111 protein-coding genes, 1 tRNA gene and 1 other RNA gene (1 of these 113 running past the window's edge) are annotated in these 115,343 nt (G+C 70.0%); 72 read left to right on the forward strand and 41 right to left on the reverse strand.

Annotation, left to right across the window (positions count from 1 at the left end; all coding sequences use genetic code 11):
• Window positions 1-745, forward strand: a 745-nt coding sequence (locus tag VM938_10810) for a F0F1 ATP synthase subunit beta (protein ID HVF75528.1), incomplete at its 5' end; no start/stop codon positions are given.
• Between the two features lie 13 nt (window positions 746-758).
• Here the strand turns inward: VM938_10810 and VM938_10815 are convergent.
• From VM938_10815 to VM938_10845, 7 genes are all read right to left on the reverse strand, one after another.
• Complete coding sequence (locus VM938_10815) at window positions 759-1,427, reverse strand: hypothetical protein (protein ID HVF75529.1); 669 nt, start codon at window positions 1,425-1,427, stop codon at window positions 759-761.
• A 153-nt stretch (window positions 1,428-1,580) separates the two neighbouring features.
• Window positions 1,581-2,435 carry a MaoC/PaaZ C-terminal domain-containing protein gene (locus VM938_10820; GenBank protein ID HVF75530.1) on the reverse strand — a complete coding sequence of 285 codons (855 nt, stop codon included), beginning with the start codon at window positions 2,433-2,435 and terminating at the stop codon, window positions 1,581-1,583.
• A 9-nt stretch (window positions 2,436-2,444) separates the two neighbouring features.
• Window positions 2,445-3,653, reverse strand: coding sequence for a thiolase family protein (locus VM938_10825; GenBank protein HVF75531.1), 1,209 nt, complete (start codon window positions 3,651-3,653; stop codon window positions 2,445-2,447).
• Entirely contained in the window at window positions 3,646-4,074 is a 429-nt protein-coding gene (locus tag VM938_10830; GenBank protein HVF75532.1) for an OB-fold domain-containing protein, read from the reverse strand. The genes VM938_10825 and VM938_10830 overlap by 8 nt, the downstream gene beginning before the upstream one ends.
• Window positions 4,071-4,976, reverse strand: coding sequence for an SDR family oxidoreductase (locus VM938_10835; GenBank protein ID HVF75533.1), 906 nt, complete (start codon window positions 4,974-4,976; stop codon window positions 4,071-4,073). Before VM938_10835 ends, VM938_10830 begins: the two co-directional genes overlap by 4 nt.
• Before the next feature lie 56 nt (window positions 4,977-5,032).
• Window positions 5,033-6,064, reverse strand: a complete 1,032-nt coding sequence (locus VM938_10840; GenBank protein ID HVF75534.1) for an LLM class F420-dependent oxidoreductase — start codon at window positions 6,062-6,064, stop codon at window positions 5,033-5,035.
• A gap of 22 nt (window positions 6,065-6,086) precedes the next feature.
• The gene (locus tag VM938_10845; GenBank protein ID HVF75535.1) at window positions 6,087-7,124 is read right to left on the reverse strand and encodes a phosphotransferase family protein; all 1,038 of its coding nucleotides are present in this window, start codon (window positions 7,122-7,124) and stop codon (window positions 6,087-6,089) included.
• 55 nt (window positions 7,125-7,179) lie between these two features.
• Between VM938_10845 and VM938_10850 the strand changes: the two genes are divergently transcribed.
• Together VM938_10850 and VM938_10855 are read left to right on the forward strand one after the other, a co-directional pair.
• Window positions 7,180-7,665 (forward strand): pyridoxamine 5'-phosphate oxidase family protein, encoded by a 486-nt coding sequence (locus VM938_10850; GenBank protein ID HVF75536.1) that lies wholly within the window; start codon window positions 7,180-7,182, stop codon window positions 7,663-7,665.
• Window positions 7,666-7,748: 83 nt separating this feature from the next.
• A complete protein-coding gene (locus VM938_10855; GenBank protein ID HVF75537.1) occupies window positions 7,749-9,182 on the forward strand; it encodes an aldehyde dehydrogenase family protein in 1,434 nt (477 codons plus the stop codon).
• Here the strand turns inward: VM938_10855 and VM938_10860 are convergent.
• The 3 genes from VM938_10860 to VM938_10870 are packed head-to-tail and all read right to left on the reverse strand — an operon-like array spanning window position 9,173 to window position 14,280.
• Window positions 9,173-10,738 carry an ABC transporter substrate-binding protein gene (locus tag VM938_10860; GenBank protein HVF75538.1) on the reverse strand — a complete coding sequence of 522 codons (1,566 nt, stop codon included), beginning with the start codon at window positions 10,736-10,738 and terminating at the stop codon, window positions 9,173-9,175. The two genes, VM938_10855 and VM938_10860, sit on opposite strands and share 10 nt — an antisense overlap.
• 15 nt (window positions 10,739-10,753) lie before the next feature.
• A complete protein-coding gene (locus tag VM938_10865) occupies window positions 10,754-13,546 on the reverse strand; it encodes a branched-chain amino acid ABC transporter permease/ATP-binding protein (protein HVF75539.1) in 2,793 nt (930 codons plus the stop codon).
• Window positions 13,543-14,280, reverse strand: coding sequence for an ABC transporter ATP-binding protein (locus VM938_10870; GenBank protein ID HVF75540.1), 738 nt, complete (start codon window positions 14,278-14,280; stop codon window positions 13,543-13,545). Before VM938_10870 ends, VM938_10865 begins: the two co-directional genes overlap by 4 nt.
• Before the next feature lie 193 nt (window positions 14,281-14,473).
• Between VM938_10870 and VM938_10875 the strand changes: the two genes are divergently transcribed.
• From VM938_10875 to VM938_10910, 8 genes are all read left to right on the forward strand, one after another.
• Window positions 14,474-14,920: a MaoC family dehydratase N-terminal domain-containing protein gene (locus tag VM938_10875; GenBank protein HVF75541.1), complete on the forward strand. Its 447-nt coding sequence runs from the start codon at window positions 14,474-14,476 to the stop codon at window positions 14,918-14,920.
• Entirely contained in the window at window positions 14,920-15,315 is a 396-nt protein-coding gene (locus VM938_10880; GenBank protein HVF75542.1) for a MaoC/PaaZ C-terminal domain-containing protein, read from the forward strand. The genes VM938_10875 and VM938_10880 overlap by 1 nt, the downstream gene beginning before the upstream one ends.
• Before the next feature lie 13 nt (window positions 15,316-15,328).
• Complete coding sequence (locus VM938_10885) at window positions 15,329-16,495, forward strand: acetyl-CoA C-acyltransferase (protein ID HVF75543.1); 1,167 nt, start codon at window positions 15,329-15,331, stop codon at window positions 16,493-16,495.
• A 58-nt stretch (window positions 16,496-16,553) separates the two neighbouring features.
• Entirely contained in the window at window positions 16,554-17,354 is an 801-nt protein-coding gene (locus VM938_10890) for an SDR family oxidoreductase (GenBank protein HVF75544.1), read from the forward strand.
• Window positions 17,347-18,360, forward strand: coding sequence for a hypothetical protein (locus VM938_10895; protein HVF75545.1), 1,014 nt, complete (start codon window positions 17,347-17,349; stop codon window positions 18,358-18,360). Before VM938_10890 ends, VM938_10895 begins: the two co-directional genes overlap by 8 nt.
• Before the next feature lie 123 nt (window positions 18,361-18,483).
• Complete coding sequence (locus VM938_10900; protein ID HVF75546.1) at window positions 18,484-20,838, forward strand: hypothetical protein; 2,355 nt, start codon at window positions 18,484-18,486, stop codon at window positions 20,836-20,838.
• A complete protein-coding gene (locus tag VM938_10905) occupies window positions 20,826-21,815 on the forward strand; it encodes a thiamine pyrophosphate-dependent dehydrogenase E1 component subunit alpha (GenBank protein HVF75547.1) in 990 nt (329 codons plus the stop codon). Before VM938_10900 ends, VM938_10905 begins: the two co-directional genes overlap by 13 nt.
• Window positions 21,812-22,792: an alpha-ketoacid dehydrogenase subunit beta gene (locus VM938_10910; GenBank protein HVF75548.1), complete on the forward strand. Its 981-nt coding sequence runs from the start codon at window positions 21,812-21,814 to the stop codon at window positions 22,790-22,792. The genes VM938_10905 and VM938_10910 overlap by 4 nt, the downstream gene beginning before the upstream one ends.
• Before the next feature lie 3 nt (window positions 22,793-22,795).
• Here VM938_10910 and VM938_10915 read toward each other — a convergent pair whose 3' ends face one another.
• The 4 genes from VM938_10915 to VM938_10930 all read right to left on the reverse strand — a co-directional run bounded on the left by VM938_10915 (window position 22,796) and on the right by VM938_10930 (window position 26,913).
• A complete protein-coding gene (locus VM938_10915) occupies window positions 22,796-23,533 on the reverse strand; it encodes an SDR family oxidoreductase (protein HVF75549.1) in 738 nt (245 codons plus the stop codon).
• The gene (locus tag VM938_10920) at window positions 23,530-24,690 is read right to left on the reverse strand and encodes an aldose 1-epimerase family protein (protein ID HVF75550.1); all 1,161 of its coding nucleotides are present in this window, start codon (window positions 24,688-24,690) and stop codon (window positions 23,530-23,532) included. Before VM938_10920 ends, VM938_10915 begins: the two co-directional genes overlap by 4 nt.
• Window positions 24,691-24,706: 16 nt before the next feature.
• Window positions 24,707-25,825 (reverse strand): mandelate racemase/muconate lactonizing enzyme family protein, encoded by a 1,119-nt coding sequence (locus VM938_10925; protein ID HVF75551.1) that lies wholly within the window; start codon window positions 25,823-25,825, stop codon window positions 24,707-24,709.
• Between the two features lie 62 nt (window positions 25,826-25,887).
• Window positions 25,888-26,913, reverse strand: coding sequence for a LacI family DNA-binding transcriptional regulator (locus VM938_10930; GenBank protein HVF75552.1), 1,026 nt, complete (start codon window positions 26,911-26,913; stop codon window positions 25,888-25,890).
• A 109-nt stretch (window positions 26,914-27,022) separates the two neighbouring features.
• On the opposite strand from VM938_10930, the gene VM938_10935 reads away from it, so the two are divergent.
• From VM938_10935 to VM938_10980, 10 genes are all read left to right on the forward strand, one after another.
• Entirely contained in the window at window positions 27,023-27,784 is a 762-nt protein-coding gene (locus tag VM938_10935) for an SDR family oxidoreductase (protein HVF75553.1), read from the forward strand.
• Window positions 27,785-28,019: 235 nt separating this feature from the next.
• On the forward strand, window positions 28,020-29,540 hold the full coding sequence (locus VM938_10940; protein HVF75554.1) for an ABC transporter substrate-binding protein: 1,521 nt from the start codon (window positions 28,020-28,022) through the stop codon (window positions 29,538-29,540).
• 61 nt (window positions 29,541-29,601) lie between these two features.
• On the forward strand, window positions 29,602-30,774 hold the full coding sequence (locus tag VM938_10945; protein HVF75555.1) for a mandelate racemase/muconate lactonizing enzyme family protein: 1,173 nt from the start codon (window positions 29,602-29,604) through the stop codon (window positions 30,772-30,774).
• Window positions 30,771-31,247, forward strand: coding sequence for a hypothetical protein (locus VM938_10950; protein HVF75556.1), 477 nt, complete (start codon window positions 30,771-30,773; stop codon window positions 31,245-31,247). Before VM938_10945 ends, VM938_10950 begins: the two co-directional genes overlap by 4 nt.
• On the forward strand, window positions 31,244-33,430 hold the full coding sequence (locus tag VM938_10955; GenBank protein ID HVF75557.1) for an MFS transporter: 2,187 nt from the start codon (window positions 31,244-31,246) through the stop codon (window positions 33,428-33,430). The genes VM938_10950 and VM938_10955 overlap by 4 nt, the downstream gene beginning before the upstream one ends.
• Window positions 33,427-36,405, forward strand: a complete 2,979-nt coding sequence (locus tag VM938_10960; protein HVF75558.1) for an ATP-binding cassette domain-containing protein — start codon at window positions 33,427-33,429, stop codon at window positions 36,403-36,405. The genes VM938_10955 and VM938_10960 overlap by 4 nt, the downstream gene beginning before the upstream one ends.
• A 207-nt stretch (window positions 36,406-36,612) precedes the next feature.
• Window positions 36,613-37,377, forward strand: coding sequence for an enoyl-CoA hydratase (locus VM938_10965; protein HVF75559.1), 765 nt, complete (start codon window positions 36,613-36,615; stop codon window positions 37,375-37,377).
• A 25-nt stretch (window positions 37,378-37,402) separates the two neighbouring features.
• Window positions 37,403-38,743, forward strand: coding sequence for a hypothetical protein (locus tag VM938_10970; GenBank protein HVF75560.1), 1,341 nt, complete (start codon window positions 37,403-37,405; stop codon window positions 38,741-38,743).
• Between the two features lie 36 nt (window positions 38,744-38,779).
• Window positions 38,780-39,580 carry an alpha/beta hydrolase gene (locus tag VM938_10975; GenBank protein HVF75561.1) on the forward strand — a complete coding sequence of 267 codons (801 nt, stop codon included), beginning with the start codon at window positions 38,780-38,782 and terminating at the stop codon, window positions 39,578-39,580.
• Between the two features lie 4 nt (window positions 39,581-39,584).
• A complete protein-coding gene (locus tag VM938_10980) occupies window positions 39,585-41,957 on the forward strand; it encodes a SpoIIE family protein phosphatase (protein ID HVF75562.1) in 2,373 nt (790 codons plus the stop codon).
• Window positions 41,958-41,961: 4 nt separating this feature from the next.
• On the opposite strand, the gene VM938_10985 is transcribed toward VM938_10980, so the two are convergent.
• The 6 genes from VM938_10985 to VM938_11010 form a co-directional block, all read right to left on the reverse strand.
• Window positions 41,962-42,717 carry a hypothetical protein gene (locus tag VM938_10985; GenBank protein HVF75563.1) on the reverse strand — a complete coding sequence of 252 codons (756 nt, stop codon included), beginning with the start codon at window positions 42,715-42,717 and terminating at the stop codon, window positions 41,962-41,964.
• Window positions 42,714-43,607: an ABC transporter ATP-binding protein gene (locus tag VM938_10990; protein HVF75564.1), complete on the reverse strand. Its 894-nt coding sequence runs from the start codon at window positions 43,605-43,607 to the stop codon at window positions 42,714-42,716. The genes VM938_10985 and VM938_10990 overlap by 4 nt, the downstream gene beginning before the upstream one ends.
• A 123-nt stretch (window positions 43,608-43,730) precedes the next feature.
• Entirely contained in the window at window positions 43,731-44,399 is a 669-nt protein-coding gene (locus VM938_10995) for a response regulator transcription factor (protein ID HVF75565.1), read from the reverse strand.
• Entirely contained in the window at window positions 44,396-45,523 is a 1,128-nt protein-coding gene (locus VM938_11000; protein HVF75566.1) for a sensor histidine kinase, read from the reverse strand. The genes VM938_10995 and VM938_11000 overlap by 4 nt, the downstream gene beginning before the upstream one ends.
• Window positions 45,524-45,592: 69 nt before the next feature.
• The gene (locus VM938_11005) at window positions 45,593-46,282 is read right to left on the reverse strand and encodes a GAF and ANTAR domain-containing protein (protein HVF75567.1); all 690 of its coding nucleotides are present in this window, start codon (window positions 46,280-46,282) and stop codon (window positions 45,593-45,595) included.
• Window positions 46,283-46,334: 52 nt separating this feature from the next.
• On the reverse strand, window positions 46,335-46,745 hold the full coding sequence (locus VM938_11010; protein HVF75568.1) for a PaaI family thioesterase: 411 nt from the start codon (window positions 46,743-46,745) through the stop codon (window positions 46,335-46,337).
• A gap of 33 nt (window positions 46,746-46,778) precedes the next feature.
• On the opposite strand from VM938_11010, the gene VM938_11015 reads away from it, so the two are divergent.
• The 4 genes from VM938_11015 to VM938_11030 are packed head-to-tail and all read left to right on the forward strand — an operon-like array spanning window position 46,779 to window position 49,654.
• The gene (locus VM938_11015) at window positions 46,779-47,567 is read left to right on the forward strand and encodes an RNA methyltransferase (GenBank protein HVF75569.1); all 789 of its coding nucleotides are present in this window, start codon (window positions 46,779-46,781) and stop codon (window positions 47,565-47,567) included.
• A gap of 28 nt (window positions 47,568-47,595) precedes the next feature.
• Window positions 47,596-48,288, forward strand: coding sequence for a hypothetical protein (locus VM938_11020; GenBank protein HVF75570.1), 693 nt, complete (start codon window positions 47,596-47,598; stop codon window positions 48,286-48,288).
• Window positions 48,275-48,643: an FKBP-type peptidyl-prolyl cis-trans isomerase gene (locus VM938_11025; GenBank protein ID HVF75571.1), complete on the forward strand. Its 369-nt coding sequence runs from the start codon at window positions 48,275-48,277 to the stop codon at window positions 48,641-48,643. Before VM938_11020 ends, VM938_11025 begins: the two co-directional genes overlap by 14 nt.
• A gap of 27 nt (window positions 48,644-48,670) precedes the next feature.
• Window positions 48,671-49,654, forward strand: a complete 984-nt coding sequence (locus VM938_11030; GenBank protein ID HVF75572.1) for a TIGR03557 family F420-dependent LLM class oxidoreductase — start codon at window positions 48,671-48,673, stop codon at window positions 49,652-49,654.
• On the opposite strand, the gene VM938_11035 is transcribed toward VM938_11030, so the two are convergent.
• Together VM938_11035 and valS are read right to left on the reverse strand one after the other, a co-directional pair.
• Entirely contained in the window at window positions 49,630-50,013 is a 384-nt protein-coding gene (locus VM938_11035; protein HVF75573.1) for a DUF983 domain-containing protein, read from the reverse strand. The two genes, VM938_11030 and VM938_11035, sit on opposite strands and share 25 nt — an antisense overlap.
• 69 nt (window positions 50,014-50,082) lie before the next feature.
• Window positions 50,083-52,581, reverse strand: a complete 2,499-nt coding sequence (valS, locus tag VM938_11040) for a valine--tRNA ligase (GenBank protein ID HVF75574.1) — start codon at window positions 52,579-52,581, stop codon at window positions 50,083-50,085.
• A 20-nt stretch (window positions 52,582-52,601) separates the two neighbouring features.
• Between valS and cysS the strand changes: the two genes are divergently transcribed.
• Both cysS and VM938_11050 read left to right on the forward strand, forming a co-directional pair.
• A complete protein-coding gene (gene cysS / locus VM938_11045) occupies window positions 52,602-53,924 on the forward strand; it encodes a cysteine--tRNA ligase (GenBank protein HVF75575.1) in 1,323 nt (440 codons plus the stop codon).
• Between the two features lie 92 nt (window positions 53,925-54,016).
• Complete coding sequence (locus tag VM938_11050; GenBank protein ID HVF75576.1) at window positions 54,017-54,217, forward strand: cold-shock protein; 201 nt, start codon at window positions 54,017-54,019, stop codon at window positions 54,215-54,217.
• A 96-nt stretch (window positions 54,218-54,313) separates the two neighbouring features.
• Here VM938_11050 and VM938_11055 read toward each other — a convergent pair whose 3' ends face one another.
• Entirely contained in the window at window positions 54,314-55,810 is a 1,497-nt protein-coding gene (locus VM938_11055; GenBank protein HVF75577.1) for a sigma-70 family RNA polymerase sigma factor, read from the reverse strand.
• 148 nt (window positions 55,811-55,958) lie between these two features.
• Here VM938_11055 and VM938_11060 point away from each other — a divergent pair, with 148 nt between their 5' ends.
• From VM938_11060 to pyk, 4 genes are all read left to right on the forward strand, one after another.
• Window positions 55,959-57,131 (forward strand): MFS transporter, encoded by a 1,173-nt coding sequence (locus VM938_11060; GenBank protein ID HVF75578.1) that lies wholly within the window; start codon window positions 55,959-55,961, stop codon window positions 57,129-57,131.
• A 91-nt stretch (window positions 57,132-57,222) separates the two neighbouring features.
• The gene (locus VM938_11065; protein HVF75579.1) at window positions 57,223-58,440 is read left to right on the forward strand and encodes an acyl-CoA dehydrogenase family protein; all 1,218 of its coding nucleotides are present in this window, start codon (window positions 57,223-57,225) and stop codon (window positions 58,438-58,440) included.
• Between the two features lie 51 nt (window positions 58,441-58,491).
• Complete coding sequence (locus tag VM938_11070) at window positions 58,492-59,076, forward strand: SHOCT domain-containing protein (GenBank protein ID HVF75580.1); 585 nt, start codon at window positions 58,492-58,494, stop codon at window positions 59,074-59,076.
• Between the two features lie 24 nt (window positions 59,077-59,100).
• Entirely contained in the window at window positions 59,101-60,540 is a 1,440-nt protein-coding gene (gene pyk, locus VM938_11075; GenBank protein HVF75581.1) for a pyruvate kinase, read from the forward strand.
• Between the two features lie 21 nt (window positions 60,541-60,561).
• Here pyk and VM938_11080 read toward each other — a convergent pair whose 3' ends face one another.
• Window positions 60,562-60,960: a Fic family protein gene (locus VM938_11080; GenBank protein ID HVF75582.1), complete on the reverse strand. Its 399-nt coding sequence runs from the start codon at window positions 60,958-60,960 to the stop codon at window positions 60,562-60,564.
• Complete coding sequence (locus VM938_11085) at window positions 60,957-61,166, reverse strand: YlcI/YnfO family protein (protein HVF75583.1); 210 nt, start codon at window positions 61,164-61,166, stop codon at window positions 60,957-60,959. The genes VM938_11080 and VM938_11085 overlap by 4 nt, the downstream gene beginning before the upstream one ends.
• 191 nt (window positions 61,167-61,357) lie before the next feature.
• Between VM938_11085 and VM938_11090 the strand changes: the two genes are divergently transcribed.
• The 4 genes from VM938_11090 to VM938_11105 are packed head-to-tail and all read left to right on the forward strand — an operon-like array spanning window position 61,358 to window position 64,169.
• Window positions 61,358-62,344: a TerC family protein gene (locus tag VM938_11090; protein ID HVF75584.1), complete on the forward strand. Its 987-nt coding sequence runs from the start codon at window positions 61,358-61,360 to the stop codon at window positions 62,342-62,344.
• Entirely contained in the window at window positions 62,341-62,766 is a 426-nt protein-coding gene (locus VM938_11095; GenBank protein ID HVF75585.1) for a nitroreductase family deazaflavin-dependent oxidoreductase, read from the forward strand. The genes VM938_11090 and VM938_11095 overlap by 4 nt, the downstream gene beginning before the upstream one ends.
• A 30-nt stretch (window positions 62,767-62,796) precedes the next feature.
• A complete protein-coding gene (locus VM938_11100; protein HVF75586.1) occupies window positions 62,797-63,885 on the forward strand; it encodes a hypothetical protein in 1,089 nt (362 codons plus the stop codon).
• Entirely contained in the window at window positions 63,858-64,169 is a 312-nt protein-coding gene (locus VM938_11105; protein HVF75587.1) for a ubiquitin-like small modifier protein 1, read from the forward strand. The genes VM938_11100 and VM938_11105 overlap by 28 nt, the downstream gene beginning before the upstream one ends.
• Here the strand turns inward: VM938_11105 and VM938_11110 are convergent.
• Window positions 64,166-64,891: a siderophore-interacting protein gene (locus tag VM938_11110; GenBank protein HVF75588.1), complete on the reverse strand. Its 726-nt coding sequence runs from the start codon at window positions 64,889-64,891 to the stop codon at window positions 64,166-64,168. The genes VM938_11105 and VM938_11110 overlap by 4 nt on opposite strands.
• A 20-nt stretch (window positions 64,892-64,911) precedes the next feature.
• Window positions 64,912-65,346 (reverse strand): redox-sensitive transcriptional activator SoxR, encoded by a 435-nt coding sequence (soxR, locus tag VM938_11115; GenBank protein HVF75589.1) that lies wholly within the window; start codon window positions 65,344-65,346, stop codon window positions 64,912-64,914.
• A 54-nt stretch (window positions 65,347-65,400) separates the two neighbouring features.
• Between soxR and VM938_11120 the strand changes: the two genes are divergently transcribed.
• The gene (locus VM938_11120) at window positions 65,401-65,976 is read left to right on the forward strand and encodes an NAD(P)H-dependent oxidoreductase (protein HVF75590.1); all 576 of its coding nucleotides are present in this window, start codon (window positions 65,401-65,403) and stop codon (window positions 65,974-65,976) included.
• A gap of 57 nt (window positions 65,977-66,033) precedes the next feature.
• Here the strand turns inward: VM938_11120 and VM938_11125 are convergent, their stop codons facing one another.
• Window positions 66,034-66,654, reverse strand: a complete 621-nt coding sequence (locus VM938_11125) for a Crp/Fnr family transcriptional regulator (GenBank protein ID HVF75591.1) — start codon at window positions 66,652-66,654, stop codon at window positions 66,034-66,036.
• Window positions 66,651-69,992: an AAA family ATPase gene (locus VM938_11130; GenBank protein ID HVF75592.1), complete on the reverse strand. Its 3,342-nt coding sequence runs from the start codon at window positions 69,990-69,992 to the stop codon at window positions 66,651-66,653. The genes VM938_11125 and VM938_11130 overlap by 4 nt, the downstream gene beginning before the upstream one ends.
• A 104-nt stretch (window positions 69,993-70,096) precedes the next feature.
• Here VM938_11130 and VM938_11135 point away from each other — a divergent pair, with 104 nt between their 5' ends.
• The gene (locus tag VM938_11135; GenBank protein ID HVF75593.1) at window positions 70,097-71,176 is read left to right on the forward strand and encodes a class I SAM-dependent methyltransferase; all 1,080 of its coding nucleotides are present in this window, start codon (window positions 70,097-70,099) and stop codon (window positions 71,174-71,176) included.
• On the opposite strand, the gene VM938_11140 is transcribed toward VM938_11135, so the two are convergent.
• Together VM938_11140 and VM938_11145 are read right to left on the reverse strand one after the other, a co-directional pair.
• Window positions 71,155-72,171 carry a winged helix DNA-binding domain-containing protein gene (locus VM938_11140; protein ID HVF75594.1) on the reverse strand — a complete coding sequence of 339 codons (1,017 nt, stop codon included), beginning with the start codon at window positions 72,169-72,171 and terminating at the stop codon, window positions 71,155-71,157. The genes VM938_11135 and VM938_11140 overlap by 22 nt on opposite strands.
• 49 nt (window positions 72,172-72,220) lie before the next feature.
• On the reverse strand, window positions 72,221-72,757 hold the full coding sequence (locus tag VM938_11145) for a hypothetical protein (protein HVF75595.1): 537 nt from the start codon (window positions 72,755-72,757) through the stop codon (window positions 72,221-72,223).
• A gap of 92 nt (window positions 72,758-72,849) precedes the next feature.
• Here VM938_11145 and VM938_11150 point away from each other — a divergent pair, with 92 nt between their 5' ends.
• Window positions 72,850-73,998: a hypothetical protein gene (locus tag VM938_11150; GenBank protein HVF75596.1), complete on the forward strand. Its 1,149-nt coding sequence runs from the start codon at window positions 72,850-72,852 to the stop codon at window positions 73,996-73,998.
• Window positions 73,999-74,118: 120 nt separating this feature from the next.
• Here the strand turns inward: VM938_11150 and ssrA are convergent.
• From ssrA to smpB, 3 genes are all read right to left on the reverse strand, one after another.
• Window positions 74,119-74,471, reverse strand: a transfer-messenger RNA (tmRNA) gene (gene ssrA / locus VM938_11155).
• Between the two features lie 46 nt (window positions 74,472-74,517).
• On the reverse strand, window positions 74,518-75,114 hold the full coding sequence (locus VM938_11160) for a phospholipid scramblase-related protein (GenBank protein HVF75597.1): 597 nt from the start codon (window positions 75,112-75,114) through the stop codon (window positions 74,518-74,520).
• Window positions 75,115-75,121: 7 nt separating this feature from the next.
• On the reverse strand, window positions 75,122-75,598 hold the full coding sequence (smpB, locus tag VM938_11165; GenBank protein ID HVF75598.1) for an SsrA-binding protein SmpB: 477 nt from the start codon (window positions 75,596-75,598) through the stop codon (window positions 75,122-75,124).
• 28 nt (window positions 75,599-75,626) lie between these two features.
• Between smpB and VM938_11170 the strand changes: the two genes are divergently transcribed.
• From VM938_11170 to rdgB, 7 genes are read left to right on the forward strand one after another with little or no spacing between them, the layout of a single operon-like run.
• Entirely contained in the window at window positions 75,627-76,034 is a 408-nt protein-coding gene (locus VM938_11170; protein ID HVF75599.1) for a M67 family metallopeptidase, read from the forward strand.
• Window positions 76,035-76,064: 30 nt separating this feature from the next.
• A complete protein-coding gene (locus VM938_11175; protein ID HVF75600.1) occupies window positions 76,065-76,346 on the forward strand; it encodes a ubiquitin-like small modifier protein 1 in 282 nt (93 codons plus the stop codon).
• A 4-nt stretch (window positions 76,347-76,350) separates the two neighbouring features.
• Window positions 76,351-77,286 carry a cysteine synthase family protein gene (locus VM938_11180; protein ID HVF75601.1) on the forward strand — a complete coding sequence of 312 codons (936 nt, stop codon included), beginning with the start codon at window positions 76,351-76,353 and terminating at the stop codon, window positions 77,284-77,286.
• Window positions 77,287-77,317: 31 nt separating this feature from the next.
• Window positions 77,318-78,121 (forward strand): glutamate racemase, encoded by an 804-nt coding sequence (murI, locus tag VM938_11185; protein HVF75602.1) that lies wholly within the window; start codon window positions 77,318-77,320, stop codon window positions 78,119-78,121.
• Entirely contained in the window at window positions 78,112-78,837 is a 726-nt protein-coding gene (locus VM938_11190; protein HVF75603.1) for an MBL fold metallo-hydrolase, read from the forward strand. Before murI ends, VM938_11190 begins: the two co-directional genes overlap by 10 nt.
• Entirely contained in the window at window positions 78,834-79,571 is a 738-nt protein-coding gene (gene rph / locus VM938_11195; protein ID HVF75604.1) for a ribonuclease PH, read from the forward strand. The genes VM938_11190 and rph overlap by 4 nt, the downstream gene beginning before the upstream one ends.
• Entirely contained in the window at window positions 79,568-80,143 is a 576-nt protein-coding gene (gene rdgB, locus VM938_11200) for an RdgB/HAM1 family non-canonical purine NTP pyrophosphatase (GenBank protein ID HVF75605.1), read from the forward strand. Before rph ends, rdgB begins: the two co-directional genes overlap by 4 nt.
• A gap of 39 nt (window positions 80,144-80,182) precedes the next feature.
• Here rdgB and VM938_11205 read toward each other — a convergent pair whose 3' ends face one another.
• The 4 genes from VM938_11205 to VM938_11220 form a co-directional block, all read right to left on the reverse strand.
• Window positions 80,183-80,956: a hypothetical protein gene (locus VM938_11205; GenBank protein ID HVF75606.1), complete on the reverse strand. Its 774-nt coding sequence runs from the start codon at window positions 80,954-80,956 to the stop codon at window positions 80,183-80,185.
• A gap of 152 nt (window positions 80,957-81,108) precedes the next feature.
• Entirely contained in the window at window positions 81,109-82,104 is a 996-nt protein-coding gene (locus tag VM938_11210; GenBank protein ID HVF75607.1) for an alanine racemase, read from the reverse strand.
• Entirely contained in the window at window positions 82,091-82,390 is a 300-nt protein-coding gene (locus tag VM938_11215; protein HVF75608.1) for a hypothetical protein, read from the reverse strand. Before VM938_11215 ends, VM938_11210 begins: the two co-directional genes overlap by 14 nt.
• Before the next feature lie 345 nt (window positions 82,391-82,735).
• A tRNA-Leu gene (locus VM938_11220) sits at window positions 82,736-82,817 on the reverse strand.
• Window positions 82,818-82,861: 44 nt separating this feature from the next.
• On the opposite strand from VM938_11220, the gene VM938_11225 reads away from it, so the two are divergent.
• The 11 genes from VM938_11225 (at window position 82,862) to VM938_11275 (ending at window position 96,929) form a co-directional block, all read left to right on the forward strand.
• Window positions 82,862-83,470 carry an ATP-dependent Clp protease proteolytic subunit gene (locus VM938_11225; protein HVF75609.1) on the forward strand — a complete coding sequence of 203 codons (609 nt, stop codon included), beginning with the start codon at window positions 82,862-82,864 and terminating at the stop codon, window positions 83,468-83,470.
• A gap of 94 nt (window positions 83,471-83,564) precedes the next feature.
• On the forward strand, window positions 83,565-84,422 hold the full coding sequence (locus VM938_11230; protein HVF75610.1) for a fumarylacetoacetate hydrolase family protein: 858 nt from the start codon (window positions 83,565-83,567) through the stop codon (window positions 84,420-84,422).
• 211 nt (window positions 84,423-84,633) lie between these two features.
• Complete coding sequence (locus tag VM938_11235) at window positions 84,634-85,530, forward strand: ABC transporter permease (GenBank protein ID HVF75611.1); 897 nt, start codon at window positions 84,634-84,636, stop codon at window positions 85,528-85,530.
• A gap of 7 nt (window positions 85,531-85,537) precedes the next feature.
• Entirely contained in the window at window positions 85,538-86,785 is a 1,248-nt protein-coding gene (locus VM938_11240; protein ID HVF75612.1) for an ABC transporter ATP-binding protein, read from the forward strand.
• Window positions 86,782-87,777, forward strand: coding sequence for a methyltransferase domain-containing protein (locus VM938_11245; GenBank protein HVF75613.1), 996 nt, complete (start codon window positions 86,782-86,784; stop codon window positions 87,775-87,777). Before VM938_11240 ends, VM938_11245 begins: the two co-directional genes overlap by 4 nt.
• Window positions 87,777-88,853 (forward strand): glycosyltransferase, encoded by a 1,077-nt coding sequence (locus VM938_11250; GenBank protein HVF75614.1) that lies wholly within the window; start codon window positions 87,777-87,779, stop codon window positions 88,851-88,853. The genes VM938_11245 and VM938_11250 overlap by 1 nt, the downstream gene beginning before the upstream one ends.
• Window positions 88,850-89,905: a glycosyltransferase gene (locus VM938_11255; GenBank protein HVF75615.1), complete on the forward strand. Its 1,056-nt coding sequence runs from the start codon at window positions 88,850-88,852 to the stop codon at window positions 89,903-89,905. Before VM938_11250 ends, VM938_11255 begins: the two co-directional genes overlap by 4 nt.
• Window positions 89,902-91,086, forward strand: coding sequence for a glycosyltransferase family 4 protein (locus tag VM938_11260; GenBank protein ID HVF75616.1), 1,185 nt, complete (start codon window positions 89,902-89,904; stop codon window positions 91,084-91,086). Before VM938_11255 ends, VM938_11260 begins: the two co-directional genes overlap by 4 nt.
• A gap of 4 nt (window positions 91,087-91,090) precedes the next feature.
• Window positions 91,091-93,019 (forward strand): S8 family serine peptidase, encoded by a 1,929-nt coding sequence (locus VM938_11265; protein HVF75617.1) that lies wholly within the window; start codon window positions 91,091-91,093, stop codon window positions 93,017-93,019.
• A 156-nt stretch (window positions 93,020-93,175) separates the two neighbouring features.
• Complete coding sequence (locus VM938_11270) at window positions 93,176-94,987, forward strand: N-acetylmuramoyl-L-alanine amidase (GenBank protein ID HVF75618.1); 1,812 nt, start codon at window positions 93,176-93,178, stop codon at window positions 94,985-94,987.
• Between the two features lie 10 nt (window positions 94,988-94,997).
• Window positions 94,998-96,929: a SpoIID/LytB domain-containing protein gene (locus VM938_11275; GenBank protein HVF75619.1), complete on the forward strand. Its 1,932-nt coding sequence runs from the start codon at window positions 94,998-95,000 to the stop codon at window positions 96,927-96,929.
• On the opposite strand, the gene VM938_11280 is transcribed toward VM938_11275, so the two are convergent.
• On the reverse strand, window positions 96,923-98,053 hold the full coding sequence (locus VM938_11280; GenBank protein ID HVF75620.1) for a DUF222 domain-containing protein: 1,131 nt from the start codon (window positions 98,051-98,053) through the stop codon (window positions 96,923-96,925). The genes VM938_11275 and VM938_11280 overlap by 7 nt on opposite strands.
• Window positions 98,054-98,164: 111 nt before the next feature.
• On the opposite strand from VM938_11280, the gene VM938_11285 reads away from it, so the two are divergent.
• Window positions 98,165-99,253: a glycosyltransferase family 39 protein gene (locus tag VM938_11285; GenBank protein ID HVF75621.1), complete on the forward strand. Its 1,089-nt coding sequence runs from the start codon at window positions 98,165-98,167 to the stop codon at window positions 99,251-99,253.
• A gap of 20 nt (window positions 99,254-99,273) precedes the next feature.
• Complete coding sequence (locus VM938_11290; protein ID HVF75622.1) at window positions 99,274-100,422, forward strand: glycosyltransferase family 39 protein; 1,149 nt, start codon at window positions 99,274-99,276, stop codon at window positions 100,420-100,422.
• A 4-nt stretch (window positions 100,423-100,426) separates the two neighbouring features.
• On the opposite strand, the gene VM938_11295 is transcribed toward VM938_11290, so the two are convergent.
• Entirely contained in the window at window positions 100,427-101,152 is a 726-nt protein-coding gene (locus VM938_11295; protein HVF75623.1) for a glycosyltransferase family 2 protein, read from the reverse strand.
• Window positions 101,153-101,203: 51 nt separating this feature from the next.
• Here VM938_11295 and VM938_11300 point away from each other — a divergent pair, with 51 nt between their 5' ends.
• The 8 genes from VM938_11300 to VM938_11335 all read left to right on the forward strand — a co-directional run bounded on the left by VM938_11300 (window position 101,204) and on the right by VM938_11335 (window position 109,255).
• Window positions 101,204-102,358 carry a methionine biosynthesis protein MetW gene (locus VM938_11300; GenBank protein HVF75624.1) on the forward strand — a complete coding sequence of 385 codons (1,155 nt, stop codon included), beginning with the start codon at window positions 101,204-101,206 and terminating at the stop codon, window positions 102,356-102,358.
• Window positions 102,358-103,434: a glycosyltransferase gene (locus VM938_11305; GenBank protein ID HVF75625.1), complete on the forward strand. Its 1,077-nt coding sequence runs from the start codon at window positions 102,358-102,360 to the stop codon at window positions 103,432-103,434. The genes VM938_11300 and VM938_11305 overlap by 1 nt, the downstream gene beginning before the upstream one ends.
• Window positions 103,434-104,687, forward strand: a complete 1,254-nt coding sequence (locus VM938_11310) for a glycosyltransferase family 4 protein (GenBank protein ID HVF75626.1) — start codon at window positions 103,434-103,436, stop codon at window positions 104,685-104,687. The genes VM938_11305 and VM938_11310 overlap by 1 nt, the downstream gene beginning before the upstream one ends.
• Window positions 104,675-105,943, forward strand: a complete 1,269-nt coding sequence (locus VM938_11315) for a hypothetical protein (GenBank protein HVF75627.1) — start codon at window positions 104,675-104,677, stop codon at window positions 105,941-105,943. Before VM938_11310 ends, VM938_11315 begins: the two co-directional genes overlap by 13 nt.
• A gap of 28 nt (window positions 105,944-105,971) precedes the next feature.
• Entirely contained in the window at window positions 105,972-106,736 is a 765-nt protein-coding gene (gene rfbF / locus VM938_11320; GenBank protein ID HVF75628.1) for a glucose-1-phosphate cytidylyltransferase, read from the forward strand.
• Window positions 106,737-106,783: 47 nt separating this feature from the next.
• Window positions 106,784-107,215: a GtrA family protein gene (locus VM938_11325; GenBank protein ID HVF75629.1), complete on the forward strand. Its 432-nt coding sequence runs from the start codon at window positions 106,784-106,786 to the stop codon at window positions 107,213-107,215.
• 313 nt (window positions 107,216-107,528) lie between these two features.
• The gene (locus tag VM938_11330) at window positions 107,529-108,272 is read left to right on the forward strand and encodes a hypothetical protein (GenBank protein ID HVF75630.1); all 744 of its coding nucleotides are present in this window, start codon (window positions 107,529-107,531) and stop codon (window positions 108,270-108,272) included.
• A complete protein-coding gene (locus VM938_11335; protein ID HVF75631.1) occupies window positions 108,269-109,255 on the forward strand; it encodes a matrixin family metalloprotease in 987 nt (328 codons plus the stop codon). The genes VM938_11330 and VM938_11335 overlap by 4 nt, the downstream gene beginning before the upstream one ends.
• A gap of 15 nt (window positions 109,256-109,270) precedes the next feature.
• On the opposite strand, the gene VM938_11340 is transcribed toward VM938_11335, so the two are convergent.
• Entirely contained in the window at window positions 109,271-110,032 is a 762-nt protein-coding gene (locus tag VM938_11340; GenBank protein ID HVF75632.1) for a methyltransferase domain-containing protein, read from the reverse strand.
• Between the two features lie 102 nt (window positions 110,033-110,134).
• Between VM938_11340 and rfbG the strand changes: the two genes are divergently transcribed.
• The 6 genes in view from rfbG to VM938_11370 are tightly spaced (at most 14 nt apart) and all read left to right on the forward strand, a layout consistent with a single transcriptional unit that may run on beyond the window.
• Entirely contained in the window at window positions 110,135-111,226 is a 1,092-nt protein-coding gene (gene rfbG, locus VM938_11345) for a CDP-glucose 4,6-dehydratase (protein HVF75633.1), read from the forward strand.
• Window positions 111,227-111,228: 2 nt separating this feature from the next.
• Window positions 111,229-112,461 (forward strand): class I SAM-dependent methyltransferase, encoded by a 1,233-nt coding sequence (locus VM938_11350; GenBank protein ID HVF75634.1) that lies wholly within the window; start codon window positions 111,229-111,231, stop codon window positions 112,459-112,461.
• Window positions 112,458-112,988 (forward strand): dTDP-4-dehydrorhamnose 3,5-epimerase, encoded by a 531-nt coding sequence (gene rfbC / locus VM938_11355; GenBank protein ID HVF75635.1) that lies wholly within the window; start codon window positions 112,458-112,460, stop codon window positions 112,986-112,988. The genes VM938_11350 and rfbC overlap by 4 nt, the downstream gene beginning before the upstream one ends.
• Window positions 112,981-113,889, forward strand: coding sequence for an NAD(P)-dependent oxidoreductase (locus tag VM938_11360; GenBank protein HVF75636.1), 909 nt, complete (start codon window positions 112,981-112,983; stop codon window positions 113,887-113,889). Before rfbC ends, VM938_11360 begins: the two co-directional genes overlap by 8 nt.
• Before the next feature lie 2 nt (window positions 113,890-113,891).
• The gene (locus VM938_11365) at window positions 113,892-114,848 is read left to right on the forward strand and encodes a glycosyltransferase family 2 protein (GenBank protein ID HVF75637.1); all 957 of its coding nucleotides are present in this window, start codon (window positions 113,892-113,894) and stop codon (window positions 114,846-114,848) included.
• 14 nt (window positions 114,849-114,862) lie between these two features.
• On the forward strand, window positions 114,863-115,343 hold the 5' portion of the coding sequence (locus tag VM938_11370) for a glycosyltransferase (GenBank protein HVF75638.1). 371 nt of this gene lie beyond the right edge of the window; 481 of the gene's 852 nt are visible here — the first part of the coding sequence; it begins with the start codon at window positions 114,863-114,865; its stop codon lies off the right edge, out of view.

The following is a 115,343-nucleotide window of genomic DNA, read 5'->3' on the forward strand; positions in this document are numbered from 1 at the left end:
CCTGCGGGTGGCGCTGTCGGCCCTGACCATGGCCGAGTACTTCCGCGACGTGCAGAACCAGGACGTGCTGTTGTTCATCGACAACATCTTCCGGTTCGTGCAGGCGGGTTCCGAGGTGTCGACCCTGTTGGGCCGCATGCCTTCGGCCGTGGGCTACCAGCCCACCCTGGCCGACGAGATGGGCGAACTGCAGGAGCGCATCACCTCCACCAAGGGCCGGTCGATCACCTCGGTGCAGGCCGTGTTCGTGCCCGCCGACGACTACACCGACCCGGCGCCCTTCACCACCTTCACCCACCTGGACGCCACCACCAACCTGAGCCGTGACGTCTTCGCCAAGGGCATCTTCCCGGCGGTCGACCCGCTGGCGTCGACCTCGCGCATTCTGCAGCCCGACGTGGTGGGCAAGCGCCACTACGACGTGGCCGGCGAGACGATCCGCATCCTCCAGCGTTACCGCGAGCTCCAGGACATCATCGCCATCCTCGGCATCGACGAACTGGCCGAAGAGGACAAGGTCCTGGTGGGCCGGGCCCGCAAGATCGAGAAGTTCCTGGGCCAGCCCATGTACGCCGCCGAAGCCTTCACCGGCATCCCCGGCACCAATGTGCCGGTCGGCGAGACGGTCGAGGCCTTCGAGAAGCTGGCGCAGGGCGAGTTCGACGACCTGCCCGAGCAGGCCTTCGTGGCCGTGGGCGGCGTCGACGACCTCATGGCCAAGGCCAAGAAGCTCCAGGAGCAGTAACCGGGACCGCAGGTCAGCTAAAGGGCGCCAGCGCTTCGGCGCCGAACCCGGCGACCCTGGCGGCAGGAAGGCCGGCGCGATCGCAGTACCAGTTGTGGTAGCGGGCCAGCCACTCGTACTTGACCCTGACACAGGGGTTGTCGCGGTGGTCGAGCAGGCCGCGCTGTATCAGGGCGCTGTGTTCGCCCAGCAGCGGCAGAAGCTCGTCCTTGTCGTCGCCGGAGCAGTAGTTACGGGCGGCATCGAGGTAGTTCACGAAGACGCGCCCCGCGTTGTCGATGACGAGGAAGTCGCTGTGAGGCGTCCACGTCGATCCCTTGCCGTAGGACGGGAGGAGCGACCGTGCCAGGGCGACGACGTCGGGTGAGAGCACCACGCGCGGGGTTGTCGCGTTCCGTTCGAGCTTGACCGCCTCGACGAGGGCAGGCCCGAAGGTCACGTTGCCGTCCATGAAGAACGCTCCGAGGGCGAACCCGCCCCGGGTGGCAAAGCCCGCTCGGGCCAGCTCGAACTGCACTCTCTCTGCCATTGTGACGACGTCGAGGAACTCGTTCTCGCCGTGCCAGGTCGTGATCGGGAAGCCAATCGTCAGACTGTCGGAGAACCAGGCGTGCTCGTAGCCAGGCCCGATCTGGGCATGTTCCCGGGCCGCGGTGAACGCCACGTCGAGCCGGGCGAGCACGTCCGCAGCGTTCGGGCTGTTGCCAGGGCGCTGACGCCGAGCAGGTCGAGGAACAGGACGAGCGAGTCGGCGAAGGCCGGCGCTCCGTCGACAGTCCGAGGGTACGGGCACGCAGCCACCCCGTCATGGTGCCGGCGCCCGGCGCCGCCCAGGTCAGGCCAGGGTGAAGCGGCCGCCGTCGAGGGCGACCTGGCCGGGCGCAGTCTCGGTGCGGAAGAAGGCGCCTCGCCCGTCGTCGTCGATCCAGATCGACGTGGTCAGCGTGTCGCCGGGGAACACCGGCTTGACGAAGCGGGCGTGCATGCTGCGGAAGCGGAAGGGGTTGCCCTCGCACACCGTGTGCAGGAGCGCCCGGCCTGCGAACCCGTAGGTGCACAGCCCGTGGAGGATGGGCCGGTCGAAGCCGGCCAGCTTGGCGAACTCGGGGTCGGAGTGCAGCGGGTTGGGCCCGTCGGCCAAGCGGTAGAGGAGGGCCTGGTCGACCCGAGTGGCTTGCGTGACGACGTGGTCGGCGGGCCGGTCGGGCGCTGTCGGCGCCGGTTGCGACGCGGCACGCGGCACGCCTTCGAGGTGCTCACCCCTGACAAAGGCCACCACCCGGTTCTCGAACAGCAGCTCGCCGGTTTCGGGGTCGCGTCCCTCGTTCTGCCGCACGAGCGTGACGCCGCTGCCCTTGGCGGACAGCTCGGTGATGCGGGCCACGCACACTGCTCGCCCTTCGGGGGCGAGGGGCCGGTGCACGACCAGCCCCTGCTCGGCGTGCAGCACCTTGGTCCAGTCGACTGTGCCGAGCTTGCGGATCATGCCCAGCGGGCCGAAGACGACCGGGAAGGTGGGCAGCACCTTCTGCGCCAGGCCCGTGGAGTTCTCGGTGGTGAACTCCAACTCGAAAAAGGGGTCGACCGCCCCCGCCCCCACGCCGAGGGCGTAGAGCATGCAGTCCTTGGCGGACCAGCGGACCTCGAAGGGGTCCGAGGTGAGCCCGACGGCGTGGGGGTTGAGGGGCACGGTCGAGCCTTAGGAGGCGCGGCGTTCGAGGATGTGCACTCCGCAGCTCGAACCGAGGCCGATGACGTGGGCCAGGCCGACTTTGGCGTCGGGGATCTGGCGGTCTCCGGCTTCGCCGCGCAAGTGGGTGGCCACCTCGAAGATGCCCGCCACACCGGTGGCGCCGATGGGGTGGCCCTTGGAGATGAGCCCGCCCGAGACGTTCACCGGGATGCGGCCGTCACGGGTGGGCGCGCCGGAGTCGATGAAGTCGCCGGCACCACCGGGCTCGCACAGCCGCAGGTTGTCGTAGTGCACGAGCTCGGCCGTGGCGAAGCAGTCGTGCAGCTCCACCAGGTCGAGGTCTTGCGGGTCGACTCCCGCCTTGGCGTATGCCTGGTCGGCGGCCATGCGGGTCAAGGTGTTGATGTCGGGCTGCACGTGGTCGGCCGGGGTGAAGGGGTCGCTGGTGAGCACCGACGCCGAGATCTTCACCGCCCGCCGCTGCTGATCAGGGTCGAGCGTGCGCAGCTTCTTCTCCGACACCAGCACCACGGCCGCGGCGCCGTCACCGGTGGGGCAGCACATGAGCACGGTGTTGGGGTAGCCGATCAGCTCGGCGTTCATCACCTGCTCCAGCGTGAACTCGTCGCGGTACTGGGCGAGCGGGTTCAGCGTGGAGTGCTTGTGGTTCTTGACCGCCACCTTGGCGAACTGCTCGAAGCCGACGCCGTCGTTGTTGGCCGCGTACTCCAGCCCGGCCTTGGCGAACACGCCGGGCATCAGGCCGCTGCCGAGCACTCCCTCGACGCCTTGGACGGCGCCGAACCGGCCCTTGGGCTCGAAGACCCGCTTCTGGTCGGTGCGGGCCTTCTTGCCCGCGTTGAGCAGGCCCTGCTTGCCCATCTTCTCGGCACCGACGGCGAGGCCCATGTCGGCTTCGCCCGCGGCGATCGAGAGGTAGACGGCTCGGACGGCCGTAGCCCCGGTGGCGCAGGCGTTGACGACGTTGAAGACGGGGACGCCGTACTGGCCCAGCTGGTGCTGGACGCGCTGGCCGACCCCCGTGCTCGCCTCCTCCAGGTTGCCTGCGGCGACCACCTGCATGTCGCGCATGCCGACGCCACCGTCGTCGAGGGCGCCGATGGTCGCCTCGCAGGCGAGGTCGACGAGGTCCTTGTCGGCATAGCGGCCGAACTTGGTCATCGAGGCCCCGAGGACCCAGACGGACTCACCCATTGCTCGCTCCTTCTCCAGGCTCGAAGGCGAAGCCGACGGCTTCGGTGCCCTCGTCGTCGGTGCCGGCGACGAATGTCGTCAGGCGCAGCGGCATCTTCAGGCGGATGCCTGCGGGATCGGTGCCCGCGTTGAGGAGGTTGGCCTTGACCGTGCCACCCCCGTCGAGGTCGACCACGGCCGAGACGTAGGGCGTCGGGATGCCCTTGGCCGAACGGTGGATGATCGAGAACGTGCGCAACGTCCCCGTGGTGGCGAGGGCGCGGGGCTGAAAGTCCCGGTTCTCGCAGCCCGCACAGGCGATGCGGGTGTCGAAGTAGACGGCGTTGCACTTGGTGCACTCGTTGGCGACCAGGTGCGGCTCGGGCTCCAGCTCGAGGTAGCGCACGAGCGGCATCCGCTGCGTGGTGGTCGAGGTGGTCACAGCGGCCTCCGCACGTCGATCTTGAGCGGGAGCTCCTTGGCTGCTGCAGCCAGTTCCTCGACGGTCCAGCGGCGTCCGTCGTTCTTCAGCATGTTGGCGATCGTCCAGCTCTGGTACTGGCCGATCTCGTCGCCGAAGACCGAGAAGACCTGCCCGGTGAAGGGGCACTCGGCGGTGGCCAGGTAGGCCACCAACGGCGAGATGTTGGCCGGGTCCCAGGGGTCGAAGGTGTTCGGGTCCTCCGGGGCCTTCATGATCTCCTCGAAGCCCGGGGTGGCCTCGGTGAGCCGGGTGCGGGCTGCGGGGGCGATGGCGTTCGACCGCACGCCAAGCTTCTTCAGCTCCTTGGCGCAGATCTGGGTGAAGGCGGCGATGCCCATCTTGGCCGAGCCGTAGTTGGCCTGGCCCACGTTGGCGTGGAGGCCGGCCGTCGACGACGTGTTGACGACGGCGGCGTTGACCTGCTTGCCGGCCTCGACCTGCGCACGCCAGTACTGGGCGGCGAAGTGGGTCGGGGCGAACGTGCCCTTGAGGTGGACGTTGATGACCGCGTCCCACTCTTCCTCCGACATGTTGGCCATCTTCCGGTCGCGAAGGATGCCTGCGTTGTTGACGAGGACGTGCAGGTCGCCGAAGGCCTCGACGGTGGCGTCGATGAGGCGCTTGGCGCCGTCCCAGTCGGCCACGCTGTCGGCGTTGGCGATGGCTTGGCCGCCGAGGGCCTCGATCTCCTCGACGACCTGTTCGGCCGCCGTCTTGTCGGATCCGGAACCGTCAGGACCGCCGCCCAGGTCGTTGACGACGACCCTGGCGCCCTCCTTGGCGAACAGCAGCGCGTGCTCCCGCCCGAGACCGCGTCCGGCGCCGGTGATGATGGCTACGCGCCCGTCCAATGCGCCCATGTGGGACCTCCGTGTCTGGTTGTCCCATCGAGTAAACCGGAGTTAACTTCGGGTCGTCAAGCCTCGTCTTTGCGCAGTTCGGAGACCAATTCGGAAACCAGGCCTTCGCCGGGCTGGTAGGTCATGTAGAAGTTCACCCGGTGGACAACGCCGGTGAACCGCTCCTTGATCGTGCGGGCCGCCTCGGCGGGCGTCCCGACGGCGGCGAAGGTGCGCAGGACCTCGTCGTCGAGCAAGGTGCCCATCTTCTTCCACTCGCCTTGCTTGGAGAGGGCGTTGAGCTCGGTCTGGAGGTCACCCCACCCGTGCAGTTCGAGCACGCCGCGGTAGGCAGGGGTGGAGGCATAGAAGGCGATCTGTTCCCGGGTGGCGGCCGCCGCTCGCTCCAGTTCCTCGTCGGTGTGGCCCGCCACGACGAACACCGGAAGCGACAGTTGGAAGCCCTCGCTGGTGCGTCCCGCCGCCTTGAAGCCCCGATCGAGGGCCGGAAGCGTCACCTCGCGGAGGTAGCGCTCGGTGGTGAAGGCGTGGACGAGCATGCCGTCGGCCACTTCACCGGCCGTCTCCGTCATCTTCTCGCCGACCGCCGCCAGCAGGACCTTGGGCGGCCCGTAGGGGTTGGGCCCCGGGTTGAAGAACGGCGTCATGAGCGTGTGCCGGTAGAACTCGCCCTCGAATCGCAGCGGCGCTCCCGTCTCCCAGCAGTCCCAAATGGCCCGCATGGCCAGGATGAGCTCGCGCATGCGCGCGGCGGGCTTGCTCCAGGGCATGGAGAACCGCTTCTCGATGTGGCTGCGGATCTGGCTGCCGAGTCCCAGGAGGAACCGCCCCCGCGAGTACGCCTGGAGGTCGTAGCCCAGGTTCGCCAGCGTCATGGGGTTACGGGCGAAGGCGACGGCGATGGCGGTGCCCAACTCGAGGCGCTCGGTGTGCTCGGCGGCCAACACCACCGGCAGGAACGGGTCGTGGCTGGTCTCGGCGGTCCAGCCACCGTCGTAGCCCGCGTCCTCCCGGCGTTTCGCCGCTCGGGGCACGTCGGCCAAGTCGGAAGGGATCCCCCCGTCGATGCGGATGCGTCCGGCGGTCATAGGGACCGATGTTAGTCATGGTTCACTTAATGCGCTCGGCCCACTGCGCGGCGGCGGAGGCGAACAGCCGTACCCGGGTGTCCATGACCGACAAGTCGACCTCAGCCTTGCGGCCCATCACGTCGGCCTTGTACCGGGAGTAGACGCCTTCCGAGATGCAGGCCAGCTTCCACAGCGCGAACGCCTGGTAGTAGGCGAGGTCGTCGACCGGGTGACCGCAACGTTCGACGTACCGGGCCACCAGCTCCTCGCGTTCGGGGAAGCCGTCGAGCACGCTGGCCGACTCCGGCCAAGGGGGCGCGTCGTCGTGCGGGCGCGTCCAGCTCACCAGCAGCATGGCCAGGTCAGCCAGGACGTCGCCCAGCGTGCACAGTTCCCAATCGAGCACGGCCCGGACCACGCCGTCGGGCCCGACGACGCAGTTGTCGAGCCGGTAGTCGCCGTGCACGATCCCGGTGACCGGCTGGTCCGGCAGGTGCTCGATCAGGACCTTGTAGACCCCGTCGATGTCGTCGAGGTCACGGGAGCGAGACTGCTCCCATTGCGTGCGAAAACGCTTGAGTTGGCGGGCCACGTAGTCGTCGCGGGCAGCCAGCGCCCCGAGCCCGACGGCATCGGCATCGAGGGTGTGCAGGTCGGCGAGCACGTCCACCACCGACTCGGCCGCCACCCGGCGGGCACCCGGCGCCAGCGTCTCCCGGCCCACCCGGCGGTTGCGCACGACGAGGCCGTCGACGAACTCCATGACGTAGAAAGGGGCGTCGTTGACCGACAGGTCCTCACAGCAGGCCACCGGCTCAGGCACGGGAACGGGCGTGGGGTGCAGGGCTTGGAGCAGGCGATGTTCCCGGGTGACGTCGTGTGCAGAGGCAACCACTCGCCCCAGTGGTGGGCGGCGCAGCGCCCATCGGCGCCCGCGTGCGTCGGTCACAACGTACGTGAGGTTCGAACGGCCCCCGGCGACGAGCTCGTACTCGAACGGCGGCTCGGCGCCGGGCAGCGACCCAGCGAGCCAGGCGGAAACCGCGGGCTCGGAGATCCCCTTCACCTGTTCTGCCACGTCGAACCTCCCGGTCGCTTTCGCATGTACGTTAGCGAGCGCTAACGTAGCGTCCATGCCCGACGCCAACTACGACGACCTCGCCGAGGAGTTCTTCCGCCGGGTGGCCGGCATCGCCTGGGCGGTTGTCGCCACCGTCGACACCGCAGGGCGGCCGCGCACCCGCGTGCTCCACCCGGTGTGGGAGCCGCCTGGCCCGACAGCCTTTATCGGCACTCGCCCCACGTCGCTCAAGGCCAAGCACCTCGAGCGGACGCCGTTCGTGTCGCTCACCTACTGGACGCCCGAGCAGGCGGTTGCCGCAGCCGAATGTCGCGTGGAATGGGTGGCGGACGACGCCGAGCGTGCCCGCGTGTGGGACCTCATCAAGGCGACGCCTGAGCCCCACGGCTACGACCCCGGCACCCTGTGGTCGGGGCCCGGCGACCCGCAGTTCGGGGTCCTGCGGCTCGACGCCTACCAACTCGAGCTGTCCGGAGGACCCGAGATCGCCACAGGGGTGATCCGTCGCACATGGCGGGACTCGGCGACCGAACGATGAACGTCGCCGGAGAAAGCCGAGGCAGCGTCGTGGTCGTGGCCGAACGACGGGCGCCTCGCTTCCGAGGACACTAGGAGGCACACGTGCAACGACGGCTCGACCTGGGAGAGGCGCGTCACTACATCGACGGCACGTGGTGTGGTGACGGTGAGCGCATCGAGGTCGTCGACCCGGCCACCGAGCAGGTGGTGGGCCAGGTGGTGGCGGGCACCCCGGCCGACGTGGACGCCGCAGTGGCGTCTGCCCGCCGGGCCTTCCCGGCGTGGTCAGGCCGCAGCGTGGCCGAACGAGTCGACGTCGCCGGCCGGTTGGCAAAGGCGGTGGGGGAGCGGGCCGGTGACCTCATGGAGGTCATCTCCACGCAGATGGGCTCACCGCTGTGGGTCTCGGAGCGCGTGCAGGTGGGCCTGCCGATGATGGTGCTCGACGCCTTCCCGCGGACCGCCGCCGACTTCGCCTACGAGGAAGTGCTCGGCAACTCGCTCGTCGTGCGCGAACCGGTGGGGGTGGTCGGCTGCATCACGGCGTGGAACTACCCGTTGTACCTGGCCGTGTGCAAGGTCGTGCCTGCCCTGTTGGCCGGCTGCACGGTGGTACTGAAGCCGAGCGAGATGACGCCGTTCGACGCCTGCATCCTGGCCGAGGCCATGGAGGCGGCGGGGGTGCCGCCGGGGGTCTTCAACGTCGTCCACGGCCGTGGCCCCGAGGTCGGCGAGGCCTTGGCGGCGCATCCCGACGTCGACATGGTGTCGTTCACCGGCTCGACGGCGGCGGGTCGTCGGGTGGCGGCCACGGCGGCAGGCACGGTCAAGCGCGTCGCCTTGGAGCTCGGCGGCAAGTCGGCCACGGTCGTGCTCGACGACGCCGACGTCGCCAAGGCGGTCGCCACGGGCACCGCCATGTGCTTCCTCAACAGCGGCCAGACGTGCACGGCGCTCAGCCGCCTGCTGGTGCCCCGGGCCCGCCTCGGCGAGGCCGAGCAAATCGCCGCCGCGGTCGCGGCCAAGCACACCGTCGGCGACCCGTTCGACGCCGGCACCCGGGTCGGCCCGGTGGCGTCGGCCCGCCAGCGAGCCACCGTGCGCGGCTACATCGACGGCGCGGTGGCCGAGGGGGCACGGCTGGTGACCGGGGGCGGCGGGCCGCCGGCCGACCTGGCGTCGGGCTACTACGTGGCGCCCACCGTGTTCTCGTCGGTCGACCGGACGATGACCGTCGCCCGCGAGGAGGTCTTCGGGCCGGTGCTGGCGATCCTGCCGTACGAGGACGACGACGACGCCGTGGCCATCGCCAACGACACGATCTACGGGTTGTCGTCCGCGGTGTGGTCAGCCGACGAGGAGCGGGCCATGGCCGTGGCCCGCCGCCTGCGCGCCGGGCAGGTCGAGGTCAACGGCGGCCCGTACAACCCCTACGCCCCCTTCGGCGGCTACCGGCAGTCGGGCACAGGCCGTGAGCTGGGCGCCCACGGCCTGGCCGAGTTCCTCGAGGTGAAGTCGATCCAGCGTCAGCCGTAGGCGGGCCGGAAGGGCCCGACGTGGCGCCAGCACCGGCAGTCGCGGCGCCACGTGGCCGGGCTCAGCGAGTCACCGCCGGTGAGCTTGCCGGGCCGGTCGAAGCGTGCGTAGTTCACCACGGAGGGGCGCATCTCGCCTGACGTGCCGATGGCCTCACCCAACGAGCGGCGGGTGGGGTTGGGGCCGGCTTTGCCAGCGGCCAGCAGGAACTGCTCCAAGTGGTCGCACAACGTCAAGGCCTCGAGGTCCCGTCCGTAGTCGGTGATCGGAGGCAGGTTGTGCGGCGCCTTGGTGATGACGTCGTTGCATCGCTTGCCTGCCGCCACCGCCTTCGGGTCGCCGTGGTGGATGGTGGTGTACGCCATCACGCCGTCGAACTGGTCGGGGTTGTAATCACGCGAGCCCGAGTCCAAGGTGACGCCGAGCAGGTCGGACAGGAAGTACTTCGGCTTGTAGCCCTGGGGCTGCGCGGAGTTGAGGAACGAGTTGATGGCGACCGTGGTCACCGCCGGGAGCACGTGGGTCACGCCGTCGCCCGCAAACTGGAGCTGGGCCACGGGCCCGGCGCGCTGCTGGCTCTGAAGGTCGCAGTCCATGGAGTACTCGCTCCACGACGTGACGCCCGCCTGCCGGAGGTAGGCCTTCAGCCCGTTCGGCGTGTTGATGATCGAGTCCCGGCAGTTCATCCACAGGATGCCGAGCTTCTTGAAGCCCTTGGCCGGGTCGAAGAACCCTGTCTCCTGGGCCGAACGCACGTAGTCGAGCATCTTGCGGTTGTCGTCCTTCATGGTGCCGGTCTGGTACGGCGCCGCCTCTCGGATCTCCTCGGCGGTGCCGACCTGGCCGGTGAACAGCAACGTCTGCTTCTGCTTGGTGAGGCATGCACGCGTCGTGGCGTTGGCGAAGGCGCCCACGTCGAGCACGGCGAAGACCTTCTCCTCGTCGGCGAACTGCGTGCACTTCCGGTTCTGGTCGTCGAGGCTGAGGATGTCGACCTCGCGCTTCACAGGGACGATGCGCCTCCCGTGTACGCCGCCGCGGGCGTTGGCGTCGGCCACCAGCGCGTCGATGACCTTGTCGGTGTCGTCGCGCAGGTTGGCCACGATGCCCGCCTCGGCCACGCCGGCCAGGTTGATGATCACGAACCCGATCTTGACTGTGTCGGCGGTGACGCCACGGTCGCTGGCCCGCAGTGTCACCGGTCCACCACCGCCTCCGCCCCCTCCTCCGGTGCCGCCGGTCGCGCTGCCCGATCGACTCGTGCCGCGGGTGCCACCGGTCGCGGTGGTCCCCGCAGCACCGTCGGCGCCGCCCGGCGCGCCGCCGGCGACGCCGTCGGGCCCTGCAGGGCCGCCACCTTCGCCTGCCGTCTCCTCGAAGGTGCCGCCCGCCTCCGACCCCACGTGCACGCCGTCGTTGCTGCGGCCCGACAGCGCGGGCACCACGGCGACGACGACCAACGCCATGGCCATGGCCAACGCGGAGACGGCGAGCCGTCGTTCGATCAGCGACGCCTCGCGCCACCACAGCCGTGTCTGCAACCCAAAGGGGATCATCGGACCTCCGTGCGATCAGGTGGTTCCACTGGCAACCGCAGCCCGCCGACGGCGCGAGGCGCGAGGTGTCGTGGGCCCGGAGCGGGCAATGGCTGCCTCGGTGGTCCCGAGGTAGCCGGCTATGACGATCGGGTTGTGACGGATCTCGTGCGGCGTGCCCTCGGCGGCCAGCCGTCCCGCCTCCAGGTAGTAGAGCCGGTCGGCAATCCGCAGCATCAACGGCATGTCGTGCTCGACGATGACCACGGCGCAACCGAGCTCGTCGGCGATGCGGCGGATCAGGGGCGCAAAGGCCTCGGCATCGCGCTGGGCCACCCCGGCGGTGGGCTCGTCGAGCAGCAGCACCCGGGGTTCGGCGGCCACCTGGGTGACGAGGTCGCAGATGCGTCGCGTGCCCGTCGAGAGGTCGCCCACGGCGGTGTCGGCCCAGGTGGCCAGGCCGAAGCCGGCGACCAGTTCGTCGGCTCGCCGCCGGGTCTGCCGTTCGGTGAAGCGCGACCACGGCGCCCCGAAAAAGCCTGCGAGCAGCCCGACGCGGCGGCGGCGGGCCAAGGCCACCTGGATGGTCTCCCGAACGGTGAGGCCGGGGAACAGGCGAGCGTCCTGGAAGCTGCGGCCGATGCCGAGGTGCGCACGAGCGTCAGGTGGCAGGTGCGCCACCTCGCTGCCGTCGAGCAGCACGCTCCCGCTCGACGGCGTCAGCCGGCCCGACACCACGTTGAGCAGGGTGGTCTTGCCTGCACCGTTGGCCCCGATGAGCCCGACGATCTCGCCCGGGCGCACCCGCAACGAGACCCCTTGCAGGGCGCGCACCCCACCGAAGGAGAGGTGCACGTCGTCCACTTCGAGGACGGCGTCGCTCGGCTCCGGGCGAGGTGCTGCGGCCCGGTCGGCGGCCACCCGGTCGAGCAGTCGTTGCCACGACTGCCGGGTCACGGCCGCCAGGCCGCCCGGGTTCGTGAGCTGCATGACGATCAACCCGGAGCCACCGAGGAGGAGCTGCATCTGCACGGTGCTCGGGAGCACGCCGTGCATGAAGTCGTGCGTGAGCTCGGGGATGCCGTAGAGCGCGACGGCACCGAGGAAGGCCCCCGCCACCGAGCTGATGCCGCCCACGACCGCCAGCGACAGCATGACGAAGGACTGTTGGGGGTCGAACACCGTCACCGAGACGTTGCGGACGGTGGCGAGCCACAGGGCGCCGGCGACCGCGGCGAGGGCGGCGGCGAGCATGAACACCGACAACCGGACGGCGCCCGGCGACGTTCCGAGGGCGGCCGCAGCCGGGGCGTTGTCGCGAACGGCCACCACCAGCCTGCCGGGCGACGAGCGGCGCAAGGCGGCCAGCCCGAAGGCGGCCAGCGCGACCACCACGAAGGTGGCGTAGTAGGTCGACCGCGCGGTGTCGAGGTCGCCGATGCCAGGCATGTGCAGGGCGCCTGCCGTCACCACTTCGCCGCCGGCCAGCCATGGCTGGCGAAACAGCCAGGCGGGGCCCACGACGGCCAACCCCAGGGTCGTCACCGCCAGCCCCAGCCCCGCCACGCGCATGGCGGGGATGCCGATGATCGCACCGGCGGCCGCCCCCGCCAGTGCCGTCAGGGCCAACACGGCTGGCAGCCCCACCTCGGCCTCCTGCAGCCGGGCGGCCACCAGCGCCCCGAGGCCGAGGAAGGCGAACTGGCCCAGGCTGACCTGGCCGCCCCAGCCCGCGAGCAGTGTCAACGACAAGGCGACGAGGGCGAAGCACAGCGTCAGCGTCAACACCTGTGTGGCGCTCGGCGTGCGCAGCCGGGGCAGGTACGGAGCGAGCACGCCCAGGAACAGCCCGATGCCCACAGCGAGGACCCGCACCCGAGTGACCAGTGCCCCGGCCAGGATCGGGGGTGGTGCGATGGGCTTGTCGTGGGGATCGAGCACGCCTTCGGTGGCGGTGCCCGACTCGCTCCCGTCGCGGTAGCGCACGAGCAAGCTGACCAGGATCACCAGGAACATGACGGCCGTGGCGGTGTGGTCGCTGTGGGTCACGAACACGACGAGGCTCTCGAGCACGCCGAGGGCGACGCCGGCGGCGAAGGCCACGGGCATGTTGGTGAACCGGGCCACTGCGGCTGCGCCCAGCACCCGCAACAGCAGCGACGGCCCCAGTGCCTGGGTGTCGAAGACCGCCTGGCCAGGAGCGGTGAGCACGGCGCTGACGGCGGCCAGCACCCCGGCCACCACCCAGGTGATCGACGACACCCGGGAGACCGACACGCCGGCCAGGGCGGCGGCGTCGCGGTTGCACGCGGCGGCTCGGATGGCTTTGCCGAGCAGCGTCCAGCGGAACAACGCGCTCAAGCCTGCCGCCACCGCGGGGACGAGCACGAGCACGACGACGTGCTGGCCTCGCAGGGTCAGCGCCCCTACCGGGATGCTCGTCTCGAAGGGCACCGGGTAGCCCTCGGCGTTCAGCCGCAGGCGGCTGGGGCCCAGCCACGTGAAGTAGGTGAAGGCCAGCAGCACCTGCGACAGCCCGATGGAGGCGATGAGCAACGTCGCCCGCGAGCGGTCGGCCAACGGCCGCACGACGAGGCGTTCGGAGACGTAGCCGATGAGGCCGCCGACGGCGAGGGCCACCACGAAGGCGGGCAACCACGGGAGCCCGAGGTCGAGCACCAACTTGGCCAGGAGCAGGGCGGGAACAACGCCTAACTGGGCATGGGCCAGGTTGAGGAAGCGCCCTGCCTTGTAGACCAGGACGAAGCCCAGCGCGAGCACGGCGATGACGAGCCCGTTGACGACGCCGAGGACGAAGAAGCCGATCACGGGGCGGTCTCCCCGCCGAAGAACACGGCGCGGGCGATGTCGGACCGTTCGAGCAGGTCGACGGTGCGGCCCTCGAACCGAACGGCGCCCTTCTCCATGAACACGGCTCGCTCGCACAACCCGGCCGCCACGTTGAGGCTCTGCTCCACGAGCACCACGGTGGTGCCGGTGGCGTTCACTGCGCGGACGCGGTCCAGCAGCGCTTCCACCACCACCGGGGCGAGCCCCAGCGACAGCTCGTCGATGAGCAGGGCGCGGGGGCTGAGCAGCATGGCCTTGGCCAAAGCGAGCTGCTGCTGTTCGCCGCCGGACAGCGAGCCCGCTCGTTGGCCGAGCCGAGCCTTCAGTGCGGGAAAGAGGTCGAGCACGGCCTCGCTTCGTTCCTGCACCAGCTGCCGGTTCCGCCGCAAGGTCCATGCCCCCACGTGGAGGTTCTCGGCCACCGTGAGGTCGGCGAAGACAGCCTTGCCGCCTTGCAACAGGACGACGCCGCGACCGACCAAATCGACGGGGTCGGCCCTGGTCACGTCGGCGCCGTCGAGCTCGACCCGGCCTGCACTGGGCCGCGAGAGCCCGGAGACGACACGCAGCAAGGTCGACTTGCCGGCGCCGTTGGTCCCGAGCAGGGCCACCATCTCACCGGGAGCGACATCGAGAGAGACGTCGTGGAGCACTTGGACGGAGCCATAGCTGAAGTCGATGCCGGTGACCCGAAGCCGTGCACCGAGGGGCACAGCGGGATCCGGCGTCTGCGGCTTCAGATGTGCTGCGGGAGCACTCTGCACGAATCGGACGTTAACATTGGTTATCCACTAGGGGAAGGCCTTCTCGCAAAGGATTGGCCTCTTGCCTCAGAGATGTTGCATTTGACGTTAGTAACCGTTTACATAGTGCGAAGCACGTCGAGCCCTTCCGGGAGGTCAGCAGATGGCGGACACGTCGTACATCGGGCACACGGGGAAGCCGTTCCCTGTCGTGGTCGAGCGAGGCAAGATCCACGAGTTCGCAAAGGCGACGAAGTCGAAGAACCCTGCGTACTTCACCGAGCAGCCGGTCGTGCCGGCCACCTATCTGACACTGGCGACGAACTTCTGGGAGGGCCTCGCCGGCGGCGGCGTCGACGTCGGCCTGAACTGGGCACGCGTGCTCCACGGCGAGCAGGAGTTCGTGTACCACGGCGCCCTGCCCAAGGCGGGCGACACGCTCACCGGCACCACCAAGGTGGAGAACATCTTCACAAAGTCGGGCAACCGCGGCGGCGACCTCACCTTCGTGGTGACCGCCACCGAGCTGCGCAACGACGCGGGCGAGCTCGTGGCCGAGGTGCGCACGACCTTGATCGAAACCGGCAAGGCCGCAGGAGGGAGCAACTGATGACCACCGTCGGGACCACGGCCGAGGCTCGCTCGTACGGGCCCATCACGCGCACCGACATCGTGCGTTACCAGGGGGCGTCCCTGGACTTGAACCCCATCCACCACGACGACGAGTTCGCCGCCAAGGGCGGCTACAAGTCGGTGTTCGGCGTGGGCATGCTCCAGGCGGGCCTGCTGGGCACGTACGTGACCGACTGGTTCGGCGCCGAGAACGTGCGTCGCTTCAAGGTCCGCTTCAAGGAGCAGGTGTGGCCCGGCGACCTGCTCGAGTGCACGGGCAAGGTAGTCGCTGTCGACGAGGTCGACGGAGAGAAGCGAGCCACGGTGGAGCTGGCTTGCACCCGTCAGGGCGGCGGCGTCGCCGTTGCCGCCGAAGCAATCGTCGTCCTCTAGCAAGGAGCGCACCGTGCCCGACGCAGTCATCGTCGCCGCTGCTCGTACGCCGATCGGCCGCGCCCTCAAGGGGTCGTTGGTCGACGTCCATGCGGGAGACCTCGGCGCCATCGCCATCCGTGGCGTGCTCGACCAGGTGCCGGCGGTCGACCCCGCGACCATTGACGACGTCGTCGTCGGTGCCGCCAACCTCGTTGCCGACCAGAACTGGCTGTTCGCCCGCATCGTGACCGCCCTCGCCGGGTTGCCCGACACCGTGCCCGGCATCAACGTGAGCCGGGGGTGCGCGTCGTCGCTGGAGGCGATCCGCATCGCCGCCGAAGCGGTCAAAGCGGGGTCGGGCGACACCTACCTCGCGGTCGGCGTGGAGCAGTGCAGCCACACCAACGGAAAAGGCATCGAGATGGCCGATCTCCATCCGCGCCTGTTCGACAAGACGCGGGACGACTTCCTGTGCGACATGTACCTCCCCATGGGCATCACTGCCGAGAAGGTGGCAAAGCGCTTCGGCGTGACCCGGGAGCGCATGGACGAGTTCGCCAAGCTGAGCCACGACCGCGCTGTCGCCGCCCAACAGGCCGGGTTCTTCGACCGCGAGATCGTGCCGGTTCCGTTGCCCGACGGGACGCTGTTCACCAAGGACGAGTGCCCCCGCCCGAACGCCAGCGTGGAGTCGCTCGCCGCCTTGTCGCCGTCGTTCAAGAAGGACGGCGTCGTCACCGCAGGCAACTCGTGCCCGCTCAACGACGGCGGCGCCGCGGTCATGGTGATGAGCGAGGAGCGGGCCCATGAGCTCGGCCTCCAGCCGCTCGTCCGCATCAGGTCGTGGGCCACAACGGGCCTGGCGCCCGAGATCATGGGCGTGGGACCGATCGAGGCCGTGCGCAAGGCACTCGAGCAGGCCAAGATGACGCTCGACGACGTCGACGTGGTCGAGCTGAACGAGGCGTTCGCCTCCCAGGTGCTGGCCGTGTGCGACGAGCTCGGTATCGACATCGACGAGCAGCTCAACCCGCACGGCGGTGCCATTGCCCTTGGCCACCCCTTCGGCATGACCGGTGCTCGGATCATGACCACCCTCATCAACGATCTCCAGACGCTCGACAAGGAGATCGGCGTGGAGACCATGTGCGTGGGCACGGGCATGGGTGTGGCCATGGTCGTCGAGCGGATGTCGTGAAGGACTAGCTCCGCGTGCCCGGTACCCACGACGCCAGACGACTGCTGCGATGAAGGTGATGCCGTTGCCGGAGCCGGTCGATTCGCGCAGCCTGTTCGACGTCTCGGGCAAGACCGTGCTGGTGACCGGCGGGTCACGTGGCATCGGCCGCATGATCGCCCACGGGTTCGTGGCGGCAGGCGCCCGGGTGTACATCTCGGCGCGGAGCGAAGAGGAGCTGGCGAGCGCCCAGGCGGAGCTGGCTGCCCACGGCGAGTGCCACGCCCTGCGGGCCGACCTGTCGAGCGAGGCGGGCGCGCGTGCGCTGGTCGAAGGGCTGGCCGAGCGGGAGCCGGCGTTGCACGTGCTGGTCAACAACGCAGGTGCCAACTGGGGGGCGCCGTTGGAGTCCCATGACGACGCGGCCCTCGAGCGGGTGCTCGCACTCAACGTAAAGGGCACGTTCCACGTGACGCGCTTCGCGGTGCCCCTGCTGAAGGCGGCGGCTACGCCGGAGGACCCCGCCCGCATCATCACAGTGGGGTCGGTGGCCGGGATGATCGTGCCCGACTCCGGGGTGTACGGCTACGCGGCGAGCAAGGCGGCGGTGCACAGCTTGAGCCGCCACCTGGCCCGAGAGCTGACGCCCGACCACATCACCGTGAACGTGCTCGCCCCCGGCAGCTTCCCGAGCAAGATGACGCAGTTCATCTTCGAGGCGCCCAAGGGGGAGGAGTTTCTGATCCGCCGCATTCCGGCCGGCCGCACGGGGCGTACGGCCGACATCGCCGGGCCCGCGCTGTTCCTCGCCTCGCGGGCGGCGGCGTACGTGAGCGGCGCGGTGCTCACCGTCGACGGAGGGTGGTCGCTCCTTGGCTGAGCATCTCGAACGCACCTGTGCACTTCTGCCCGGCCCGCTTCCGTTGGAGGCCTACGACCGGGCCCACTCGCCGCGGCCCGAGGTGGCGTACGCGGCGATGCTCACGATCGTGTACCTGCGCGACGACGAGGGTGAGCAGTACCGAGTGGAGCGCGTCTTCGACGAGGGCGAGCGCGACACGACCAGCGTGACCGCGGTCCGTTTCGGCCCCCCCGACCTGGCCGGCGCCCGGCCTGTGCTGTGGCCCGACGGACCCAGGGGCAAGGTGGCCGTCGCCTTCGAGCAGGACGCCGGCGCGGTGCGCTGGCGCAACGACGACGTGACCTTCACCATTGGGACCGGGCCGGTCACCTGGCGCGACGGCGGTGGTGCCATGGCGCTCACCCTCGACCGGCTGGCGGATCGCGGCTATTCGATCTGGCTGCCCGAGCAGCACGGGCTCCCGTGCCAGTACCACCGTGCCGAGATGTTCCGGGCCGAGGGCGTGCTCGACGGCCGGCCGGTGTCGGGTTGGGGCTACGTCGACTACGCCTACGGCGCCCCTGGCCGGTCGTTCGTGGAGCTGCCCATGGTCATGCACCTCAACAAGCTGTGGGCGACGTGGCTCGGGACGTTTCCCGACGGTTCCTCGACGGTGGGCGTACTTCGTTGGGGGCGGTCGCAATGGGACTGGTCGATGGCCTACGTCGTCCGCGACGGTGTGGCCGCCGTGCACGACCCGGTCTCGGTGTCGATTTCCTATGGCGACGACGGCGTCGTTCGCGGGGGGGAACTCCTGGCCGGGCCCGAGCGGGTGTCCTTCGAGCAGCGTTGGCGCCTCCGGTTGCCGTTCACAACCCTCGGCTCGGTGGCAGGCAGCACGTCGGGCACATGCGAGCTCGAGTGGATGCCCGACAACGCTCCGGCGTTGTTCGCCGCGGTCCAATCGGGGGCCCTGACTCGGGAGCACGTCGCCTCCCTGCGCATCGACGGCGAGCGAGTGGTCGTGCTCGGCCTGCTCGACTGACGACGGCTCGCCGCCCGGGACAAGCGAGGCGTGAAACCACAGCAGCGCACTAACACGCGCTTGCATTGCTGGAAACGTATCCAGAATACTGGCCCTAGCCCGACGGGGCGCGAGGGAGGGCCGATGAGCCGGTACGGGAAGTGGATCGAGGAAGCGGGCTTGCCCGCCTTCCAGTACGACGCCGATCACACGGTCGACGAGGCCGCCGAGTGGAATACCCGCGGCGACGGGCGCACGCGCAGGCACCAGCACGGCTTCGGCAACCGGCGCATCCAGGCGTTCGCCGACAACGACGGCACCGTCGTCCTCTGGGACGAGCTCGACGCCATGCGCTGGCTCACAGCGCCCACACCGAACGGGTCCGGCATCTCCCGCATCCGCTGCGACGAGCGGTCGTGGTCGACGCTGTTCGTCGAGCGCCCCCCGGCCGGGCCGCACGTCCGCACCTTCGGCCCCACCTGGTTCCGCGTGGCCACCGACGACGGCCGCGTCGCCGTCGAGCGCACCGTGCTCTGCCCCGAGGGCGAGCAGCCCTGGGTCCTCGTTCGGGTGCGCCTCACGGCCGTCGGCGAGCCGACGCGGCTGCAGCACGTCGAGGAATGGGCCCTGCGCCCCCGCCATCAGAACCTGTTCGCCCAGCGCGACGACCTGGGTCGCGCCGCGGCCGAGGCCATCGCCTACGAGGTGGAGGCCACTGGTGCGACGGCGACCGCACGCGAGCAGCGGGCCGAGACGGTCCCCACCGTCGTGTTGGCGGGCGACGACATGGAACCCACGACGGTGCCCCTCGTCATCGGCCGCCCCCTCGACGTCCGCCTGGAAGCTCTCGGCACGGCAGGCGTGGCCGCCGGCGACGGCGCCGCCCACCCGACGCTTACCGTCACCAGCGACGTCGAGCTTTCGGCAGGCTCGCCCGTCACCTTGTGGTTCCGCTTCGGCATCGACGATGGAACCTCGCTCGACGACCCGGAAGCCCTGTTCGACGCTTCCCTCAAGGCCCTGCGCGAGCGCCTGCCCGAAGCCGAGGCCGACACAGCACCGCAGGCCGCCCGAGAGATCCCGTGGCACATCGCCACGCTCACCGGCGGCGCCTGCGTGGACGGCGTCATCGGCGACCACGCCCTCGACCAGGCCTCCGCCTACTCCTACGTCTCGGGCTTCAACGGCGCCTCCCGCGACCCCTTCCAGCACGCGCTGCCGCTGGTCTACACCGAGCCCGACCTCGCCTTGTCGGTCCTGCGCAACACGTGCTCGTGGGCCTACCCCGACGGCTTCCTGCCCTGGGGCCTCGACGGCGAGAAGCGAGTGCGACGCGGCAAGGACCTCTGGCACCTGGGCCAGTTGGAGTACGCCTCGGACCTGCACCTGTGGGCCTTCTGGCTGGCCGCCGAGTACGCGGCGGCCACCGGCGACCTGGCTGCCTTTGCCGCCCCGTTGCCCTTCCACCCGGCCACCAAGGCCGAGCCCGTCCCGTTCATCGAGAACCTGCGCCGCCAGTTCCGCCACTTCGTCGACGAGATCGGCCTGGGCGAGCACGGCCACGTCCGCCTGCTCGGCTGCGACTGGGCCGACAGCCACGTGGGCGACATCGCCGCCCAAGGGGTCGACCGGGCCACACTGTTCGAGAAGGGCGAGTCCCTCCTCAACTCGGCCATGGCCGCCTGGGTGCTACCCGTTTTCGCGGGCCTCTGCGACCGCTTGGGCGAGGGCGCCATGGCCGCCGAAGCTCGTGAGCTCGGCGCCCACCTCCGTGGCGCGGTGGCTGTCGAGTGGAACGGCCGCTGGATCCCCCGCGCCCTGTGCGGCGATGCTCGCTTCGGCGAGGACTCGCTGTTCCTGGAAGTGCAGCCGTGGGCCATCTTGTCGGGCGCCGTCGAAGGCGACCGCGCCCGCGACCTGCTCCGCGAGATCGACGAGCGCTTGCGCCACGGGTCGCCACTGGGCGCCCGGCAGCAGTGGCCGGTCCCGACCGAGCCGTCACGCGCCGGCTTCCCCGGCGAGTGCCTCAGCGGCGGCATCTGGTTCTCGCTCAACGCCACCCTCACGTGGGCGGCCGCCCACGTCGACCGCCAGTTCGGCTGGGACGAGTGGCGGCGCATGACGCTGGCCAACCACGAGGAGCACTACCCCGAGATCTGGGAGGGCACGTTGTCGGGGCCCGATGCCTACAACAGCCCCGAAGCCCGCATCCCGGGCCGCACGTGGGCAGTCGTGGGCCTCGGCATCCAGTCGTTCCCGGTCAACAACCTGCACAGCCACGCCCAGCCCGTCATCAGTTACCTGCGCATGCTCGGCGTCGAGCCGGGGACGGCGGGCGAACTGCGAGTGGCAAGCGATCCCACAGCGTCGTTCCGCAGCCGTTCCTTCGAGGTTCGCCGCGACGGGTCCGGCCGCCTGGAGGCGTCCGGCCCGGTCGTCGTGCGCACGCCGTCGCAAACGGTCGAGGGCGGGCCGGGCACGCTGACGTGGTCGAAGTGAAGGCCACCAAGGCGACGCACGACACCACCACGGTGCTGTCGTGGTACCGCCGCATGTACGAGATCCGCGCCTTCGAGGAGCACATCCAGAAGCTGTTCTCCAAGGGTGAGGTGCGGGGCACCACCCACCTGGCCACCGGCCAGGAAGCCGTGGCCATCGGGACGGCCGAAGCCCTGCGCCCGGGCGACAAGGTGCTGTGCACCTACCGGGGCCACCACCACTGCCTGGCCCGGGGCATGAGCCCCGAGCGGGCCTTCGCCGAGATCCTCGGCCGGGCCACCGGCGTGTGCGGGGGCAAGGGCGGCTCCATGCACCTGACCGATGTGACCAAGGGGCTGTACGGCAGTTACGCCATTGTCGGTGCCCACCTGCCCATTGCCGTGGGCATGGCGTGGGCGTCGAAGATCCGTAACGAGCAGGACGTCACCGTGGTGTTCTTCGGCGACGGCACCACCACCATCGGTGCCTTCCACGAAGCGGTGAACATGGCAGCGGTGTGGTCGCTGCCCGTGTTGTTCATCTGCGAGAACAACCGGTACTCCGAGTACACGCCCATCGACAAGGTCTGCCCCGTTCCCCGGGCGGCGGCCGACCGCGCCCCGGCCTACGGCCTCGACGGCATCGTGGTCGACGGCAACGACATCGTGGCCGTGCGTGACGCCGTAGCGGCCGCCGCCGACCGGGCCCGCAGCGGAGGCGGCCCGGCGATCATCGAGGCCGAGACGTACCGCCACGGCGGCCACTCGCGGGCGGACCCGGCCAAGTACCGGCCCCAGGAGGAGGTCGACGCCTGGCTGGCCCGCGACCCCCTGGCTGCCGCCGAGCGCACGCTGCTGGCCGCAGGCGTCGACACCGCCGCGGCCCGGGCCGAGGTCGACGCCTCGCTGAACGCTGCCGTGCGGGCCGCCCTGGCCGCTCCCGAGCCCGACCTCGCCGCCATGTACACCGACGTGTTCGCACCGGAGGGTGCTCGATGACCACCATCAACTACCGCCAGGCCATTACCGAGGGCATCGCCCGGGCCATGCGACGCGACGAGCGCGTCGTCTTTCTCGGCGAGGACGTGGGAGAAGCGGGCGGCGCTTTCAAGTCGACGGTCGGGCTCATCGAGGAGTTCGGCCCCGGCCGCGTGTGGGACACGCCCATCTCCGAACAGGCCATCATCGGTGCCGCCATGGGAGCGGCGATGAACGGGCTGCGCCCCATCGCCGAGATCATGTTCTCCGACTTCCTGTCGGTGTGCTGGGACGGCATCGCCAACGAGATCGCCAAGGCTCGCTACATGACCGGCGGCCAGTTGGAGGTGCCGCTGGTCATCCGCACCCACAACGGCGCGGGCATGGGCTTCGGCGCCCAGCACTCCCAGTCGTTGGAGAACATGGCGATGATGGTCCCGGGGCTGAAGGTCGTGGCGCCGTCGAACCCGGCCGACCTCGTGGGCCTGCTGGCGTCGGCGGTCGACGACCCCGACCCGGTCCTGTTCTTCGAGCACAAGAACCTGTTCAACGACAAGGGCGAGGTGCCCGACGGCGACCACTGCGTGCCGCTGGGCCGCGCTGCCATCGTGCGGCCCGGCACCGATGTCACGATCGTGTCGTTGGCCGCCATGGTGCCGGTGGCGCTGGAAGCGGCCGAGGCACTGGGCGGCCAAGGCGTGTCGTGCGAGGTACTCGACCTGCGCTGCCTGGCGCCGCTCGACCTCGATGCCATCGTGGCCTCGGTGGAGAAGACGAGCCGCCTCGTGGTGGTGGAGGAGAACCCTCGGGCGTGCGGGTGGGGCGCCGAGATCGCATCGCTGGTGGTGGAGCACGCCTTCTGGTCGCTCGACGGCCCGATAATGCGCATCACCGGGGCTCCCGTCCCCGTGCCGTTCGCCGCCAACCTCGAAGCCGCCGCCATCCCCTCGGCCGCCGGCGTGGTCGAGCAGATGACGGCGGCCCTCGCTTCGGCCTAGTCGCTAGGGCATCACCCAGCCGCCGTCGACCACCAGGTTCTGCCCGGTGACGAACGACGAGTCGGGGCCGCAGAGGAACGACACGGCGGCAGCGAGTTCGTCCAAGCGGCCCCGGCGCTTGAGGGCCTGGCTGTCGATGATGCGGCGGTCGTAGGCCTCGCGGTCGGGGTGGACCTCTTCGGCCGCGGTGGGAAACGCCCCGGGCGACACGGTGTTCACCCGCACGCCCACGGCGCCCAGCTCCCGGGCCATGGCGCGGGTCATCGACAGGATGCCGCCCTTGGTGGTGACGTAGGCCGACAGGTCGGCCCAGCCGCCCGTCGTGGTGATCGAAGAGATGTTGACGATGGCGCCGGACCCGGCCGCTTCCATCTGCCGCGCCGCGGCCTGGGCCACCAGGAAGTAGCCCCGCAGGTTCACCGCGAGCACGTCGTCGAGGTCGGCTGTCGTCACCTCCAGGAACGGCCCGCTGGGGAAGACGCCTGCGTTGTTGACGAGGATGCCGACCGGGCCGAGCGCGCCGGCCACGTCGGCGAACAACCGGCTTATGGCATCGCCATCGCGCAGGTCGCAGGCGAAGGCACGGGCACGCCCGCCGTTCTCGGCAACGAGCTTGGCCGTTGTCTCCGCAGTGGCCTCGTCGCGGTCGACCACCGCCACCTCGTGGCCGTCTTCGGCCAGTCGGGCGGAGATGGCGCGCCCGAGGCCGCCGCCGCCACCGGTCACCAGCGCCACCGTCATGCCTTCACCTCCGCAGCCCGCTGGGCCATCGTCGTGTCGTCGGGTTGTCCGCCCACAGCCCGGATGCGCGCTTCGGACGCCGACAAGGCGTCGGCCCCGTCGAGGACGGCGAACGTGGTGTGGTACGAGCGCGACTCGCCCGCGCCGAGCCAGGTCATGGAGCCGTCGGCGCGCGCCGCCTCTTCGCCTTCGACGTGGTGCGTCGAAGGCTCCAAGCCGATGGCGTAGGCGCCCTCGCGCAGGTGCAGCCACTCGAAGAAGCAGGGGAACTCGTCGGCCCGCCACGTCATCTCGAAGCCCAGGCCGAGGCGGTCGTTCAGGAGGGCGACGCATCGGGTGCCGTCGGTGTCGGTGGCCAGCTCGTGCTCGTACACCTGCTCGGCGACGCCTCGGGCGGGGGCGGGCATGGTGCGGTACGAGATGCCCTGGTCGACCACGCTGGCCGTGCACCACCGTGTGCCGTCGACGGCGGCCACGAAACGGCTGCCTTCGTCGAGCACCGGCCATCCGACGTTCACGTGGTAGAGCTGCATGTGCGGCGTGTCGTCGGACCCGGCGTTGGTCACGGTGTCGACCAAGCGGATCTCGTTGCCGCCCAGGTCGGCTTCGATGCGCCGTCGCAGCACCAGGTGCTCGCCGAACACGCGGGCCTGGCGTACTTCGCCTTCGGCCCACAGCACGCAGCCCTCGTCGGTCCATTGCTCGCCGTAGCCGGTCAGGCGGGCAGGGATGTTGGAGATGCGGCCGTGCAGCGGCTGCCACACCGTGGGCAGGTAGTTGTAGTGCGAGCCGTCGACTTCGGCAGGGAACAGCGTGTGGTCGAGGCCGGCGGTGACGAGCAGGCCCGAGAACGACCGCACCCACGACAGGCCGTTGTCGTCGGCGTGCTCGTGCAGCCCCGGGTGCCGAAAGCCGGTGGCCGAACGCCAACCGACGGCGCGGCCTGCGTGTTCGACGGCGCCGATGTCCATGGCCCGGTCGACCAGGACCTCGAAGGCCAGGCCGGTGCCGGTGCGGAACTCGAGGCAGCGGATGCCGCGCTCGACGCCGTCGGCCAACTCCACCAACCGCACCCCGCCGACGACGCCGAGGTCGCCGCTGTAGCGAGCCAAGTCGGCCCGGTTGAAGCGTCGGTCGTTGCCCGTGATGTCGCCCATGATCCTCCGTTGTCGTTCAGGGGCCGACGACGTGATCGGCGATCAGGTCGTCGGCCGGCGTGATGCCGAGGCCGGGAGCGTTCGACGCCGTGGCCCGGCCGGGGGCGAAGGTCGGGCCGCCCTCCCAGAGCCGCCCGGCGGGGTCGAACGGGTTGTCGTCGGCGCCGAACGTCTCGATGCTGCAACCCGGGCTCCCGGCGGCGGCCACGTGGACGTGTAGCTCGGGGTAGACGTGGCACGACACCGGCACGCCCACGACGTCGGCGAACTGGCGCAGGCGCCACGCCGCCGAAATGCCGCCGATGGTTGTGGCGTCGATGCGCAAGACGGCGACGCCCGCCCGTTGCACCAAGGCGACGGCGGCGTGGCTGTCGGTCAGCTCGTCGCCCACGCCGATGGGCGCAACCCCGGCGGCCACCAGGCGGGCGTAGCCCTCGACGTCCTCCGGCACCATTGGGTCTTCGATCCAAGCCAAGGGAGCGGCGTCGGCCCACGTTCGGATCTCGTCGACGGCGTCGGCCGCTCGACGCCACCACCAGGCGGCGTCGACCACCATGCGGGCGTCGTTCGGCAGCTTGGTCGCTGCCGTCTCGAGCAGGGCGCGCATGTCGGCGGGGTCAGGCATGCGGGCCACTTTGAGCAAGCGGTGGCCGTCGGCGGCTGCGGCGGCGACCCGCTCGCCGAGCTCGGTGGCCGGTTCGCCGGTGGGATAGCCCGCCACGAGCATGCAGTCGACCTCGGGGTGCCCGCCGCCGAGCAACTGCCATACCGGCAGCCCGGCTCGCTTGCCCTTGATGTCCCACAGGGCGATGTCGAGCAACGACAGCGCTCGCTGGGCCAGGCCCACGCGTCCGGCGGCGACGGCGGCCCGGCCCACGGTGTCGACCACCGAAGCAATGCGGTCGGCGGGCAGGCCGACGGCGACGGGGGCGACCATGGTGCGCACAACCTCGGCCACCGGTGCGTCACGGGTCAGGCCGTAGGCGGTGCCGACCAGTCCCTCGTCGGTGCGGACCCGCACCACGCAGTAGCGGCGCTCGGTCACTGTCATGGGGCCGAGTTGCAGCGGTCGGGGGATCGGCAACGCCACGGTGACGGCGTCGACGGATTGGATGCGGTCCAGCGTGCTGCCCACGGGCGTGCCTCAGCTTCAGGAAACCTTTCCAGAAGACACTAGCGCGGCCGGTGCCGCCCGCGTCACCTTGCGCCGGGTGCAGCGCAGCTTTCGCCGGGCGAGAACTCGACGGGGAGCTCGATCCGGCGTGCCCGGTTTCCCTGCATGGCCCCGAGCATCAATGTGGCCGCCATGCGTCCCAGCTCCCGGGCATCGCGGGTGATGCGGGCCAGCGGGGGCTCGAGCAGTTCGGCCAGCGGCGTGGTGTCGCAGGTGACCAACGAGATGTCGCCGGGCACGTGCAGGCCGCGAGCGCGGATGGCCCGCAGGACGCCGACGAGGAGTTGGTTGCCGCCCGCGATGATGGCCGTCGGCGGGGTCGCGGAATCGAGCATGCGGGCGGTGGCAAGCTCGCCGTGCTCGGCCGTGAAGGCGCCGCAGTCGACGACTGCTCGCACCCCGCGACGCCCGGCACAGGCCTCGACCAAGGCATCGGCCCGAGCCCGCGTCGGGCGCACGGTCGGCGTGCCGCCTGCGAACCCGATGCGTCGATGGCCCAAGTCGATGAGGTGAGCGGCCGCTGCCCGCATCCCGGCCGCGTGGTCGGACAGCACGGCGCTGGTGGCGCCCGCCCCGGTGATCTCGCGGTCGACCAGGACGAACGGGCGGCCCATGTCGCGGAGCAGGCGGGCCGCCACCCGGTTGCGCTCGTCGGCCAACGACACGATCATCCCGTCGACGCGGCGCTGGCGCAGCACCCGGAGCTGGGCGGCATCCTGTTCAGGGGCGCCCTGCGAGTTGGCGATGATCATGGCGAAACCCGCCTCTTGCAGGGCCAGCTCGGCGCCGACGGCAATCTCCGAGAACAGCGGGTTGGAGATGTCGCCGACGAGGAAGCCCACGGTCGAGGTGACGCCCCGTCGCAAGCTCTGGGCCAAGAAGTCGGGCTCGTAGCCGACCGCTTCCACGGCTTCCAGGACGCGGGCCTTCATCTCGGCGCTCACGTCGGGGTGGCCGGACAGCACCCGGGAGACCGACGAGATCGCCACGCCTGCAGTGGTGGCGACGTCTTTGATGCCGACTCGTCCGTTCTCTGCCTGTCGCGGCACCCGCGTCCTCCACTTCTCGGCTTCCCCCGCTTGCCGCCGGAGTCGGCTGCACGGCCGCCCGATACTATCCGACGAGGTTCCCCGGAATCGTTTACTGGACGGAGGCAGGATGGAACAGGGCATGGTCGCGCTCGTCACCGGCGGGGCGCGGGGGATCGGCTTGGCAACGGCTCGAATGTTGGCCGCCGACGGGTGGACCGTCGTGGTCGGCGACTGCGACGAGGCGCAGACGGCCGCGGCAGCCGAGGATGCGCAGTGTCACTCGACCGTGCTCGACGTCACTGACGCCGCCTCCGTCGACGCTGCCGTCGACGGGGCCGTGGCCCGGTTCGGCCGCCTCGACCTGCTCGTCAACAACGCAGGCATCCAGCGCCACGCGCCACTGGAGGCCCTGGCTTGGTCGGACTGGACCGACGTGCTCGACGTGAACCTGCACGGCACCCTGCGCTGCATGCAGGCGGCCGCCCGCCACATGCTCCCGGCCGGGCGGGGGTGCATCGTGAACCTGGTGTCGATCACCGCCGCTCGCGGCGCGCCGGCTCGGTCCGCCTACGTGGCGTCGAAGTCGGCCGTCATCGGCCTCACGCGGACGGCGGCCGTCGAGTGGGCGACGCGTGGCGTGCGGGTCAACGCAGTAGGCCCGGGGTACGTCGCCACCGACCTCATCCTCGACGCCATCGCCGAGGGCACCATCAGCGAGGCGCCCATCCGGGCGGCCACGCCGATGGGCCGCATGGCCGAACCTGACGAGATCGCCCAGGTGATCAGGTTCTTGGCCTCCGATGCCGCGTCATACGTGACCGGCCAAGTGGTGTACGCCGACGGTGGCTTCCTCGCCGGTTACGGGGTGGGCTCTTCCACCCTGGGTTGACCAGCGGCCCCTCGCCGTTTCATGACGGGTGTCGGAAAACGTTTCGTGTACGGAGGGTCCTCGACGCGGGCGGTCGGCGCGACACGATGCGAGGGATCGATGCATCCAGGTAGGCCTTCCGAAACGTTTCCAGAAACGTAGCGTTTCCGATGCGGAATCCCTTGACTGAGCCTGCGCAACCGTGCTGTCATGACTAGAAACGTTTCCACCCCCCCACCCCAGGGAGTCTTCGTTGATGCGTGGTACCCGTGCCCTGGCCGCACTGGCAGCCTTCTCGCTGTTGGCTGCCGCCTGCGGTAGTTCCACCGCTTATCGCCAAGCGAACTCGAAGCAGCAGCAGGGGGGCGAGGAAGGGGAGTTCGGCGTCGGCCCCGACGGCAAGCCCCTCGAGGGTGGCGTTCCTGGGCAGGAGCCCGGTGTACAGGGCACGCCCGGCACGACCGGCACCACCGGCCTCGCTCCCGGGGCCAACGGCGGCGACCCGACACGTCCCGGCCCAGGGACGACAACAGGCCCGGGCCCGACCGGCCCCGGCAACACGGCGCCCATCCGACTCGGCTACGTCATCGCCGACAACCGCGAGGTCGAGCAGATCACCGGCAGGAAAGCAGGCGACGCCAGCGCCGCCGAGCGCGAGATGCAGGCGCTCATCAGTTGGGCCAACAAGACCGGTGGGATCGGCGGCCGCAAGATCGACGCCAAGGGCTACACGATCTCGCAGACTTCGAACGACTCCCAGCGCACGGCGGCCTGCGTGGCCATGACCGAGGACGACAAGCGCGAGGTCGTCATCGACTCGGTGGTGTTCGGGACGGAAGCCAGCTACGCCTGCTTCGCCAAGCACAAGACGACGTTTATGGGTGCGGTGACCACCAGTTCCAGCGGCTACCTGCAGTCGACGGCGCCGTACATCATGACGACCAACGCAGGCCTGGACCGGGAGATGCAGGTGCTCCCGCAGGCCCTGAAGGAAGCCGGGTACTTCGAGGGGGAAAAGGTCGGCGTGATCCTCGACGACATCCCCAACCTGCGGGCCGCCTACCAGCAGCACCTGGTGCCGGCCATGCAGCGAGCAGGCGTGCCGATCGCCGACGTCCGCTTCGTCGGCTACGAGGGCACCGCATCGGAGCACGCCCAGATGGGCAACGCCGTGCTCGACTTCAAGGACAAGAAGATCCAGCGCGTGATCATGTTCACCTACGCGCTGAACTACCTCTCGTTCACAAGCCAGGCCCGATCGCAGACATACAACCCGCGCTACGCCTACACCGACTACATGGCGTTGAACGCGGTGGCGTTGGCCTTCGGCGCCGCCGCCCAGAACGCCAACGCCATGGGCTTGAGCACCGTCGACGGCATGGTGGTCGACGACAACTCGCGAGGCTTCGGTGACACCACGCCGGTGCCCCGGGAGAAGCTGTCGCCGGGGAGGCAACGCTGCCTCGACATCCTCTCGCAGGAAACCGGCCGCGACTACTACCGGCCCCAGGAGTCGGGCCGCACCAACGTGGTCTTCATCCACTGCGACAGCTTCTTGTTGTGGCTCGACACAGCCCGGGCGACCGGCCCGTCGTGGGCGCCGGGTGCGAGTGCCCCTGCGCTGCGCCGACTCGGCACCGGCTTCCTCACGGCGACGCAGAAGGCCACCAACTTCGGCACCGGCCGCTTCGACGGGGCGAGCTCCTACCGCCTGGGCAAGCGCGACGACAGGTGCAACTGCTACGTGAAGGTCATCGACTGGCGCCCGTTGCCCTGATGCCGAGCCCACGTACCGAAAACGTTTCTACAAATCACGGCGACGAGCTGTCGGAGGACGGATGACGAGCGGAGCAGTAACCGAGGACAACGTGGTGACGGGTGGCGCGGCGCCGCCGTCGCCGGTCCTGCACGTGGAGCGGGTCGAGGTGGTGCCCTTGCGCGTGCCGCTCGAGCGCCGCTTCCAGGGATCGCACTACTCGATGAACTCACGATGCACCCTGATCGTGCGCGTCTACACCACCGAAGGTGTCGTCGGGATCTCCTACAACGGTGACGAAGCAGGCACCCAGCTGGAGATCGCCCGGATCATCACCGACGAGCTCGGCCCGTTGGTGAAAGGCATGGCCGTGCCGGGCCATGCCGCCCTGTGGAACGCCATGCTCCCGCCGACGTTCGACATCCTCCGCGACCGTCGCCTGGTGATCATGGCCATGGCTGCCCTCGATTCGGCGTTGTGGGACGCCGCCGGCAAGGCGATGGGCATGCCCTTGTGGCGCGTGTGGGGCGGCGCACAGCCCGCCCTGCCACTCATCGCCATCGGTGGCTACTACTGGGACGACCCCGCGGAGACGGTCTCGGAGATGGAGGACTACCTGGCCCTCGGCATCGCCGGGTGCAAGTTCAAGGTCGGCGGGGCCACCCCCGAGGTCGATGCCGAACGGCTGCGGGTGGCGAGGAAGGCAGCGGGGCCCGACTTCGTGCTGATGGCCGACGCCAACCAGGGCTACACGCTGTCGGAAGCGCTGCGTTTCGCCGAACTGGTCGCCGATTGCAACGTGCGCTGGTTCGAGGAGCCGGTGAACTGGATGAACGACCGCCTCGACATGGCGGCACTGCGCCATCGCTGCGCCATCCCCATCGCCGCCGGGCAGAGCGAGTTCACCCGCGCAGGGGCTCGTGACCTGATCGTGAGCGGTGCCGTCGACGTCTGCAACTTCGATGCGTCGTGGAGCGGCGGGCCGACCGAGTGGCTGCGGGTGGCAGCGGTGGCCCACGCGTTCGGCGTGGAGATGGCGCACCACGAAGAGCCCCAGATCGCCGCCCACCTGCTCGCCGCCGTGCCCAACGGGACGTACGTCGAGTGCTTCCACCCCGAGCGAGACCCGATGTTCTGGCAGTTGCTCGCCAATCGTGGCGGCCCCCAGGCCGGCATGTACGTGCTCGGCGACGCGCCAGGCTTCGGGCTCGAGCTCGACGAGCAGTTCGTGGCGCGATGGCGCGAGGACCGTTGAGGCGCCTCGCCGCCGGCCTGGCTGTCGCAGCGCTGCTCACCGGCGGCTGCGCCGTCAGCGGCATCAACCTCGTGCAGGACCAGCGGGTGAGGATCCTGGCCCCCGGCCCCGATGACGAGGTCACCGTGCCTCTGACCATCCGCTGGGAAGCCGAGCGCGTGGAGGGCCTGACCTTCGCCGTGTTCGTCGACCGCGCACCGATCAAGCCCGGCGCGTCGCTGCGGTCCTTGGCCGAGGACGACGACGTCTGCCTGTCGCGACCCGACTGCCCCGACGCCGGATACCTCGCCTCCAAAGGGGTCTACGTGACGACCGAGCCCTCAGTCACCCTCCCAGGCCTGCCGGATCACCGCGCCACCGAGGAGCACCGCCGCGACCCGCACTTCGCCACCATCGTGCTCATCGACGGGGACCGCCGCGTGGGCGAGAGCGCCTGGTACCGGGATTTCTCGATCATCCGGAAGTCGACGTGACCGACACCCTGCACGACGATGCCGCCGTCGTCGAGGTCGAAGAGACCCAGGCGGCGCTGCGCAAGGCGGGCCGCTCCGTCCTCGGCATCACGGGCGACGAGAACGCCCCGCCCCTGCGCCGCATCCTCAGCGAGGAGGGGCTGAGCTGGTACCCGCTCTTCGCCCTGTGCGCTCTGGCCCTGGTCGACCAGTTCCAATCCCGCGCCTTCATCGTCCTGGCCCCGGAGATCGCCCAAGCCTTCGGCTTGGCGCCCGCCGCCATCGCCGCCTTCGGCTCCCTGCAGGCACTGACCCTGTCGGTTGCCGCCCTTCCCGCCGCCGCCTTCGTGCAGCGGAAGGCTCGCCGCGGCGCGGTGGCGATCGTGACCGCGGTGGGATGGGGGTTGGCGACGCTGTGCACCGGCTTCGTCGGCAACCCCTTCGGCCTGCTGATGGTGACCTTGCTCGACGGCGCGTCGAGCGGGTCGGTGCGGACCGTGCACGGCCCACTGCTGTTCGACCATTACCCGCCTGCGGCCAGGGGCCGCATGCTGTCGACCTACCTGGCGGCCACCTACGCCGCCGGGGTGATCGCGCCGGCTTCGGTGGCCATCTTGACGGCGTTGAACCTGACCTGGCGCGGCGTGTTCGTCGTGCTCGGCGTGGTGTGCCTGGCCACCGCTGCGGCCGCCTCGCGCCTTCGTGACCCGGGCTTCGGCCGCTTCGACACCGCTCGCATCCGCGGCTTGGTGAGGGACGAACCGGTGGAGGAGGAGCCGGGCCTCGACCTCGGCTTCTTCGAGGTGGTGCGGCGCATCTGGCTCATTCCCACGGTGAAGCGGGTGATGGTCGCCTCGACCCTGCTGGGGATCATGCTCACCCCGCTCATCACGTTCATGGTCTTCTACCTGGCCGAGCGGTGGCACCAGGGGCCGACGGCGCGGGCCGTGTTCTCCGCCCTCACCGCTGCCCTCGCCGTGCCTGCGCTCATCGTCATGGGCGGGCGCATCGAGCGCAACTTCCGCCACGATCCCTCTCGCGTCGTGGTGCAGAGCGGCACCTTCCTGGCCGTCGGCGTCGTCGGCCTCGGCGTGGGGGTCCTGTCGCCGTGGTTCGTGGGCATGGGCGTGCTCTTCGCCATCGGCAACACCGCATTCGCCCTGACCGTCCCCGCGCTGGCCATGTCGGTGCAGGCGGTGCTGCCGCCCGCGATGCGCGCCCACGCCGCTGCCCTGCAGGGGATCATGCTCTTCGGCGCCGGGTCGTTCGTCGGGGTGATCTTCCTCTCGGGCATCGACCGGCGCCTGGGGCCGACGGGCGCGGTGATCGCCATGGCCATCCCCGGGCTGGCGTCGGCCGCCGTGCTCGCCAGTTGCCGCAAGACGATCAACGCCGACATCGACCGCGTGGTCGACGACATCGTCGAGGAAGAGGAGATCCGCAAGCTGGTGTCGTCGGGCGTGCGCCTGCCCATGCTGGCATGCCGCAACATCGACTTCAGCTACGACCAGCTGCAGGTGCTCTTCGACGTGTCGTTCTCGGTCGACGAAGGCGAGATGGTCGCCCTGCTCGGCACGAACGGGGCGGGCAAGTCGACCCTGCTGCGGGCCATCACCGGCCTGGGCTTGCCGTCGTCGGGATCGGTGCGCTTCCGGGGCGCCGACATCACCTACGTCGACCCCCAGCGGCGGGTCGGGTTGGGCATCACCCAGATCGCCGGCGGCAAGGCCACGTTCCCCCGGCTGACGGTGGTGGAGAACCTGCGGGCCTTCGGCTACGGGCGAGGCCGCGACACCCGCGCCGTCGACCGCGGCATCGAGGCCACCTTCGACGCCTTCCCTCGGCTGGCCGAACGGCGCGACCAACTGGCGGGCACCCTGTCGGGCGGCGAAGCCCAGATGCTCGCCCTGGGCCGGGCGCTGATCCTCGAGCCGCCCCTGCTCTGCATCGACGAGCTGTCGTTGGGCCTGGCGCCCAAGGTCGTGGGCGAGTTGCTGGAGATGGTGCGGCGCATCAATGCCCAGGGCACGGCGGTGGTCCTCGTCGAGCAGAGCGTGAACATCGCCCTCTCGCTGGTCGACCACGTCTATTTCATGGAACGCGGGGAGATCCGCTTCGACGGCAAGGCGCGTGACCTGCTCGGCCGGGACGACTTGCTCCGGTCGGTCTTCCTCGAAGGTGCAACGAAGGGACTCGCCCGGTGATCGCTGTTTCTGTACCCCTCCCCCTGGTCCTCCTGGGGGTGGTCATCGGGCTGACGTACGGGCTGCTGGCGGTCGGCCTGGTGCTGATCTACCGCTCGAACCGCATCATCAACTTCGCCCACGGCGAGATCGGCGGCTTCGCCGCGGCCCTGCTGGTGGTGTTCGTGGTGCGCAACAACTTGCCGTACTGGCTCGTCTTCCCGTTTGCCTTGGCGGCGGGTGCCGGGGCGGCGATGACGGTGGAGGCGGTGGCCGTCCGCCGCATCCGCCGGGCGCCCGCCCCGATGAGCATCATCGCCACCTTGGGGGCAGGCACGTTCCTTGCCCTGTTCGGCCTCGCCATCAACACCGGCCTGCGCCGCGGCTCGGCCTTTCCGCAGCCCCCGGGCCTCCCCTCGTTCGCCGTCGGCCAGCTGGTGCTGACCCCGGCCTACGTCGCCATGCTCGTGATCACGCCGCTGCTCGTCGTCGGCTTGGCGCTGTTCCTGCGCTTTACCCGCTACGGCGTGGCCATGCGGGCAGCCGCCGACAACAGCGACACGGCGTCGATGAGCGGGATCTCGCCCACCCGCATGTCGTCGATCACCTGGGGGATCGCCGGCGTGGTCTCGGCCTACACCGCCATCCTGCAGATGCCGTCGGCGGGCGTGATGGTGGCGGGCATGTCGGTGGGGCCCGCGCTGCTGTTGCGGGCGTTGCTGGCCGCGGTGATCGCCCGCCTCGACAGCCTGCCGCGGGCGTTGGCAGCGGGCGTCGGCATCGGCGTGGTCGAGCAGGTGCTGTTGTGGAACAACCCCTCCAGCGGCCAAGTGGAAGCGCTGCTGTTCTTCTGCACCATGGTCGCCCTGTTCGCCCTCCGACGCCGCAGCGGGCGGGAGGAAGCCCAGGGGTCGTGGCTGGCGGCCACGCCGTGGCCGCCCCTGCCCGAACGGCTGCGCCAGGTGTGGGCCATCCGCAACTTGGGCCGCCTCGCCTTCGTGGCCACCTTCCTGCTCTTCGTGCTGGTCTCACTGACGACGAACCGTGCCGCCTACACCTTCACCCTCGTCGCCGGGTACTCGCTCGTGGGCCTCTCGGTCTTCGTGGTCACGGGGCTCACCGGGCAACTGTCGCTCGGCCAGTTCGCTTTGGCGGGCGTGGGCGCCATCGCCAGCTACCAGGTCGCCGTACGCGGCGGCGACCCGGTGGTCGGCGTGCTCCTTTCGGGGCTGACGGCGGCGGTCGCCGCCGTGCTCATCGGGCTGCCCGCCCTGCGACTGCGAGGGTTGCTGCTGACGGTGAGCACCATCTCGTTCGCCTTGATGTGCCAGGGGTGGTTGTTCAGCCAGTCATGGGCCTTCTCCGGCGGCGTCGATCCCGGTCGCCCCATCTACTTCGATCGCGCCTTTTTGTCGTCGAAGTCGTACTACTTGTTCGCCCTGCCGTTCCTAGCCGTGGGTTTCCTCCTCGTGTGGAACGTGGCTCGCGGGGGCGTCGGTCGAGCCTTCGTGGCCGTGCGCGACAACGAAGACGGCGCTCGCGCATTCGGCGTTCGGGCCATGCGCACGAAGCTCCTCAGCTTCGCCATCGCCGGCTTCCTCGCCGGCCTCGGCGGCGCCGTCATCCTCCATGCCGAGGCCCGGGTCACCGCCGGCACCTTCGGCGCCGCGGCCAGCGTGACCGTGGTGGCCATGAGCGTGATCGGCGGCATCTCGTTGCTCTCCGGTTCGCTCATCGGCGCCCTGTACCTCATCGCCTTGCCCGCCTTCGTGCCGCTCGACTCGGCGGCCTCGGCGGCGAGCACGTTGGGGTGGCTGTTTCTCATCCTCTACTTCCCCGGCGGCGTGGCCCAGTTGGTGCGCCCCCTGCGAGAGCGGCTGATCGTGCTGTTGGCGCGACGGGCGGGCGTCGACCCCACAGACGCGGCGGCCGAGGCGGCCACGTCGGAGGAGGCGTCGGCCATCACCGGCGCCGTGCGGCTGGCCGACGCGCCGCAGGTGGCGTCCGTCGAGCAGGGTGGCAACGCCGCAGGTGTGCAGGTGCGCGACATCCGCCGCCACTTCGGTGGCGTGCGCGCTGTCGACGGCGTGACCATCGACGTGCAGCCGCGGGAGATCCTCGGGATCATTGGGCCCAACGGCGCAGGCAAGACGACCTTGTTCGAGATCATCGGCGGCTTCACCGCCCCCGATGCCGGCTCGGTGATCTTCGACGGCACCGACGTGACGAAGTTGGCGCCGGAGGGCCGGGCCGCCCTCGGCATCGTGCGCTCGTTCCAGGACGCCCGCCTGTTCCCGACGATGACGGTGCTGGAGTGCGTGCGACTGTCGTTGGAACGGCAGTCGAAGACGCCGGTGGTGGCGTCCCTGCTCGGGTTGCCCACGGCATCACGGCGAGAGCGTGAGCGTGATGTCCAGGCCCGGGCGCTGGTCGAGACCATGGGGCTCGACGCCTACCGTTCGAAGACGGTGGCCGAGCTGTCGACGGGCACCCGTCGCATCACCGAGTTGGCGTGCATCGTGGCCATGCGGCCTCGGCTCCTCCTCCTGGACGAGCCGTCGTCGGGCATCGCCCAGCGGGAGTCCGAAGCGCTGGCCGATGTCATCCGCATGATCCGCGATCGCCTCGACACCACCGTCATCGTCATCGAGCACGACATCCCGCTGGTGACCTCGATCAGCGACCGCATGATCGCCATGGACTTGGGCCAGGTCATCGCCGGCGGGAGCCCCACCGAGGTGTGCAGCCACCCGGCGGTGGTCGAGAGCTACCTAGGCGGCAACATGGCGGCTATCGAACGGTCCGGTCGCGTCCGGCGTCGGCGCTCCCGGGCGGCCGTGCCGCAGGTGTCGAACGGCAACGGCAACGGCCACGGGCACGCGGGCGCAGCCGACGGCGCCCGCTGCGAGGCTGTCACCCGCTCCGGCGAGCGCTGCTCGCGGGCCGCCTCCGTCGACGGCGTCTGCGGCCAGCACGCCAAGGTCAGCTCGGCCTGATCCCGGCCGCGGAGAACGCGCGTGCTCGACAACCGACCCGTCGACGTGGGCGGCATCGACATCGCCGAAGAAGGCATCCGCCTGTACGAAGCGTTTCGCAAAGGCCCGGGCCGCATCGTCGACTTTGACGACTGAGGCCGCGTCGCCGCCTCGTTTCACGGGACTTGGGGACGGGTGAGCAGCGGGTTTTCCGCAAGTATGAAGGCCATGCCTCTGGTCACCCTCGACGTCGTCGACGGCGTCGCCACCGTCACGCTGCGCGACGCCGAGCGGCGCAACGCACTGACGTTGCCGATGGTCGCCGAACTGGTCGACATCTTCGACGCCATCGAAGCCGACGACGCGGTGGGCGCCGTGGTGGTGACGGGGGAGCCGCCTGCGTTCTGCGCGGGCGCCGACCTGTCGCACCTGTCGGGCTCGTCGGCGGGCAGCACCGAGGACTCCCTGCGGGCGATCTACGAGGGCTTCCTGCGCGTGGGCCGCTCGCCGCTGCCGACGCTGGCGGCGGTGAACGGCGCCGCAGTGGGCGCAGGCATGAACCTGGCGCTGGTGTGCGACGTTCGTCTCGCCGCCGCGGGCGCCCGCTTCGACACGCGGTTCCTCAAGTTGGGCCTCCACCCCGGCGGCGGCCACACGTGGATGCTCCGCCGGGTCGCAGGCCCGCAGGCGACGGCCGCGCTGGTGCTCTTCGGCGAGGTGGTCGACGGCGCCGAGGCCGAGCGCATCGGGCTCGTGCACCGCTGCGTGGCCGACGACGAGCTCCTCTTCACGGCGCATGCCATGGCCGCTCGGGCCGCCGCCGCGCCCCGCGAACTGGTTCGCCGGGTCAAGGCGACGGTCGCCGACATGGCCGCCGTCACCGACCACCAAGACGCCGTCGACCGGGAGCTGGTCGACCAGGTGTGGTCGATGGCCCAGCCCGCCTTCCGTGAGCGGCTGGCCGGGCTGCGGGCGCAGATCAGCTCCCGCTGAACGCGCACCCCCGTACCCTGATGCGATGAACGACCTGCTCGTCCGCCTCGTCGGGCAGCGAGACCTCCCACGAGCGCTGGCAGCCGTGACCGCTGCAGTGCTGCTCGTGGGCGTCTTCACCCTCGGGGTGCGCGTGGGCAGCTCGGGCGACGACGATGCCTCGCCGGCACCCGCCCCGAACGAGACGACGACCACGGCCGCCGCAGGCCCGCCCGACACCACGGCCGCGACACCGGCACCGCCCCCACCCGACGTTGCCGCCCTGCCCGCCGTGCCCGCGGTGCCGAGTCCGAACGGCGTCGCCGCGGGCGCCCGCTCGGTGGCCTACGAAGGCGGCATCTCCGGCATCGCCTCCGTCAAGCTGCGGGGCAACCAGGCCATCGAGTTCACCGGCCAGTTCGTCGACGGCGCGGGCACGCGGCGGCGGGGCACCGTGCGGGGCAGTGGCCCCGAGGTCCACGTGGCGGGCAAGGCGCTCGACCTCACCGTCGTTGGCGAACTGCGCATCCGGGGCACCACAGTGCACCTCACCCGCGGGACCATCCAGGTGGCCTCCTCGGGAAACGTCACCGCCGCCGCGGGCTCGTTCACCTTTCAACCGGCTTTCGACCCCAACGCCCCGCGCACCACCAGCAGCCCGCAGCCGACCGACGTGCCCGGCCCGGTGACGCTGGTGAGCGAGCCCGGGGTCACCGCGGGCATCTCGGGCGGCGAGGCGGAGTGGGTCGACGCGCCCGCCACCCTGCGCGCCACAGGCAAGGACCGCTCCACCTTGTCGTGGGCGGGACCGGGTGTGGTGCGAGCCGCGGGCCGCGACCACAAAGGCGAGTTCCTCGGCGTCAAGGCGTCCGCTCTGGAAGTCACCATCGAACGGCTGCCCGGCGGCGTGCGGCTGCGGGGCACGGCCACGTTCCTCCAGGTCTTCGCGGACGGACTCCCCACGCTGCCCGGCCAGGGCCGAATGCGGGTCAAGCGCACGCCCGGGCAGGTGGCCCGCGGCACCAACGGCTCGTTTACGTGGGCACCGGAGAACGACGGCAAGACCGACTTCGTGATGACCCGCATCAAGCCCGGCAATGCCGAGGCGGCGTGGGTGTCGCTGGGCCTCGACAAGCTTCCGGCCATGTGCGGGGGCGAGGAGTGCCCGGTGAAAGGCGGCGACACCACCGGCTTCCGCAGCGGCCGAGGCATCAACGCGGTGATCCGACCCGGCACCGGAGACGAACGCGACATCCGCTTCGCCGTGCCTGCCGACGCCGCCTTGGGACGCCACCAGATCGTTGTCGTCGTGGAGGGCAACTTCGAGCCCATCCGGGTCGTCGTCGAGTTCGAGGTGGTGGCCACCTCGCCCACCACCACTCGTTAGCGGTCTAACCGGCTCAGGCGGGGTAGCGTGCGCTCGATGAGCGTCCTCACCAGGAACAACGTGACGCTCTCGGGCCAGGAGGCGGGCCAGCCCATGCTGTTCGCCCACGGGTTCGGGTGCGACCAGAACATGTGGCGCTTCGTGGCCCCGGCCTTCGAGGACGAGTACCGCATCGTCGCCTTCGACCACGTGGGGTCGGGCAACTCCGACCTGTCGGCGTGGGACCCCGAGCGCTACGGCAGCCTGGAGGGATACGCCGCCGACATCCTTGAGATCTGCGCCGAGCTCGACCTCCGGCACGTGATCTTCGTGGGCCATTCGGTGAGCGCCATGATCGGTGTGATCGCCGCCCTGAAGGAACCCGACCGCTTCGCCCGGCTGGTGATGGTGGGGCCGTCGCCCCGCTACATCAACGACGACGACTACGTGGGCGGGTTCAGCGCCGAGGACATCGAGGGGTTGCTCGAATCGCTCGACAGCAACTACCTGGGTTGGTCGAGCGCCATGGCGCCGCTGATCATGGGCAACGCCGATCGGCCCGAACTGGGCGAGGAGCTGACCAACAGCTTTTGTCGCACCGACCCGGCCATCGCCCGCCACTTCGCGCACGTCACGTTCACGTCCGACAACCGCCACGACCTGCCGCGGGTGACGACACCGTCGCTGGTGCTGCAGTGCTCCGAGGACGTCATCGCCCCGCACGCCGTGGGCGAGTACGTGCATCAGCAGATCCCCGGCAGCGAGCTCAAGGTGCTGCAGGCGACGGGGCACTGCCCCAACCTGAGCGCACCCGACGAGACGGTGGCCGCCGTCAAGTCGTTCCTGGCGAGCGGCTGAGCGCTTGGTCGACGAGCCTCTCGCCGAGCTGCTCGAGGACAGCGCCGAAGACCTCTACGAGAACGCGCCCTGCGGGTACCTGTCGACGCGACCCGGCGGGCTCATCGTCAAGGTCAACCGCACCTTCCTCGACTGGACCGGCTTCGAGCGCGACGACCTGGTGGACAAGGTGCGGTTCCAGGACCTGCTGACGCCGGGCGGCCGTATCTTCCACGAGACCCACTACGCCCCGCTGCTGCGCATGCAGGGGACAGTGCGAGAGATCGCCGTCGAGATCGTCTCCGCCGAGGGCCAACGCCTGCCCGTGCTGGTGAACTCGGTCATGAAGACCGACGACGACGGCAACCCCCTGCTCGTCCGGACCACGGTGTTCAACGCCGCCGACCGCAAGGCCTACGAGCAGGAGCTGTTGTGGGCGAGGCAGAAGGCCGAGCGGTCCGAGGCCCGGGTCCGCATCCTGCAACAGGTGGTGGCCGACCTGGCTGCCGCCGCGGGCGTGGCCGACATCGCCGACGTGACGGTGCGAGCCGCAGGCGACGCCTTCGGCGCAGGCGGCAGCGTCGCCTGGTTGCTGGATGCCGACCAGGACGTGCTGGTGCGCGTCGCCTCCACCGCCTTCCCCGACGCCGAACTGCAACGCCTTCCCGCCTCGGAACCACTGGCCCAGGCCATCCTCGACCAGCGCGACCTCGTGGTGGCGACCACCGACGACGACTATCACGTCGTCGGTCCGGCCATGGCCGGCGCCGGTTTTCCGGCCTTCGCCGCCGTGCCGCTGCTGGCCGACGATCGCGTGCTCGGCATGATCGCCTTCGGGTTCCGTGAGGCGCGAACGTTCGCCCCCGACGAAGCCGACCTGCTGCGCACCTTGGGCCGCCACGCGGGCCAGGCTGTCGAGCGAGCACGCCTCTACGAAGCAGAGCGCCGCCTACGGCGCCGGGCCGACGTGTTGCAGCGGGTGACGGCCTTGCTGGCCGCCGCCTTGGCGCCCGACCAGATCGCCGCGGCCGTGCTCGACGAACTGGGCCACAGCATGGGCGCCGACGCCACCGCCTTCGCAGTGGTCGACGGCGACAACAGGCTCCGTGTGCTGAGCGGCCGGGGCGACCTGCAGCCGGCGGGCGACCCGCGGGAGGCGTCGTTCACGGAGGCGCCCTGCGCCGAGGCGGTCGTGCCGCTCATGGTGGAGGGCCGCTCGATCGGCTTGCTGGCCTTGGGCTTCGACGGGCCGCGCCGGTTTTCCAAAGAGGAGCGGACGTTCCTGCTCGCCATCGGCACCCAGTGCGCCCAGGCGCTCGAGCGGGCGCGGCTGCACGAGGAGACGGCGCAGCGGGCCGAGCGGGCGGCCTTTTTGGCCCGCACCAGTCGCCTGCTCGACGAGGTGCCGCGGCTGGCCCAACGGGCGCGCCGCCTGGTCGAGCTCGTGGTCCCGACCGTGGCCGACTGGGCCGCCGTCGACATCGGTGGCGAGCGGGTGGCCGCGACCTCGGGCGAGCAACCGCCGTCGCCCGACGTCGCCACCTTGCCCCTCCAGGCGGGCGGCGAGGTGTTCGGGGCCTTGGTGCTCGTCCGCACCGACGGCCCCGCCGCCGAGTTGTCGTTCGTGCTCGACCTGGCCGACCGCACCGCCATCGCCTTGGAGAACTCCCGCCTCTACGAACAGCAGCGCGACGTGGCGCATGCGCTGCAGCGCAGCATGCTGGCCGGTGCGCCCCCGGAAGACCCCCGCATCGCCATCGCCAGCCGGTACCGGCCTGCGGTGGAGACGTTGGAGGTCGGCGGCGACTGGCACGACGCCTTCTGGGTGGGCGCCGACCGCATCGGCATTGTCGTCGGCGACGTGGTGGGCCGCGGCATCGAAGCGGCCACAGCCATGGGCCAACTGCGCAGTGCGTTGCGGGCCTTGGCGGGCGCCGACCTCGGCCCCGCCCAGGTGTTGGAGCGCCTCGACGTCTTCGTCGAACAGGTGGAAGCGGCGCGGGTGGCCACCGTCGTCTACGGCGAGCTCGACGTGCGCAACGGACGGCTGCGGTATGCGTGCGCGGGCCATCTGCCGCCGGTGCTGGCCGAGGTCGACGCTCCCGCCCGCTTGCTGTGGGAGGGCCGCTCGGCTCCGCTCGGCGTCTACCCGGCCCGCATGGCGCGCGACGAGGCCACCTGCACGCTGGCGCCCGGTTCCCGGTTGTTGCTCTACACCGACGGCTTGGTCGAACGTCGAGGACAGGCGCTCGACGAAGGCCTCGACGCCTTGGCCGCCGAGTTCGACCGTCGGTGCGGCGCGCCGCTGGCGACGATGGTCGACGAACTGACCGATGCCCTTCTGGCCGACGAGGAGACAGGCGACGACGTCTGCCTCCTCTGCGTGGAACGCCGCTGATCGACTACGCGACGTCGCGCGTGGCGAAGGCCGCCGTGCCGCCGCCGACGATCGCCGCCACGACGACGAGCAACAGGAGGGCGCCCGCCGCGGGCTGCAACAGGCCGGGCTCCGGTGTGGCCGCGGTGAGCAGGGAGCGGGCGCCGCCGCCGGGCATCCACTTCGACAGCGACGGGTTGCGCAGCACGACAGGCAGGACGTTCTCCACGACCGTCGACCACACGACGGCACCGACCACCGCGGCCGTCTGGTCGCGGACCAAGGCACCGAGGCCGACGCCCAGCGCGGCGTACGCCACTGCCACGGCCACCACGGCGGCGGCCGTGGCCAGCGAGTCGGCGCCGAACGGGGCGGCGTCGACGCCCGCCGAGCGCAGGACGGCGGCGCCCAAGCCGAGGGTGACGGCGCTGACGGTCACCGCCAAGGCAACGGCGAACCCGCTCACCGCCGCCAGCTTGGCCACCAGCACCTGTCGGCGCCGGGGGGCGACGAGCAACGTGGCAGGCAGGGTGCCGTGGCGCACTTCGCCCGCGGTGGCCAGCACGCCGACGACGAGCACGACGAGGGCGACCACGAAGCCTTGGCCGCGCACGGCTTGGGGCAGCATCTCCGGGTTCCAGTCGGCCTTGGTGGCGGCGGGCGCCGCCCATGCGGGGCCGAGCGACACGAGGGCGATGCCCACGGCGGCGAGGCCGAGGCCGGCCACCGATCGCAGGGTTCGCAGCTTGCGGGCTTCGGCACGAACGAGGGACCAGTTCACGATGCACTCCTTTCGGTGAGGGCGAAGTAGACGTCTTCCAACGAGGGTTCGAGTGGGCGCAGTTCGTAGACCACGAGGCCGGCGTCGGCCACGGCTCGGCCCACCTCTTCGGCGGAGGCGCCCGACACCACCAAGCCCTCGCCGTCGCCGTCGCCCGTGGCGGTGATGCCGCGGCGCGCCAACGCGTCGGCCAGTGCCGCGGCCTGCGGCGTGCGCACGTGCAGGCGGTCGGCGCCGAGGCCGGGCAGTTCGCGCAACGGCGAGGAGGCGACCAACCGCCCGCCCGCGATGACGAGCACGTCGTCGACCGTCTGGGCCACCTCGCCCAACTGGTGGCTCGACACCAGCACCGTGCGGCCCTCGTCGCGCAACGAACGCAGCAGTCCCCGCAACCACTGGATGCCTTCGGGGTCGAGCCCGTTGGCGGGCTCGTCGAGGACGAGCACCTCGGGGTCACCCAGCAGTGCCGCCGCCAATCCCAAACGTTGGCGCATGCCGAGCGAGTACGTGCCGACCCGCCGTCGGGCGGCGCCGTCGAGCCCGACGAGGGCGAGCACCTCTTCGACACGCCGGTCGGGCACGCCTGCTGCTGCAGCCAGGGCTCGCAGGTGGTCGCGGGCGCGCCGGTCGGGGTGGAACCTCGGCTCCAGCACGGCGCCCACCGTGCGCGACGGCGCAGACAGTGCGGCAAAGGGAACGCCGTCGAAGTGCGCCGTCCCGCTCGTCGGCCTGGCCAGGCCCAGGAGCATGCGCAGCGTCGTCGTCTTGCCCGCTCCGTTGGCGCCGAGGAAGCCGGTGATGGAGCCGGGCTCCAGTCGGAAGGAGATGTCGTCTACGGCGATCACGTCGCCGAAGCGTTTGGTGAGCCTGTCGGCCACGATGGCGGGCACCGCCGCCTCCTCGTCCGTACCCGGCGCACCGGCCGGCTACGAAGGACGGTACGGACGGGGCCGTCGCGCCGAATCCGCCCGAACGCGATTCTTGCCGTACGTCGAGCGACGTATGTCGTGGACTCAGCGGCCGTGGGGCCGCACCAGACCGGTCTCGTAGGCGAGCATCACCAACTGCGCCCGGTCGCGTGCATGCAGCTTCGCCATGATGCGCCCCACATGGGTGCGGGCGGTGGCCGGGCTCATGGCCAAGTCGGCGCCGATCTCGTCGTTGGAGCGTCCGGCGGCCACCGATGCGAGTACCTCGCGCTCGCGATCGGTCAGCACGTCGAGGGCGGGGGCGGAGGTTTGCGGCGGCTGCGGGCGACGGGCGAACTCCTCGATGAGCCGACGCGTGACCGCGGGCGCCAGCAGGGCGTCGCCGGCGGCCACCACGCGCACGGCGGCGAGCAGGTCTTCGGGGGTGACGTCCTTGAGCAGGAAGCCGCTGGCGCCGGCCTGCAAGGCGGCGTAGACGTGTTCGTCGATGTCGAACGTGGTGAGGATGATCACCCGCACGCCCGCGGTGGCGGCGTCGCCGGTGATGCGGGCGGTGGCCTCGATGCCGTCGAGCACGGGCATGCGGATGTCCATCAGGAACACGTCGGGGCGTTCGATGCGGGCGAGCTCGATCGCCTCGTCGCCGTTGGCTGCTTCGCCCACCAACGCCAGGTCGGGCGCCGAGCCCACCATCACGCCGAAGCCGGCGCGCACCAACGGCTGGTCGTCGGCCACGGCGACGCGGATCGTCATGCGGGATCCCGCAAGGTGGCGACCACCCGGAAACCATGGTCGGGAAGCGGGCCGGCCTCCACCGAACCGCCGTAGACGGCGACCCGTTCGCGCATGCCCACGAGGCCCAGGCCGCCGCCGTCCGGGGCCGGAGGTCGGGCGGCGCGACCGCCGCCGTCGTCGGTCACGTCGATGCGCATGCCCTCGTCGTCGTACGCCATCACGACACAGACCGTGGCACCGGGAGCGTGCTTGCGCACGTTCGTCAGCACCTCCTGCACGATCCGAAAGGCGGTGAGCTCGGCGCCGGGGGAGAGGGGCCGGCGAGCGCCCTCCACCCGCATCGACACCGGCAGGCCCCCGTCGGCCGCTTGGGCGATGAGCCGGTCCACGTCGCCCAGTCCGGGCGCGGGTTCGCGGGTCTCGTCGCGTCCCTCGCCGTTCTGGCGCAGCACGCCGAGCAGGCGCCGCATCTCGTCGAGCGCGCCGCGGCTGGTCTCTTCGATGGCGACGAGAGCTTGGCGAGCTCGCTCGGGGTCGTGGTCGACGACCAGCCGTCCCGAAGCGGCCTGCACGGCCACCACGCTCATGGAGTGGGCGACCACGTCGTGGAGCTCGCGGGCGATGCGCAAGCGCTCCTCGGCCGCCGCCCGCCGGGCCACCTCGGCCTGCGTGCGTACGAGCTGCACCGCCCGGTCGCGGTGCAGCGCCAGCACTTCTCGTCGCCGCCGAGCGCTGTCGCCGAAGAGCCACGCTGCGCCCAAGGCGATTCCGTCGCCCACGATGGTGGATAGGTCGACGTCTTGGGGGAGCAAGGCGACGACGAGGGCGGCTTCGATGAGGACGAGGGCGAGGAGCCCCTGTCGCCGGGGGAGTTCGGACGCCGCCGTGTAGGCGACGACGAGCGGGGCGGGGCCGAGGATCACCAGCGGGTTATCGCCTGCTGCCACGGCGACGGCCGAGGCCAACGAGACGGCGAAGGCCGCCGCCGGCCACCGCCTGCGCAGGGCGAGCGACGCCGTGTGCACGACCGCCAAGGCGGCGGCGGTGTCGGGGAGGTTCGGCAACCCCGTCATCAAGGCGATCGACAACGCCGTGGCCGCGGCTGCCAGTGCGATGTCGGCTGCCCACTGTCGCCGGGTCACGTGTTCACCATACGGACACGCTTCGTCGCCCGCATCCACCTCGCCGCGTACGTCGAGCGGCGTAGTGCCTCAGTTGCCCTGGACCTGCTTTGTCATCTGTTCGGCGATGTCGCGGAGCTTGACGTTGAGCCGCTGCGAGGCGCGGCGCAGCAGCTCGAAGGCCTCGTCTTCGCCGATGCCCTGGCGCACCATGAGGATGCCCTTGGCCTGCCCGATGACGTCGCGGGTCGCCATGCCTGTGCGCAGCTCGGCTTCCCGCTGCGCATGCGAGAGCGCCACCGCGGCGTGGGCGGCGAAGACGGAGCCGACCGTGACGGCTTCCTCGTCGAAGGCCTCCGTCTTCCGGGAGTAGAGGTTGAGGGCGCCCATGGTGCCTTCCTGCACGAAGAGCCGGAACGAGAGCATGCTGCGCACCCCGGTCTCGTCGACCGCCCGTTGGGCGAAGCGGGGCCAGCGCTCCTCCGTGGCCAAGTCGTCGGCGAGCACGGTGTCGTGCTCGCGAATCGACATCAGGCACGGGCCTTCGTTCGCCTCGTACTGGATGGCGTCGACGGCGACGGGGGTCTCGTCGCTGGCCGCGGGCGTGCTGATCGTGCGACCTTGGATCAACGACACGCCTGCGTGGTCGCAGCCGTCGATGGTCTGGACCGCCAGTTCGCAGATGCGGGTGAGGGTCGCCTGGACGCCCTCTTCGGCCTGCAGGGATCTCGCCACCTCGGCCAGTGTCTCGGCTAGTTCGGTTGCCCGTTCGTCCGCCACCCGGTGCCCCCTTGCAAATGACCCCTCGGCAGGAGTCTATGAGGGGTGCTACTCAGCGGCTACTGCGGAGCACGATCTGGCTCTGCGTGGTCTTGGCCACCAGCGTGCCCTTGTCGTCGGTGAGCTCGGTCTCCACCACGATTATCAGGCCGCCGACCCGCAGCGGCCGGGCCTGCGCCCCAACGGTGCCCGAGCGCACGGCGCCGAGGAAGTTGGTCTTCGACTCCACCGTCGAGGTGCCGGTTGTGCCCTCGGGGAGGTTGAAGAAGGCACAGGCGCCGCCTGCGGAGTCGGCCAACGCCATGAGGGCACCGCCGTGCAGCAGGCCGCCGCTGGTACACAGCTCGGGTCGCCAGTCGAGCTCGAGGTGGACGAGGTCCTTGGAGCTGGCCACCACCCGGAAGCCCAGCGTCTCGGTCAAGGGCATGGCCTGATGGATGAAGCCCGTGAGTTCGTCTGCCATGCCACGGAGCATGCCACCTACGCTCCGCCTCCGATGCCTCTCGTGCCGGTCGACAACCCTGAAGACGAGCGCTTGGCGGTCTACACCGGCCTCACCGACGGCGAGCTGCGGCGTCGGGGCGACGCCTTCGTGGCGGAGGGCGTGCTGGTGATCCGCCGGCTGCTGGAGTCGCGCTTCCCGGTGCGGTCGCTGCTGGCCACGCCCAACCGGCTCGACCCGGCGTGGGCGGCGCTCGACGTGCCCGTCTACGTGGCCTCGCAGGAGGTCATGAACCAGGTCGCCGGCTTCGACATCCACCGGGGTGCGCTGGCCGCCGGCGCCCGGGTGCCGCTGCCGCCCGCGGCATCGCTGCTCGACGGCGCCCGTCGGGTGGCCGTGCTGGAGGGAATCAACGACACCGAGAACATGGGGGCGTTGTTCCGCAACGCCGCCGCGTTCGGCCTCGACGCCGTGCTGCTGACGGCCGACTGCTGCGACCCGCTGTACCGCCGGGCCGTGCGGGTGTCGATGGGCAACGTGCTGCACGTGCCGTTCACGGTGGTCGACGGGCTCGACGACTTGCGGGGGTTCACGACCGTGGCGCTGACGCCCGCAGCCGACGCCGAGCCGCTCGGGCCCGTTCCGGGGCCCGTGGCGTTCCTGGTGGGCGCCGAGGGCTCCGGCTTGCGGGCTGAGACCCTGGCCGCCGCCGACCGTCGCATGCGCATCCCCATGGCGCCCGGCGTCGACTCGCTCAACGTGGCCACCGCCGCCGCTATCGCCTTTTACGCGCTCGGGAGTACATGGCGTACGGATTCCGTACGCCATGTACTCGGGAGTTAGAGGGGGCGCGAGGGGGAAACATGACGGCATGGTCAAGCCCCAGCAACCAGAGCTCGCACGCAGTGGACGCGGGGAGGTCGACCCCAGCGCCGTGAAGGCCCGCCACGGCGGCCCCACCGACACCACCGAGTCTCCCGCCCCGGTGCCGGACGACAACCTCCCCGGCCACCACCCCGAAGCCGAGCAGGACAAGCCCGACGTCACGCCGTTAGCCGCGCCACGCGGGCGGCGGGGCGCCGCCAGGCCCAAGGCAACGCCCAAGGCCAAGCCCACGGCCACAGCCAAGGCGGCAGCACCGGCCGTCGAGCCGCCGCGCCGGGCGACATTCGCCTTCGCTTTCGACGTGCGCATGGCGCTGGCTGCCCTGCCGTTCGGGGTCACGCCGTTCACCACCGGGCTCGACATCGCCGACGGCGAGTTGCGGGTCCGCTTCGGCCCGTGGTCGCTGCGCACGCCGCTCGACAACATCGAAGGCGCCGAGGTCACCGGCCCCTACACCTGGTTCAAGGTCGCCGGCCCGGCCCACCTGTCGTTCAAGGACATCGGCCTCACCTTCGCCACCAACGCCAACCGCGGCGTGTGCATCCGCTTCAAGGAGCCGGTGGCGGGCCTGGTGCCCAAGGGCCTGCTCAAGCATCCGGCCCTCACCGTGACCGTCGACCGCCCCGACGATCTGGTGGCCGCGCTCACCCCGGTAGCGTCGGCCCATGGACAAGCCTGACGTCACCATCCCCGAGGGGCAGCCGCCCACCGACCTCGGCATCGAGGATCTCAGCGAGGGCGACGGCCCCGAGGCCGCCGCAGGCCAGGCCGTCGACGTCCACTACGTCGGAATCTCCTGGTCGAGCGGCAAGCAGTTCGACGCCTCGTGGGACCGGGGCCAGCCGTTCTCCTTCCAACTAGGCGCGGGCCAGGTCATCCCCGGCTGGGACCGGGGCGTGGCGGGCATGAAGGTCGGCGGCCGCCGCCGCCTCACCATCCCGCCCGAACTGGGCTACGGCTCTCGCGGCGCGGGCGGCGTCATCGCCCCCAACGAGACGCTGGTCTTCGTAGTCGACCTGTTGGGCGTTCGTTAGGCGCCGCCGCCGGGCAGAACGGCGGGCATGACGAACGTGGAGATCGGCTACTGGATGTCGAGCGAGGAGCACTCGCCCAACGACTTGGTTCGCAACGCCACGCGCGCCGAGGAGCTCGGCTTCCCCAGCGCCATGATCTCCGACCACTTCCACCCGTGGCTGTCGCAGCAGGGCCACAGCCCCTTTGTGTGGTCGGTGCTCGGCGCCATCGCCCATGCCACCGAGCGCCTGCGCATCGGCACCGGCGTCACTGCGCCCATCCAGCGCACCCACCCGGCCATCGTGGCCCATGCCTCGGCCACCGTTGCCGCCATGATGCCGGGCCGTTTCTTCCTCGGCGTGGGCACGGGCGAGCGCCTCAACGAGCACATCACCGGCGAGCACTGGCCCACGCCCGACGAACGCCGCGACATGCTCGAAGAAGCGGTCGACGTCATCCGCAAGCTCTGGACCGGCGACCGCATCTCCCACCGCGGCCGCTACTACACGGTGGAAGAGGCCGAACTGTTCACCCGCCCCGAGGAGCCGCCGCTGATCGTGGTGGCGGGCAGCTCCACAGTGAGTGCCGACCTGGCGGGCCGCATCGGCGACGGCTTCGTGGGCGTTACCCCCGACGCCGAAGTCATCACAACCTTCGAGGAGAGCGGCGGCGCGGGCAAGCCGAAGTTCGGCCAGGTGTCGATCTGCTGGGCGGAGGACGAAGAGGCCGGCCGCCGCACCGCCCACCACATCTGGGCCAACACCGGCCTGCAGGGCGCGCTGTCGACAGAGCTGTCACGGCCCAAGGACTTCGAGGCGGCGGTGGCCAACGTCAGCCCCGACGACGTGGCCGAGTCGGTGCCGTGCGGCCCTGACCCCGAACGCCACCTCGAAGCGATCATGCAGTACGTCGAGGCCGGCTACGACCATGTGTACCTGCACCAGATCGGCCCCGACCAAGAAGGCTTCTTCCGCTTCTGGGCGGACGAGTTGCGGCCCCGCCTCGATCAGCGAGTGGCGCGAGTGGCGTAGTCGTCGGGGGCGGCGGGCTTGATCATCAGGTCGAACGCCGCCCAGATCGTCTTGGAGAACGGGTAGAAGGCGATCGGCGCCGCCACCATCAGCGGCACGGCGATGGCGCACAACAACAGCAGCGGCGGGTCGGGCAGCGTCAGCACGAACGACACCAGCAGCATCACCCCGAGCACGCCCTCGGTGGTGGCGAAGTTGATGAGGATGGCGCCGAGGAAAAAGGCGTCGGCGCCGCGCCGCTCGAACCGGTAGCTGCACGTGGGGCAGTGCGGTCGCATGGCCAGCCACGAGGTGAACAGGCCGCCGCCCCCGCACAGCGGGCAGTGCCGTGTCAGGCCTCGGGCCAACATCCGCCACATGCCCCCGTTCTATCCGTTCTGGTCCGGTAATCCCGCGCCACAGCGCGGGATTACCGGACCAGAACGGCCTCAGTCGGGCGGGGCCAGCTCGACCTCGACGGTCACCTCGGGCGCCTCGCCGAACTCGACCTCGGTAACCGTGCCCGCGTCGCGCACGTCGTCGAGGGCCAAGCGCAGCGCGGCGGGGGCGCCGACCCGCAGCCGGGCCACCGGCGCCCGCATCGACACCTTGGCCTCGCTCTTGGCCTTGCGCACGGCAGCGAGCACCTCGGTGGCCACCGCCAGCACCTCGCCCGAGGCATCGCCCGCGGCGGCCCGCAGCGGCTCGACGGACGGCCACTCCGCCTGGTGGACCGAGCCGTCCTGCCACCACGACCACACCTCTTCGGTGACGAAGGGCAGGAACGGGGCGAACAGCCGCAGCAGGGTCGACAGGGCCTGCGACAAGGCGCCGACGGCCGACTCGCCGCCAGGCCCTCCGGCATACGCCCGGTTCTTCACCAGTTCGAGGTAGTCGTCGCAGAACGCCCAGAAGAACGCCTCGGTGCGCTCCAGCGCCCGGGCGTAGTCGTAGCCCTCGAAGGCGACGGTGGCCTCGTCGACCAGCGCGGCCAACCCGGCCAGCAGGTCGCGGTCGACGGCCTCGGTGACGGCGCCCGCGGTCGACGGCAGCGACAGCACGAACCGCGAGGCGTTGAGCACCTTGGTGGCCAGCCGCCGCCCGACCTTCATCTGCCCTTCGTCGAAGGCGGTGTCGGTGCCCGGCCGCCCGTTGGCCGCCCAGTAGCGCACGGCGTCGGAGCCGTACTGCTCCAACAGGGCGATGGGCGTGACCACGTTGCCCTTCGACTTCGACATCTTCTTGCGGTCGGGGTCGAGGATCCACCCTGAGATCGCCGCGTTGCGCCACGGCACCGAGCCGTGCTCGAAGTGCGAGCGCACCATGGTGGAGAACAGCCAGGTGCGGATGATGTCGTGGCCTTGCGGGCGCAGGTCCATGGGGAAGACCCGGCCGAACAAGTCGGGGTCGTCCTCCCACTGGCCCGCGATCTGCGGGGTCAACGACGAGGTCGCCCACGTGTCCATGACGTCGGGGTCGCCCACGAAGCCGGCGGGCTGCCCACGCTGCGATTCGTCGTAGCCCTCGGGCACGTCGCTCGACGGGTCGATCGGCAGCTGCGACTCGTCGGGCACCAGCGGCGCCGAGTAGTCGGGCTCGCCGTCGTCGCCCACCGGGTACCAGACGGGGATGGGCACGCCGAACCACCGCTGGCGCGAGACGAGCCAGTCGCCGTTGAGCCCGCCGACCCAGTTCTCGTAACGCGACTGCATGTAGGGCGGGTGCCACTGCAGTTCCTTGCCGCGGGCCTGCAGCGCCCCGCGCACGTCGTCGTCGCGCCCACCGTTGCGGATGTACCACTGCCGGCTGGTGACGATCTCCAGCGGGCGGTCGCCCTTCTCGTAGAACTTGACCGGGTGGGTGATCGGCCGCGGGTCGCCGACCAGTGCGCCCGACTCGACCAACAGTTCAACGACGCGCTTCTGGGCCTGCTTGGCCGTCTTGCCGGTGAGCTCCGACCACGCCTCGTTCTCGGGCACGCCCGCCGGCGCGGCGGCGACGATGCGCCCGTCGCGGCCGATGATCGAGCGCACCGGCAGGTCGAGCTCGCGCCACCAGGTGACGTCGGTGAGGTCGCCGAAGGTGCAGATCATGGCGATGCCCGACCCCTTCTCGGGATCGGCCAGCTCGTGGGCCAGCACCGGCACCTCGACGCCGAACAGCGGCGTGCGCACGGTCGAGCCGAAGCGGGGCTGGAAGCGGGCGTCGTCGGGGTGGGCGACCAAGGCGACGCAGGCGGGGATCAGCTCAGGCCGCGTGGTCTCGATCTCGATGTCGTCGAAGCGGATGCGGTGGTAGGCGCCGGGCATCTCCCGGTCCTCCAACTCCGCTTGGGCCACCGCGGTGCGGAAGTCGACGTCCCACAACGTCGGCGCCTCGGCCGAGTACGCCTCGCCCCGCGCCAGGTTGCGGAGGAACATGCGCTGCGATGCTCGCCGCGACCGGTCGTCGATGGTCGTGTAGGTGTGGGCCCAGTCGACCGACAGCCCCAGCCGGCGGAACAGGTCCTCGAAGGCCTGCTCGTCCTCGGCGGTCAGCCGGTGGCACAGCTCGATGAAGTTCTGCCTGCCGATGGGCAGTTGGTCCTTGCCCGGCTTCTCGGGCGGCTCGAACCCGGGGTCGTGGGCCACGCTCGGGTCGCAGCGGACGCCGAAGTAGTTCTGCACCCGGCGCTCGGTGGGCAGCCCGTTGTCGTCCCATCCCATGGGGTAGAAGACGGCCTTGCCCCGCATGCGGTGGAAGCGCGCCGTCACGTCGGTGTGCGTGTAGGAGAAGACGTGCCCGACGTGCAGCGAGCCGCTCACCGTGGGGGGTGGCGTGTCGACCGCATAGACCTCCTCACGAGGCCGGTCGCGGTCGAAGGAATAGGTGCCCGCGTCGGACCACGCCGCGATCCACTTCGGCTCGAGGCCGTCGAGCGATGGTTTTTCCGGGACGTTGGGCGTCATCGGGGCGTTACGGTACTTGCGTGCTGCGCCTCCACGACACTGCATATGGAACCGTCCGCGAGCTGACGCTGCGCGATCCCGGCCGGGTGTCGATCTACGTGTGCGGCCCCACCGTCTACGACGTGCCCCACATCGGCCACGGCCGCGCCGCGCTCACCTACGACATCCTGCGGCGGTACCTGGAGTGGACAGGCCTCGCCGTCGACCACGTGTCGAACATCACCGACATCGACGACAAGATCATCCAGCGGGCCAACGAGCGGGGGCGCAGCGCGGACGACGTGGCCGCCGAGTTCGAGCAGGCATGGTGGGACGCCGTCGACGCCCTCGGCGTCCTGCGGCCCACCCACGACCCCCACGCCACTGCGTTCGTCGACCGCATGCTGGAGCTCATTGGTGAGCTCATGGCGGGCGACATGGCCTACGAGACCGACGACGGCGTGTACTTCGTGAGCGAGTCGGTGGCCGACTACGGCCTCCTCGCCCGCCAGACGCTCGACTCCCTGCGCAGCGGTGCGCGCGTCGAGGTGGAGGAGCAGAAGCGCTCGCCCCTCGACTTCGTGCTCTGGAAGAAGGCCAAGCCGGGCGAGCCGTCGTGGGAGTCGCCGTGGGGGCCTGGCCGTCCCGGCTGGCACACCGAGTGCGTCGTCATGTCGCTCGACCTGTTGGGCGACGGCTTCGACCTGCACTCGGGCGGGCTCGACCTCATGTTCCCCCACCACGAGAACGAGCGGGCCCAGGCCGTCGCCCTCGGCCACGCCTTCGCCCGCCACTGGATGCACCACGCCTTCGTCGAGGTGGGTGGCGAGAAGATGTCGAAGTCGCTCGACAACTTCACCTCGCTCACCGACCTGCTGGCCCGCCACGACGCCCGCGCCTACCGCTTGCTGGTCCTGCGATCGCACTACCGCTCGCCCATGGAGGTGACGCCCGAGACGATGGCCGACGCCGAGTCGGGCCTCGATCGCCTCGACTCCTTTGCGCGTCGCTTCAAGCCGACGTCGACGGCAGACCAGGGCGCGCTCGACCGGTTCCGCGAGCTCATGGACGACGACCTGCGCACGCCCCAGGCCGTCGCCCTCCTGTTCGACCTGGTGGGCCAGGCCAACGCCTCCGACGACGCCGCCGCGGCGGCCGCGGCCTACGAGATCGCCGGTGCGATGGGCCTCGAACTGCGGGGTGCAGCCGACGAGGTCGACGCCGAAACGCACGCCCTCATGGCCGAACGCGACGCGGCCCGAGCGGCCCGTGACTTCGCCCGAGCCGACGCCATCCGTGATGCATTGCAGTCGCTGGGATGGGTGGTCGAAGACACCGCGGAGGGCACCAGAGTTCATCGGTGACGGGCGGACGATTTGCTGTTACCGTTCGCGGCTGGGGAATCGCCAAAGGCAGTCCCCTGGACCCAAGCAACGTACGAAGGGGGATCGCCACAGTGGCGACCGGAACTGTGAAGTGGTTCAACGCCGAGAAGGGCTTCGGGTTCATCTCGCAGTCCGATGGGGCTGACGTGTTCGTGCACTTCAGCGCCATCCAGATGAATGGCTACCGCGCCCTCGAAGAGGGGCAGGCTGTCGAGTTCGAGGTCCAAGAAGGACCGAAGGGCTTGCAGGCTGCCAGCGTGCGTCCCATCTAGGCGAAGCATCAGCCCACGACAACGTAGAAAGCGCCCGGCCGATTCGGCCGGGCGCTTTCGTTTGCTTCAACTTCGGACCAGCGGCAGCAAGGCCTTCTAAAGCAGAGGAACTGTCTGCGTCGGCAGCTGGCTGCCGCCGGTCTCGATGGTGACGGTCTTCTGGTCGTCGGGCGGGGGCGGCGGGGTGCACGGCTGTGCCGTCGGGCCGACCTTGATGCCGGCGCACGAGCCCTCGCCGGCACCGGCGCCCACGGCCGCCGTGGTGCCGCCCGCGTTCACGGTGACCGTCAGCTGCGCCAGGGGCGTGGGGGGCGGCGGGGGAGGGGGTTCTTCCTCGCCGGGCGGCGGCGTTGTTGTTGTTGTGCCTGTGCCTGTGCCTGTGCCTGTGCCTGTGCCTGTGTCGTCGTCGTCGCTGGAGAAGTCGTTGTCGAAGGCAACGCCGTCCTCGTCGTCGAAGCCGCGCACGCGGTCGGGCGTCTCGTCGTCGGTACTCGACGAGAACCCGGAACCGCCCGACGCCGTGGTGGCGAAACCGCCGATCGACGACGCGGGCACGAACGACACCGCAGGCGGTGCCGCCAACTCTGCACTGGGACCGTTGCTGGGCCGGCCGCGGCCGCCGCGAGGCGTGTCGGGCTGGCCGAAGACACCGACGCCGACAATGCCCGCGGCGAACAGGCCGACGGAGGCGACCGCCAACGGGCGCTGGGCCTTGAGCAGCCACGCCGGTGTGCTCGCTGTCGCCGCTGCCGTGGTGGCAGTCGCCGCCGAGGCGGAAGCCATCGAGTACTTGGAGGCGGCCAGGGCGGCGAGCCCGAGGGGGAAGGGGATGATGACGCGGCGCAGGTTGGAGCCCAGTTCCTCCAACGCAGCCAGGCGCTCCCGGCAGTCCTCGCAGCCCGCCAGGTGCTGGTCGACCTTGGCCAGGTCACGAGGGGCCAAGGCGCCTGCGGCATAGGCGCCGAGGCGGTCGACCGTGGTGCGGCAGCCGTCGTCGACGCCCCGGTCGGTGAGGTGGGCCTGGAGGAATCGCTCGCGCAGCCCGGCCCTGGCCCGGACGGCCAACTGGGCCACGCCGTTGGCGGACACGCCGAGCATGCCCGCCGCTTCGCGGGCGGGGATACCTTCGACCTCAGTGAGCCACAGCACCGAGCGCCAACGTTCGGGCAGGCCCGAGAAGGCGGCGGCGACCATGGCCACGTCGGCCTTGTCGAGTGCAGCTTCCGACGGCAGGTCACCGGAAGGGGAGTCGAACACCTGGTGGTCGCCCGTCGGCTTCACCCGGCCGGTGCGGCGGTGCACGTCGAGGGCGGCGTTGCGGGTGGCGGTCAGCAGGTACGAGCGGAAGTTGGCGTTCTCGCGGAGGCGGCCCGCAGGCAGCGCCTTGAGCACCCGGGTGAAGGCCTCGGCCACGGCGTCGGAGGCGTCTTCGGCGTTGCGGGTGACCGCTTGTGCGACCCGCCAGGCCGCCTGCGCGTGGCGCCGGTACAGCTCCTCGAACGCGCCCAGGTCGCCCTCGGCGGCCAGGCCCGCCAGGGTGCTGTCGGCCACGGTGGGGTCGATCGCCAGCGTGGTGGTCCGGTTACGACCCATGAAACCTCCGTGAGGGACCGCCTACGCGCGAACAGTGGTGACACTTCGGCGCCGGAGCCTAGGGTTCCTGCGCATTCGGACTTGACGGACATTGCCGGCGGGCCATCTGCTGTCGCCCGTGCGCACGAGGCCGAAGACCGGGAGTTCGTTGCCCCCGGGCTTCGGGACCATCTGGATGTGCGTTGCACTCGACCTGGTGGGGTTCGGCATCGTGCTCCCCATCCTGCCCCTCTACGCCGAGGAGTTCGGGGCCCGGGCGCTGTCGGCCACCGGCTTGGTGGCCGCCTTCTCGGCCGCCCAGTTGGTGTTCTCGCCCATCTGGGGGCGGCTGTCGGACCGGGTGGGGCGCAAGCCCATCCTGGTGCTGTCGTTGGCGGGCACGGCGGTGGGCAGCCTGCTCACCGGGCTGGCGGGCTCGTTGACGATCCTGTTCGTGGGGCGGGTGGTCGACGGGATCTCCGGCGCCAGCGTGTCGGTGGCCCAGGCGTCGGTGGCCGACATCGCCCCGCCCGAGCAGCGGGCCCGCTTGCTGGGGCTGTTGGGGGCGGCCTTCGGGTTGGGGTTCGTGGCCGGCCCTGCCATCGGGGCGCTCGCCGCCCTGGGCGACCACCGCATCCCCTTTTTCATCGCCGCCGCCCTGGCCGCCGTCAATGCCGTGGTGGCGTGGCGCCGCCTGCCCGAAACCCACCCCAACCGCCGTTCTGGTGGGGGAATCGCGCGCCAGGGCGCGCGATTCCCGGACCAGAACGAGGTGCCGCGGTCGTGGCGGCGGCGGGGGGTGGCCGAACTGGTCATCGGCGCCTTCGTGTCCCTCACCGCCTTCAGCGCCTTCGAGGCCACCTTCTCCCTCTTCGCCGAGCGCCGCCTCGACCTGCAGTTGGCGTCGATCGGCGGGCTGTTCGCCGCCGTCGGGCTGGTGCTGGCCTTGGTGCAATGGCGCCTGCTCGGCCCGGTGGTCGACCGGCTGGGCGAGGCGGGCACCTTGCGGCTGGGCCTCGTGCTCAACGGCGTGGGCCTGGCGATGCTGGCCGCCGTCCATTCGTGGGCGCTGCTGGTTCCCACGCTGTTGTGCCTCATCGTGGGGCAGGGGTTCGTGACGCCCACGCTGTCGTCGATCCTGGCCGGACGCGTGCGGGCCGACCGGCGGGGCACGGCGCTGGGCGTCCAGCAGGCGGCGGGCGGGCTGGCTCGGGTGGCGGGCCCGATCCTCGGCGGGGCGTTGTTCGAGCACGTGGGCGTGCCCGCGCCCTACATCGTGGGTGCCGGTCTCATGGCGGTCGCCGTGGTTATCGTTGCACCGGCGCTGCAAAAAGAGGTCTAGCCACCGCCGCAGGCGTCATGTTACTGTCCGGTAACTAAGCCAATCCGCCGGAGCCGAGCTTCCGGCCGCCCGCACGAGGTCGCCACCTTCGATGTCCGAATTCTCACTCGAGCTCAACGAGGACCAGCTACAGATCCAGAAGTGGGTCCACGACTTCGCTGAGAACGTCGTCCGCCCCGTCGCCTCCGAGTGGGACGAGCGCGAAGAGACGCCTTGGCCCGTGATCGAGCAGGCCGCCGAGATCGGCCTGTACTCCTTCGACTTCATCGCCAACGCCTTCGGCGACCCGGCCGGGCTGCTCCTGCCCATCGTCATGGAGGAGATGTTCTGGGGTGACGCAGGCATCGGCCTGTCGATCTTCGGCACCACCCTCGGCGTGGCGGGCATCTTCTCCAACGGCACCGCCGAGCAGGTCATGGAGTGGGTGCCCCAGTGCTTCGTGGGCGAGAACGGCAAGCTGAACATGGCCGCCTTCGCCGTGTCGGAGCCCGACGCCGGCTCCGACGTGTCGTCGCTGCGCACCCGGGCCGTCTACGACGAGGCCAAGGACGAGTGGGTGCTCAACGGCACCAAGACGTGGATCACCAACGGCGGCATCGCCGACATCCACGTGGTCGTCGCCTCGGTGGAGCCCGAGCTGGGGTCGCGGGGCCAGGCCAGCTTCGTCGTGCCGCCCAACACGCCCGGCCTGTCGCAGGGCCAGAAGTTCAAGAAGCACGGCATCCGGGCCTCGCACACGGCCGAGGTCGTGCTCGACGACGTGCGGGTACCGGGGCGCTGCCTGCTGGGCGGCAAGGAGAAGCTCGACGAGCGCATTGCCCGGGCTCGTGAGGGCAAGAGCGCCAAGACGCAGGCCGCCATGGCGACCTTCGAGGCGTCCCGCCCCGCGGTGGGCGCCCAAGCCGTGGGCATCGCCCGCGCCGCCTACGAGTACGCGCTGGAGTACGCCAAGGAGCGCAAGCAGTTCGGCAAGGCGATCATCGAGAACCAGGCCATCGCCTTCAAGCTGGCCGACATGAAGACCTCGATCGACGCCGCTCGGCTGCTGGTGTGGCGGGCCGCGTGGATGGGTCGCACAGGCAAGCAGTTCACAGCGGGCGAGGGCTCGATGTCGAAGCTGTTCGCAGGCGAGACCGCCGTGCGGGTGACCGAGGAAGCCATCCAGATCCTCGGCGGCTACGGCTACGTGCGGGAGTACCCCGTCGAGCGTTGGCACCGCGACGCCAAGATCTACACGATCTTCGAAGGCACCTCCGAGATCCAGCGGCTCGTCATCAGCCGGGCCATCTCCGGAGTGCACGTCAAGTAACGGCAACGCCGCACCACGTGGCGTAGGTTCTGCGCCATAGCACGGTCAGGGGTGCTGCGGTTCTTCCTGGTGGCGGGGGCCGGCTTCGTGGTGGCCGGCCTCTTCGCCGTCCAGTCGGGCAACGAGGGCGCAGGCATCGCGGGCGGCACGTTCCTGATGATCGGCGTGATCTGGGTGCTCGTCGCCGTCGGTGTCGGCGGCTTCTACGCCAAGCACGCCAAGAAGCAGGCGGACGACCGCCGCCTCTACGAGACCGGCAGCCGCGCCCGCGGCGTCATCGAGGAGGTCGAGCAGACGGCGACGTCGATCAACGACATGCCGGTGTTCAACCTCGTGGTGCGCATCGAACTCGAAGGCGGTGACTCGTTCGTGCACCGTCGTCGGCTGGTCACGCCGACCAGCGCCATGCCCGTGCCGGGGCAGGTGGTGAACGTGGCCTACGACCCGCGGGACCGCACCCGCGTCGCCTACGAGACGCGGCCCGGGCTCGCCGCCCTTCCCGCCGAGGTGCTCGCCGTCCGCTCGGCGGGGGGCAGCAACCTCGACGACCTGGAGCGGTTGGCCCGGCTGCGCGACCAGGGCGTGCTCACCGAGGACGAGTTCCGCGAGCAGAAGGCCCGGTTGCTGGAGGGCTGACGCCCGCCCGTATCGTGGGCGGCCATGCCTCGCCGTACCAAGATCGTCGCCACCATCGGTCCCGCCTCCGACTCGCCCGACACGCTGCGGGCCATGATCCGGGCGGGCATGGACATGGCGCGCGTCTCGTTGTCGCACTCGTCGCTCGACGAGGCCATCGCCACGGTGGCGCGGGTGCGGGCGGCGGCCGACGCCGAGGGGTGCGTGATCGGCGTGCTGGCCGACCTGCCGGGGCCGAAGGTGCGGGCGGCGGAGTTCCCCGAAGGCGGCGCCCACCTGGCCGAGAACGCCGTGGTCGAACTGGTGACCGACGGGACGGCCAGCAACGACACCCGCATCGTCGTCGACTACCCGATGCTGCTGAGCGAGATCGAAGCGGGCGACACGGTGGCGCTGGGCGACGGTGCGATCTCGTTGCGCATCACCGACGTGCGGGCCGAGCGGGCGATTGCGCAGGTGGTCACCGGCGGGTGGGCGCAGGGGCGGCCCGGCGTGGCGCTGCCACCCGGGCGGTTGACGGTGTCGTCGCCGACGGCGGAGGACCTGCGCCTGCTGGCGGGCTTGGCCGAGGCCGCGGTCGACGCCGTGGCCATCTCGTTCGTGCGGGGGGCGGGCGACATGGTGCGGGCCCGCAACTCGCTGGGCTCGGGCGGGCCCATGTTCGTGGCCAAGATCGAGACGCAGGAGGCGGTCGACGACGTCGACGACATCATCGCCGTGTCCGACGCGGTGATGGTGGCTCGCGGCGACCTCGGCATCCGGTGCGCGCTGGCCGACGTGCCGCACCACCAGAAGCGCATCATCCGCACGGGCGTGGCGTACGGGCGGCCGGTGATCACCGCCACGCAGATGCTGGAGTCGATGGTGCGGGCGCCGACGCCGACCCGGGCCGAGGTGAGCGACGTGGCCAACGCCGTGTTCGACGGCACCTCGGCGCTGATGCTGTCGGGCGAGTCGGCCATCGGGCGCCACCCCGTGGCCGCGGTGGCCACCATGGCGGAGATCGCCGAGCGGGCCGAGCGCGAGTTCGACTACGACACCTGGGGGCGCACGCTCGGGCGCCAGCAGACACAGGACGCCGCCGACGCCCGGCCCCACGCCCGCATCACTGCTGCGGTGTCGGCCGCGGCGTGGCGGGCGGCGTCCGACGCGGGGGTGGCCGCCATCATCGCCTGCACCAACAGCGGCGCCACCGCCCGGGCCATCTCCCGCTTCCGCCCCACAGCGCCGGTGCTCGGTTGCACGCCGTCGCCCCGCACGGCCCGCCAGCTCACGGTGGCGTGGGGCATCACGCCGATGGTGATGGAGTACCAGGGCACCACTGACGACATCGTGTGGTTCGCGGTGGAGCGGGCGGCCAAGGAGGGGTTGGTGCAGCCGGGCGACCTGGTCGCCGTGCTCGTCGGCTCGCCCACCGACCTCGAACCGGTGACCGACAGCCTCCGCCTGGTCCGCGCCCGCTGAGGCGGCGCTGCCAGAACGACGTCAGTCGACTCGCACTCGGTCGCGCAGCCAGGCGGCTAGCCATCCTTCGTCGACTTCTCGGGCAGCTACGGCCTGCATGGCTGCCTCCGCCTCGTCCACGTCGGGCGGGTCGGGGTCCCAGGCGCAGTCGTTCAGGTCCAGGAACATCACCAACGTGGCCCACGCTGCACGCTTGTTGCCGTCGGGCAGCGGGTGGTTCCACGCGAGGCGGCAGGTCACAACGGCGGCCTTGTCGACGAAGTCCGGGTAGAAGTCGTCGTCGCCGAAGCCTGCGGCGGGCGCATGGAGCGCGGAATCGGCGAGGTCGAGCCGGGCGGCCTTGGCGAGGACGGCGGCCTCTGTCCCGGTTACCTGCTCGGCCAGCCATAGGTACTCGGCCAGGCTCAGGTAGCGGGTCACCGGGCGAGTCGGTCCAGCAGTTCCTTGTCTCGCTCCAAGAGCTTGCGGGCCCGCTTCGTGAAGTCCTTGTCGGCCCGGACGCGCTCGATCTCGCTGGTGAGCGACTCGACGATCAGCGCGTTCACGCTCGTGCCCTTGACGCGGGCGACGGCCTCCGCCTCGTCGGCCAGTTCGTCGGGCAGTCGGACAGTCGTTTGTTTCGTCACGACATCATGGTATCGCGAATACATGTGCGACGGTTTCCGTCGCACATGTACTCGGGGCGTAGACTGCCGGGCTTCGGAGGGGAGTAGCCCCAAAGGGGACGTCGTCATCACGGCCGAACGTTCGGCCCGGCGCCCCACCCGCCTCGTTTCGGGCGGCGAGACCTCCGCTGCTTTCGGAGGAACGCGTTCCCATGTCGCTGCTCGCAGCCGATACCGGCCCCGCTGCCGGTGAGTTCGCCACAATCGACGCCCCGCCGTGGGCGTGGGCGGCGCTGATCGGCTTCGTCGTCGTCCTGCTGGTGGCCGACCTGCTCATCGTCCACCGCAAGCCCCACGAGGTCACCTTCAAGGCGGCAGCCGTCGAGTCGGCGGTGTGGATCGCCATCGGCCTCGGCTTCACCGGGGTCATGGCCTTCTGGCACGGCGGCACGGCGGCGGGCGAGTACCTGGCCGGCTACCTGATCGAGAAGAGCCTCTCGGTCGACAATGTCTTCGTCTGGGCGGTGATCTTCGGCTTCTTCGCCGTGCCCAAGCGCTACCAGTTCCGGGTGCTCTTCTGGGGCATCTTCGGGGCGCTCGTCCTGCGCGCCATCTTCATCTTCGCCGGCGTCGCCCTGCTCGAGGCCTTCGACTGGATCCTCTACGTCTTCGGCGCCTTCCTCCTCTACACGGCCTGGAAGATCTCTCGCCACGAGGGCGCCGAGGTGCATCCGGAGTCGAGCGTCGTCATGCGCATCGTGCGCCGGGTCGTTCCCTCCACGCCGGAGTACGACGGGCAGAAGCTCTTCACCCGCCGCTCGGGCAAGCTGCTGGCCACCCCGCTGTTTGCCGTGCTGCTGCTGGTGGAGACCACCGACGTCGTCTTCGCCGTCGACTCCATCCCCGCCATCCTCGCCGTCTCCCGCGAGCCGTTCATCGTGTTCGCCTCGAACGCCTTCGCCATCCTCGGCCTGCGGGCGCTGTACTTCCTGTTGTCGGGCATGGCGGGCCGGTTCCGCTACCTCAACCAGGGCTTGGGCGTCATCCTCGCCTTCGTCGGGGTGAAAATGATGATCGTGGAATGGGTCCACTTCCCCACGTGGGTCAGCCTGACCGTCATCGCCGTGGTGCTCGCCGTCACCATCTGGGCGAGCCTGCGGGCCGAACGCCGTGAGCTCGCCCAAGGAGGCGACGCTTGAACCTCAAGGACGTCGTCGCCCGCGGCGTTACAACCGCGCACGCCGCCGTCTTCCGGCTGACCGACGGACGGGTGGGCGGGAAGCTCTTCGGGATGCCCACGCTCCTGATCACCACCACGGGGCGCAAGAGCGGAAAAGCCCGCACAACCATGCTCACCACGCCGATGCACGACGACGACACAGTGGTGCTGGTGGCGTCGTACGGCGGCGACTCGCGGCACCCCACGTGGTTCCTGAACCTGCGTGACAACCCCGACGTCGAAGTGGTGCTGGAGGGACGCACGCGGCGCATGAAGGCACGGGTGGCCAGCGCCGAGGAGAAGGCGACGCTGTGGCCGCAGGTCATCGCCGGCTACAAGGGCTACGACGCGTATCAGCGCCGCACCGACCGCGACATCCCCGTGGTGATCCTCGAACCATGACCCGGCCGGTGGCGTCGTAGCATCCGCCAGATGATCGAAGCATCGGCAGGCGACGTCGTCGTATTGGTGGGTACCAGCAAAGGGCTGTTCGCCCTTTCGTCTGGACCTGACCGCACGCAGTGGACGACGGCGGGGCCGTTCTTCAAGGGCGAGGAGATCTACGCCGCTGCGCTCACGCCGGGGGGACGCCTGCTGGTGGGCGCCACCAGCTCGCATTGGGGACCGTCGGTGTACCGCTCCGACGACCTCGGCGCCACGTGGACCGAGCCCGACGCCGACACCCTGCGCTTCCCGGAGTCGACCGGTGCGGCGTTGGCCCGGGTGTGGCAGCTGCTGCCCGCCGGGGGCGACGTGGTGTTCGCGGGCGTGGAGCCCGCCGCCCTGTTCCGCTCCGACGACGGGGGCACCACGTTCCGTCTCGACGAAGGGCTGTGGAACCACGAGCACCGGCCCCAGTGGCAGCCGGGCGGCGGCGGCCTGTGCCTCCACACGATCATCCCCGACCCCACGGGCGGGCCCCGCATGGCCGTCGCCGTGTCGGCCGCAGGCTTCTACCGCACCCTCGACGGCGCCCAGTGGGAGGCCGCAAACCGGGGCATCAAGGCGGTGTTCCTGCCCGACCCCGACGTGGAGTTCGGCCAATGCGTGCACAAGGTCGACCGCCATCCCACCGAGCCCGACACCCTGTTCCTCCAGCACCACTGGGGCGTGTACCGCTCCGACGACTTCGGCGGCACATGGCAGGAAATCGGGGCCGACGCCCTGCCGTCGACGTTCGGCTTTCCCGTCGTCGTCGACCCCAACCGGCCCGGCACCGCCTACGTGCTGCCGTTGGAGGGCGACTTCTTCCGGTGCACGCCGGAGGGCCGCATGCGGGTGTACCGCACCACCGACGGCGGGGAGTCGTGGGACGCCTTGGGCAACGGCCTGCCCCAGGAGGGCGCCTACCTCACCGTGTTGCGCGACGGCTTCACCGCAGACCGCCTCGACCCCGCAGGGCTTTACTTCGGCACCCGCACCGGCGAAGTGTTCGGCTCGCCCGACGCGGGCGAGTCGTGGCAGGAGCTCGCCCGCCACCTGCCGCCCGTGCTGTGCGTGAAGACGGGGATCCTGTCCTGACCGTCGTCGTGCGCCTGGCCGCCGCGCTGCGGGAACACGCGGGCGGTGCCGCCGAGGTGGAAGTCGACGTTCCGGCCCCTGCCACCGTCGCCGCCGTCATCGATGCCGTCGCTGCCGTGCACCCGAGCGTCGGCCGCCGGGTGCGCGACGAGGCCGGCGTGCTGCGGCGCCACGTCAACGTGTTCGTAGGCGCCGACAACGCCCGCGACCTGGGCGGCGTCGATGCCGTGGTGCCCGACGGTGTCGAGGTCACCGTGCTCCCCGCCGTTTCGGGCGGAAGCTAGGCGGCGTCGTCGCCGCCGGCGCGGCCCCGCTTCCAGTAGCCGCGCACCGAGGCCTGCGTGCGAGGGATGCCGCGTTCTTCGAACAGGTGCTTGCGGATGCGCTGCACCTCGGCGGCCTCGCCTGCCATCCAGATGCGGGTGCCTGGCGCGATGTCGACGCCGGACATGGCGTCGGCGACCGGGCCGTCGAGCCATGTCACCGAGCGCTTCATCGGGAGGCGGGCGTCGGGAGGGGCTTCGATCAAAACCTGCGTCGGCGTCGCCTCGGGCAGGGCGTCGAGCAGTTGGCTGATGGCAGGGATTGCGGTCTCGTCGCCGCCGAGCAGGTAGGCGGGCGCCTCGGGGTCGACGTCGTAGCCCCGGCCCGGCCCGGAGAGCGCAGCGGACGCACCCGGCCCGACCGTCTCTGCCCACTGCGACGCCACCCCGGTCCCGTGGAGGACGACGTCGATGGCGAGCGTGGCCCCGTCGGCGTGGCGGGGCGTGAAGGTGCGCAGGATCGGGCGGCTGCCGTCGGGGAGCAGGAACTCGTTGCCGTTCCACGTGGGCATGACCAGCTCGTCGGTGCCGGGGGAGGGGAGGAGCAGGCGCACGCTGGCGGCGGGCTGCTCGACGGTGAAGCCCTCGACCTCGAATGTGACCCGCATCAAACGCGGGCTCAGCCGCTCCGTGGTGCGCACGGTGGCAGGACGCAACGGCGGTGGCTCACGGCGCAGGCGCATGCTCGCCAGCGTCGCGCGCCTCAGTCGTCGTCGAGCACATAGCGCGGACCGGGGCCGCGAGCGCCCACCTCGTCGTCGGGGTTGAGCAGGCGGCACGCCCGCAACGACAGGCACCCGCAGCCGATGCACCCGGTCAGGCGGTCACGCAGGCGCTCCAGCATGGCGATGCGGGCATCGAGGCGAGGCCGCCACGACGCCGCCAGCCGCTCCCAGTCGCGCTGGGTAGGGGTGCGGCCGTCGGGGAGCGAGGCGAGTGCCTCGTGGATCTCGTCGAGAGTGAGGCCGAGTTGCTGGGCGACGCGCACGAAGGCCACCCGGCGGAGGACGTCGCGGTGGAACCGGCGCTGGCCGCTGTCGGTGCGCTCGGCGGAGACGAGGCCTTGTGACTCGTAGAAGCGCAGGGCCGACGGCGCCACGCCGGTGCGTTCGCTGACCTCGCCGATGCTCAAGTCCATGACGGACAAAATACCCTTGACTTAAAGTTAACTTCAACTTTTAAGGTACTGCCCATGAGCGAACAGCACGAACTCAACCTGGCAGTGATCATCGGAAGTACCCGCGAAGGGCGCTTCGCCCCTCGGGTAGCGCGCTGGTTCGAAACGGCCGTGCGCACGAACGGCGGCTTCGCCCTCGACGTCATCGACCTGGCCGAGGCCGACCTGCCTGCTGTCCTGGCGCCCAAGCCGACGCGTGCGGTGGAGCGCTACCGCGACCGCTTGGCGGCGGCCGACGCCTTCGTCGTGGTGACCCCCGAGTACAACCACGGCTACCCGGCGCCGCTGAAGCAGGCCATCGACCTGGCGTACAAGGAGTGGCAAGCCAAGCCCGTCGGCTTCGTGTCGTACGGAGGGATGAGCGGCGGGCTACGTGCGGTGGAGCAACTGCGGCAGGTGTTCGCCGAACTGCACGCCACCACCATCCGCGACGTCGTCAGCCTCCACAACCCGTGGGCGCTCTTCGACGACGACGCCCGCACCCACGAACCGACCGGCGCCGACGCCGCGGCGAAGACGATGCTCGACCAGCTGGCGTGGTGGGGCGCTGCACTGCGGACCGCCCGCCAGGCCCGCCCCTACGCCGCCTGACCCCTGCCGACCTTGCGTAGAAATCGCGCCGGAAAACGGCGCGATTTCTACGCAACTTCAGGCGACGAGACGCTCCAAGCGGGCGAGGTCGCGCACCACGATGCGGCGACGACCCGTCTCGATGCAGCCGAGATCGCGCAACTGTCGCAGCGCCTTGGCTACCGCCTCGCGCGACGAACCCACCCAGCCTGCGAGCTCGTCCTGCGACAGGGCCAGGGCGATCTCCGTCCCGCCCGCCACCGGCGCGCCGTACTCCCGGGCCAGTTCCGACAGGCGGCTGGCCACGCGGGCCACGGTGTCGAGGCCGCCGAATTCCACGCGGACCCGGTCCGCTTCCCGGAGCCTGCCGACGACGACCTCCAACAGCCGGTAGGCGGCGCCCGGTTGCTCGGCCAGGTACGCGCGGAACGCAGAAGCGGGGATGATCCTGGCGTCGACCGGCTCCAGCGCCACCGCGGTCGCCGAACAGGCGCCGCCGTCGACGGCGGAGAGTTCCCCGAGCACTTCGCCCGGTCCGCGCACGGCGAGCACCACCTCGCGGCCGGCGTCGGTCGCCCTGGTCACCTTGACCTGCCCTGCGACCACCACGATGACGCGGTCGGCGCGGTCGCCTTCGGCGAACAGCACGGCGCCCTTGCGGTAGTGGCGAGGACGCCCCAGTGCGGCGAGCTCGCTCATGCGTACGCCCGCGCCGCCTGGGCGTCGGCCGACTGCGCCAGGACGGCGGCGAGCGGATGTGCCCCCAAGGTTGCCACCACGGTGCCGATCGCTTCCTCGGCGCCTTTGGCTGCGATTGCCGCGCCCGCACCGTCACCTGCGGCTCGCCGGGCTTCGGCCAAGGCCGTCAAGGTGCGCCACAGCTGCGGCGGGTTGCGCACCGTTTCGGCCAGCGCGCCCGCTTCGCCCAGCGCGCCGAGGGCGCCGGTCGTGTCGCCCGCGGCGAGGAGGCACTGGCCCCGCAGGCGCAGCCCCTTCACCTCGTTCTTGGGGCTGTCGGTCTCGCGGGCCGCAGCGAAGCACTCATCGGCCAAGGCGGCGGCGTCGGAGACCGCGCCTCGGGCCAACGCCAGTTCGCCCGCCGTGTGGAACCAGTGCTGCGAATACCGCCACCGCATCCACTGGTCGCCGGGCGACGACGGTCGGCGCACCACCCGTTCGACCACCTGCAACTCCCGGGCCGCCTCGTCGAGGCGGCCTGCGGCGAGGTGGGCGTCGGCCAGGTTCAGGCGGGCATTCGACTCGATCTCCACGTCGGGCATGCCACACGTGACGAGGAACTCGAGGCAGCGCTCGTTCCACGCCACGGCACCGTCGAGGTCACCCAGGTCGCCGTGCACCCAGCCGACGGTGTTCAAGGCGCGGGCGCGGAACGCCACCTCGCCCAGCCGTTCGGCCATGTCGAGTTGGCGGCGCAGCAGGTCGAGGGCGGCCACGTAGTCACCCCGCCCGGCGGCAGCCATTCCCGACGTCCACAACGTGGCGGCTCGATCGACGAGGTTGGGCAGTTCCGGGAAACGATGGAGCAACGGGCCGATGTCTTCCCATTGGGCTCGCCAGTTCGCTCGTAGTTCCACCATGCCCTGCCACATGCTCCACGCCATCGGCCCGACGTGCGCCACCAAGGGAGCGGCGGCCGCTTCCAAAGCGGGGACATGGTCGAGGCGCCCGGTGACGTCGGCCAGCACGCGTCGCACGGCGAGGGCGAACAGCCGGGCGTCGGCCGAGTCGGGAGCGGGGGGAGCGGTGGCTGCGTCGAGGGTGCCTTCGGCGGCGTCGAAGCGGTAAGTGAACACCTCGCAGTAGGCCCGCCAGCCGAGGTTCACGACCTCGCCGTCGCGGTCGCCGGCCAGGCGGGCGGCGACCGCCCCTTCGTCGAAGGCCTGCCATGCGTCGTCCATGTCGCCTGCTGCCAGGTGCGACTGGCCCAGGCCCGCGGCGAAGGTGGCCAAGCGGGCATCGTCGATGCGGCGGCAGAGGTCGACGGCCGTACGGAAGTACGCCCGCGCCTCCCGCACCGAAAAGGTCGACAAGGCCCGCCCGGCAGCGGCGTCGAGGTAGTCGAGGGCGCGCCCTTCGTCGCCTGCTTCCGTCCAGTGGCGGGCGAGCTCGTCCGCCACCTCGTCGACGCGCGGCCCGTAGAGCTCCTCGATGGCGAGGGCGACGACGCGGTGCAGTTGGCGCCTGCGGTCGGCCAGCAGCGTGGAGTACGTCACCTCATGGGTCAGCGCGTGCTTGAAGAGGAACGTGAGCTCCGGCATGTGCGACTTCTGGCGGATCAGTTCGAGCCGCGTGAGCTCACCGAGGTGGCCGTCGAGCGGGTGGTCGAGGCGGGCGATGCGTTCGAGCAACGTGCGGGTGAACTCGCGGCCGATGACAGCGGCCAGTTGCAGGGCGGCGCGAGCCTCGGGGTCGAGCCGGTCGATGCGAGCGAGGATGACCTCTTCGAGCGTGGTGGGGACGGCGAGGGCGTCGGCCCCGGGCCCCAGCGCCCACCCGTCGCCGTCGCGCCGCACGGCGCCCGTCTCGGCCAGCGCCGCCGCCACCTCCTCGACGAACAACGGGTTGCCGTCGGTGCGGGCGGCCACCAGGTCGCACACCTCGGCGGGCAGCGTGTCGACCCCCAGCGCACCGGCCGCGAGGGCGGCGGCGTCGTCGGGGGCGAGTTGGTCGAGGCCGAGCTTCGTCGTCCAGATGTCGATGGCGCCCGCCTCGTAGCCGGGACGAGCGGTGGCGAGGAGCAGCACGGGTGCGTCGGCCATGGCGGCCACCGCGGCCTGGGAGGCGTCGTCGGCCCAGTGGAGGTCTTCCACGGCGACGACCACCGGCCCGTGTTCGGCGACCTCGTCGGCAAAGGCACGCAGCGCGTCGTGAATCGCGGCCCGGCGGCTCTGCGGCTCAGGATCGACGGCGTCGTCGCCGACCGCCCGCAACAACCACTTCAGGTACGGCGCGGCGTCGGGCCGACCGACCATCGTGGCGTCGACGGCGGTGGCCACTGCTGCGGGATCGGTGGCTTCGTCGACGCCGAGCGCGTTGCGCAGCAGGTCGACCACGGGCAGCCACGGCGTGCCCGCCCCGGTCGCCCGGCAATGGCCCTCGACCCACCGCACGCGGTCACCGACGTGAACGCGGAGCTCCATCAGCAAGCGGCTCTTGCCGATGCCTGCTTCGCCCACCACGAGCACAGCCTGGTTGCGTCCCACCATGGCTTCCAGCAGTGCCAGTTCTCGGTGGCGGCCCACGAAACGAGACAGGCCGCGGGCCGACGCCGCTTCCAATCGCGACCGCACCGCCGTGCGGCGCAGGGCGCGGTAGGCGACGACCGGCTCGCCCACGCCCTTGGCGCGCAGCGCACCCACCGGGGCGCATGCGACGAAGTCGCGCACCACTCGCCACGAGGCCTCGGAGATGTACACCGTGCCCGGCTCGGCCGCCTGTTCCAACCGGGCCGCCACGTTGGCGGTGTCGCCCACGGCGGTGATGTCGACGACCACCCGGTCGGCCAACCGGCCGACGACCACGGGGCCGGTGTGGATGCCGATGCGGAAGGGGCAGGTGGCGCCAAGGCGCTCGGCCAACTCGTCGGACAGGCGGCCCAGTTCGTCCTGAAGCTCCAAGGCAGCCACCACGGCATCGACCGCGGAGTGTTCGCGGGCCACGGGCGCACCGAACAACGCCATCACGCCGTCGCCGCGGAACTGCGTCACCGTGCCGTGGTGGCGTTCGACCGCCTGGACCATGTGCGCCACGGCGCGCTGCATGAGGCGGTACGCTTCCTCGTCGCCGATGCGCTGGGTCAAGGCGGTGGAGCCCGCGGCGTCGGCGAACAGCACGGTGACGGGACGGCGCTCGGCGTCTTCGCCCGCAGGTGCGGCCGCCGTCGCCGTGCCGCACGAGTCGCAGTAGCGGGCGCGAGCCGGGGTGGCGGCCCCACACGTCGGGCACAAGCGGTTGCCGCAGGAGGCGCAGTACGCCGCGTCGGCGCGGTTGTCGGCTCCGCATGCCGTGCAGCCCATGCTTCAGGTTCGCCCATCGGGTGGGCGGTGTCCATGTCGAATTGCACAGAACGAGCGAGGCCGAAGGCATGGTGACCGACGGCGGGTCGGCCCACAATCGCCTCATGACCACGACTGAGATGCCGCCGTTCGACCCTGCCGTCGTCGAAGAGTTCGCGGGCCGCATCGCGGGCACCGTGACCGCCGGGGTCGTCACCCTGATGATCGACATCGGCCATCGCACCGGCCTGTTCGAGGCGGCCGCGGCCGGGCCCGCCACCTCGGCCGAACTGGCCGAGCGAGCGGGCCTGTCGGAGCGCTACGTGCGGGAGTGGCTGGGGGCGGTCAGCACCGCGGGGATCTTCCGCTACGACCCCGACGCGGGGACCTTCACGCTCCCTGTCGAGCATGCGCTGCTGCTCACCGGGGGCGGCTCGTCGAACCTCGCTGTCCTGGCGCCCTTGGTGGGCGACTTGGCACGCCACGTCGGTGCCGTGACCGAGGCGTTCCGCACCGGCGCGGGGGTCCCGTACGACTGCTATCGCCCGGAGTTCACCACCACCATGGACGAGGTCGGCAGGCGGACCTACGACGAGGCCCTGGTCGACGGCTTCCTGGCCGCCGCCCCCGGGCTGGTGGAGCGGTTGCGCCAGGGCATCACTGCCGCCGACCTCGGCTGCGGAGCCGGGCATGTGGTGAACCTGTTGGGGCGGGCGTTCCCGGCATCGACGTTCGTGGGCTTCGACATCGCCGAGGACGCCTTGGAGGCAGGTCGGCGCGAGGCGCAAGCATGGGGGCTCGACAACGTCCGCTTCGAACGGCACGACGTGGCGCAGCTGCCTGCCACGGCGCGGTTCGACCTCGTCACTGCCTTCGACGCCGTACACGACCAAGCCGATCCCGCAGGCGTGCTGCGGCGGGCGCACGACGCGCTGGCCGACGACGGCACGTTCTTCATGGTCGACATCAAGGCGTCGAGCGACTTGGCGAACAACCTCGACAACCCGCTGGCCCCCATGCTCTACGGCATCAGCGTGATGCACTGCATGTCGGTGTCGCTGGCCGCGGGTGGCGCCGGATTGGGCACGGCGTGGGGACGGGAGTTGGCGTGCGAGATGCTGGCCGCGGCCGGGTTCACGTCGGTGTCGGTGCACGAGCTGCCGCAGGACGTCTTCAACCTGATCTACGTCTGCAAGCCGAGGTAACGCTCCACGTCGGCGGCATCGGCGTCGAGGGCGGCCCGGGCTTCGGCGGCGACGGGCTCCAGGGGCGTGAGCTCGACGCGGCCGCCGGGCATCGACCAGGTGGCGACGACCCGGCCGTCGACGAGGGCCACTGGCCGGAAGACGCCGTTGCTGGTGACGACGCCCGCGTGGTGGCCTACGAACAGCTCCCGTGACGCCCACCCGTGCAGCAGCGGGTCGAACGCACCGAGCAGCCGGGGCGGGGGGACCTCTCCCTGCGGGGCTTGCACGTCGGCGCCGTGCTCGAAGGCACGGCGGGCGTCGCCCAGCGTGATGCCCGCCCACTTGGCCAAGTCGCGGGGCTCGGCGGGGGCGTGGCCCGCCAGGTACCGCTCGGCCAGCCGGCCCAGGGCGGCGTCGCGGTCGAGCGGTGGGGGCGCTGCGCCGAGCCACGCTGCGACCGAAGCGAAGGCGTGCTCGCCGTCGACGACCGGGCCACGCACCAGGTGCCCGCGCAGGCTGGCCGCCAGGAGGAGATGGACGAGGGCTTGGCCGCGGTTGGGGATGCCCTCAGCGTCCAGCCTGCTGCGCAGTTGGTGGCGGGTCTGCGGCCCGTCCGTGGCCACTGCCTCGACGACGATGGCGATGCCCCGTTCTGCCTGTTGCGGCGACACGCCCTCCTGGCGCAGGCGCCGTTCGCTGGTCGTGACGAGTTGCGGTGTGGTGAGCGGATGGAGCCACCAGTAGTCCTCGGCCCGGACGAGGTGCAGCGTGCCCCGGTTGAGCCAGGTCACCACCACCGAACGCTGGTCGCTCAGTGCCTGGTCGACATCGGCGGCGGTGAGGCCGGTGGAGCGGCAGCGAACGGCGAGCCGAAACCCGCGTGGGTCCTGGGCCTGCACGGCGAGCAGGCGCCCGACCACGTCTTTGACCGCAGAGGCGGGCGGGCCGGAGAGCAGTTGCGACCGCAGCCGGGCGGCCGCCGTCGCCCGTTCCTCGTCGGTCCACTTCGCCACGCCTCTCATCGTGCCCGACGAAGGGGCAGCTCTTGTTAGCGGCATGGGATCACTCGGTCAGGGCTTGCCGCCCGGCTTCGGTGAGTACGACCTCGCTCGACCCGTCGGCCACATCCCCCTCGACGTAGACGAGGCCTTGGCGACTGAGGTCGAGCACCGTCGCCTCTATCTCGGCCGCCGTCACCTCTGGGAACGTCGCCCGAAGGGTGGTCACCTCGTCGGCGCCCGCCTCCTCCAGCTCCCAGAGCAACCGGCCTGCGAGGGGTGACAAGCGTCTCCGAGGCGCACCGGGCACGACCGCCACGGTAACGGTCGCAGCGGGGTACAGCTGGGCGACCGCGGCGCTGCCTCGGAAGGACGAAGAAGGGATCGCTAACTTCCGGTTTGTGCAGGTGATCCGTGGGCTCCGCGCAACGACATTGACGAGGTGCGATGCGCCGTTCGCGCCATTGCCCCCGGGCTCCGGTGGCGCGACGATGAGGTAGTGCTGCACGACGATCTGGGGCTCGCGGATCCGCTTTTGCACCGTGGCGCTGCCACGATCGGCGATCAGTACGTCGCCAAGGCGACAGTCGGCGTTGATCACGACCTCGAAGGTACCGTGGTCGGATAGACCCATTCGAGATCGGCCTACAGGAACTCCTCGCCGTCGTTCCCGAGCACGAGCTTCGGTGCATTGTGGGCGCGTTGTTCATGTCGGGTCAGGGCGACCGACGCGCAGTCACTTACTTCGGTGAGCAGGGCGCTGCGGTCGTGTTTTCCTACCGACGTGGGAACCTAGTGGCGCTGAAGCCAGGAGACGCGCTGACGGCGGCAGAGCGAGACGCGCTGGTCGACGCGATCGCGGCGGCGGCTGGCGAAGCCGCAGAAGTCGTGTCCCGCTCGGTGATGTTCGCGCCCGTGCCCACCCGCGGCGGCTGGCGACACCGGAACTTCGTTCAGCTCGGCGAGCCGCCGCCCGAGGCGCCGAAACCTGGTGCTCTTCTGGGCGATCACCCGGTGATTTTGGAGGTGCGCCATCGTCGGTCGGATGACTTCCTGCTGCAGGCCACCCGGAGCGAACACGCCGTGCAGGCAGCACGGCTGGTGCTCAACGTGGTCATGGGCTGGCAGCTCCAGTGGCTGACCCATTTCACGACGTTTGCCTGGGTTTTCCCGCAGGAGTTGACTAGCGAACTAGTCCCGACGTACCAAAAGCGCGGTTACCACATCCCCGGCTTCGAACGGTACGCGGACGATTTCCGCGACATCGACGAGGTCATGCCGACCGCACCGGTGCTCGACGTTTACGGTCGACTTGGCATCCAGTTCGACGACGTATTCACCGTGCCGGACGCTGCTGGCGGCATGCTCGACGCTTTCGAACTCCTACAGGGCGATCAGCAGGCACGCTTTCTGCGCGGTGCCTACTGGTTCGCGCACTCGCACCGCGTACGCCACGAATCGCGGTCGGCCGCCTTTCTCGCCCTCGTGCAGGCTCTTGAGGCGTTGCTCGACCCGCCTACCGGCGAGGCAAAGGGAGAGGGCCCCTCGGCGCGGTTCCGCCGCCTCGTGGATAGGTACGCGCCAGGGACGGCTGCAAGTGAGCGCCGCGACTTCTACCGGACTCGGTCGAAGGTTGCCCATGGTGGCGTGCTCTTCGACGACCTCGACACCGCCGTTATGGGAGGTCTGCACGGAGGTGTAATCGAGGACTCTGTGCGGTACGAGACGCTGAACCGCATCGCGCGCGTTGTCCTGGTGAACTGGTTGGTCGACTCGGTGCTACGGCCGTTTAGCCAGCCCGGCTCACGACCGGACGACCGCTCGGACAGCGATGCACGGTGATCGGTCGACATCTTTGCGCACCAATTCGGAGCAATCCCGGCTCCCAGGCCCACGGCCCGGACGCGACAGCGGCCGAGCCTGGTGGCTCAGCCGCGACCGGTGTTAGTACAAAGACAAGCGGAGTGGAGGTGGCGGGAATCGAACCCGCGTCCTTCAGCTTCTCAGCAGGACTTCTCCGAGCGCATCCGGTGCTTGGATCTCAGGCCCCTCCTCACCACCGGCAACGGTGAGGGGCCCCAGTCGGCTGAGGTGTCCCTGTCCGCCTCACCGACGAAGGTGGACAGGTAAGCCCTACAAGATGGCGTTCGCATCCGGTCCGCAGGGCTGGGACCGGGCGACCGTCGCTACTGTTTAGGCAGCGAGTGCAGGCTCATAGCCGGCATTTGTTTTTTGTTCCGGCTCTTTAACGTGGCTCCGGAGACCACGGCTCGCTTCTCCTGCCTCGACCACCGAAGTCGAAGCCGATCACCCCCATGTCAAGGTGCAACAGGCCCCAGTGTACCGGCGCCCGACCCCGGCTCAGCCGCCCTGCTGCTTGAGGGCGGTGTCGATGCCGGCGGCGGCAGCCAGGACGATCAGGCGGAGCGGCCCTGTTGCCTGCGGCGTCAGCTCGACGACGTAGTTGTCGGCGGTGGTGAACATCTCCTTGCCCAGGCCCGCCCACTTCTTGGTGATGCGGGCCACCTCGGCCCCCGAGATGTCGCTGATGGCGAAGTCCCACGCCCGCCAGTTCTCCGCCTTCATCTCGCCGAGCCGCACCCCGCCGGCGCCCTCGATGCCGAAGCGGACCTTGCCCACCATGTTCTCCTGCACCAACCGCCCGACCACGCCGCCTGACCCGTCGGTGACCTCGATCTTCGACTTCCAGACCGTCGCCCCCCGCCGCAGCCCGGCCACCTTCCGGCCGCCGGCGTCGTACACCGACAGCGTCACCGGCAGCAGCGCGTCGATGCTGCTCACCAGGCGCAGGAGCTTGCGCAACCCGGACTGCCCCTCCTGGCGGATGGCACCGACCTCGTTGCCCTGCTCGTCGCGGATCTTGTACTCGTTGGTCAGCTCGATGAGCTTGGCCTTCTGGCTGACGATCAGCCGTTCGTGCTCCAACAGCTCGGGCATGGCGACCTCAGTCTTCCCCGCGCCGGCCTCGGGCCGACGCACGTTCGATGTCGCGAGCGGCGTCGCGCTCGGCGATGGCATGTCGCTTGTCGTACGTCTTGCGACCCCGGGCCAAGGCGAGCTCGATCTTGGCCCGTCCGTCCTTGAAGTAGATCGACAGGGGCACGAGGGTCAACGAGTCCTGCTTGGTGCGCTCGTCGAGCTCGTCGATCTCCCGCCGGTGCAGCAACAGCTTGCGTTTCCGATCGGGGTCGTGGGCCCCGAACCCGTTGGCATGCACGTACGGCGACACGTGCACCCCGTACAACCACACCTCGCCGCCCTCGGCCCGGGCGTAGGCATCGCGCAGCTGCACCTTGCCGTCGCGCAACGACTTCACCTCGCTGCCCTGGAGCGCGATGCCGCACTCGAAGGTCTCGAGCACGTCGTAGTCGTGCCGAGCCTTGCGGTTCTGCGCGACCGGCCTGGTGCCCTTGGGCGGCATAGGGAGGCGAGGGTAGCGTGCCGCCCCGATGCTCCGGCTCTCCGAAGACGTCTACCAGCGCATGGTCGGCCACTGCTACGACGGCCTGCCCTTGGAGGCGTGCGGCCTGCTGGCAGGCGACGCCGAGACGGGCAAGGCCGAGCGTTGCTACCCCACGCGCAACGACGCCGCGTCGTCGCGCGTCTACACCGTCAACGGCACAGACTTCCTCAAGGCCGACCGCGACGCCGAGGACAACGGGCTCACCATCCTCGGCGTCTTCCACTCCCACACCCACACCGACGCGTACCCGTCGCCCACCGACGTGGCCCAGGCTCCCGACCCCACGTGGCACTACGTGTTGGTGTCGCTGCGCGACCTGGCGCCGGTGGTGCGGTCGTACCGGATCGTGGACGGGAAGATCACCGAAGAGCCGGTTGTTCTCGAACGTCGGTAGCATTCACTCGTTCGAACACCGGGAGGAACTGTGGCCGTCGAAGTCCGTTTGCCGACCATCCTGCGCCAGCACGCGGGTGGGCAGGGCTCCATCCGAGCCAACGGCTCGACGCTGGGCGAGGTGTTCGAGGACCTGGTGCGCCAGTTCCCCGGCCTCGCGGGCCAGGTCGTCACCGAGGACGGGGCGCTGCACAAGTTCGTCAACGTCTACGTGAACGACGACGACGTGCGTTACCTCGACAAGCTCGACACCAAGGTGGGCGACGACGACGTGATCTCGGTCCTGCCCGCCGTCGCCGGAGGCGCGGGATAGGGCAGTGGCCGTCTACGGCAACGTCCTCGACCTCATCGGCAACACCCCGCTGCTCGACCTGAGCACGCTCAGCCCCAACCCGCGGGTGCGCATCCTGGCCAAGCTCGAAGGCCAGACCCCCGGCGGCTCGGTCAAGGACCGCATCGCCCTGTCGATGATCGAGACGGCCGAGAAGGACGGCACCCTTTCGCCCGGCCAGACGATCATCGAGCCCACGTCGGGCAACACCGGCATCGGCCTGGCCATGGTGGCCCGCATCAAGGGCTACCCCATGAAGACGGTGCTGCCCACCAACGTGTCGCCCGAGCGCAAGCAGCTCCTGCAGGTGTGGGGCGCCGAGATCATCGAGTCGCCCGGGTCGGAAGGTTCCAATGGCGCCGTGCGCATGGCCCAGCGCCTGGCCGCCGAGCACCCCGAGTGGGCCTTCCTCTACCAGTACGCCAACCCCGCCAACCCCAAGGCGCACTACGAGGGCACCGCTCCCGAGATCTGGCGCGACTGCCCCGAGATCACCCACTTCGTGGCAGGCCTGGGCACCAGCGGCACCCTCATGGGCTGCTCTCGGTTCTTCAAGGAGCGCAACCCGGCCGTGCAGATCTGGGCCGTCGAGCCGCCGTCGGGGGAGATGGTGGACGGCCTGCGCAACCTCGACGACGGCTACATCCCGCCGGTCTTCGACCCCGACCTGCTCGACCGCAAGAAGGTGGTCGGCCCCGAGGAATCGATCCTCGGCACCCGCCGGCTCATCGAGGTCGGCGTGTTCTCCGGCATCTCGTCGGGCGCCGCGCTCATGGGTGCGATCAAGTGCGCGGCCGACATCGACGAGGGCGTGGTCGTCACGCTGTTCCCCGACGCCGGGTGGAAGTACCTGTCGAGCGAGGCGTGGACCGCGGACCTGGCCGACGTCACCGCCCGCGCCCGCGAGATCAACTACTGGTAGCCCCGGTCGGCTGTCGTAGCCTGCGGGCCCAATGGACGACCGGGCCATCGGCGTGTTCGACAGCGGTTTCGGCGGGCTGACCGTCGCCCGCGCCCTCATCGACCTCCTCCCCGGCGAGGACATCGTCTACTTCGGCGACACCGGCCGCTACCCGTACGGGCCCCGGCCGCTCGACGAGGTGCGCGAGTTCGCTCGCCAGATCACCGGCATGCTGATCGAACGCCACGACGTGAAGATGGTCGTCGTCGCCTGCAATACGGCGGCCGCTGCTGCGTTGGATCTCCTGCGCTTCGAGCACGAGGTGCCCATCGTCGGCGTGATCGACCCTGGGGTGCGCGCCGCGCTGGCCGCCACCCGCAACCGCCGGGTCGGGGTCATCGGCACCGTGGGCACGATGGCCTCGGGCGCCTACCAGCGGGCCGTGCACGCCAGCCGGGCCGAGGTGGAACTGACGTGCAGCGCGTGCCCGGGCTTCGTGGAGTTCGTGGAGCGGGGGGAGACCGACAGCGAGCAGGTGCACGTGCTGGCCGAACGCCTCTTGGCCCCGGTCAAGCAGGCAGGCGTCGACACCCTGTTGCTCGGCTGCACCCATTACCCGTTCCTCGCTCGCACCATCGGTGACGTCATGGGCCGTGAGGTGGTGCTGGTGTCGTCGGCCGAGGAGACGGCGTTCGAGGTCTTGAGCATCCTCGACGACACCGGCCTCGGCACGCGCACCGCAGGCAAGGGCCAGCACCGATGGGTGTCGTCGGGCGACGTCGAGTGGTTCCGGTCGCTTGGCGCCCAGTTGTTCGGGCCTGAACTGGCCGACGTGGAGGCGTGGTCGTGGGCCTGAGCGTCACCGTGCTCGGTTGCAGCGGCAGCTATCCGGCGGCGGGGGAGGCGTGCAGCGGTTACCTCGTGCGCGGCGCGGGCACGACGCTCTGGCTCGATGCGGGCTCGGGCACCATGTCGAACCTGCAACGCCACGTCGGATTGGGCGACATCGACGCCGTGGTGCTGAGCCACGAGCACCCCGACCACTGGAGCGACATCGAGGGCTACTGGGTGGCCATGACGTACGGCGACGAGCCCCGCCGCCACATCCCCGTGTACGCCCCAGCGGGCGTGCGCGCCAAGGCCACAACAGACATGGCGCCGACGTTCGACTGGCAGGTTATCGCCGACGGGTCCGACGAGACGATCGGCGGGCTGCGGCTGCGGTTCTCGCGTACCGACCACCGGCCCGAGACGTTGGCCGTCCGCATCGACGGCGACGGCAAGTCGTTCGGCTACTCGGCCGACACCGGCCCGGCGTGGTCGTTGTCGGCCCTGGGGGAGGGGCTCGACCTGGCGCTGTGCGAGGCGTCGTACACCAGCGACAAGACAGGCGACCCCCGCCACCTGACGGCCGCCGAGGCAGGCCGCACCGCCCGCGAGGCAGGTGCCGCCCGTTTGTTGCTCACCCATTTCTGGCCCACCGTCGACCGCCGGCGCAGCGCCGAGGAAGCGGCCGCCACCTTCGGCGGGCCTGTCGAGATCGCCACCACCAACGAGGAGTACACCCTGTGACCGCACGCAGAGACGGCCGCGCCCCCGACGACCTCCGGCCGTTGCGCTTCGAGCGCGACTACACCGAGTTCGCCGCCGGCTCGGTGCTGGTGAGCATGGGCCGCACCCGGGTGCTGTGCACCGCCTCGGTGGAGGAGGACGTGCCCCGGTGGATGCGGGGGACGGGCAAGGGCTGGGTCACCGCCGAGTACTCGATGCTGCCGGGCTCGACGGCCGAGCGGGTGAGCCGGGAGGCGGCCAAGGGTAAGCAGAGCGGGCGCACCCAGGAGATCCAGCGGTTGATCGGCCGGGCGCTGCGGGCCGTCACCGACATGCGGCCGTTGGGCGAGGTGCAGATCGTGCTCGACTGCGACGTGCTGCAGGCCGACGGCGGCACTCGCACGGCCTCGATCTGCGGCGCCTACGTGGCATTGCACGACGCCTGCACCCGGTTGCAGCAGCGGGGCGTGATCAAGCGCAACCCGTTGCTCGACGCCTGTGCGGCGGTGTCGGTCGGCGTCATCGGCGGCGTGCCCATGCTCGACCTCGACTACTCCGAGGACGCCGGGGCCGAGACCGACATGAACGTGGTGATGACGGGCTCGGGCGGCTTCGTGGAGGTGCAGGGCACGGCCGAGGGCGCGCCGTTCAGCCGCGGTGAGCTCGACGAGTTGTTGGCGCTGGCCGAGCACGGCATCGCCTCGATCCTCGAAGCGCAGCAGGCCCTGTTGGCAACGCCCCCCGCCGCCCGGTGACCCGGCTCGTCCTCGCCACCGCCAACCCCGACAAGGCCCGCGAGATCGCCGCGCTGCTGGTCGGGTTCGACGTGGTGCCCCGGCCCGCCGAGGTGCCCGACGTCGAGGAGACGGGAACCACGCTGGAGGACAACGCCCGTCTGAAGGCAGTGGCGCTGGTGGAGGCGACGGGCAGCGCAGCGGTGGCCGACGACACCGGCTTGGAGGTCGAGGCGTTGGGCGGCGAGCCGGGCGTCTACTCGGCCCGTTTCTCGGGCGAGGGCGCCACCTATGCAAGCAACGTGGCCAAGTTGCTGCGGGTGATGGAGGGCCAGTCGAACCGCCGGGCCCGCTTCCGCACGGTGGCGCTGGCCCGGTTCCCCGACGGCCGTGAGGTGGTGGCCGAAGGCGTGGTCGACGGCGTGATCACTGAAGTCGCTCGGGGCGACGGGGGGTTCGGCTACGACCCGGTGTTCCAACCCGACGAGGGCGACGGCCGGACGTACGCCGAGCTCACGCTCGAGGAGAAGAACTCTTTGTCGCACCGCGGCCGCGCCTTTCGGGCGCTGGCGGTGCAACTCCCGAGTACATAGACCACCGGTGAGGTGGCCTATGTACTCGGGGACGGTGGGTCAGCAGGGCGCGTCGAAGTTCACGATGCACGCCGACGGCACTGTGATCGGCACCGGCGTCGTGCCCGTGGGCAGGACGAGCGTGACGGTCGTCGTCGCACCCGTGACGGCGAGCTTGCCGTCAAGGCACAGGCCACCGATCACGCAAGGCGGCGTCGAACCCAACGTCGGCGTCGAAAGCCCAGGGACGCCCGGCGTCCCGAAGGCACCGGCCCCAGCGCCCGTCTGCCGGTACACCATGCTCCCGTTAAGCCACACCTCGACGAACGAGAGGCCGTAGCCCGCGCCCACAGATCCGGGAGGCCCGGTGACGGGGGCCAATCCACCGACTGCGACACCGGTAGCCAGAAGTTCCGGGGATCCGCCGTTGCAGTTCGCAGCGGTGACCAGGCACACCTGGAACGGGATCTCGAATCCGATGAATGCCCCACTCGGGCTCACGGACGTTCCGGAAGTGTTCGGTGTCGTCGACACCGAATTGAGCGCATCGCAGTTGACGGGCTGGCTCACGCCGGGGTCACTGGCGCAGTAGACCCAGGCGACGGCGCCCGTCGGATTGGGTCGGTTGGGTCCGACAATGGTGCCGATTGCGCCCGCTGCCGGACCTGCTCGGTAGCACAGCTCGACGTGGGAGTAGAGCGGATTGACTGTCGCCGCCAGATAGACGGGCGACGGGAGAATGGGGATCTCCAGCTGGCCCGGCGTGTCGTCGCTACACCAGTCGGATGGCGCCCCCTGTGCCGGTGCGACGCCGCAAAGGCCGGCAAGAGCCATCGTGGCCAGCAGTGCAAGTGCTCGTTTCATGTTGCTCCTTGATTGTCCGCGTGAACGCCCGGAGCAACCGGCGGAGCGACCGAGACACCAACAGCAGACTCGACCCCAGCAACGCCTGCCCCCCAGGCGGCGCCTACCTTACTTGGCAGTAGCTACCAGCCGCGGAGGTCGACCGGCCAGGTCTCGACGACGTCGTCGCCCCGCACCAGGTGCATCACCTCGTGGTAGGCGACGGTGGGGTCGACGTGGGCGGGCAGCACCCGCACCTGGTCGCCCACCTGGAGCGGCGACTCGGGGGCGAACGTCAGGTGCTCGTCGGACGTGAACCAGACGGTTGCGCCGGGCACGCTGGGGTTGCCGTGGTCCATGCCGAACGACTTGAGCCCGCAGTCGGCCACCACCCAGCCGTCGCCTACCGAGATGATCGTCGACAGCACGCTCAGTGCCTGCTCGAACGGGAGCCCGCAGCGCCCGTAGGTGGTGTCCATCAACGCGTACGACCCGGCCTGGATCTCGGTCGCCTGCGGGTTGATGTCGTACGTGCCGGTGCCGCCGGCCGACACGATGCCGTCGTCACCGGCAACGTCGTCGGCTGCCGCCAGCAAGAGCGCCATCGATGCCGCCACGCCCTCGGCCCGCACCTCACGCGACTCGATGCCCACCACGTGGCCCTCGTAGCCCATGACGCCTCGGACCCGAAGTCCACGCGAACGGGCCAACGCCGCCAGCCGACCGGCGTCGTCGGGACGGCACCCGCACCGGGGCAGCCCGACGTTCACGTCGATGACCACCTCGCGCACGCCGCCTGCGACCGCGGCTTCGATCGTCGCCTCCGAGTCGACGGCCACCGTCACCCGAGCGGCGCCCGCCAGTGCCCCGAGTCGCCGGGCATCGAGCACTTCGTTGGCCAGCAGCAGGTCGTCGCCCAACCCGGCCGCCGCCATTCCCTCCATCTCCCGCACGGTGGCGCAGGTGAAGCCGACGTGCCCCACCTCGCGCTGGCGGCGCGCCAGCGAGGTGCACTTGTGGGCCTTGACGTGGGGCCGCATCCGCGTGCCGGGTAAGGCCGAGGCCATGAGCGACAGGTTGGCGTCGAGGGCGTCGGCCTCGACGAGCAGCGCCGGGGTGGTCAGGTCATCGAGGCGCACGTCGACCGCGCCGCAGGAGCAGCGTGCCCGTGCCGATGGCGCCCATGCCGACCGCCACGAGGCCGGCCACGTCGCCGCCGGTGATGGGGATCGGCGCGCTGCGGGTCACCACCCGGCCCAGCACCTTGGTGTCGGGCTCCGCCGGAGCAGCAGGGCGAACCGGGTCACGGGTCACTGTGGCGGGCCGCGTTCGCACGTAGTCGTCCTGTGCGCCGACGGTTGCCGCACCCCCGAAGAAGGTGCCGACCAACGCCCCCGCGGCCACCAACATCCGTGCCTTGGTCACCGTCGAAGCATCCCATCGGTCGCTCGGCGGCTGGTGGATGCTCGAAAAAATTCCGGCGATTGCCGCGACGAAATCGGCGCCCCGTACGTAGTAAGAGCAGAAGAGCTCGGGAGGCGCCATGCAACAGGCCACCGCAGAAGCCATGGCCCACTCGTGCGGGCACAAGCGGGCGTACGGCGCCCGCTGCGCCCGCATCGTCGCCCAGCGCATGCGCGAGCAGGGGCGACGGGTGGCGCCGTACCGCTGCTTCGTCTGCGGCGCCTGGCACATCGGGGCCACGCCGTCGTACGACCAACTGCGCCGCATCGCCGAGGCCATCCGCGACCTGCACGGGAACCTGCCGGGTGTGGGCGAGAGGACTCGAACCTCCACCCCCGAAGGGACCGGGACCTAAACCCGGCGCGTCTGCCAATTCCGCCACGCCCACGGCGCCAACACCATAGGCCCCCGGGCGGCGATACCCTCGGGCCCATGCCCGAGATCCTGCCTGCTGCCTACGGCCAGTTCATGCCCGGCGACCGCTCCTTCGACATCTACCAGCGACTGCTGCGCGAGCGCATCGTGTTCCTGGGCACGCAGGTCGACGACGCCTCCGCCAATCTCGTGTGCGCGCAGCTCCTCCTCCTCGCCGCCGAGGACCCCGAGCGCGACATCTCGCTCTACATCAACTCGCCCGGCGGCTCGGTCACCGCGGGCCTCGCCGTCTACGACACCATGCAGCTCGTCTCGTGCGACGTGTCGACGGTGTGCATGGGCCTGGCCGCCTCCATGGGCCAGTTCCTCCTGTGCGCCGGCGCCCCTGGCAAGCGCTACGCCTTGCCGCACTCGCGCATCCTCATGCACCAGCCCCACGGCGGCGTGCAGGGCCAGGCGGCCGACATCGCCATCCAGGCCGAGCAGATCGTCTACCTCAAGCGGATGATGGCCGAGCGCATCGCCTTCCACACGGGCCAGCCCATCGAGCGCATCGAGGCCGACTCCGACCGCGACCGCTGGTTCACGGCCGATGAGGCCCGCGACTACGGCATGGTCGACAAGGTCATCGAGCGCGCCTCGCAGGCCGAGGTCCTCCAGGTCTGATTTCGTCGTTCTGGTCCGTTGATCCGGCGCTCCAGCGCCGGATCAACGGACCAGAACCGCCATCCGGCGGCTCCGGCGAGGGATGATCGTTGCCATGAGGTTCGTCAACGCGGGAGGCCGCGCCGCGCTTTTGGTCGACGGCTTGGTCTACGACCTCGCCGAACTGTCGGGCGGCGAGATCCCGGGAAGCCCGATGGAGGTGATCACCGACCATTGGGACCGCGCCCTCGTCATGCACGAGACCGGCTCCTTCGGCGGCGGCGTCCCCGTCGACCAGGTGCACCTCGGCCCGCCTGTGCCCGGGCCGCAGGCCGTCTACGCCATCGGCATGAACTACCGGAAGCACGCCCAGGAAGCGGGCCTCGACGTGATGCCCATCCCGGCCGTGTTCACCAAGTTCCCGTCCAGCCTGAGCGGTCCCTACGACCCCATCGTGTTGCCCAAGGGCGAGGGCACCACCGACTGGGAAGCCGAGCTGGCCTTCGTCATCGGGGTCGGCGGCCGCAACGTCCGCCCCCGTGACGCCCTCGACTCGTTGCGGGGCTTCACTGTGGCCCAGGACATCTCCGAGCGGTTCGTGCAGATGGCCGCCAGCTACCAGTTCTCGCTGGGCAAGAGCTTCGACACCTTCTGCCCCATGGGCCCGGCCATCGTCACCCTCGACGAGCTCGACAACCCCAACGCCCTGCGCATCACATGCAAGCGCAACGGCGAGGTGATGCAAGACGACACCACTGCCGACATGATCGTCGACGTCGCCCACCTGATGGAGCTGCTGTCGTCGGTCATGACCCTCTCGCCGGGCGACATCTGCCTGACCGGCACGCCCGCGGGCGTCGGCTTCGGCCGCACACCGCAGGTGTACCTGCGCCACGGCGACGTGCTGGAAACGACAATCGAAGGCCTCGGCACCATGCGCAACGAGTGCGTGGCCGAAGCCGACCTGGACTGACCGAAGTGACCCGAGTTGGAAATTCACCGGCTTTTCGACGGCCAGGATCACCGCTCGCGGCGTTCTCGGATCTAGCGGTGGGGGCAAGGCCAGCGCGTCGATCCTGCGGCCTTGCGACCGGCGATCCTGGCTCGCCGAACTGCTCACCGACTTCCAACTCGGGTCACTAGATTCGGGCGGAAACCACCCTCCCCGGTAGGATCGGGCCACCGTGAGCAGAGCCGAAGCCAAGCCGACGCGCGTCATCTCGAACCGCACCACGGTGACGCAGCGCGTCGTAGAGATCTGGCGCTACCGCGAGCTGCTGGTCGGCCTCGTGCGCAAAGAGCTCAAGGTCAAGTACAAGAACAGCGCCCTCGGCTTCTTCTGGTCGATGGCCAACCCCGCCCTCTACCTGGGCGTCTTCTACCTGGTCTTCCAGCTCGTGCTGAAGAACGGCATCCCCTACTTCGCCATCTACCTGCTCTCCGGCCTGCTCGTGTGGAACCTGTTCTCCACCGGCCTCGCCGCCGCCACCGGCTCGATCGTCACCAACTCGGCCATCGTCAAGAAGGTGTCGTTCCCCCGCGAGATCCTCGCCCTGGCCGCGGTAGGCGCCTCGCTCATCCACTTCTTCCTGCAGGGCTGCGTGCTGCTCATCGCCTTGGTGGGCTTCCGCTACGTGCCGTCGCCCACGTTCATGCTGCTGATCCCGGTGGCCTTGGTGGCCTTGCTGCTGCTGGCTTCGGCGCTCGGCGTGATGCTGGCCGCCGTCAACGTCTACGCCCGCGACACCCAGCACCTGTTGGAACTGGTCCTGTTGGCGTGGTTCTGGATGACGCCGATCGTGTACCAGTACCGGCTGGTGGCCGACCGCCTGGGCGAGAACGCCTGGCTGTACCGGCTCAACCCGGTGACGCCCATCGTGTTGACCTTCCAGCGGGCCATCTACAACCAGACCGACCCCGTCGGACCGGCCGGGCTGCGGATCGGCGTGCTGCCCGCCGACGCAGGCCCGCTCTGGTACCTCACGCAGTTGCTGATCGTGGCCGGCGTGTCGCTCGTGCTGCTCGCCCTCGCCCTCAAGCTGTTCGGGCGGGTCGAGGGCAACTTCGCCGAGGAGCTCTGAGCCGGGCATGGCCGCTGCCGTCGACGTGCGCGACGTCTCCAAGCGCTTCCGCCTCCAGAAGGAGCGCTACACCTCGCTGAAGGAGCGGGTGATCCACTTCGGCAAGGTGCCCTACGAGGAGTTCTGGGCCCTCGACGACATCGACCTCACCATCGAGCAGGGCGAGACCGTCGGCCTGCTCGGCCACAACGGCTCGGGCAAGTCGACGTTGCTCAAGTGCATCGCCGGCATCCTCCAGCCGACCAACGGCACCATCTCCGTGGTCGGCAGGCTGGCGGCGCTGCTCGAGCTGGGCGCGGGCTTCCACCCCGAGCTCACCGGCCGCGAGAACGTCTTCCTCAACGCCTCGATCCTGGGCATGCCCAAGAAGGAGATCGAGAAGCGCTTCGACGAGATCGTCGCCTTCGCCGAGTTGGAGAAGTTCATCGACAACCAGGTGAAGCACTACTCGTCGGGCATGTACGTGCGGCTGGGATTCGCCGTCGCCGTCAACATGGACCCCGACGTGCTGCTGGTCGACGAGGTGCTGTCGGTGGGCGACGAAGCCTTCCAGCGCAAGTGCCTCGACCGGGTCAAGCGCTTCCAGCGCGAGGGGCGCACGATCATCGTCGTCACCCACTCGCCCGACCTGGTGCGCCAGGTGTGCGACCGGGCCGCCGTGCTCGACCACGGGAAGATGGTGGCGTGGGGCACGCCGGGCGAGGCCGTGCGCTCCTACCGGGAGCACCTGCTCCAGAGCGACCGCCACCAAGAGGCCGAAGAATTGGTGCCTGTCCTCGAAGAGGACAACGGCGTGCCCGCCCAGGAACGGCGCCGCAACCTCAAGCTGCGCATGACCGACGTGCGCATCGAGCACCCCGGCGTGGGGGAGCGCGACTACCTGCTGCCTGGCGAGCCGCTTGCCATCCGCGTCTTCTACGAGACGGCGGAGCGGCTCGACGACGTGGTGCTCGGCATCGCCATCCACAACGTGGAGGGCGACTTGGTCTTCGGCGCCAACACCGACATCCTCGGCGTACCCGTGACTGCCATCGAGGGATCGGGCACGGTCTCGTTCGAGACCGACGCCACGCCGCTGCTCGACGGCACGTACCTCATCACCGTCGGCGCTCACAGCCACGACGAGGCCACCGTGTACGACTGGCACGAGCAACGCCACCAGTTCCAGGTCATGAACCCGACGCGCACGGTGGGCCAGGTCGACCTCGGGCTGCGCGTGGTGCTGAGCGACAACCGCACGGAGGGCGCGGCGTGATCGACCACCGCCGGCTGCTGGCCGAGATCGAGGAGGACGTCCGCCGCAAGCGCGAGTCGGGCGACCTGCCGCCGCACCTCGAGCGCGAGCTCGACTTGGTGTTCGCCCGCTACGCGCCGGTGCGCTCGCTCGAAGGCGACTTCGACCAGGTGATCACCCGGGCCGAGCAGTCGACGTTCATCGACATCCTGGCGCCGACCGCCTCGTCGCGGCCGGGAGTGCCCCACGTCAAGCGAGTGGTTCGCAAGTCGGTGGCGTGGCTGTTGCGTTACCTGGCCCAACAAGCCAGTGGCTTCAACGAGGCCATCGTGCGCGCCGTGAAGCTGTTGGGCAAGCGGGTCGACGCGCTTGAAGAGGCCACCGGCACCCGCTCGGTGGCCCCGCTGGCCGAAGCCTCGCCTGCGGCCATGCCCGACCTCGACCACTGGCTGCCACTGCTGGTCGATGCCTTGCGCGAGGCGGGGGGCCGCGTGCTGCACGTCGAGTGCGGCAACGGCGAACTGGTGCGAGCGCTGGCCGACAAGGGCGTCGATGCCTACGGCGTGCAGCCCTACGGCAACCCCTCCGACGACGAGCTCGACATCCGCATGGACGGGGTCGTCGAGCACTTGGGCAAGGTGCCCGACGCCACGCTGGCGGGCATCGTGCTCAGCGGCTGCGTCGACCGCTTCCCCAAGGCGGCACTGTTGCGACTGGCCGACCAGGCCGTGAGCCGCCTCGCACCGGGAGGCGTCTTGGCCGTCGTCGGCACCGACCCTGTGGCATGGGAGCGCACCCGCTCCACGGTCGAAGTCGACCTCGGCGCCGGCCGCCCCTTCCACGGCGACACGTGGGCGCACCTGCTGCGCGAACGAGGGCTGGAGGCGACGCTGCATGCCGGGCCTCGCCCGACGCTCGACGTGCCCGAGCCGCTGCGGGCCTGGGCCGAGCGGGTCGACGCCGCGCTGTTCCCGCCCACGTCGTTCGCCGTGGTGGCTGCTCGCCCCCGCTAGTGCCCGCCGTCCACCAGTTCCTCCCGACGTACGCGCCGCGCGACGCCATCGGCACCCACTCGCGCCACTTGCGCGACCTGCTGCGGGAGATGGGCGTCGACTCCGAGATCTACGCGCAGGGGATCGTGGGCCGCAGCGACGGCCACAAGTTCACCGCCTACCGGGGCCGCCCCGACGACCTGTTGCTGTACCAGATGTCGACCGGCTGCAAGATGGCCGACTGGCTGCTGGCCCAACCCCAGCGCAAGCTCGTGAACTACCACAACATCACCCCGCACACCGTGTTCGGCACGTGGGAGCCCCACGTCGGTTCCGAGCTTCGGCGAGGGCGGGAGCAGCTGCACGAGTTCGCGCTTCACACCGAGTTCGCCGTGGCCGACTCGCACTACAACGAGGGCGAGCTGCAGTCGGCGGGCTACCCCCGCACGGCGACGGCGTCGGTGCTCGTCGACCTCGACGCCGTGGCTGTCGCCCCTGACCCTGCCGCCCTCGACCAACTGCACGCGGCCAAGGCACGGGGCGGCGCCGACTGGTTGTTCGTGGGCCGGGTGGCGCCCCACAAGTGCCAGCACGACATCGTCAAGGCCTTCGCCCTCTACCGCCGCGTCTACGACCCACGCGCCCGGCTGCACATCGTGGGCGGCAGTTCGTCGGCCGCCTACTGGGACGCCCTGGAGCGTTACAGCCGCGCCCTCGGCCTGGGCCGGGTCGTGCACCTGCACGGCTCGGTGCCCGACGAGGTGCTGGCCGCGCACTACGCAGCGGCGGATGTGTTCGTGTGCCTGTCGATGCACGAAGGGTTCTGTGTCCCCCTCATCGAGGCCATGCGCAACCGCCTGCCGATCGTGGCCCACGCCGCAGCCGCGGTGCCCGAGACGCTGGGAGACGCGGGCGTGCTGCTCGACCTCAAGGACCCGGCCACGGTGGCAAGTGCCGCCCATCGGGCCTACACAGACGCCGCATTGCGCGAGGCGTTGGGGGAGGCGGGCCTGCGACGGGCCGCCGACTTCTCTTTCGACGTGGCTCGCCGCCGCTTCCGCGACGTGATGGAGACAGCGCTGGCGGTCACCCGGTGAAGGCGCTGCACCAGTTCGTCGCCACCTTCGAACCGGGAGCCACCGGGGCGCACATGCTGGAGGTGCAGCGTCTGGCGCGTGAGGTGCTGGGGGTGGAGTCGGAGCTGTTCGCCGAGTACCGGCGCGGCCCGCATGCGGCCGCCGTAAAGCACCACAGCGACTACCGGGGCGCGCCGGGCGACGTGCTCGTGTACCACATGGCCATCGGATCGGTGGTCACCGACTTCGTGGTCGACCGGCCCGAGCCGCTGGTCGTCGACTTCCACAACATCACCCCGGCGCACTTCATCGAGCCGTGGGAACCGGCGGCCGCCTATGGGTGCGCGTGGGGTCGCAACCAGTTGAAGGAACTGGCCGTGCGGGCCGACCTCGGCGTGGGCCACTCGCACTACAGCGAGGAGGAACTGCGCTTCGAGGGCTTCGCAGAGACGGCGGTGGCGCCGTTGCTGCTCGACCTGTCGAGCTTCGAGACCGACGTCGACGCCGCGCTGCTCGACGAGTTGAGCGCGGCGCCCGGCACCAACTGGTTGTTCGTCGGCCGCCTCGCCCCCAACAAGTGCCAGCACGACTTGGTGAAGGCGCTCGCCGTGTACCGCCGCCTCTACGACCCCGAGGCCCGACTGCACCTGGTCGGCGGTTCGTCGTCGGACGCCTACGTCGAGGCGGTGAAGGGCTTCGCCGCCGAACTCGGCCTGGCCGACGCCGTGCGCTTGCCCGGCTCGGTGCCGGCCGCGCAACTGGCCGCTTATTACAAGGCCGCCGACGTGTTCGTGTCGGTGTCGGAGCACGAGGGCTTCTGCGTGCCGGTCGTGGAGGCCATGTGGAACCGCGTGCCGGTCGTGGGCTTCGCCGCGGCTGCCGTGCCCGAGACGGTGGGCGACGGGGGCGTGCTGCTGCCGGCGAAGGACCCCGCGACCGTGGCCGCCGCCGTGGCCCGGGTGCTGGCCGAACGCGAGGCGGTGGTGGAGGCAGGCTCGCGCCGCTTGGCCGACTTCGACCTCGCCACCACCCGTGCCCAGTGGGTCGACCTGTTGCAACAGGTGGGCGCATGAAGGTCGCCTACGTGGTCCCGCGTTACGGACTCGAGGTGCTCGGCGGCGCCGAGTACGGCGCTCGCATGCTGGCCGAGCGGCTGGTGTCGCAACTGGGCTACGAGGTCGAGGTCCTCACCACTTGTGCCCTCGACGCGGGCACGTGGCGCAACGAGTATTCCGCAGGCGAGGTCGACATCAACGGCGTGCGGGTGCGCCGATTCGCATCGCACGCCGGACGCGACCCGAACTTCGACCAGTTCTCCCGCAGCGTCCTGGCCCAGCCCGAGGCCGCCGACCAGGCCGCCGGCGAGCGTTGGATCGAGCTGCAGGGGCCGGTGTGCCCCGACGTGGTCGCCGCCGCCCATGACACCGACGCCGACCTCGTCGTCTTCTATCCCTACCTCTACTACCCGACGGTCCACGGCGTGCCTGCCGTGGGACCACGAGCGGTGATGCACCCGGCGGCTCATGACGAGCCGCCCCTGCGCCTGCCCATCTTCCGCGACGTCTTCGCCCGCACGCAGGCCTTCGTCTTCCAGACCTACGGAGAGCGGCGGCTGGCCGAGTCGTTGTTCGCCATCGGGGACCGCGCCCACATCGTCATGGGCCTGGGCGTCGAGGAAGGCGAGGGCGGCCCCGCCGACTTCGGCTTGGGTGACCGGCCCTACCTGCTGTGCCTGGGCCGGGTCGACGACGGCAAGGGGGCGGGCATGCTGGCCCGCTACTTCGCCGAGTACAAGGCCCGCCGCCCGGGGCCGCTGGCGTTGGTGTTCGCCGGCCCCGTGGTGAACCGGCCGCCCGCGCACCCCGACATCGTGGTGGCCGGCCCCGTCGACGAGGACGTGAAATGGGGCGCCCTGCGCACGTGCGCGGCCCTGGTCAACCCGTCGTACTTCGAGGCCTTCTCCATCGTGCTGATGGAGGCGTGGACGGCGGGGGTGCCCGTCGTCGTCAACGGCCATTGCAACGCCACCCGCGAGCACTGCGAACGCTCGGGCGGGGGGCTGTGGTTCGAAGGCTTCGCCGAGTTCGAAGCGGCCGTCGACCGCCTGACCACCGACGGAGCCACCCGCGCCGCGTTGGCCGAGGCGGGCGCCGCCTACGTCGACGCCAACTTCCGGTGGCCCGTGATCATCGAGCGCTACGGGCGGTTTCTCACCTCTGCGGCTTCACGAGCGCACGCCGCTGCCGATGAATGACGACATGGGGCCTGCGCGACTGCTGCTGAGCGGCATGCTGGCCGCCCTGTTGCTGGCCGCCGTGCCCGCCTCGGCCGACGACGGCGGCGCCGACAGCGATCGCCTCATCGTGCACGTGCGGGGTGACGGCGTCCCCGCCGTAGGCACCGTGGAGCGCAAGCTCATGCCCGGCATGTGGTCGGTGCGCGTGCCCAAGGGTCGAGGGGCCGCCACCGTCGAGCGCCTCCGTGGGCAAGCGGGCGTCGTGTGGGCCGAGCCCGACCGCCGCGTGTCGCTGGCCGTCACCCCCACCGATCCGTGCTTCGCGCCGCCGTCGTCGTCGGTGTGCGGCAGCACCGACCAGTGGGGCTTGGTCCGCATCGGCGCGCCTCAGGCCTGGGACGTCACCCGGGGCAACTCGTCGGTCGTCGTCGCCGTGCTCGACACGGGCGTGCAGGCCACCCACCCCGACCTGGCGGGCAAGGTCGTCACCGGCTCCAACTTCAGCGACAGCCCCTACACCGACGACCGCCACGGCCACGGCACCCATGTGGCGGGCACCATCGCCGCCCTGACCGACAACGGCCGCGGCGTGGCGGGCCTCGGTTGGAACACCACCGTGCGGGCCGTCAAGGTCCTCGACGACTCGGGCACAGGCTACGTATCCGACGTGGTGAGCGGCATCAACGAGGCGGTGGTCACCGGGACCAAGGTCGTGAACCTTTCACTGGCCGACACCAACCCGTCGGCGGCCCTCGACCAAGCGGTGCAGGCCGCCCGTCGGGCCGGCTTGGTGGTGGTCGCCGCTGCGGGCAACGACAGCAACCCCCGCACCACCCGCAACTACCCGGCCGCCGTCGACGGCGTGATCGGGGTGGCGGCCACCGACCGCAACGACGCCCTCGGCGGCTTCTCCAACCGGGGTTCGTGGGTCTCGATCGCCGCCCCCGGCGCAGGCATCGTGTCGACGTGCACCACGGCCATCGGCAACGCCTGCAGGTCCACTACCGGCTACGCCATCTTCAGCGGTACCTCGATGGCCACGCCGCACGTGTCGGCGGCCGCCGCCTTGGTGTTCGCTGCCAATCCCGGCATCGGAGGGGACCAGGTGCGGTCTCGCCTGGCGTCGAGCGCCCGTCCCATCGCGGGAACCGGCACCGACTTCCAGTGGGGCCGCCTCGACGTGGGTGCCGCTTTGCAGGGGGTCGGCCCCGGCTACTGGATGGTCGCCCGCGACGGCGGCATCTTCAACTTCGGTGCGGCCGGGTTCCACGGCTCGGCAGGGGGCGACGGGCTGCGCAACCCCGTCGTCGGCATGTCGGGCACGCCCAGCCGCCGCGGCTACTGGCTGGTGACGTCGAACGGCCAGGTCCTGTCGTACGGCGACGCCCGCAACTACGGCGGCACCGAGGGGCTTCGACTCAACGCCCCCGTCCTCGGCATGGAATCGACGCCGTCGGGCGGCGGGTACTGGGTGGTGGCGGCCGACGGCGGCATCTTCACCTTCGGCAACGCCGCCTTCCACGGCTCGACGGGCGGCATGCCGCTCAACCAGCCGGTGGTGGCCTTGGCGACGGCTCCGACGGGCGCCGGCTACTGGATGGTGGCCCGCGACGGCGGCATCTTCACCTTCGGCGACGCCCGCTTCTTCGGCTCGATGGGCGGCAAGCCCCTCAACCAGCCGGTGGTCGGCATGGCGGTGACGCCCTCGGGCAACGGCTACTGGATGGTCGCCTCCGACGGCGGCATCTTCGCCTTCGGCGACGCCGGGTTCTACGGGTCGATGGGCGGCAAGCCCCTTAACAAGCCGATCATCGGCATCCGCCCCACGCCTTCGGGGCGGGGCTACTGGATGGTGGCGTCCGACGGTGGCATCTTCACCTTCGGCGACGCAGCCTTCCTCGGGTCGACCGGCGGCATGCCGCTGAACGCCCCCATTGTCGGCATGGGTTAACGCCTCGCCTTTTTGTGCCGATAAAGGAACGTCTGGGTCAGGTCGTTCGTCTACGTCACGTCCTGCCGTAACATCGTCAACACCAGCAACATCCGCAACGACGGGACATCAGCGGCGGTGCCTCCCATGCAAAAACTCCTCTTACGCTCCCTGTTCGTGCTGGCCGTCGTCGGGCTGGTGCAGTTCGCCCCCGTCCGGATGGCGTGGGCGGCTCCTGCGACCCGCGCCGCCCTCGTGCGCGACGCCACCGCAGGCGCCCGTGCCGTCGGCTTCCCCGCCTCGCACCTCGGCGTGCGCTGGACCGGCGACGAAGAAGCAGTCGTCGAGGTCCGCACCCTTGGTCCCGGCGGCTGGACCGACTGGCAGCCGGTGACCGTCGACCACGACCTGACCGACGCCGCGGGCGGGCCGGTCATCGCCGGCCTCCTGCGGGTCGATCGGGCCGAGAAGATCGAGACCCGGGTCGTCTCCGGGGATGCCCGCGACGTCGAGGTGCACGCCATCGACACCCGCAACGGGCCCAAGCGGCTGGTGCGGGCCAAGCCCGCCTCGGCCACCGCCTCGATGGCCGACACACGAGTGGGCCAGCCGGGCGTGATCACCCGGGCGCAGTGGGGCGCCGACGAGTCGTTGCGGCGCAGCTCGCCGTCGTTCGCCCCCATCAAGCGGCTGATCGTGCACCACACCGTCACCGGCAACGGCGACCCCGATCCGGCCGCCACCGTGCGGGCCATCTACACGTACCACGTGCAGGGCAACGGCTGGGCCGACATCGGCTACAACTTCCTGGTCGACGAGCAGGGCCGCGTCTACGAAGGCCGCTACTCCCGCCGGTACGCAGCCGGCGAGGTCCCCACCGGCGAGGACACCAGTGGCCGGGGCGTCGTGGGCGCCCATGCCGGCGGGGCCAACACCGGTTCGGTCGGCATCGCCATGCTGGGCACCTACACCTCGGTCGGCCCCACGGCGAACGCACTTAACGGGCTGCAGGCCATGCTGGCCTGGAAGGCCGACCGCCACGACATCAACGTGCAGGCGTCGGCCACCTTCACCCGTTCCGACGGCGCCACCGTGCAGCTTCCCAACATCTCCGGCCATCGCGACAGCGTGTCGACCAGCTGCCCCGGCCAGGTCCTCTACGACATGCTGCCCGGCATCCGCGACCGGGTGAGCCGGATCATCGCCTCGGCCCACGGGCTCACCAAGGGCTACTGGACGGCAGCGAGCGACGGGCGGGTGTACGCCTTCGGCGAAGCGCCCTTCCACGGGTCGATGGAGGGGAAGCGCATGAACGCCCCCGTCATCGCCATGACGACGACGCCCAACGGCGGCGGCTACTGGCTGCTCGGCTCCGACGGCGGCATCTTCTCCTTCGGCAACGCCGTCTTCCACGGCTCGACGGGCGGCATGCGGTTGAACAAGCCGGTCGTCGCCATGGCCGCCACCCCGACGGGCAACGGCTACTGGCTGGTGGCCTCCGACGGCGGCATCTTCACCTTCGGCGACGCCCAGTTCTTCGGCTCGATGGGTGGCAAGCCGCTCAACAAGCCCGTGGTCGGCATGGCCCCCACCCGGTCAGGGTTCGGCTACTGGCTGGTGGCGTCCGACGGCGGCATTTTCACCTTCGGCGACGCTGCTTTCTATGGTTCGACTGGCAGCATCAAGCTGAACTCGCCCATCACCAGCATGACGGCGGCCTCCGACGGCAGCGGCTACTGGATGGTGGCGGGCGACGGCGGCGTGTTCGCCTTCAACGTGCCCTTCCACGGCAGCGTGCCCGGCCTCGGCCTGTCGTCGTTCGCCGGGTCCTCGGCCATGCGGGCCACCTCGACCAGGGGCGGCTACTACGTGCTCGGCCTCGACGGCAGCGTCTACACCTTCGGCGACGCCCGCTTCCACGGCGCTCGGGCCGTCTCGCCCGCCGCCGCTCGCGACATGGCCCTCCTCGATGCTCCTCCGACCTCTTAGGGTGACCTTGATGACTCGTTCCTGGCGGCTGCTGGCCGTCGTCGCACTGCTCGCCGCCGCGCTCGTCGTCGGCGACGCCGGCGTCTCGCCCGTGCGGGCCTACCCCGGCACCCACGTCAACCTGACGGGCCACGGCTGGGGCCACGGCCGCGGCATGGGCCAGTACGGCGCCCAGGGCTACGCCACCAACCACGGGTGGGCGTGGGACCGGATCCTCGGCCACTACTACTCCAACACGACAATGTCCGACATCGGCAACCCGGCCATCTCCGTGCACATCACACGGAAGGACGGCCAGGACATGATCTTGGAAGGCCCGCTCACCGTCGACGGCGTGGGCGGCGCGCACGGCGCCACGCTGGTGCGGCGCATCGGTGCGAACCAGTTGCAGGTGTTCACCTCAGGTGGCTGCGGGGGCACAGGCGGCTGGGTGAGCCGGGCCGTGCTCGGTGGCCCGGTGCGCGTGCACACAAGCGGCGGCTCCACGCTGGCGTTGTGCGAGTCGGGCCTGCCCCGCCTCTACCGGGGACGCATGGAGGTTGTCGACGGCAACGGCGCCGCCCGCCTCGTCAACCACCTCGACTTGCAGGGCTACCTCTACGGCGTGGTGCCGCGGGAGAGCCCGGGGTGGTTCCACGCCGAGGCGTTGCGGGCGCAGGCCGTGGCCGCCCGCTCGTACGCCGCCGCCTCGAACCGCGACCCGTATGCCAACCAGTGCGACACCATCTCGTGCCAGGTCTACGGCGGCAAGGGCTACAAGGGCGGCGACAACCTCGAAGGGGCCACCACCACGGCCGCTGTCGACTTCACCCATGGCAAGGTGCGGCGGTTCGGTGACGGGCGCATCGCCTCCACCGAGTTCTCCTCGTCGACCGGCGGCTACACGGCGGGCGGCGCGTTCCCCGCGGTCCCCGACGCGGGCGACAACGTGTCGTCGAACCCCAACCACACCTGGACCGCGGCCGTTCCGGTGAGCGACATCCAGGCCCGCTACCCCTCGCTCGGCACGCTTGTTGCCGTCGACGTGACCAACCGCAACGGCTTGGGCGACATGGGCGGGCGCGTCACGTCGCTCGTGCTGCGGGGCAGCAACGGCAACGTCACGTTGACCGGCAACCAGTTCCGCAGCGCCTTCGGGCTGAAGTCCGACTGGTTCAGCGTGCAAGGCCAGCCCAGCGGCGGCGTCGACGGCTACTGGGCGGTTGCGCCCGACGGCGGCATCTTCACCTTCGGCAACGCCCCGTTCTACGGCTCCATGGGCGGGCAGTACCTGGCCAAGCCCATCGTGGGCATGGCGGCCAAGCCCGACAGCACCGGCTACTGGATGGTGGCGACCGACGGCGGCATCTTCACCTTCGGGGGCGCCACATTCTTCGGCTCGATGGGCGGCAAGCCGCTCAACAAGCCGATCGTCGGCATGGCGCCCACGCCCTCGGGCAACGGCTATTGGATGGTGGCGTCCGACGGTGGCATCTTCACCTTCGGCGACGCCGCCTTCCTCGGCTCGATGGGCGGCCTCCACCTCAACAAGCCCATCGTCGGCATGGCGTCCACGCCCTCGGGCAACGGCTACTGGATGGTGGCGTCCGACGGTGGCATCTTCACCTTCGGCGACGCCGCCTTCCTCGGCTCGACCGGGGGCCAGCCGCTCAACTCCCCGGTGGTCGGCATGACGACGACGCGCAACGGCCAGGGCTACTGGTTGCTGGCGGCCGACGGCGGCATCTTCACCTTCGGCGTGCCGTTCCACGGGTCGCTGCCGGGCATCGGTGCGCCCGGCCCCGCGGTTGACATGCGCGCCACCTCGACCGACGGCGGCTACCTGATCGTGACCGACAGCGGCCACGTCTACCCGTTCGGCGACGCTCCCAACTTCGGCCAGGTCGCCGGCACCCCCGGCTTCCGCGGCGGCATCGAAGGCATGGAAGTCCGCCGCTACTGACGCAGGGCGGTCAGCATCCCCGGCGGTCGGGTGGTGAGGGTGCGGCCTCTTGGGTCGGTGATCACCAAGGTGCCGTCGAGCTCCAACTTCTCGGACCAGCCGGGTTGGTGGCCAAGGTGGTGGTGCCTGCTGCACTTGAGGACCAAGTTGTCGAGGCTGGTGGTCCCGCCGTCATGCCATGGCACCACGTGGTGTGCCTCGCACCACTGCGACGGGCGGTCGCACCCTTCGAACCGGCAATGCAGGTCGCGCAGGACCAGAGCCGACCACAACGGCGCCGGGATCGTCCGGGTCGAGGTGCCGTAGTCGAGGATCGTGCTGCGGCCGTCCGTGACGACACGATGGATGGCGGCGTCGCACGCCAGTGCCTGCACCGACGCACCGTCGAGCAGCCCACCGCCCACGAAGCTCCCACCCTTGCCGGCACGCAGGGCCTCGTAGTCGACCACCACGTTCAGGTGCGGGCGATGCCTGCCACCGCGACGGCCGCCCTGGTGGTCGAGGAAGAAGCGGCACACGTCGACCAATGCGTCGGCCCTGCGCTGCGACGGCAGCACGTCGGCGTCGTCCACCATCGCCAGCCGCAACGCGGTTGCCACCGTCTCGCCGCCCAGTGGGTCTAACGAACCGGTCAACTCCCATTGGCCGTCCAGGGTCTGCGACAGGTGCACGCCCTTTTCGAACTCGGGCTCGATGTCGAGCATCGCCTTCCACCGCTGCATGGCCAACGCGGTGTCGGCTACCGACAGGTCGAGCAGCGCGGGCACCACTGCCGCCTCGTGCTCTGCGAACTCCGGCGTGGCATTGCGAACGATGGCCTGCACCTGGCCGCCCGACAGGCTTCCCGACAACCAGCACTCGGCGGTCAACGGCAACGTCCGCAGCTTCTTCGCGGTGGATGCCGTCGACTTGGCGGTGCTCGACGTCATGCCTGCGTGGTGCCTGAGCCAGGCCGTCATCGACGTCGCTCCGTCGAGTTCCCACAGGGCCTCGGCGTCGAACTCAGCAGCCGCCTTCGAGGCCTTGGCCGTCAGCGCGTCGATAAGCGAGAACAACTCCGCCAAGGCGCCGCCGTCGAGCGGGACCTCCAGCTTTTCGACGGCTTCTCGCAGCACACCGAACACCTTCTAATCGTACGTGTGTTCGATCGCAAAATCAAGGAAAAACCCTTGTAAACAAAGGGTTTGTTGACCCGTCGGCGCTTCCACTGCCACGACGCGGTACGGTGCCCCGCCGTGCCCAACCTCGCGTGGCTCGCCCTCCCGCTGGCCGCCTTCGCTGCGTCACGCTTCGTCGGGCTGGTGGCCGCCTACATGGTGCGCTTCGTCCTGCCCGGCACAGGCCTGCTCTTCGTCATGACCCGCTGGGACGCCACCTGGTACCTGATGATCGCCGAGCGCGGCTACCCGCGGCACCTGCCCGCAGGCGACGTGGGCACGCCGCTTGGCTTCTTCCCCCTCTACCCGCTGCTGATCCGCGGTGTCGAGGAGATCACCGGCATCGGCTACAAAGCCTCTGCTGTCACGGTGAACACCGCAGCCGCCGCGGCAGCCGCTGTGCTCGTGTGGCGCCTGGCCCGTGACGTGTTCGACGCCGAGACTGCCGACCGAGCCGCCTTGTTGTTCTGCTTCTTCCCCGGCTCCTACGCCCTCACGTTGGCCTACACCGAGGGCATCTTCATCGCCTGTTCGGCCGCCTGCCTGCTGCTGCTCCACCACCGCCGCTTCTGGTGGGCGGCGCTGGCGGGCGGCATCGGCAGCGCGGCGCGCCCCACCGGCTACGTGCTCGCCTTGGCCTGTGCCTTCGCCGTGTTCATGCACTGGCGGGAAACCCGCGACTGGAAGCCACTGCCCACGCCTGTCCTCGCGGCGGGCGGCCTCATCGCCTTCCTTGTGTTCCTCCACGTGCACACCGGCGACGCCTTCGCCTGGCAACGGGCGCAGGAGCGGGGGTGGGGGCAGCACCTGGGGTGGAGCGGGAGCATCCCCGACCGGGTCATCGACTACATCGCCTCTCCGGTCAACGAGCTCAACGTCTTCGTGCCCATCCTCACCGCGGTGGTCCTCGTCCCCCTGCTGTGGAACCTCGTGCGAGTACGGCCGCCGGGAGCCTGGCTGGTGTTCGTCGGCGCCAGCCTGGTGCCCAGCTTGTTCTCCACCTCCGTGGCCTTCACGCCTCGCCACCTCTTCTCGTTGTTCCCGCTGGTGATTGCCGCCGCCCACACCGTCCGCGGCGTGGCCTTCTCGGCGCTGCTGGCGCTGTGCGCGGGCACCTTCGCCTTCTTCGTCTTCGTCATGGGCGGAACCACGGGGGTGACGCCGTGACGGGGGATACGGTCGCCGCCGTGAGCGAGCCGGAGACCGATGAGCGACCTGAAGGAGCACGCGACAGCCGCCAATGGGAGTGGCTGATCGTCCCCGTCGCCGCGTACTTCGCCTCGCGCCTCGTCACCCTGGCTGCTGCGTACGCCGTCCGCTTCGTGGTGCCCGGGTTCGGGGTCGTGAGCGTCATGACGCGCAAATGGGACGCCACGTGGTACCTGTCGGTGGCCGAGCACGGCTACCCCGCAGACCTTCCCACGGGCGTCGGCAATGCCGGGCAATCTGCCCACGGGTTCTTCCCTCTCTTCCCCCTGCTGACCCGACTGGTCGCCGAGCTGCCTGGCGTCAGCCTTCCCGTCGCCGCCGTGCTCGTGAACACGCTCGCCGGCCTCCTTGCCACCATTCTCCTGTGGCGGCTGGTTACGGCCGTGTTCGACCGAGTAGTCGCCGACAGGTCCGTCTTCTTGTTCTGTTTCTTCGTCGGTTCGTACGCCTTCACGTTCGCCTACACCGAAGGCGTCTTCCTGGCGTGCGCTGCAGGCTGCCTGCTGCTGCTCCATCACCAGCGCTGGTGGTGGGCCGCTGTGGTCGGCGGCATCGGCAGCGCATCGCGCCCCACGGGCTACGTCTTCGCCGTCACCTGCGCCGTCGCCGTCTTCCTGCACTGGCGCGAGACGCGCGACTGGAAGCCCCTGGCCAGCCCCCTGCTCGCCGCATCAGGGCTGGTGGCCTTCCACGTCTACCTGCACCTCCGTACGGGCGACGCCTTCGCATGGCAGCGCGTCCAGGAGCGGGGGTGGGGGCAGCGAACCGACTGGGGCATTTCCACCGCTCGCCGCGTCGGGAACTATCTCCTGCATCCCAACCACGACCTCAACCTGCTCGTCCCCGTGCTGTCGGTCCTGGTCATCCTGCCGTTGGCTTGGCTCCTCCTACGCGCGCGGCCCCCAGTCCCGTGGGTCGTGTTCGCCGCCTTCACCTTGGCCCCGGGGCTCGTGGCCGTAAGCGTGGCGCTCACGCCGCGCCACCTGTTCGCCGCGTTCCCGTTGCTCGTCGGTGCTGCGGTGGCCCTGTCCGACGAAAACCTCTACCGGCTCACCCTGGCGGTCTCGGCAGGGGTGCTCGCCGTCCTCATGTTCGTCACCGGCGGCACGGTCTCGCTCACGCCATAGGTGCTCAGTTGCGCAGGTCCGACGCCAAGAAGCGCATCTCTCGCAGGATCTTCAGGATGGTCGACCCCGACGCCAGGCTCGACTCCCCCCGCGTGCGGGGGAAGTAGTCGACGCCGAACTGAATGATCTCGAAGCCCGCCTTCTGGGCGCGGATGAGCAACTCGGCATCGATGAAAGACCCCTCGCTCTCCAAGTTGACGCGGTCGAGCACCTCGCGGCGACAGAGCTTGAAGGCGAAGTTGACGTCGCGCACCTGCAACCCGAAGGCCAAGCGCACCAGCCAGTTGTAGGCGAACGAGTACACCACCCGCTTGGTGCCTTCGCCGGTGCGGTCGTGGCGATAGGCGCTGACGATGTCGGCGTCGTAGATGCGCAACAGCCGCAGTGCCTTGCGCACCTCCGCCAAGTCGGCTGGAAGGTCGGCATCGGTGTAGAGCACGACGTTGCCGCGCGCTTCGTGGAAGCCCGTCTTGATGCCGGCGCCGAGCCCACGGTTGTTCTCGTGGTGGACGACCCGCACGTGCGGGTCTGCCGCCGCCAAGTCGTCGACGATGGTGGCCGTGCGATCGGTGGAGCCGTCGTCGATGAGGAGGATTTCGTAGTCGACGAGTTCGCCCTCGCTGACCAGCCGGCCGCACACGGTATGAGCGGCTTCAACCGTGGTCGCCGCCATGGCCTCCTCGTTCCACATGGGGAAGAAGACGGTCAAAAAATCGGCGTCGCCGTTCACACGGCGGGAGACTACTTGGGTGGAAAGGGCCTCCTGTAGAGTGCCGGTCCCATGACTGACGAAGGGAACGGCGCTCCCGTCCCGGACGTCGACGCGCTGGTGTCGCAGTTGCGGGCCCGAGTCGAGCAGCGTGAGCGAGAGGGCCACTATCCCTCGACGCTGACCGAAGAGATGCGCGGGCACTTCGAGCGCATCGCCCGACATCGCGCCGCCGTCGACCTCGACGTGTTGCGTCGACAACTCGACGTGCTCGACAACGCCTCGTCGTTCGACGCCGCCCGCATTCCGCTGGGGTCGGGAATGCCCGGTGGCCAAAAGCTGCACGCTGCCGTGGCCAAGCTGGTGTCGCGCCAGACCCAGGGCGCACTGGAACAGGTCCAGGCGTTCGCCGACGCAGCGCGCGTCGCGCTCCGCACCGTGCTGTCGGCGCTGGAGGAACCCGACGGGCACGTGCATGCCGACCTGGTCGGCCAACTCGACTCGCTGTTCGAGCGACTGGCTGCGTTCGAACGCGGCCCCGCTGCGCCGGAGGCGGCAGTGGCGGACCTGCGAGCTCGGGTCGAGGTGCTCGAAGCATCACAGCGCCCTGCGCCGCCGGTGCCTGCAGCACTGTCGCCGGTTGACTACGCAGAACTGGCGGGCTGTTTCGAGGGCGCGTCGCCTGTGCTCCACGTCGCGTCCGGCGAAGGCGGGCTCCTCGAGGCACTGGCCGCTGCGGGCATCGATGCGTCCGGCGTGGAGCCCGTCGCCGAACTCGCCGAGCGCTCACGCGCACGCGGCCTTCCCGTCACGCACGGCGACCCTGTGACGTGGTTGGCCGCCACGCCCGACGAGAGCCTCGGCGCAGTTGCAGCCGTCGACCCTGGCGACCGCATGCCGCCGGGCCAGGTCGTCGCTCTCGTCGTTCTTGCCCGCGACAAGCTGCGCCCCGGCGGCCTGCTGGTGTTCCACGGCCGCAACCCGGCGTCGCTCTACGGCCTCGCCCATCGCGTGACCGGAGAGGGTCGTTCCTTGCATCCTGCGTACCTCGAACTCGCGCTGCGAGAGGCCGGCTTCGGCGATGTGCGAACGGCGTGGCATGCGCCGCCGGGCGAAGGTGAGCGGCTGCACGAGCTTGATGCCGACCCCGCCATGAACGAGAACATCGCGCGGCTCAATCGGCTGCTGTACGGGCCGCAGGACTACACGGTCGTTGCCACCCGCTGATGGCCGTCCATCAGGTGCTTGTTGCCGCTTCGCGGCACGACGCCGTGACCAACGCCGCTCTCGAGCTGCGCTCGCTCTTGCGACGAGCGGGGCCGTCGGAGATCTTTTCGCTGTACTACGACGCCGAGCTGGCGGCCGAAGTGGTCCCGCTGGCGGAGTTTCCCCGCCGCGCTGGTCCCAGCGGCAGCGACGTGCTCGTGTTCCACTCGGCCATCGGCGAGCCCTACGTGCAGGCGTTTCTCATGGAGCGACCCGAGCGCGTGGTGCTCGTGTACCACAACATCTCTCCCGCCCCCCTCTTCCGGCCGTACGCGCCGCAGTTCGCCGACGTGCTCGAGCGCGGCCGCCAGGAGTTGCGCGAGCTCGCGCCGCGCGTCGAGTTGGCACTGGCGCCGTCGCAGTACAACGCAGACGAGCTCGAAGAGATCGGCTTTCGTGACGTGCGCGTGGCGCCGCTGGTCGTCGACGTCGACCGGCTCGCTGGCTCGGCGCCTGACGCCGATACGACGTTCCACCTCACACGCAACGTCGAAGGGCCGCTCGTCCTGTTCGTCGGCCAGCTCTTGCCTCACAAGCGACCCGACCTGCTCGTGCAGGCGTTCAACGTGCTGCTCACCTATCTCGAGCCCGACGCCCACCTCGTCTTGGCCGGCGCCGGCACGCTCCCGCTCTACCGACGGGCGGTCTGGCTGCTCGCCCATGAGCTCAACCTGCCGACAGTGTGGTTCGCCGGGCGCGTGAGCGACGCCGAGCTCGTGTCGTTCTACCGCCGAGCCGACCTCTTCGTGACGGCCAGCGAGCACGAAGGGTTCTGCGTCCCGCTTCTGGAGGCGATGTCGTTCGACCTGCCGGTGATCGCCCGGGCCCACGCAGCAATCCCGGAGACGCTCGGTGGGGCGGGCCTCGTCCTTCCCCCCGACGACGACCCGGTGTTGCTGGCGGAGGCCATGGCGGCGGTCATGGGTGACGAAGCGCTGCACAGCGGCCTGGTGGCGAGCGGTCGCCGTCGCCTCGCCGAGTTCTCGCCCGACGCCGCCCGCGCCACCTTCCTGCGCCACCTCCTCGAGGTGGTGTGATGCGCTTGCTCTTCGTGGTGCAGCGGTACGGCGCAGAGGTGGCGGGCGGGGCTGAGCTTCACTGCCGCCAGTTCGCCACCCGCTTGGCCGACCGCGGCCACGACGTCGATGCACTCAGCTCGTGCGCGGTGAGCTACGTCACCTGGGACAACGAGTACCCCGAGGGCGACACCGAGCTCGACGGCGTCAAGGTGACGCGACTGCGGGTGGCGCAACGTCGCGACGCCCGTTTCTTCGGCCCCCTCGACGCCCGCGTTGTCTGGGGCCGCAAGCCCGTGCCGCTCTACCTCCAGAAGGAGTGGATGCGGATGCAGGGCCCGTGGCTGCCGGACCTGGCGCCATGGCTCCAAATCCACGCCGCCGACTACGACGTCGTGATCTTCTTCACCTACCTCTACTACACGACGTGGGCAGGCCTCCCGGTCGCCGCCGGTTTGGTGCCCACGGTGCTGCACCCGACGGCCCATGACGAGCCGCCGTTGGCGCTGTCGCTGTTCGACACGGTGTTCCGCCAGCCGAAGGCGTTCGCGTTCTCCACGGACGAGGAACGTGCGTTGGTGCAGCGGCGTTTCGGCCTGCGTGCGCCGAACGGCAGCATCGGCATCGGCTTCGACCTCGACCCTGGCGATGCCGCCGCCGACGAAGCTCGGTTCCGCGCTTGGTACAACCTGGGCGACGACCCGTATCTCCTCTTCGTCGGGCGCCTCGATCCGGGCAAGGGCTCCGACGAGCTGTTCGACTTCTTCCGGGCCTTCAAGGAGCGCAACCCCGGGGCGTTGAAGTTGGTCGTCGTCGGCGACCCGCTCAAGCCGCTGCCCCCGCATCCCGACGTGGTCGTCACCGGCTTCGTCGACGAGGCCACCAAAGACGCCTCGTACGCGGGCGCCACCGCCCTCGTGCAGCCGTCCTACTTCGAGAGCTTTTCCATGGTGCTGGCCGAGGCTTGGGTGCACAGTCGGCCTGCGTTGGTGCAGGGTCACTGCGACGTGCTGGTGGGGCAGTGCAGGCGCAGCAACGGGGGCATTCCGTACCGGGGCTTCGCCGAGTTCGAGACCGCCGTCCAGCTTCTTCTCGACCAGCCGGCGCTCGGTCGCGAGCTCGGTCGACGAGGTCGCGCGTACGTCGAGTCCCGCTACTCGTGGGACGCCGTCCTCGGCCGCTACGAGCGGCTGTTACGGCATGTGGCGGACTATCCTCGAATGCTTCGTCCAACGCGACCGTTGCGAAACGAGAAGGACTCATGGAGCGGCTGACCAACGGGGAGGCGGGTGCCGACGTGCACGTCGAGGAACTGGACCGCGACGACGACCCCGCCGTCGACCGTGACGGCGACGTCGATGCCACGCAGGCGGTGCCCACCGATGAGGCCGCAGCGGCCGCACCTGTGCAGCAAACCCGGGCGGGGCTCGTCCTCCAGGCGGTGGCGCGAACGCTGCCCATCTACATAGCGTCCCGACTCTTCACCCTCGGTGCCATCGGCCTCGGTACAAAGATGATCCCGGGCTTCCACCTGAAGGATGCGTTGCTCCGTTGGGACGCCAGTTGGTACCTCGGGGTCATCCAGGGCGGCTATCCACGGCAGCTGCCGGAGGTGGACGGGCTGGTCCAGCAGAACACCGTCGCCTTCTTCCCTGGCTTCCCCCTTGCTGCCCGGGGGTTCCGTGCGGTGACCGGGCAGTCCCCCTTCGTCTCAGCCGTGGCGGTCGCCGTGTTGTCCGGGGCTGTGGCTTGCGTGCTGCTCTGGATTCTGGTCAACAAGCTCTACGACCGGCGCGTGGCCGACCGGACGGTCGCCCTGTTCGCTTTCTTCCCGTCGACCTTCGCCATGCTGCTCCCCTTTGCCGAAGGGCTCATGTTGGTCTTCGTCATCGGCTGCCTGCTGGCCATGTTCGACCGGCGATGGGTGTTGGCGGGGGTGCTGGCGGCCTGTGCCACCTTCACCCGGCCCAATGCCGTCGTCATCGGCGGCTGTTGCCTCTGGGAAGCCGTCATCGCCATCCGGGAGCGCCGCGAGTGGCGCGCCCTCGTCACCCCTGTGATGGCTCCTTTGGGGATCGTCGTGTACTTCCTCTTCCTCAAGTTCCACACGGGGGAGCTCGATGCGTGGATACGCACCGAGGAGGAGGGGTGGGGCTACAGCGGCACCCGCTTGGGCGAGGCGACCTGGCGGGCCCTGACAGTCTCGTTGCGCGATCCGTTCTACGACCTGAACTACGTGGCCTCCACGGCTGCGTTGTTCTTCGCCGTGATCGGCGTGGCGCTCCTGATCAAGCAACGCGTGCGGGTCTCGTTGATCCTGCTCGCCGCGGGAGTCGCCACCTTGGCGCTGTCGACCGGCGCCGCTCCGGCGTCGCGGCCCCGCTACATGCTCGGCGCGTTTCCCATCCTCATCGCACTGGCCCGCTGGGCCGACAACGAGCGGCGTTTGGCCATGCTCGTCGGATGCTTTGCTACCGGCCTGGGTGGGTTCGTCGTGCTCACCACAGTCACAGGCGACGTCATCTTCTGACCGGAGGTTCCCTTTCATGAAGGCCGTCATGCTCTGCGGAGGCCTCGGGACGCGACTGCGCGAGCAGACCGAGTTCCGGCCGAAGCCGATGGTCGAGGTCGGTGGCAAGCCGATCCTCTGGCACATCATGAAGATTTTCTCGCACTACGAGATCCGAGACTTCGTGGTGTGCATCGGGTACCGAGGCGACGTCATCAAGGAGTACTTCCTCGATTACGAAGCTCGGAACAACGACTTCACCATCAGCCTCGGTCGCTCGCATGAGATCACGTTCCACGACCAGCACCAAGAGTCCGACTGGCGGGTGACGGTTGCCGATACCGGGCTCGAAACCCAGACCGGGGGACGGGTAAAGCGCGTGGAGCGTTACATCGACGGCGATCGCTTCATCGTGACGTACGGCGACGGTCTTGCCGATGTCGATATCACGAAGCTGCTGGAGTTCCACGAGTCGCACGGACGCCTCGCCACCATCACCACGGTTCGTCCGCTGTCGAGGTTCGGGGTGCTCGATGTCGGCCCGGAAGGGGAAGTGCAGCGGTTCCGCGAAAAGCCCCAAGTCGACGGGTGGGTCAACGCCGGGTTCTTCGTGTTCGAGCGGGCGGTCTTCGACTATCTCGACGAAGACTGCGTACTCGAACGCGATCCCCTGGAACGGCTCGCCAAGGAAGGCCAATTGGCGGCCTACCGTCATGAAGGCTTCTGGCAGCCGATGGACACCTACCGGGAATCCCAGTTGCTCAACGACCTGTGGAGCGAGGGAGCCCCATGGAGGGTGTGGAAGCAGGATTGACGGTGGATTCCTCACCACCGCCGGAGGGCGGCGGACGCCTCCGGTCGATGTTGCGACGGGAGCAGGTCCGGTATCTCTTGATCGGTGGCTACAACACCGCCTTCGGTTACCTGTTCTTCGCGGCTCTGGTTGTGCTGTTCGCCGACCGCATCCACTACACGGTCCTGCTCCTGGTCAGCCATGTGGTCAGCACGCTCAACGCCTACGTGGGCTATCGCCTGTTCGTGTTTCGTGTGCGCGGCAGCTTCTTTCGTGACCTGTTCCGGTTTTGGTCGGTCTACGCCGTGCAGATCGCCGTCAACCTGGTTGTTCTCCCCGTCTTCGTGCGAGTGAGCGGCCTTGGTGTGCTGCCTTCGCAGGGCATCATCGTGGCGGTGACCACCGTCGCCACCTACTTGGCGCACAAGCATTTCTCCTTCCGCCGCCCCGCCGCGTCTCCGGAGGCGGGAAGCGACAAGAACACCCTCGATCCCCCCTAATTGGGAGGACTCGAACAGCGAAGCACTGGCGCCTTGTGGCCACGGATGCTACTTTTCGTCATCACCATGGGAGCTTTGCGATCGCCGTCGGCGTTCTGTGTCCGTCACCTGGGGTCTAGAGACATCGAAGCGCGGAGTCGTTCGGGCCTATACCATGCTTGCTTCGTCGCACTCTGTCGGTCGGGGGAGCCGAAAGTTTGCTGCACCCCCGATTGTTCTCGCGCTCCATTTGCCCAAATGAGAAGCCAAACGAGCAGGGGGGAAAATGAAGAGGGTTCTTTTTCTGGCTGTCGCGGCTGGGGGGCTTTTAGCCGTGGGTGTCGGCGTTGCCTCGGCCGGAAGCGATGCATCCGGCACGCCGAGCCGCCAATGTCGTGACGGGGCCAATGCCACACAGGCGACAGTGCCCGGCTCCAGCGTCGGGTTCGAGACGGGACCGACCACCCCGGGGGCCACAGGCGTCACCGTCTGTTACAGCGACACCGCCAACGGCACGCCGTCGCGGGCGACCGGCGGTTACGTGCACGCCCGCCAGGACCAGAATGGCGCCACAGGTGCGCAGTGCGTCGGTGACCCGGGGACCGCTCTCACAGTGAACTGCTCGGCGTCCGGAGAAGTCACCACAGGCGACGACGGCAATCCCAACACCGTGGGTCGTACCGTCGCGGCTCGAGTCCTTGTCACCAACACAGCGGTGCGCACGACCGGTGCGTTCGTCGAGCCGTTGGTGACCGTCGATCCGTGGGGTGCGACGACCGACGCGTCCGCCACCACAGGAAACGGCACGTGTTTGTTCGTCGACGGCGCGGGCACGTGCACAACCTCGGTGAGCCCGTTCGACGTCCGTGCGTCGAACGGCGACCTGGCGCCCACGACAAGCACAGGGACGTACGGCTGCGTCGGCGTCAACGGGAGTTGCACAGTTCCACTCGTAGGAGCCACAGCTACCGTCGGCCACGACGCAGTGAACCCGACGGTCGACGGGAGAGTCCTGAGCGTCTCCGTCACACGAGACACCGGACGGCAGTGCGTTCGAATCGGCATCACATGTCCATGACGGCCCTGCCTCGACGCAGGTGGGCGGTGCTCGGCGGGGCGCTGGCCGTCATGGTCGCCCTGATCGCGACGACCTGTTCGTCGGGTTCGGGTGATCGCCTTGTCACCCACGGCAAGACGGCCGCGACGCCGGTCCCCACCTCCCTTCCACCATTCACCCAGGCCCACTCCGACGACCCCATTGCGGCAGCCGACAGCCTGCACGACCTCCACAGGCCTGCGGGTGCGCTGCCGAGCACTGCCGCGTCGCCCCGAACGAAAGATGCTGCACGGTCGCGCTCCGAGCCGGTGGCGGGCTCCACGTCCACGTCGTCGCCCCCTACGGCGACTGCGGGCGGATGCCCTGACCCGAAGACGTGCCGCCGGTACCAGTTCGTGCTCTACAACGGCGAGCCGGGGCGGTGGCCGACGGGCCCCGACGGGCGTGTGACCATCCGATATTACGTGAACCACAACGGCTCCGGCCTGTCGGCCGACGTGGTTAAGCGAGCGATCGAGGCGGCGTTTGCCACGTGGGAACGGGCGGCTCCCACAGTCGACTTCGTCTACGCAGGATCAACGATTCGGGCGCCGGCACTGGGTGACGGCTACAGCGACATCGCCTTCGTCAACGCAGGTCCGGGAAATGCCTTTGCCCAGGTCCGCGACGGGGTGACCACCGAGGCCGACATGTTCCTGAGCACCGGCGAATGGACATGGCATCCGTGCGAGCAGCGCGACAACTCCTGTACGCGCACAACCTCGCCGGGCTCCACTGGGGAGGGCTATCGGGATGAGCTCCAAAGCATCGTCACCCACGAGGGCGGGCACTGGCTGGGCCTGGCGGACATGCGTGACGACCAAGGGCTCGACCAACACCTGACGATGAGGCCGTCGGGCATGCCCGGGGACCGGTTCTGGACGACCCTGGCGCTCGGTGACGTGCTCGGCGTGCGGGCGCTGTACCCGTGCTCGTGCCCGTTGCCGCCGATCTACTCGCCGTAGACGGCGGCGCCTGGTTCAGGCGTCGCGAAACTCGACCACCGCGAGCCGGCGATACGCCGGCTCGCGGTGGACGTACGACAGCACCGGCGACAACCAGGTGAGGAGCACCCACGCCACCTTGTCGACCGCCGCTCGCCTGATCCACCGACGCACGATGAACTCGCGCAGCCGCAGGTTGGCGTTGGGCAGCAGGCGCACGTTCGCCTTGCGGCCGTGCTTGGCCAGCGCGCGCTCGACGTAGTCGGCCAGTTCGGCAGGCGTGGGCAGGCCGTTCTCGACGTGCTCACGGAAGAAACGGAACTCGACGCCGCGGGTGGTGCGGAACAGCTCGGCCATCTCCTTGTCGTGCTGCTCGGCCTCCGGGCCGGACGGCACGGCGACGATGAGGAGGCGGCCCGCGATGCGCACGAGCTCGTCGACCGCGGCTTGGCGCAGCGCCACTGGGACGTGCTCGAGCATGTCGACCGAGATCACGCACGGCCGGGAGCGGTCGTCGAAGGGGGTGTCGAGAACCGACGCCTCGACCGGTTGCAGCAGCGGGTGGACGGACCGGCTGGTGAGGTTGGTGTCGACGCCCGTCACCGCCCTGCGGAGGTAGGGGCCGATCCCGATGCTGCCGGAGCCGATGTCGGTGACCTTGTCGTGCAGGCCATGCTTCTTGATGAGCCTGATGATCGGGAGGTAGCGGAGCGCGATGTCGGGGTTCCACTCGTGGAACGGCCCGAGCACGACACGCGCGATGGCCGCCTCACGGGGGCTCAACTCGTCGTGGTCCATCATCTCAAGGTGGTCGATGGCGGCGAGTGTAGTGGGTCGTGCATCCCGCTCCAGAGGTGGAAGGTGAGGCCGCCCATCCGCGAGAATCCAGAAATGCCCCCCGTGGATTCGACTCGCTCTTTCGGCGCGGACGCCTCCTTTTGGCGCAGCCGGCGGGTCCTGGTCACCGGGCATACCGGGTTCAAGGGCGCGTGGCTGGCACTTTGGCTGGAGCACCTCGGCGCATCCGTAACGGGGCTCGCCCTGCCGCCCGAAACGCCTGATGGCATCTTCGGCCTGCTCGGCTCATGGGACGGCCTCGACTCGCGCATCATCGACCTTCGGGACGCCGACGCCGTCATCGCCGCCGTGGCCGACACCGACCCCGATGTGGTGCTCCACCTTGGGGCACAAGCCCTCGTCCGGCGGGGCTATGCCGATCCGGTGGGAACCTACGACACGAACGTCATGGGCACTGCCCACGTGCTGCGAGGCGTCGAGGCGGCACCGGCTGTGAAGGCAGTGGTGGTCGTCACGAGCGACAAGGTGTATGCCAACGACGGTGCCGGGCGACCGTTCACGGAATCCGACCCGCTCGGCCATGGCGACCCGTACAGCAACTCAAAGGCGTGCACGGAATTGCTCGTGGCCTCGTGGCGGGCGTCGTTCCTCGGGCCCAAGGGCGTCCCAGTCGCCACCGCACGCGCCGGCAACGTCGTCGGTGGCGGCGATGTCGCCGAGGACCGCCTTGTTCCCGACGCCTTGCGCGCCTTGGCCGCCGCCGACGTGCTGCGGCTGCGCAACCCTGATGCCGTGCGGCCGTGGCAGCACGTGCTGGAGCCCTTGGCCGGGTACCTCTTGTTGGCGCAGCGCTTGGTCGAAGGTGACCAAGCCGTGCCCGACGCAGTGAACTTCGGTCCCGACGAGGAGTCGTGCCGCTCGGTGTCCGATGTCGTGCAGAAAGTCTTCGAGCTGACGGGGACGGGCAAATGGGAGCACGAAGGCGGAGAGCAGCCACCGGAAGCGACGCTGCTGCGCTTGGACTCCTCGCTGGCACGTGAGCGTTTAGGGTGGCGGCCTCGCCTCGATCTCGACGACACCCTGGCGTGGACGGTCGACTGGTGGCGGGCCCAGCGCGAAGGGGCCGACATGCGGGCGTTCTCCCTTGCACAGATCGCCACGTTCGAAGAGCTCATCGGAAACGGAGTGGGATGAACATGCTCGCCTGTCGATCCTGTGGTGCCGAGTTGCAGCGCACCTTCGTCGACCTGGGGACGACCCCGTTGGCGAACTCCTACCTCGAGGCATCACAGCTCGATGGCCCGGAGCCCCGGTACCCCCTCCACGCCAGGGTGTGCGAGTCGTGCCTGCTCGTCCAAGTCGAGGACGTCGTCCCGCCCGAGGAGATATTCAGCGACTACGCGTACGCCTCGTCGTATTCCGCCAGTTGGGTGGAACACGCCCGCCGCTTCGCTCACCATGCCATCGAACGATTCGGGCTGGGCCCGTCGAGCCTGGTCGTCGAGGTGGCGAGCAACGACGGCTACCTCCTGCAGCATTTCCGTGACGAGGGCATCCCCATCCTCGGGGTGGAGCCCGCCGCCAACCTTGCCGCCGTCGCCGTCGAAGCGGGGATCCCGACCGAGGTCCGGTTCTTCGGTGCGGAGACAGCCGCCGACCTCGTCGCCCGTGGCCAACAGGCCGACCTCGTCGTCGGCAACAACGTGCTGGCGCACGTTCCCGACCTCAACGACTTCGTTTCCGGGATTGCCACCCTCCTGGGGCCCGACGGCGTGGTCTCCATCGAAGTGCCGCACCTCCTGCGGCTGATCGAAGACGTGCAGTTCGACACCATCTACCACGAGCACTTCTCGTATTTCTCGCTCTATGCAGCGGAGCGCGCCTTTGAGCGCCATGGGTTGCGCATCTTCGACGTGGAGCAGTTGCCGACCCATGGAGGAAGCCTGCGCTTGTCGGGCTGCCATGCCGCACATTCGCGCCACGACGGCTCCGGCCTCGAAGGTGTGCGTAAGGCCGAGCACGACGCAGGCCTCGACTGCATCGACGGTTACGACGGTTTCGCCCCTCGGGTGGAGCACTGCCGCCGGTCGGTGCTGCAGTTCCTCGAAGGTGCACGAGCAGAAGGGAAGCGAGTCGTTGCGTACGGCGCTGCGGCCAAGGGCAACACGCTGCTCAACTTCTGCGGGGTCACCGCCGACGCAGGGGTGATCGACTACGTCGTCGACCGCAGCCCGCACAAGCAGGGGCGCTTTCTCCCTGGCAGCCGTCTCCCCATCGAGGACCCGTCGAGGGTGGCGGAAACCAAGCCCGACTACCTGCTCATCCTCCCGTGGAACCTCCGGGAGGAGATCGTCGGGCAGATGAAGCAGATCACGACGTGGGGCGGCCGATTCGCCACCCCCGTTCCCGAGGTGCGCGTCTTCTCGTGATCTTCCGAGAGACGGCCATCGGGGGAGTCGTCGTGGTGGAACCGCAGGCGATGGCCGACGAGCGCGGACTGTTCGCCCGCACGTGGTGCGCAGACGAGTTCGCCGCAAACGGCGTCGACCCTGCCGTCGCGCAGTGCAGCGTGTCGTTCAACCATCGCCGCCACACCCTTCGTGGCCTCCACTTCCAACGGGAACCGCACGGTGAGTCGAAGCTCGTCCGCTGCACGCGTGGCGCTGTCTTCGACGTCGCCGTCGACCTTCGACCCGAGTCGCCGACGTATTGCCGGAGCGTTGCCGTCGAGCTCACCATGGACAACCGCGTGGCGTTGTTCGTCCCGCCCGGTTGCGCGCACGGCTTCCTCACCCTCGCCGACGACGTCGAGGTGCTCTACCAGATAAGCCCTCGTTTCGAGCCCAGCGCGGCGGCGGGTGTGCGATGGGACGATCCCCGCTTCGGAATCGAGTGGCCGGCGGCGCCCGCGGTGATCTCCGAACGCGACGCCACGTACCCCGACTTCGATGGCTGACGCCGTCCTCGTCACCGGCGCCGCGGGGTTCGTGGGCCGCCACGTTGTGGCCGAGCTCGGACGCCGAGGGATCGAGCACCGCCTGGCGGCACATCGCTGGAGTTCGCCTGCGGAACTCCAGCGCCTCGTGGGAGACGCCGCCCCGGTGTCGGGGTGCATCCACCTCGGTTGGTACGCCAATCCGGCTGACTACCTCGTGGCCGTCGAGCCCAACGCCCTTTCTCTGGCCGACACGTTGGCGCTGGCGGGCCTTCTCGATGACGCCGGGTGCGAGAAGCTGGTCGTGGCCGGCAGTTCCGCGGAGTACGCGTCGTCGCCCGAGCCCGTCGACGAGGACGCAGTGGTTCGACCGACGACCGTCTACGGGTCGGCCAAGGCCTTGTGCCACGAGCTCCTGCGCACCCGGCACCGCCCGGTGCACACCCGCGTGGCGTGGGCCCGCATTTTCAACGTGATCGGCCCTGGCGAACCGGCCGGCCGCATCCTGCCGACGGTGGCCCGGGCTCTCCTTGCCGGTGAGCCCGTCGACCTCACGGCGGGCACGCAGGTCCGTGACTACATCGACGTTCGCGACGTGGCCACCGCCTTGGTGGACCTGGCCCTGGCCGACGTCGAGGGCGCCGTCAACGTGTCGACCGGGACGCCGCGCACGCTGCGTTCGGCACTGGAGGGGCTTGCTCGTCACGCGGGCGACGCCTCGTCGCTGCGGTTCGGCGCTCGGGAGACCGGTGCGGGCGAGAACATGTACCTCGTCGGTCGCAACGACCGCCTGCGAGGAATCGGCTGGCAGCCGTCGTTCGAGTTCGAGCAGACGCTCCTCGATGTCATAGCGTGGTGGCGCTCGGAGGGTGGGCGCGCATCCGCGCCTCACGGTGCGCTCGGGCCTCAGGAGACGCGTTGATCGTGGAACCGAAGCCGCTGCTGTCGGTTGTTGCCCCTGTTTATTGCGAGGAAGAGGGGATCGCCTCGTTCTACGAACGGACGACCCGGGCCGTCGAGGCCATCGACCCCCCTGTCGACCACGAGCTCGTCTTCGTCAACGACGGCAGTACCGACGACACCCTGTCGGTGCTGCGAAAGCTGGCCGACGACGACAGCCGCGTGCGCATCGTCGACCTCTCCCGCAACTTCGGGCACCAAGTGGCCATCACCTCGGGCATGGACCACGCCCGGGGCGACGCCGTAGTGGTGATCGACGCCGATCTGCAAGACCCGCCTGAGGTCATCGCCGACATGGTGGAGAAGTGGCGGGACGGCTTCAAGGTCGTCTACGGCGTGCGCACCCGCCGCAGCGGCGAGACCGGGTTCAAGGTGCTCACCGCCAAGTACTTCTACCGCCTGCTCAACCGCATCTCCGACACCAACCTGCCGCTCGACAGCGGCGACTTCCGCCTCCTCGACAAGCAGGTGATCCAGGCGCTCTGCGAGATCCGGGAGGAGAACCGGTACATCCGCGGCTTGGTGGCGTGGATCGGCTTTGCGCAGACAGGCGTCTACTACGAGCGCGACCCGCGCTACGCAGGCGAGAGCAAGTTCACCGTCCGCAAGATGCTCCGGTTCGCCGCCGACGCCGTGACCAGCTTCTCGGAGAAGCCGCTGCGCTTCGCCACCCAGGTCGGGCTGTTCGTCACCACCTGCACCCTGCTCCTGGCGCTGTGGATCATCGCCAGCCGGGTGCTCTCGCCGCAGGGTTCCTTTCCTGGCTTTGCCTCGTTGATGGTGGTGGTGCTCTTCCTGGGCGGGGTGCAACTGCTGTCGATCGGCCTCTTGGGCGAGTACGTAGGCCGCATCTATCGCGAGAGCAAACGCAGGCCGCTGTACATCGTCGCCGAGCGCGTCAACTTCGACGACGAGTCGTGACGCCCCTCGTCTCGGTGTGCATCCCCGTGTTCAACGGGGAGCGCTTTCTCCGGCAGACGCTCGACTCTGTCTTCGCTCAGACGTTCGAGGACTTCGAGGTCGTCGTTTCCGACAACTGTTCTACCGACGGCACGTCCGCGCTGCTGGAGCGCTACGACGATCGGCGTCTCCGGGTGATGCGCAATCGGGAGAACATCGGCGCCATCGCCAACTGGAACCAGGTGCGGGCCGAGGCGCGCGGCGCCTACGTGAAGCTCCTGCCCGCCGACGATGTGCTCGCGCCCCACTGCCTGGCCCGACAGGTAGCCGTGCTGGACGACCCCGCCCACGCGGGCGTCGTGATGGTCGCCGGCAAACGCGACATCGTCGACGAGGACGACCAGGTTCTCTTGCGCGATCGCGGCTTGGCCGGCCTACGCGGCGTGGTCCGCGGCCATGACGCCGTCCGCCACACGGTGCGCGCCGGGACGAACGTGTTCGGCGAGCCTGCCGCCG

The organism is Acidimicrobiales bacterium (assembly GCA_035536915.1).
Taxonomy (GTDB): Bacteria; Actinomycetota; Acidimicrobiia; order Acidimicrobiales; family JAHWLA01; genus JAHWLA01.

Excerpts from the sequence above, each read along its gene's own strand:
- VM938_10825 (HVF75531.1), bottom strand. The coding sequence starts at position 3,653 with ATGGGTGAGTCCGTCTGGGTCCTCGGGGCCTCGATGACCAAGTTCGGC.
- VM938_10835 (HVF75533.1), bottom strand. The coding sequence starts at position 4,976 with ATGGGCGCATTGGACGGGCGCGTAGCCATCATCACCGGCGCCGGACGC.
- VM938_10840 (HVF75534.1), bottom strand. The coding sequence starts at position 6,064 with ATGACCGCCGGACGCATCCGCATCGACGGGGGGATCCCTTCCGACTTG.
- VM938_10850 (HVF75536.1), top strand. The coding sequence starts at position 7,180 with ATGCCCGACGCCAACTACGACGACCTCGCCGAGGAGTTCTTCCGCCGG.
- VM938_10860 (HVF75538.1), bottom strand. The coding sequence starts at position 10,738 with ATGATCCCCTTTGGGTTGCAGACACGGCTGTGGTGGCGCGAGGCGTCG.
- VM938_10875 (HVF75541.1), top strand. The coding sequence starts at position 14,474 with ATGGCGGACACGTCGTACATCGGGCACACGGGGAAGCCGTTCCCTGTC.
- VM938_10880 (HVF75542.1), top strand. The coding sequence starts at position 14,920 with ATGACCACCGTCGGGACCACGGCCGAGGCTCGCTCGTACGGGCCCATC.
- VM938_10890 (HVF75544.1), top strand. The coding sequence starts at position 16,554 with ATGCCGTTGCCGGAGCCGGTCGATTCGCGCAGCCTGTTCGACGTCTCG.
- VM938_10900 (HVF75546.1), top strand. The coding sequence starts at position 18,484 with ATGAGCCGGTACGGGAAGTGGATCGAGGAAGCGGGCTTGCCCGCCTTC.
- VM938_10910 (HVF75548.1), top strand. The coding sequence starts at position 21,812 with ATGACCACCATCAACTACCGCCAGGCCATTACCGAGGGCATCGCCCGG.
- VM938_10915 (HVF75549.1), bottom strand. The coding sequence starts at position 23,533 with ATGACGGTGGCGCTGGTGACCGGTGGCGGCGGCGGCCTCGGGCGCGCC.
- VM938_10920 (HVF75550.1), bottom strand. The coding sequence starts at position 24,690 with ATGGGCGACATCACGGGCAACGACCGACGCTTCAACCGGGCCGACTTG.
- VM938_10935 (HVF75553.1), top strand. The coding sequence starts at position 27,023 with ATGGAACAGGGCATGGTCGCGCTCGTCACCGGCGGGGCGCGGGGGATC.
- VM938_10940 (HVF75554.1), top strand. The coding sequence starts at position 28,020 with ATGCGTGGTACCCGTGCCCTGGCCGCACTGGCAGCCTTCTCGCTGTTG.
- VM938_10945 (HVF75555.1), top strand. The coding sequence starts at position 29,602 with ATGACGAGCGGAGCAGTAACCGAGGACAACGTGGTGACGGGTGGCGCG.
- VM938_10965 (HVF75559.1), top strand. The coding sequence starts at position 36,613 with ATGCCTCTGGTCACCCTCGACGTCGTCGACGGCGTCGCCACCGTCACG.
- VM938_10970 (HVF75560.1), top strand. The coding sequence starts at position 37,403 with ATGAACGACCTGCTCGTCCGCCTCGTCGGGCAGCGAGACCTCCCACGA.
- VM938_10975 (HVF75561.1), top strand. The coding sequence starts at position 38,780 with ATGAGCGTCCTCACCAGGAACAACGTGACGCTCTCGGGCCAGGAGGCG.
- VM938_10995 (HVF75565.1), bottom strand. The coding sequence starts at position 44,399 with ATGACGATCCGCGTCGCCGTGGCCGACGACCAGCCGTTGGTGCGCGCC.
- VM938_11010 (HVF75568.1), bottom strand. The coding sequence starts at position 46,745 with ATGGCAGACGAACTCACGGGCTTCATCCATCAGGCCATGCCCTTGACC.
- VM938_11015 (HVF75569.1), top strand. The coding sequence starts at position 46,779 with ATGCCTCTCGTGCCGGTCGACAACCCTGAAGACGAGCGCTTGGCGGTC.
- VM938_11020 (HVF75570.1), top strand. The coding sequence starts at position 47,596 with ATGGTCAAGCCCCAGCAACCAGAGCTCGCACGCAGTGGACGCGGGGAG.
- VM938_11025 (HVF75571.1), top strand. The coding sequence starts at position 48,275 with ATGGACAAGCCTGACGTCACCATCCCCGAGGGGCAGCCGCCCACCGAC.
- VM938_11030 (HVF75572.1), top strand. The coding sequence starts at position 48,671 with ATGACGAACGTGGAGATCGGCTACTGGATGTCGAGCGAGGAGCACTCG.
- VM938_11035 (HVF75573.1), bottom strand. The coding sequence starts at position 50,013 with ATGTGGCGGATGTTGGCCCGAGGCCTGACACGGCACTGCCCGCTGTGC.
- valS (HVF75574.1), bottom strand. The coding sequence starts at position 52,581 with ATGACGCCCAACGTCCCGGAAAAACCATCGCTCGACGGCCTCGAGCCG.
- VM938_11055 (HVF75577.1), bottom strand. The coding sequence starts at position 55,810 with ATGGGTCGTAACCGGACCACCACGCTGGCGATCGACCCCACCGTGGCC.
- VM938_11065 (HVF75579.1), top strand. The coding sequence starts at position 57,223 with ATGTCCGAATTCTCACTCGAGCTCAACGAGGACCAGCTACAGATCCAG.
- pyk (HVF75581.1), top strand. The coding sequence starts at position 59,101 with ATGCCTCGCCGTACCAAGATCGTCGCCACCATCGGTCCCGCCTCCGAC.
- VM938_11090 (HVF75584.1), top strand. The coding sequence starts at position 61,358 with ATGTCGCTGCTCGCAGCCGATACCGGCCCCGCTGCCGGTGAGTTCGCC.
- VM938_11100 (HVF75586.1), top strand. The coding sequence starts at position 62,797 with ATGATCGAAGCATCGGCAGGCGACGTCGTCGTATTGGTGGGTACCAGC.
- VM938_11110 (HVF75588.1), bottom strand. The coding sequence starts at position 64,891 with ATGCGCCTGCGCCGTGAGCCACCGCCGTTGCGTCCTGCCACCGTGCGC.
- soxR (HVF75589.1), bottom strand. The coding sequence starts at position 65,346 with ATGGACTTGAGCATCGGCGAGGTCAGCGAACGCACCGGCGTGGCGCCG.
- VM938_11120 (HVF75590.1), top strand. The coding sequence starts at position 65,401 with ATGAGCGAACAGCACGAACTCAACCTGGCAGTGATCATCGGAAGTACC.
- VM938_11125 (HVF75591.1), bottom strand. The coding sequence starts at position 66,654 with ATGAGCGAGCTCGCCGCACTGGGGCGTCCTCGCCACTACCGCAAGGGC.
- VM938_11130 (HVF75592.1), bottom strand. The coding sequence starts at position 69,992 with ATGGGCTGCACGGCATGCGGAGCCGACAACCGCGCCGACGCGGCGTAC.
- VM938_11135 (HVF75593.1), top strand. The coding sequence starts at position 70,097 with ATGACCACGACTGAGATGCCGCCGTTCGACCCTGCCGTCGTCGAAGAG.
- VM938_11160 (HVF75597.1), bottom strand. The coding sequence starts at position 75,114 with ATGCCCGAGCTGTTGGAGCACGAACGGCTGATCGTCAGCCAGAAGGCC.
- smpB (HVF75598.1), bottom strand. The coding sequence starts at position 75,598 with ATGCCGCCCAAGGGCACCAGGCCGGTCGCGCAGAACCGCAAGGCTCGG.
- VM938_11170 (HVF75599.1), top strand. The coding sequence starts at position 75,627 with ATGCTCCGGCTCTCCGAAGACGTCTACCAGCGCATGGTCGGCCACTGC.
- murI (HVF75602.1), top strand. The coding sequence starts at position 77,318 with ATGGACGACCGGGCCATCGGCGTGTTCGACAGCGGTTTCGGCGGGCTG.
- VM938_11205 (HVF75606.1), bottom strand. The coding sequence starts at position 80,956 with ATGGCTCTTGCCGGCCTTTGCGGCGTCGCACCGGCACAGGGGGCGCCA.
- VM938_11225 (HVF75609.1), top strand. The coding sequence starts at position 82,862 with ATGCCCGAGATCCTGCCTGCTGCCTACGGCCAGTTCATGCCCGGCGAC.
- VM938_11230 (HVF75610.1), top strand. The coding sequence starts at position 83,565 with ATGAGGTTCGTCAACGCGGGAGGCCGCGCCGCGCTTTTGGTCGACGGC.
- VM938_11240 (HVF75612.1), top strand. The coding sequence starts at position 85,538 with ATGGCCGCTGCCGTCGACGTGCGCGACGTCTCCAAGCGCTTCCGCCTC.
- VM938_11260 (HVF75616.1), top strand. The coding sequence starts at position 89,902 with ATGAAGGTCGCCTACGTGGTCCCGCGTTACGGACTCGAGGTGCTCGGC.
- VM938_11265 (HVF75617.1), top strand. The coding sequence starts at position 91,091 with ATGGGGCCTGCGCGACTGCTGCTGAGCGGCATGCTGGCCGCCCTGTTG.
- VM938_11275 (HVF75619.1), top strand. The coding sequence starts at position 94,998 with ATGACTCGTTCCTGGCGGCTGCTGGCCGTCGTCGCACTGCTCGCCGCC.
- VM938_11300 (HVF75624.1), top strand. The coding sequence starts at position 101,204 with ATGACTGACGAAGGGAACGGCGCTCCCGTCCCGGACGTCGACGCGCTG.
- VM938_11305 (HVF75625.1), top strand. The coding sequence starts at position 102,358 with ATGGCCGTCCATCAGGTGCTTGTTGCCGCTTCGCGGCACGACGCCGTG.
- VM938_11310 (HVF75626.1), top strand. The coding sequence starts at position 103,434 with ATGCGCTTGCTCTTCGTGGTGCAGCGGTACGGCGCAGAGGTGGCGGGC.
- VM938_11315 (HVF75627.1), top strand. The coding sequence starts at position 104,675 with ATGGAGCGGCTGACCAACGGGGAGGCGGGTGCCGACGTGCACGTCGAG.
- rfbF (HVF75628.1), top strand. The coding sequence starts at position 105,972 with ATGCTCTGCGGAGGCCTCGGGACGCGACTGCGCGAGCAGACCGAGTTC.
- VM938_11325 (HVF75629.1), top strand. The coding sequence starts at position 106,784 with ATGTTGCGACGGGAGCAGGTCCGGTATCTCTTGATCGGTGGCTACAAC.
- VM938_11335 (HVF75631.1), top strand. The coding sequence starts at position 108,269 with ATGACGGCCCTGCCTCGACGCAGGTGGGCGGTGCTCGGCGGGGCGCTG.
- VM938_11340 (HVF75632.1), bottom strand. The coding sequence starts at position 110,032 with ATGGACCACGACGAGTTGAGCCCCCGTGAGGCGGCCATCGCGCGTGTC.
- VM938_11350 (HVF75634.1), top strand. The coding sequence starts at position 111,229 with ATGCTCGCCTGTCGATCCTGTGGTGCCGAGTTGCAGCGCACCTTCGTC.
- VM938_11360 (HVF75636.1), top strand. The coding sequence starts at position 112,981 with ATGGCTGACGCCGTCCTCGTCACCGGCGCCGCGGGGTTCGTGGGCCGC.